At 67.4% G+C, this 114095-nt stretch carries 106 protein-coding genes (2 of these 106 only partly in view); 72 read left to right on the top strand and 34 right to left on the bottom strand.

Annotated features, from left to right (window positions below; genetic code table 11):
- A protein-coding gene (locus CJ014_RS06810) for an AAA family ATPase (protein WP_100079769.1) crosses the window boundary here: on the top strand, nucleotides 1-114 show its 3' portion. Its footprint begins 471 nt before the window's first position; only the last 114 of its 585 coding nucleotides appear in the window; the start codon falls outside the window, past its left edge; the stop codon is at nucleotides 112-114.
- Complete coding sequence (locus CJ014_RS06805; protein ID WP_100079768.1) at nucleotides 111-704, top strand: nucleoside 2-deoxyribosyltransferase; 594 nt, start codon at nucleotides 111-113, stop codon at nucleotides 702-704. The genes CJ014_RS06810 and CJ014_RS06805 overlap by 4 nt, the downstream gene beginning before the upstream one ends.
- 76 nt (nucleotides 705-780) lie before the next feature.
- Here CJ014_RS06805 and CJ014_RS06800 read toward each other — a convergent pair whose 3' ends face one another.
- A complete protein-coding gene (locus CJ014_RS06800; protein ID WP_100079767.1) occupies nucleotides 781-2331 on the bottom strand; it encodes an amidohydrolase family protein in 1551 nt (516 codons plus the stop codon).
- A 112-nt stretch (nucleotides 2332-2443) separates the two neighbouring features.
- Between CJ014_RS06800 and CJ014_RS06795 the strand changes: the two genes are divergently transcribed.
- From CJ014_RS06795 to CJ014_RS06670, 26 genes are all read left to right on the top strand, one after another.
- Nucleotides 2444-3427, top strand: a complete 984-nt coding sequence (locus CJ014_RS06795; RefSeq protein ID WP_245427148.1) for a LysR family transcriptional regulator — start codon at nucleotides 2444-2446, stop codon at nucleotides 3425-3427.
- A gap of 90 nt (nucleotides 3428-3517) precedes the next feature.
- Nucleotides 3518-4561: an extracellular solute-binding protein gene (locus CJ014_RS06790; RefSeq protein ID WP_100079766.1), complete on the top strand. Its 1044-nt coding sequence runs from the start codon at nucleotides 3518-3520 to the stop codon at nucleotides 4559-4561.
- A gap of 175 nt (nucleotides 4562-4736) precedes the next feature.
- Nucleotides 4737-5582: an ABC transporter permease gene (locus CJ014_RS06785; protein ID WP_100079765.1), complete on the top strand. Its 846-nt coding sequence runs from the start codon at nucleotides 4737-4739 to the stop codon at nucleotides 5580-5582.
- Nucleotides 5579-6388 carry an ABC transporter permease gene (locus CJ014_RS06780; protein ID WP_100079764.1) on the top strand — a complete coding sequence of 270 codons (810 nt, stop codon included), beginning with the start codon at nucleotides 5579-5581 and terminating at the stop codon, nucleotides 6386-6388. Before CJ014_RS06785 ends, CJ014_RS06780 begins: the two co-directional genes overlap by 4 nt.
- Before the next feature lie 7 nt (nucleotides 6389-6395).
- On the top strand, nucleotides 6396-7214 hold the full coding sequence (locus CJ014_RS06775) for a nucleoside phosphorylase (protein WP_100079763.1): 819 nt from the start codon (nucleotides 6396-6398) through the stop codon (nucleotides 7212-7214).
- Nucleotides 7211-8296 (top strand): ABC transporter ATP-binding protein, encoded by a 1086-nt coding sequence (locus CJ014_RS06770; RefSeq protein WP_100079762.1) that lies wholly within the window; start codon nucleotides 7211-7213, stop codon nucleotides 8294-8296. Before CJ014_RS06775 ends, CJ014_RS06770 begins: the two co-directional genes overlap by 4 nt.
- On the top strand, nucleotides 8293-9243 hold the full coding sequence (locus CJ014_RS06765) for a carbohydrate kinase family protein (protein ID WP_100079761.1): 951 nt from the start codon (nucleotides 8293-8295) through the stop codon (nucleotides 9241-9243). The genes CJ014_RS06770 and CJ014_RS06765 overlap by 4 nt, the downstream gene beginning before the upstream one ends.
- Complete coding sequence (locus CJ014_RS06760; RefSeq protein WP_100079760.1) at nucleotides 9240-10280, top strand: ADP-ribosylglycohydrolase family protein; 1041 nt, start codon at nucleotides 9240-9242, stop codon at nucleotides 10278-10280. The genes CJ014_RS06765 and CJ014_RS06760 overlap by 4 nt, the downstream gene beginning before the upstream one ends.
- A 2-nt stretch (nucleotides 10281-10282) precedes the next feature.
- Nucleotides 10283-11089: a creatininase family protein gene (locus CJ014_RS06755; RefSeq protein ID WP_100079759.1), complete on the top strand. Its 807-nt coding sequence runs from the start codon at nucleotides 10283-10285 to the stop codon at nucleotides 11087-11089.
- A gap of 383 nt (nucleotides 11090-11472) precedes the next feature.
- Nucleotides 11473-12288 (top strand): DeoR/GlpR family DNA-binding transcription regulator, encoded by an 816-nt coding sequence (locus tag CJ014_RS06750; protein WP_100079858.1) that lies wholly within the window; start codon nucleotides 11473-11475, stop codon nucleotides 12286-12288.
- Entirely contained in the window at nucleotides 12285-13226 is a 942-nt protein-coding gene (locus CJ014_RS06745) for an N-acetylglucosamine kinase (RefSeq protein WP_100079758.1), read from the top strand. The genes CJ014_RS06750 and CJ014_RS06745 overlap by 4 nt, the downstream gene beginning before the upstream one ends.
- Nucleotides 13227-13255: 29 nt before the next feature.
- Entirely contained in the window at nucleotides 13256-14506 is a 1251-nt protein-coding gene (locus CJ014_RS06740) for an extracellular solute-binding protein (protein ID WP_100079757.1), read from the top strand.
- A 179-nt stretch (nucleotides 14507-14685) separates the two neighbouring features.
- Nucleotides 14686-15585: a carbohydrate ABC transporter permease gene (locus CJ014_RS06735; protein WP_100079756.1), complete on the top strand. Its 900-nt coding sequence runs from the start codon at nucleotides 14686-14688 to the stop codon at nucleotides 15583-15585.
- A 1-nt stretch (nucleotide 15586) separates the two neighbouring features.
- Nucleotides 15587-16459, top strand: a complete 873-nt coding sequence (locus CJ014_RS06730; RefSeq protein WP_100079755.1) for a carbohydrate ABC transporter permease — start codon at nucleotides 15587-15589, stop codon at nucleotides 16457-16459.
- Between the two features lie 38 nt (nucleotides 16460-16497).
- Nucleotides 16498-17451 carry an SIS domain-containing protein gene (locus CJ014_RS06725; protein WP_100079754.1) on the top strand — a complete coding sequence of 318 codons (954 nt, stop codon included), beginning with the start codon at nucleotides 16498-16500 and terminating at the stop codon, nucleotides 17449-17451.
- 56 nt (nucleotides 17452-17507) lie between these two features.
- A complete protein-coding gene (locus CJ014_RS06720) occupies nucleotides 17508-18593 on the top strand; it encodes an ABC transporter ATP-binding protein (protein ID WP_100079753.1) in 1086 nt (361 codons plus the stop codon).
- 4 nt (nucleotides 18594-18597) lie between these two features.
- Nucleotides 18598-19875, top strand: a complete 1278-nt coding sequence (locus CJ014_RS06715) for a D-tagatose-bisphosphate aldolase, class II, non-catalytic subunit (RefSeq protein ID WP_100079752.1) — start codon at nucleotides 18598-18600, stop codon at nucleotides 19873-19875.
- A gap of 133 nt (nucleotides 19876-20008) precedes the next feature.
- Complete coding sequence (locus tag CJ014_RS06710) at nucleotides 20009-20836, top strand: TolB family protein (protein WP_100079751.1); 828 nt, start codon at nucleotides 20009-20011, stop codon at nucleotides 20834-20836.
- Nucleotides 20837-21250: 414 nt separating this feature from the next.
- Nucleotides 21251-22168, top strand: coding sequence for a MurR/RpiR family transcriptional regulator (locus tag CJ014_RS06705; protein WP_245427162.1), 918 nt, complete (start codon nucleotides 21251-21253; stop codon nucleotides 22166-22168).
- Complete coding sequence (locus CJ014_RS06700; RefSeq protein ID WP_207765685.1) at nucleotides 22137-22967, top strand: transketolase; 831 nt, start codon at nucleotides 22137-22139, stop codon at nucleotides 22965-22967. The genes CJ014_RS06705 and CJ014_RS06700 overlap by 32 nt, the downstream gene beginning before the upstream one ends.
- Complete coding sequence (locus tag CJ014_RS06695; RefSeq protein ID WP_100079749.1) at nucleotides 22967-23938, top strand: transketolase family protein; 972 nt, start codon at nucleotides 22967-22969, stop codon at nucleotides 23936-23938. Before CJ014_RS06700 ends, CJ014_RS06695 begins: the two co-directional genes overlap by 1 nt.
- 133 nt (nucleotides 23939-24071) lie before the next feature.
- Complete coding sequence (locus tag CJ014_RS06690; RefSeq protein ID WP_100079748.1) at nucleotides 24072-25355, top strand: ABC transporter substrate-binding protein; 1284 nt, start codon at nucleotides 24072-24074, stop codon at nucleotides 25353-25355.
- A 139-nt stretch (nucleotides 25356-25494) separates the two neighbouring features.
- Nucleotides 25495-26436 carry a carbohydrate ABC transporter permease gene (locus CJ014_RS06685; protein ID WP_100079747.1) on the top strand — a complete coding sequence of 314 codons (942 nt, stop codon included), beginning with the start codon at nucleotides 25495-25497 and terminating at the stop codon, nucleotides 26434-26436.
- On the top strand, nucleotides 26436-27266 hold the full coding sequence (locus CJ014_RS06680) for a carbohydrate ABC transporter permease (protein WP_100079746.1): 831 nt from the start codon (nucleotides 26436-26438) through the stop codon (nucleotides 27264-27266). Before CJ014_RS06685 ends, CJ014_RS06680 begins: the two co-directional genes overlap by 1 nt.
- A gap of 8 nt (nucleotides 27267-27274) precedes the next feature.
- The gene (locus CJ014_RS06675; protein WP_165790778.1) at nucleotides 27275-28681 is read left to right on the top strand and encodes an FGGY-family carbohydrate kinase; all 1407 of its coding nucleotides are present in this window, start codon (nucleotides 27275-27277) and stop codon (nucleotides 28679-28681) included.
- Nucleotide 28682: 1 nt separating this feature from the next.
- Nucleotides 28683-29750 carry an ABC transporter ATP-binding protein gene (locus CJ014_RS06670; RefSeq protein WP_100079744.1) on the top strand — a complete coding sequence of 356 codons (1068 nt, stop codon included), beginning with the start codon at nucleotides 28683-28685 and terminating at the stop codon, nucleotides 29748-29750.
- Between the two features lie 134 nt (nucleotides 29751-29884).
- On the opposite strand, the gene CJ014_RS06665 is transcribed toward CJ014_RS06670, so the two are convergent.
- Nucleotides 29885-30964 (bottom strand): Gfo/Idh/MocA family protein, encoded by a 1080-nt coding sequence (locus CJ014_RS06665; RefSeq protein ID WP_245427146.1) that lies wholly within the window; start codon nucleotides 30962-30964, stop codon nucleotides 29885-29887.
- Between the two features lie 265 nt (nucleotides 30965-31229).
- Here CJ014_RS06665 and CJ014_RS06660 point away from each other — a divergent pair, with 265 nt between their 5' ends.
- Together CJ014_RS06660 and CJ014_RS06655 are read left to right on the top strand one after the other, a co-directional pair.
- On the top strand, nucleotides 31230-32096 hold the full coding sequence (locus CJ014_RS06660) for a sugar phosphate isomerase/epimerase family protein (protein WP_245427144.1): 867 nt from the start codon (nucleotides 31230-31232) through the stop codon (nucleotides 32094-32096).
- A gap of 45 nt (nucleotides 32097-32141) precedes the next feature.
- Nucleotides 32142-33425, top strand: coding sequence for an ROK family protein (locus tag CJ014_RS06655; protein ID WP_100079742.1), 1284 nt, complete (start codon nucleotides 32142-32144; stop codon nucleotides 33423-33425).
- 15 nt (nucleotides 33426-33440) lie between these two features.
- Here CJ014_RS06655 and CJ014_RS06650 read toward each other — a convergent pair whose 3' ends face one another.
- The 4 genes from CJ014_RS06650 to CJ014_RS06635 are packed head-to-tail and all read right to left on the bottom strand — an operon-like array spanning nucleotide 33441 to nucleotide 37349.
- Nucleotides 33441-34484 (bottom strand): ABC transporter ATP-binding protein, encoded by a 1044-nt coding sequence (locus CJ014_RS06650; protein ID WP_100079741.1) that lies wholly within the window; start codon nucleotides 34482-34484, stop codon nucleotides 33441-33443.
- 37 nt (nucleotides 34485-34521) lie between these two features.
- Nucleotides 34522-35340, bottom strand: coding sequence for an ABC transporter permease (locus tag CJ014_RS06645; RefSeq protein ID WP_245427142.1), 819 nt, complete (start codon nucleotides 35338-35340; stop codon nucleotides 34522-34524).
- Nucleotides 35337-36203 (bottom strand): ABC transporter permease, encoded by an 867-nt coding sequence (locus CJ014_RS06640; RefSeq protein WP_100079740.1) that lies wholly within the window; start codon nucleotides 36201-36203, stop codon nucleotides 35337-35339. Before CJ014_RS06640 ends, CJ014_RS06645 begins: the two co-directional genes overlap by 4 nt.
- 9 nt (nucleotides 36204-36212) lie before the next feature.
- Nucleotides 36213-37349: an extracellular solute-binding protein gene (locus CJ014_RS06635; protein ID WP_165790777.1), complete on the bottom strand. Its 1137-nt coding sequence runs from the start codon at nucleotides 37347-37349 to the stop codon at nucleotides 36213-36215.
- An 827-nt stretch (nucleotides 37350-38176) separates the two neighbouring features.
- Here CJ014_RS06635 and CJ014_RS06630 point away from each other — a divergent pair.
- From CJ014_RS06630 to mtnK, 9 genes are all read left to right on the top strand, one after another.
- Nucleotides 38177-39244, top strand: a complete 1068-nt coding sequence (locus tag CJ014_RS06630) for an ABC transporter ATP-binding protein (RefSeq protein ID WP_100079738.1) — start codon at nucleotides 38177-38179, stop codon at nucleotides 39242-39244.
- Entirely contained in the window at nucleotides 39241-40341 is a 1101-nt protein-coding gene (locus tag CJ014_RS06625) for an MBL fold metallo-hydrolase (protein ID WP_100079737.1), read from the top strand. Before CJ014_RS06630 ends, CJ014_RS06625 begins: the two co-directional genes overlap by 4 nt.
- Before the next feature lie 88 nt (nucleotides 40342-40429).
- On the top strand, nucleotides 40430-41416 hold the full coding sequence (locus CJ014_RS06620) for an ABC transporter substrate-binding protein (protein WP_245427140.1): 987 nt from the start codon (nucleotides 40430-40432) through the stop codon (nucleotides 41414-41416).
- 61 nt (nucleotides 41417-41477) lie between these two features.
- Nucleotides 41478-43142 carry an ABC transporter permease gene (locus tag CJ014_RS06615; RefSeq protein WP_165790776.1) on the top strand — a complete coding sequence of 555 codons (1665 nt, stop codon included), beginning with the start codon at nucleotides 41478-41480 and terminating at the stop codon, nucleotides 43140-43142.
- 305 nt (nucleotides 43143-43447) lie between these two features.
- Nucleotides 43448-44788 (top strand): ABC transporter substrate-binding protein, encoded by a 1341-nt coding sequence (locus CJ014_RS06610; protein WP_100079735.1) that lies wholly within the window; start codon nucleotides 43448-43450, stop codon nucleotides 44786-44788.
- Between the two features lie 92 nt (nucleotides 44789-44880).
- Nucleotides 44881-45927: an aldo/keto reductase gene (locus CJ014_RS06605; RefSeq protein WP_100079734.1), complete on the top strand. Its 1047-nt coding sequence runs from the start codon at nucleotides 44881-44883 to the stop codon at nucleotides 45925-45927.
- Nucleotides 45924-46868: a carbohydrate ABC transporter permease gene (locus CJ014_RS06600; RefSeq protein ID WP_100079733.1), complete on the top strand. Its 945-nt coding sequence runs from the start codon at nucleotides 45924-45926 to the stop codon at nucleotides 46866-46868. Before CJ014_RS06605 ends, CJ014_RS06600 begins: the two co-directional genes overlap by 4 nt.
- Nucleotides 46865-47686 (top strand): carbohydrate ABC transporter permease, encoded by an 822-nt coding sequence (locus CJ014_RS06595; RefSeq protein ID WP_100079732.1) that lies wholly within the window; start codon nucleotides 46865-46867, stop codon nucleotides 47684-47686. The genes CJ014_RS06600 and CJ014_RS06595 overlap by 4 nt, the downstream gene beginning before the upstream one ends.
- Nucleotides 47687-47870: 184 nt before the next feature.
- Nucleotides 47871-49175, top strand: a complete 1305-nt coding sequence (mtnK, locus tag CJ014_RS06590; RefSeq protein ID WP_165790775.1) for an S-methyl-5-thioribose kinase — start codon at nucleotides 47871-47873, stop codon at nucleotides 49173-49175.
- Between the two features lie 7 nt (nucleotides 49176-49182).
- Here the strand turns inward: mtnK and CJ014_RS06585 are convergent, their stop codons facing one another.
- The 4 genes from CJ014_RS06585 to CJ014_RS06570 form a co-directional block, all read right to left on the bottom strand.
- Nucleotides 49183-50118, bottom strand: coding sequence for an NADP-dependent oxidoreductase (locus CJ014_RS06585; protein ID WP_100079730.1), 936 nt, complete (start codon nucleotides 50116-50118; stop codon nucleotides 49183-49185).
- Entirely contained in the window at nucleotides 50115-51080 is a 966-nt protein-coding gene (locus CJ014_RS06580; protein ID WP_100079729.1) for an NADP-dependent oxidoreductase, read from the bottom strand. Before CJ014_RS06580 ends, CJ014_RS06585 begins: the two co-directional genes overlap by 4 nt.
- Nucleotides 51077-52120, bottom strand: a complete 1044-nt coding sequence (locus tag CJ014_RS06575; protein ID WP_165790774.1) for an alcohol dehydrogenase catalytic domain-containing protein — start codon at nucleotides 52118-52120, stop codon at nucleotides 51077-51079. The genes CJ014_RS06580 and CJ014_RS06575 overlap by 4 nt, the downstream gene beginning before the upstream one ends.
- Before the next feature lie 109 nt (nucleotides 52121-52229).
- A complete protein-coding gene (locus CJ014_RS06570; protein ID WP_100079727.1) occupies nucleotides 52230-53282 on the bottom strand; it encodes a substrate-binding domain-containing protein in 1053 nt (350 codons plus the stop codon).
- A 292-nt stretch (nucleotides 53283-53574) separates the two neighbouring features.
- Here CJ014_RS06570 and mtnA point away from each other — a divergent pair, with 292 nt between their 5' ends.
- The 11 genes from mtnA (at nucleotide 53575) to CJ014_RS06520 (ending at nucleotide 64629) form a co-directional block, all read left to right on the top strand.
- The gene (gene mtnA / locus CJ014_RS06565) at nucleotides 53575-54672 is read left to right on the top strand and encodes an S-methyl-5-thioribose-1-phosphate isomerase (protein ID WP_100079726.1); all 1098 of its coding nucleotides are present in this window, start codon (nucleotides 53575-53577) and stop codon (nucleotides 54670-54672) included.
- Nucleotides 54673-54875: 203 nt separating this feature from the next.
- Nucleotides 54876-55694, top strand: a complete 819-nt coding sequence (locus CJ014_RS06560; RefSeq protein WP_100079725.1) for a transporter substrate-binding domain-containing protein — start codon at nucleotides 54876-54878, stop codon at nucleotides 55692-55694.
- The gene (locus CJ014_RS06555) at nucleotides 55684-56526 is read left to right on the top strand and encodes an amino acid ABC transporter permease (RefSeq protein WP_207765684.1); all 843 of its coding nucleotides are present in this window, start codon (nucleotides 55684-55686) and stop codon (nucleotides 56524-56526) included. Before CJ014_RS06560 ends, CJ014_RS06555 begins: the two co-directional genes overlap by 11 nt.
- Nucleotides 56527-56550: 24 nt before the next feature.
- Nucleotides 56551-57468: a homocysteine S-methyltransferase family protein gene (locus tag CJ014_RS06550; RefSeq protein WP_100079724.1), complete on the top strand. Its 918-nt coding sequence runs from the start codon at nucleotides 56551-56553 to the stop codon at nucleotides 57466-57468.
- Between the two features lie 153 nt (nucleotides 57469-57621).
- A complete protein-coding gene (locus CJ014_RS06545) occupies nucleotides 57622-59007 on the top strand; it encodes an aminotransferase family protein (RefSeq protein WP_100079723.1) in 1386 nt (461 codons plus the stop codon).
- Nucleotides 59008-59026: 19 nt separating this feature from the next.
- Entirely contained in the window at nucleotides 59027-60796 is a 1770-nt protein-coding gene (gene xsc, locus CJ014_RS06540) for a sulfoacetaldehyde acetyltransferase (RefSeq protein WP_100079722.1), read from the top strand.
- 158 nt (nucleotides 60797-60954) lie between these two features.
- Nucleotides 60955-61974 (top strand): taurine ABC transporter substrate-binding protein, encoded by a 1020-nt coding sequence (tauA, locus tag CJ014_RS06535; RefSeq protein WP_100079721.1) that lies wholly within the window; start codon nucleotides 60955-60957, stop codon nucleotides 61972-61974.
- Between the two features lie 79 nt (nucleotides 61975-62053).
- Nucleotides 62054-62833 (top strand): taurine ABC transporter ATP-binding protein, encoded by a 780-nt coding sequence (locus CJ014_RS06530; RefSeq protein ID WP_100079720.1) that lies wholly within the window; start codon nucleotides 62054-62056, stop codon nucleotides 62831-62833.
- Between the two features lie 2 nt (nucleotides 62834-62835).
- Nucleotides 62836-63666, top strand: coding sequence for an ABC transporter permease subunit (locus tag CJ014_RS06525; protein ID WP_100079719.1), 831 nt, complete (start codon nucleotides 62836-62838; stop codon nucleotides 63664-63666).
- 166 nt (nucleotides 63667-63832) lie between these two features.
- A complete protein-coding gene (locus CJ014_RS27785) occupies nucleotides 63833-63997 on the top strand; it encodes a hypothetical protein (RefSeq protein ID WP_165790773.1) in 165 nt (54 codons plus the stop codon).
- A gap of 56 nt (nucleotides 63998-64053) precedes the next feature.
- Entirely contained in the window at nucleotides 64054-64629 is a 576-nt protein-coding gene (locus CJ014_RS06520; RefSeq protein ID WP_100079852.1) for a helix-turn-helix domain-containing protein, read from the top strand.
- Between the two features lie 65 nt (nucleotides 64630-64694).
- Here CJ014_RS06520 and CJ014_RS06515 read toward each other — a convergent pair whose 3' ends face one another.
- Both CJ014_RS06515 and CJ014_RS27500 read right to left on the bottom strand, forming a co-directional pair.
- A complete protein-coding gene (locus CJ014_RS06515; RefSeq protein ID WP_207765683.1) occupies nucleotides 64695-65063 on the bottom strand; it encodes a hypothetical protein in 369 nt (122 codons plus the stop codon).
- Nucleotides 65064-65117: 54 nt separating this feature from the next.
- Complete coding sequence (locus CJ014_RS27500; protein ID WP_133121813.1) at nucleotides 65118-65531, bottom strand: hypothetical protein; 414 nt, start codon at nucleotides 65529-65531, stop codon at nucleotides 65118-65120.
- On the opposite strand from CJ014_RS27500, the gene CJ014_RS06510 reads away from it, so the two are divergent.
- The 6 genes from CJ014_RS06510 to CJ014_RS06485 all read left to right on the top strand — a co-directional run bounded on the left by CJ014_RS06510 (nucleotide 65490) and on the right by CJ014_RS06485 (nucleotide 70349).
- A complete protein-coding gene (locus CJ014_RS06510; RefSeq protein ID WP_100079718.1) occupies nucleotides 65490-66263 on the top strand; it encodes an amino acid ABC transporter substrate-binding protein in 774 nt (257 codons plus the stop codon). The two genes, CJ014_RS27500 and CJ014_RS06510, sit on opposite strands and share 42 nt — an antisense overlap.
- Before the next feature lie 125 nt (nucleotides 66264-66388).
- Nucleotides 66389-67069, top strand: coding sequence for an amino acid ABC transporter permease (locus CJ014_RS06505; RefSeq protein ID WP_100079717.1), 681 nt, complete (start codon nucleotides 66389-66391; stop codon nucleotides 67067-67069).
- Nucleotides 67066-67827: an amino acid ABC transporter ATP-binding protein gene (locus CJ014_RS06500; RefSeq protein WP_100079716.1), complete on the top strand. Its 762-nt coding sequence runs from the start codon at nucleotides 67066-67068 to the stop codon at nucleotides 67825-67827. Before CJ014_RS06505 ends, CJ014_RS06500 begins: the two co-directional genes overlap by 4 nt.
- 188 nt (nucleotides 67828-68015) lie before the next feature.
- On the top strand, nucleotides 68016-68822 hold the full coding sequence (locus tag CJ014_RS06495; RefSeq protein WP_100079715.1) for an ABC transporter substrate-binding protein: 807 nt from the start codon (nucleotides 68016-68018) through the stop codon (nucleotides 68820-68822).
- Between the two features lie 139 nt (nucleotides 68823-68961).
- Nucleotides 68962-69681 carry an amino acid ABC transporter permease gene (locus CJ014_RS06490; RefSeq protein WP_245427139.1) on the top strand — a complete coding sequence of 240 codons (720 nt, stop codon included), beginning with the start codon at nucleotides 68962-68964 and terminating at the stop codon, nucleotides 69679-69681.
- Nucleotides 69678-70349 (top strand): amino acid ABC transporter permease, encoded by a 672-nt coding sequence (locus tag CJ014_RS06485; protein ID WP_100079714.1) that lies wholly within the window; start codon nucleotides 69678-69680, stop codon nucleotides 70347-70349. Before CJ014_RS06490 ends, CJ014_RS06485 begins: the two co-directional genes overlap by 4 nt.
- 25 nt (nucleotides 70350-70374) lie before the next feature.
- Here CJ014_RS06485 and CJ014_RS06480 read toward each other — a convergent pair whose 3' ends face one another.
- The 17 genes from CJ014_RS06480 to CJ014_RS06400 form a co-directional block, all read right to left on the bottom strand.
- Nucleotides 70375-72678, bottom strand: coding sequence for a molybdopterin-dependent oxidoreductase (locus CJ014_RS06480; protein WP_100079713.1), 2304 nt, complete (start codon nucleotides 72676-72678; stop codon nucleotides 70375-70377).
- Nucleotides 72679-72698: 20 nt separating this feature from the next.
- A complete protein-coding gene (locus CJ014_RS06475) occupies nucleotides 72699-73808 on the bottom strand; it encodes a RuBisCO large subunit C-terminal-like domain-containing protein (RefSeq protein ID WP_100079712.1) in 1110 nt (369 codons plus the stop codon).
- Nucleotides 73808-74812, bottom strand: coding sequence for a transketolase family protein (locus tag CJ014_RS06470; RefSeq protein ID WP_100079711.1), 1005 nt, complete (start codon nucleotides 74810-74812; stop codon nucleotides 73808-73810). The genes CJ014_RS06475 and CJ014_RS06470 overlap by 1 nt, the downstream gene beginning before the upstream one ends.
- A gap of 8 nt (nucleotides 74813-74820) precedes the next feature.
- Complete coding sequence (locus tag CJ014_RS06465) at nucleotides 74821-75792, bottom strand: transketolase (RefSeq protein WP_100079710.1); 972 nt, start codon at nucleotides 75790-75792, stop codon at nucleotides 74821-74823.
- On the bottom strand, nucleotides 75792-76772 hold the full coding sequence (locus CJ014_RS06460) for an ABC transporter permease (protein ID WP_100079709.1): 981 nt from the start codon (nucleotides 76770-76772) through the stop codon (nucleotides 75792-75794). The genes CJ014_RS06465 and CJ014_RS06460 overlap by 1 nt, the downstream gene beginning before the upstream one ends.
- Nucleotides 76769-77755, bottom strand: coding sequence for an ABC transporter permease (locus tag CJ014_RS06455; protein WP_100079708.1), 987 nt, complete (start codon nucleotides 77753-77755; stop codon nucleotides 76769-76771). Before CJ014_RS06455 ends, CJ014_RS06460 begins: the two co-directional genes overlap by 4 nt.
- Nucleotides 77752-79302 (bottom strand): sugar ABC transporter ATP-binding protein, encoded by a 1551-nt coding sequence (locus tag CJ014_RS06450; protein ID WP_100079707.1) that lies wholly within the window; start codon nucleotides 79300-79302, stop codon nucleotides 77752-77754. Before CJ014_RS06450 ends, CJ014_RS06455 begins: the two co-directional genes overlap by 4 nt.
- Before the next feature lie 83 nt (nucleotides 79303-79385).
- Nucleotides 79386-80390, bottom strand: coding sequence for a sugar ABC transporter substrate-binding protein (locus CJ014_RS06445; RefSeq protein WP_165790772.1), 1005 nt, complete (start codon nucleotides 80388-80390; stop codon nucleotides 79386-79388).
- Between the two features lie 321 nt (nucleotides 80391-80711).
- The gene (locus tag CJ014_RS06440) at nucleotides 80712-81689 is read right to left on the bottom strand and encodes a sugar-binding transcriptional regulator (RefSeq protein ID WP_165790771.1); all 978 of its coding nucleotides are present in this window, start codon (nucleotides 81687-81689) and stop codon (nucleotides 80712-80714) included.
- Complete coding sequence (locus CJ014_RS06435) at nucleotides 81686-82633, bottom strand: carbohydrate kinase family protein (RefSeq protein ID WP_100079705.1); 948 nt, start codon at nucleotides 82631-82633, stop codon at nucleotides 81686-81688. Before CJ014_RS06435 ends, CJ014_RS06440 begins: the two co-directional genes overlap by 4 nt.
- A gap of 14 nt (nucleotides 82634-82647) precedes the next feature.
- Nucleotides 82648-83313 (bottom strand): class II aldolase/adducin family protein, encoded by a 666-nt coding sequence (locus tag CJ014_RS06430; protein WP_100079704.1) that lies wholly within the window; start codon nucleotides 83311-83313, stop codon nucleotides 82648-82650.
- The gene (locus CJ014_RS06425) at nucleotides 83306-84379 is read right to left on the bottom strand and encodes a zinc-binding dehydrogenase (RefSeq protein ID WP_100079703.1); all 1074 of its coding nucleotides are present in this window, start codon (nucleotides 84377-84379) and stop codon (nucleotides 83306-83308) included. Before CJ014_RS06425 ends, CJ014_RS06430 begins: the two co-directional genes overlap by 8 nt.
- Complete coding sequence (locus CJ014_RS06420; protein ID WP_100079702.1) at nucleotides 84376-85902, bottom strand: FGGY-family carbohydrate kinase; 1527 nt, start codon at nucleotides 85900-85902, stop codon at nucleotides 84376-84378. Before CJ014_RS06420 ends, CJ014_RS06425 begins: the two co-directional genes overlap by 4 nt.
- Before the next feature lie 138 nt (nucleotides 85903-86040).
- Nucleotides 86041-86853: an ABC transporter ATP-binding protein gene (locus CJ014_RS06415; protein WP_100079701.1), complete on the bottom strand. Its 813-nt coding sequence runs from the start codon at nucleotides 86851-86853 to the stop codon at nucleotides 86041-86043.
- Nucleotides 86850-87884 carry a FecCD family ABC transporter permease gene (locus tag CJ014_RS06410; RefSeq protein ID WP_100079700.1) on the bottom strand — a complete coding sequence of 345 codons (1035 nt, stop codon included), beginning with the start codon at nucleotides 87882-87884 and terminating at the stop codon, nucleotides 86850-86852. Before CJ014_RS06410 ends, CJ014_RS06415 begins: the two co-directional genes overlap by 4 nt.
- A 2-nt stretch (nucleotides 87885-87886) precedes the next feature.
- Complete coding sequence (locus tag CJ014_RS06405; RefSeq protein WP_100079699.1) at nucleotides 87887-88930, bottom strand: FecCD family ABC transporter permease; 1044 nt, start codon at nucleotides 88928-88930, stop codon at nucleotides 87887-87889.
- Entirely contained in the window at nucleotides 88927-89916 is a 990-nt protein-coding gene (locus CJ014_RS06400) for an iron-siderophore ABC transporter substrate-binding protein (protein ID WP_100079698.1), read from the bottom strand. Before CJ014_RS06400 ends, CJ014_RS06405 begins: the two co-directional genes overlap by 4 nt.
- A gap of 478 nt (nucleotides 89917-90394) precedes the next feature.
- Here CJ014_RS06400 and CJ014_RS06395 point away from each other — a divergent pair, with 478 nt between their 5' ends.
- Nucleotides 90395-92542: a TonB-dependent siderophore receptor gene (locus CJ014_RS06395; RefSeq protein ID WP_100079697.1), complete on the top strand. Its 2148-nt coding sequence runs from the start codon at nucleotides 90395-90397 to the stop codon at nucleotides 92540-92542.
- Nucleotides 92543-92579: 37 nt separating this feature from the next.
- Here CJ014_RS06395 and CJ014_RS06390 read toward each other — a convergent pair whose 3' ends face one another.
- Nucleotides 92580-93485 (bottom strand): helix-turn-helix domain-containing protein, encoded by a 906-nt coding sequence (locus CJ014_RS06390; protein WP_100079696.1) that lies wholly within the window; start codon nucleotides 93483-93485, stop codon nucleotides 92580-92582.
- Between the two features lie 302 nt (nucleotides 93486-93787).
- Nucleotides 93788-95044: an ROK family transcriptional regulator gene (locus tag CJ014_RS06385; RefSeq protein ID WP_100079695.1), complete on the bottom strand. Its 1257-nt coding sequence runs from the start codon at nucleotides 95042-95044 to the stop codon at nucleotides 93788-93790.
- Between the two features lie 223 nt (nucleotides 95045-95267).
- Here CJ014_RS06385 and CJ014_RS06380 point away from each other — a divergent pair, with 223 nt between their 5' ends.
- The 4 genes from CJ014_RS06380 (at nucleotide 95268) to CJ014_RS06365 (ending at nucleotide 99987) form a co-directional block, all read left to right on the top strand.
- On the top strand, nucleotides 95268-96908 hold the full coding sequence (locus CJ014_RS06380; RefSeq protein ID WP_100079694.1) for an FGGY-family carbohydrate kinase: 1641 nt from the start codon (nucleotides 95268-95270) through the stop codon (nucleotides 96906-96908).
- A 128-nt stretch (nucleotides 96909-97036) separates the two neighbouring features.
- A complete protein-coding gene (locus CJ014_RS06375; protein ID WP_100079693.1) occupies nucleotides 97037-98056 on the top strand; it encodes a substrate-binding domain-containing protein in 1020 nt (339 codons plus the stop codon).
- Nucleotides 98057-98194: 138 nt separating this feature from the next.
- Nucleotides 98195-99181, top strand: coding sequence for an ABC transporter permease (locus tag CJ014_RS06370; RefSeq protein WP_100079692.1), 987 nt, complete (start codon nucleotides 98195-98197; stop codon nucleotides 99179-99181).
- Complete coding sequence (locus tag CJ014_RS06365; protein ID WP_100079691.1) at nucleotides 99181-99987, top strand: ATP-binding cassette domain-containing protein; 807 nt, start codon at nucleotides 99181-99183, stop codon at nucleotides 99985-99987. The genes CJ014_RS06370 and CJ014_RS06365 overlap by 1 nt, the downstream gene beginning before the upstream one ends.
- Before the next feature lie 8 nt (nucleotides 99988-99995).
- Here the strand turns inward: CJ014_RS06365 and CJ014_RS06360 are convergent, their stop codons facing one another.
- The gene (locus CJ014_RS06360; protein WP_165790770.1) at nucleotides 99996-100823 is read right to left on the bottom strand and encodes a DeoR/GlpR family DNA-binding transcription regulator; all 828 of its coding nucleotides are present in this window, start codon (nucleotides 100821-100823) and stop codon (nucleotides 99996-99998) included.
- A gap of 211 nt (nucleotides 100824-101034) precedes the next feature.
- On the opposite strand from CJ014_RS06360, the gene CJ014_RS06355 reads away from it, so the two are divergent.
- From CJ014_RS06355 to CJ014_RS06315, 9 genes are all read left to right on the top strand, one after another.
- A complete protein-coding gene (locus CJ014_RS06355) occupies nucleotides 101035-102351 on the top strand; it encodes an ABC transporter substrate-binding protein (protein WP_100079689.1) in 1317 nt (438 codons plus the stop codon).
- Nucleotides 102348-103295: a carbohydrate ABC transporter permease gene (locus CJ014_RS06350; protein ID WP_100079688.1), complete on the top strand. Its 948-nt coding sequence runs from the start codon at nucleotides 102348-102350 to the stop codon at nucleotides 103293-103295. The genes CJ014_RS06355 and CJ014_RS06350 overlap by 4 nt, the downstream gene beginning before the upstream one ends.
- Nucleotides 103296-103305: 10 nt before the next feature.
- Entirely contained in the window at nucleotides 103306-104151 is an 846-nt protein-coding gene (locus CJ014_RS06345) for a carbohydrate ABC transporter permease (RefSeq protein WP_100079687.1), read from the top strand.
- A gap of 5 nt (nucleotides 104152-104156) precedes the next feature.
- The gene (locus CJ014_RS06340) at nucleotides 104157-105470 is read left to right on the top strand and encodes an ADP-dependent glucokinase/phosphofructokinase (RefSeq protein WP_165790769.1); all 1314 of its coding nucleotides are present in this window, start codon (nucleotides 104157-104159) and stop codon (nucleotides 105468-105470) included.
- The gene (locus tag CJ014_RS06335) at nucleotides 105470-106549 is read left to right on the top strand and encodes an ABC transporter ATP-binding protein (RefSeq protein ID WP_100079685.1); all 1080 of its coding nucleotides are present in this window, start codon (nucleotides 105470-105472) and stop codon (nucleotides 106547-106549) included. The genes CJ014_RS06340 and CJ014_RS06335 overlap by 1 nt, the downstream gene beginning before the upstream one ends.
- Before the next feature lie 67 nt (nucleotides 106550-106616).
- On the top strand, nucleotides 106617-107621 hold the full coding sequence (locus CJ014_RS06330; RefSeq protein WP_100079684.1) for a hypothetical protein: 1005 nt from the start codon (nucleotides 106617-106619) through the stop codon (nucleotides 107619-107621).
- A gap of 135 nt (nucleotides 107622-107756) precedes the next feature.
- Complete coding sequence (locus CJ014_RS06325) at nucleotides 107757-108263, top strand: DUF1543 domain-containing protein (RefSeq protein ID WP_100079848.1); 507 nt, start codon at nucleotides 107757-107759, stop codon at nucleotides 108261-108263.
- 71 nt (nucleotides 108264-108334) lie between these two features.
- Nucleotides 108335-108838, top strand: a complete 504-nt coding sequence (locus tag CJ014_RS06320) for a GAF domain-containing protein (RefSeq protein ID WP_100079683.1) — start codon at nucleotides 108335-108337, stop codon at nucleotides 108836-108838.
- A 312-nt stretch (nucleotides 108839-109150) separates the two neighbouring features.
- A complete protein-coding gene (locus CJ014_RS06315; protein ID WP_100079682.1) occupies nucleotides 109151-110152 on the top strand; it encodes an enoyl-CoA hydratase/isomerase family protein in 1002 nt (333 codons plus the stop codon).
- Nucleotides 110153-110251: 99 nt separating this feature from the next.
- On the opposite strand, the gene CJ014_RS06310 is transcribed toward CJ014_RS06315, so the two are convergent.
- On the bottom strand, nucleotides 110252-111172 hold the full coding sequence (locus tag CJ014_RS06310) for a LysR family transcriptional regulator (RefSeq protein WP_165790768.1): 921 nt from the start codon (nucleotides 111170-111172) through the stop codon (nucleotides 110252-110254).
- Between the two features lie 184 nt (nucleotides 111173-111356).
- Nucleotides 111357-112538, bottom strand: coding sequence for an acetyl-CoA C-acetyltransferase (locus CJ014_RS06305; protein ID WP_100079680.1), 1182 nt, complete (start codon nucleotides 112536-112538; stop codon nucleotides 111357-111359).
- Nucleotides 112539-112813: 275 nt separating this feature from the next.
- Between CJ014_RS06305 and CJ014_RS06300 the strand changes: the two genes are divergently transcribed.
- Nucleotides 112814-113320: a flavin reductase gene (locus CJ014_RS06300; protein WP_100079679.1), complete on the top strand. Its 507-nt coding sequence runs from the start codon at nucleotides 112814-112816 to the stop codon at nucleotides 113318-113320.
- A gap of 79 nt (nucleotides 113321-113399) precedes the next feature.
- Nucleotides 113400-114095: the beginning of an FAD-dependent oxidoreductase gene (locus CJ014_RS06295; RefSeq protein WP_165790767.1), read on the top strand. Its footprint extends 870 nt past the window's final position; only the first 696 of its 1566 coding nucleotides appear in the window; the start codon lies at nucleotides 113400-113402; its stop codon lies beyond the right edge, outside the window.

The following is a 114095-nucleotide window of genomic DNA, read 5'->3' as shown; positions in this document are numbered from 1 at the left end:
GACTACCTGTTCTTCATGTCCGAGGCGTCGAAGGTCGTTCCCGAGATCAAGGACAAGGACCAGAAGTACAAGCAATGGATCCTGAAGGCGCTGGCCGACGGGAGGCTGGCATGAGCCGGCCGCGCGCCTATCTCGCCGGGCCGGAGGTGTTCCTCGCCGACGGCGCGGCGATCATCGCCGCCAAGAACGATCTCGCCCTCGCCTACGGCTTCCTGCCCAACGGCATCGCCGAGGACGAGCTCAATCCGGCCGGGTTGTCGCCCTTCGAATTCGGTCACCGCATCAGCCTCGCCAACGAGAAGGCGATGCGGGCCTCGGATGTGATCGTCGCCAACCTGACGCCGTTCCGCGGCATCTCGGCCGACATCGGCACGGCCTACGAGCTCGGATTCATGTGCGCGCTCGGCCGGGCCGCCTATGGCTACACCAACACGGTGCGCCCCTATTTCGAGCGGCTTCGGGACGACTATTACCATGGCGCCATCGCCAGGGCGGCCGACGGCGCCACCCGCGGTCCGGATGGCATGATGGTCGAGGATCACGGCATGGTCGACAACCTGATGCTCGACGGCGGCATCGAGACGATGGGCGGCATCCTGGTGCGGCGGCAGGTTGAGCCGGCGCGTCTCTGGTCAGACCTCGCCGCCTTCGAGGACTGCCTCCGGGCGGCGGCCGTGCGCTTCGGCCTGGCCGTTCGGGCCTGACGGAAAGGGCGTGGCGAGCTCCATCGCCACGCCCGCCATCCTCGTTCGGCCGAAGCTCGCGTCCCGCCTTGTTCGCTCAATCGACCGGGTAGCCGGCCGCCTTGGCAACGGCAGGCGGGAAGCGGAGCGGCAGGTGGCCCGCCGGCACGCTCATCGCCGTCGCCTTGAAGTGCATCGCTTCGAGCGCCGGCCGGACCGTCGCCGCGCCGGCGCTCATCGCCGGACAATGGTCGCGCCTGAACCGCTCGGCCGTTTCGGAGATCTCCTCGCGCAGCGCGGCCTCGTCGACGCGCGTCAGCTTGCGATCGGCCATCACGACACGACCATCGGCGATCACCGTCTTGACCGCCTCGGAATTCACCGAGAAGGCGATCTGGTTGCGGATGTCGTGCAGCGGCAGGAAGCCCCAATCGTAGCGGTCGAGCAGGATGATGTCGGCCTTCTTGCCGGCTTCGAGCGAGCCGACCTCGTGCTGCATCAGGCTGGACCGGGCGGCGGCGCGGGTGGCCATGTCGTAGACCTCGTGGGCCGAGACCCAGGTGTGGAAATCGTGGCTGCCGATCTTATGCAGCCCGGCCGCCACCTTGATCGCCTGGAAGATGTCGGCGCTGTCGGCCGAGGCGACGCCGTCGCAGCCGAGGGCGACGTTGACGCCGGCCTGCTTGAGCTTGCGGATCGGCGAAACGCCCGAGCCGAGCTTGAGGTTGGCCAGCGGATTGTGGGTGGTCGAGGCTCCGGCGGACCCCATCATCTCCATGTCGGCGTCGGTCAGCCAGATGGCATGGTTCATGGTGAGGCGGTGGGTCATGCAGCCGACCTTGTCGAGGAAGGCCGGCAGCGTCATGCCGTACTTGGTCTCGCCGGTGACCGCCTGCGTCTTGGTTTCCAGGACGTGGCAGTGGATCGGCAGGTCGAGCGTGCGCGACAGTTCGCCGACCTCTTCGAGCAGTTCCGGCGAGCAGCGCTGCGGTCCGCAGGGGCCGAGGATGATGCGCATGCCGTCTTTGTCGTGCCAGCGCCGGCGCAATTCACGGAAAAGCGCGATCTGCTCGGCGCGTCCCGGCGTCGTCAGCCTGCCGAGACGCTCGCGCAGGTCGGCATCTACAAGACCGGCGGTGAACGGCGGCAGGCTGTCGAGAAAGCCCTCGTCCCACATGGAGGCGGTGATCCAGCCCTTGAGGCCGAGATCGCGATAGGCGGTCGCCGTGGCGTCCACCGCGTCGGGCGTGAAGGCCATGTTGATGACGTCGTCCTGCAAAGACGTCACGCCCGACCGGAGGGAGACGATGCCGACCAGCATCGCCCTCAGATAGTGCTCGCGCCAGGAGAGCGTCGGGGCGCCGAACGGCGGGTAGACCTCCGACAGCCAGATCTCCAGCGGCAGGTTGTCGTAGCGCCCCATCTCGAAGCCTTCGTTCGAGTGCATGTGGGCGTCGATGAAGCCGGGCAGGACGAGGGAGCGCCCGGCGTCGATCACCTCGATATCGGCATGGCGCGCCGCCTCGGCCGAAAGATCGGCGCCGATGGCGGCGATGCGGTCGCCGACCACCAAGATGTCGCCGCCATCGAATTCAGTACCGGGCGCATCGTTCGAGAAGATGCGTCCGTTTCGGATCAGAAGGGCCATGTGTGTTTCCTCGTTAAGGCAAGGGTGCGCCGGGCGGCGGCACGGAATCTGCTTTGACGGCATCGCCGAAGTTTTCGGCGGTTACATTGCAAACCTGAGGTGTATGGGGCCGATGCTTCGCCCGATCGAACATGGACTTGACGTGCGCCTGATGCGCATCTTCCTGATTCTGATCGAGGAATGCTCGGTTTCCCGGACCGCCGTCCGCCTCGGTCAGAGCCAGCCGGCGGTCAGCCTGGCCTTGAAGCGGCTCAGGGAAATCCTGGGAGATCCCCTTCTGGTCCGCTCCGGCGCCCATCTGGTGCCGACGGAACGCGGGGCGGAGATCGGCCGGCGGGTGGCGGACATCCTTGCTGAAATTGACGGCATGGTGCTCAACGCAGAGACATTCGAGCCGTCCACCGACGCGCGCAGCCTGCGCATCCAGGCGGCAAACTGTCTCGGCACCTTCTTCCTGCCGCGGATCGCCGCCGCCCTGCGCCGGGAAGCGCCGGCCATGCAGGTGGATTTCAGCGCCATCCCGGACGAGCGCGACATCTTCGGGGAGATGGAGGCCGGAACCGTCGACCTGACCATCGGCAACTGGCCGGCGCCGCGCGAGAATCTCAGGATCGCGCCGCTGCTCGACGCCGACATGGTGCTGGTGATGCGCCGCGACCATCCGCTGGCGGAGCGGAGCGGCCTCAGCCTCGAGGAATATCTGGCGCTCGAGCACCTGTCGCCCACGCCGACCGCGTCGGCGGCGATCAGCCCGGTGGACGGGCGCCTCGCCCAGCTCGACCGCAAGCGCCGCATCTCGATGACGGTTCCGGAATTCACCCTGGTGCCGTGGGTGCTCGCCGCTTCGGCCGGCCTGGTGTTCACCTCCAGCCGGCCCTTCGCCGAGGAAATGGCCGCCAACATGCCGTTTGCGCTGGTGGATGCGCCGCCGGAACTCGGCGTCATGAAATTCTATCTGCTCTGGCATGAGCGCGCCCACCATTCGCCCTTCAACCGCTGGCTCAGATCACTGGTCCGGCGCGTCTCCCAGGAGCTGCCCGAACATCAAGCCATACAGTCGCCGAAAAAACAGGCGGCCTCCATATTGCCCACCTGATAATCATTATTAGCTGCAAAGACCTTTCTCCGAGCGGAAAATCCGCTTCAATCGGTGTCCGTCCAAGCCAAACATCGGGGAACAACCAACATGTCGGACAACAGACTTTCGAGGGCCGCCGCGGCCGGTCTTGCGGCCACCATGCTCGTGACGGCGGGTCTGCCCGCCTTCGCCCAGGACTTCAAGGGCAAGACCCTGGTGGTCGGCACGTGGGGCGGCGACATCGAGCGCCTCTTGCGCCAGAACGCCGCCGAGCCGCTGGAGAAGGAGACCGGAGCCAAGGTCGAGTTCGTGCTGGGCGGCTCCGGCGACCGCATGGCGCGCATCTACGCCGAGAAGGCCAACCCGACGATGGATGTCGCCTTCGTCAACATCTACGAGGCGCCGCAGGCGCTGAAGGACGGCATGGTCGAGGCGCCCGATCCGGAGGCGCCCTATTTCAAGGACGTCTGGGACGGCATGAACAACGGCTGCTACGCCATGTCCCTGGTCGGCCTCGGCATCGCCTACAACAAGAAGCTGGTTTCGACGCCGCCCGAGTGGGCCGACATGTGGAAGCCGGAGTTCAAGGGCAAGATCGCCCTGTCGAGCTATCCCGGCTCGGAAGGCGACGGCGTGCTCGGCGTCGCCGCCCGCCTCGCCGGCAAGGACGAGCACGATCCGGATGCCGCCTTCGGCAAGCTCAAGGAGCTGACGCCGATCGCCATGACCTACACCAACCTCGACGAAATCTTCGCCATGATGGACGCCGGCGAGGTGGCCATGGCGCCGATGATCTCCGGCTACGTGCTCGCCGCGCTGAAGACCCACCCGGATATCGGCTTCTCCTTCCCGAAGGAGCCCGGCCCGGTGCTGGTGCGCGACATGCTGTGCCTGGTCAAGAATTCGCCGGAACCGGAACTCGCCAAGAAGTTCGTGGCGCTGGCTCTCGGCGTCAAGAACCAGACGGACTATGCCGAGCAGCTCTACTTCGGCCCGACCAACAAGAACGTCAAGCTGTCGCCCGAGGTGTCGGCCGACGTCATCGACACGCCCGACGAGGTCAAGGGTCTGCTGCAGCTCGACTGGCCCTACGTGATCTCGCAGCGCTCCGACTGGACCCAGCGCTGGAACAAGGAAATCCTCGGCCAGTGAGCCATGTCGCGGCGTGCCCGGAAGGCACCGCTGCGAACCTGATGGCCACGCCCGCGACTGCGGCGCTCGCTCCCCTGCCCGAACCGCAGTCCGGGCGTCCCCGGCCGGGGCACTTTCCGGCGCGCGATGTCTCCCCCGTGCGCCGGTCTTTTTTCATCCGAGGTTGTCGTAGCCGATGCCGCCATCGATCCTGCTCCTGCTGCCGGCGCTCGCCCTTTCGGCCGTGGTGTTCCTCGCCCCCTTCCTGTGGCTGGCGAGCACGTCCTTCCGCACCCAGGCCGAGGGATCGCTGCTGCTGGCGGACGGACTGTCGCTCGACAATTACATCCGCCTGTTCGCCGATCCGTTCTTTGTCGAAGTGCTGCTGCGGACACTGGCCTACAGCGTCGTCACGACGGCCGTTTCGCTGGTGGTCGCCCTGCCGGTCGCCCGCTTCATCGTCGTCCGCGCCGGCCGCTTCAAGGGCATCCTGCTGGCGCTGATGCTGGTGCCGCTGGTATCCGGCGCCCTGCTGCCCTCGCTCGGCATGCTGCACCTGATGGGGCCGCTCGGCGTGGTCAACGGCGCCTCCCGCCTCATGGGCTTGCCGACGGTGAAGCTGCTCGGCACGCCGGCCGGCATCCTGATCGGCCTCGTCCAGTCCTTCCTGCCGCTGATGGTGCTGCCGCTCGTCAACACGCTCGCCCGCCTGCCGAACGATCTCGAACAGGCGGCCGCCTCGCTCGGCGCCCCGGCGGCGGCCGTCTGGCGCCGCGTGATCCTGCCGCTGGCCATGCCCGGCGTCGTCGCCGGTTCGGTGCTGGTGTTCTGCGCCACCTTCACCTCCTTCGTCACGCCGCAGATCCTCGGACAGGGCCACATCGCCACCTTCGGCACCGTCGCCTACCAGCAGGCCGGCCAGGTGCTCGACTGGCCGTTCGCCTCGGCGCTGGCCATGGTGGCGCTCGCCATGATCGGCCTCCTGCAGGCCGCCATCACCGTCGGCAGCCGCTTCGCCCGCCGTCGGGAGGCGCGCCAATGACCACCCCCCAAACCATGCCCGCCCGTCTTGCGCGCGGTCTCCACGCGCTGTGGACGCTGCTTGCCTATGTCATGCTGCTGGCGCCGATCGCCGTGCTGATCCTCGCCTCGTTCGACGACGGCAGCTTCTTCCGCTTTCCGCCGCAGCGGCTGTCGCTGCGCTGGTTCGAGGCGGCGACCGCCAGCCGCGAATACCGCAGCGCGCTCGGCATCTCCTCGCTGGTGGCGCTGCTCGCGGCGGCCATCGCGGTCGTCGCCGGCTCGCTCGCCGCCTATGTTCTGGTGCGGCACCGGCCGCGCGGCGCCAGGATCATCGAGGCCGTCCTGCTGGCCCCGCTGGTGCTGCCGCTGATCGTCTGGGCGATCGCCCTGATGCAGATCTACTCGGCGCTGAGCCTCACCGGCACGCTGACCGGCCTGGTGCTCGCCCATACGGTGATCACCCTGCCCTACGCCGTGCGCATCATGCACGCCACGTTCGAGCGCATCGACCCGGCGCTCGAAGCCGCGGCGGTCAGCCTGGGCGCCCGGCCGTTCGACGTGGCGCGGCGCGTCGTCATCCCGCTCGCCCTGCCGGGCCTGCTGACCTCGGTGGCCTTCTCGCTCCTCGTCTCGTTCAACGACGTCATCGTGTCGGCGCTGATCGCCGGCGGCCGCTGGATGACCTTTCCGGTCCGCCTCTACTCGCAACTGCGCGGCCAGGGCGTCGACCCCACCACGCTCGCCATCGGCGCGGGCATCATCGCGATCATTCTCGTGGCGGCCGTCATCGGGGAATTAACCATGAAATGGTCGCGGCAAGTGTGAGTGAACCATGACAGACTATCCCTATCTCGACCGCATGCCGAAGTTCGAACGCGACGGCATTCCCTCGCTCACCGGCTTCCGGCGCGAGAGCGTCGCCGCCAAGGTGGTGCTGGCCGTCCGCGATCCGCTGGTGGTCGGCGAGGGGGCCGACGAGGACCAGATCGTCGCCGAACTCGATGGCGCCGAGCAGGTCGCCCGCACCGGCCTGTTCACCACCTACACCGGCCGCTATCGCGGCGTGCCGATTTCGGTGGTGCTCGGCGGATCCGGCTCGCCGGAAGCCGAACTCGCGCTGATGGACCTCTTCAACTACACCGACTGCGACACGGTGATCCGCATCGGTGGCTGCGGCGCCTGGGGCGAAAAGGTGCGCGTCGGCGACATCGTCGTCTCCTCCGGCGCCGTGCGCGACGAGGGAATGACCAAGGCGCACGTCCGCGCCGAATATCCGGCCGTCGCCGATTGGCGCGTCGTGGCCGCCATGGCGGCCGAGGCCGAGGCGATCGGCCATCCCTTCCACGTCGGCATCACCCGCTCCGGCGACAGCGAATATTGCGGCTGGGGCAAGCCCGGCCCCGGCGGCTATCTCCAGGACGAGCACAAGCAGATCATCGATTACTGGCGGCGGGCCGGCATCCTCAACACCGACCGCGAGGCGGCGGCGATCCTGACGCTGTCGAGCCTCTACGGCCGGCGCGGCGGCGCCGTATCGTCGGTCGGCGACAACGTGGTGACCGGCGAGCCGCACCGCTCCGGCTCCGGCCAGCGCAACGCCATCCTCGTCGGGCTCGGCGCGCTGGCGCGTCTTGCCGAGGAGGGGCGATGAAGGACTATCTCCACATCGAGGAGGTCGCCAAGCGCTTCGGGGAAACCGAGGTGCTGAACGGAATATCCCTCACCATCCCCAAGGGCGGCTTCGTGGCGCTGCTCGGTCCGTCCGGCTGCGGCAAGTCGACGCTTCTGAAGATCATTTCCGGCCTGGAGACCGAGACGGCCGGCCGCATCCGCCTTGCCGGCGAGTGGCTGGCCGGCGTGCCGGCTTTCCGGCGCGACATCGGCGTGGTCTTTCAAAGCTATGCGCTGTTCCCCCATCTCAGCGTCGCCGAAAACGTCCGTTTCGGCCTCGACATGCGCCACATGGGACGGGCGGAGGCCGACGACCGCGTGCGCGAGGCGCTCGCCCTCGTCAAGCTCGACGGCCTCGGCGACCGCATGCCGCGCCAATTGTCCGGCGGCCAGCAGCAGCGCGTCGCCATCGCCAGGGCTCTCGCCATTCGCCCTCGCCTGCTGCTGCTCGACGAGCCGCTCAGCAACCTCGACGCCATCCTGCGCAAGAGCGTGCGCGTCGATCTGCGCGAACTGCACGATCGCGTCGGCGCCACCACCGTCATGGTCACGCACGACCAGGAGGAGGCGATGAGCATGGCCGACAAGGTGGCGGTGATGCACGACGGCGCCATCGAGCAGTGGGGCAGCCCGGAAGACATCTACGAACGGCCGGCCACCGCCTTCATCGGCACCTTCGTCGGCAATCCGCCCGCCAGCATGGTGACGGCGCGCCGCCATCTTTCCGGCGGCTGGCGCATCGGCGACATGGCATGGGCTCCCGATCCGGCGCTGGCCGACAGGCTGGACATGGTGCGGAACCTCGACGTCACGCTCGGCCTTCGCGCCGAACGGATCGACCTCGTCGAGCGCGACGCGCCGGGCGCCTTCCCGGCCGAACTCACCTCGTCGGAATATCTCGGCGGCGAGCGACTGCTGCATTTCCTGGCGGACGGTCATCGCGTGGCGGTCGCCCATGCCGGTGCGTCGCCCGAAATCGGCCAGGTGGTCGGCCTCCGGCCGCGAACCGCCGACGTCATGCTGTTCGACATCAATACCGGCCTCAGGATCGACGCCCGATGAGACGCCCCGAGTTCCATTGCATCGGACCGGTGGTCCTCGACCGGATGATCAGGGTCGACCGCATTCCCGGCCCCGACGACAAGGCTTTCGTCAGCGCCAAGTACGATACGGCCGGCGGACCGGCCCGCAACGTCGCCTTCGCGCTGGCCGGCTGGGGCGAGCGCGTGACCGTGGCCTCGGTGGTCGGCGACGACGCCATCGGCCAGCGGCTGCTCGACCGGCTCAGCGAAGCCGGCGTCGGCACCGACGCCATCGAGCGGCTGCCGGACCTCGAAACGGCAAGCTGCACCATCATCGTCGACGAGACCGGTGAGCGGGCGATCCTCATCGATCCGATCGACGACGCCGTGCTCGCCCGCATCGGATCGGGGCTGCGGCCGGCGGCCGGCGACGCCGTGCTGGCCAACCTGTTCCACGACCATGCCGCCATCGATGCCCTGGCCGGCGCCCGCGCCGCCGGCGCCCTCGCCTTCGTCGACCTGGAATGGCCGGAGATCGGGCGATGGGGCTGGGCGGCGGCAAGGCGCGCCGCCGCGGCGGCCGATGTCGCCGTCACCAATCGGCAGGTGCTGAAGGCGTTCGCCGAGGAGCGGGACATCGCGCCCGACGACGAAGCCGCAGCGACACTCGCCCGCCAACTCAGGCCGGCCGGCGGTCGCGTCTGCGTGACGCTCGGCGCCGACGGCGTGCTCGCCCGCGACGGCGACCGCCTCCTCCGCCTGGCGGCGATGCCGGTGACGCCGAAGAACACCACCGGCGCCGGCGATCGCTTCCTGGCCGGGCTCGCCCGGGCGCTGGCCGCCGGTATCTCCTTCGACCGGTCGCTCGCCCATGGCGTCGCGGCGGCCGGCCTCCATCTGGCCGGCTCCGGTGACGGCTGGGCCGAGGTGGAACGCGCCGCCGCGACGGTGGACGTTCGCCCTCTTTCCGCAGGAGTCCTGCCGTGAAAACTTCCCCCGAGGCCATCCGCCGCGTGTTCGCCGCCGCCTGCCTGGGCGATGCCCTGGGCGCCGCCACCGAGGCCATGCACCCGGACGACATCGTCGCCGTGTTCGGCGGCCGGGTCGACCGCCTGTTGCCGCCGCCACCCAAGGCGCCCTTCGCGGCCGGCCTGACGCCCGGCCGGCTGACCGACGACGCGACGCAGATGCTGGCGATGGCGCGGCGCATCATCGCCACCGGTGGCCGGCCGACCGTCGACGACGCCGTCGCCGGCATGCTCGACTGGGCCGAGGATAGCGACGTCTTTGCCCGCTTCGCCGGACCGACCACCCGCATCGCCGTCGAGCAGTTGAAAGCCGGGGCCGATCCGGCCGCCGTCGCCAGCCCGGCCGTCTATTCCTGCATGTTCGGCACGTCGAACGGCGGCGCGATGCGCGCCCCGGCCGCCGGCTGCGCCCGGCCGGGCCAGCCGGAGGAAGCGGCCAAGCTGGCCGCCATCCTGTCGGCGCCGACCCACAACACGCAAGTGGCCTTCGGAGGCGCCGGCGCGGTTGCCGGGGCGATTGCCGCCGGCCTGGGCGGCGCCAAATTCGCCGACATCGAGGAGGCCGCCGTCACTGGCGCGCGTGCGGGCGAGGCCGAGGCCGTCGCCTGGGGCCGCGTCGTCGGCGGCGCCGGCGTGATCCGGCGTATCGGCATGGCGGTCGAGATCGGCCGGCATCATGCCGGCGATGTCCACGCCGCGGCCGCCGAACTGACCGAGGTGATCGGCAACGGCGTCGCCATGGCCGAAGCCGTTCCCCACGCCTTCGGCCTTGTGGCCGCGGCACGCGGCAATGCCTGGCAGGCGATCCTCGGCGCCGTCAACGGCGGCAACGACAGCGACACCATCGCCATGATCGCCGGCGCCGTCGCCGCCGCCTACGAGTCGTCCAAGAGCTGGCCGGCCGACATCCTCGCCGAGATCGAGCGGCAGAACGGCCTCGACCTCGCCGCCTTCGCGGCCGAATTCGCCGCCTCCCTCCCGCCGGAGACCGCCTGACCATGCGCCGCTACTGGACCGACCTCACCACCCGCGACGCGGCGGCGCTGCCGCCCGATACCGTCGCCATCCTGCCGGTCGCCGCCGTCGAGCAGCACGGACCGCACCTGCCCGTCGGCACCGACGCCTTCATCAACCGCGGCATGATCGTCCGCTTTCTAGAACTTCTGCCAGACAATGTGCCGGCCGTCGTGCTGCCCGAGCAGACGGTCGGCGCCTCCGCCGAACATCTCGATTTCGCCGGCAGCCTGGCATTTTCACCGGCCCGCCTGATCGACAACTGGACGGACATCATCGCCTGCGCCGCCCGGGCCGGCGTCAGGCGCTTCCTGATCTTCAACAGCCATGGCGGCCAGAGCGGCTTCCTCGCCCACGCCGCGCTCGACCTGCGCGTCCGCCTCGGCCTGTTCGTCGCCTATGCTGCCTGGTTCGACGCCGGCTATCCCGAGGGCATGTTCACGCCCGAGGAGATCGCCTACGGCATGCACGGCGGCGCCATCGAAACCAGCCTGATGCTGCACCTCCGCCCCGACCTGGTCCGCCAGGACGAGATCGCCGACTTCCAGCCGGTCACCCGGGAGATCGAGGCCACGGCGCGCCAGTTCTCGGCCAACCCCGGCAACGGCCGCCTCGGCGGCTTCGGCTGGAAGGCGCAGGATCTCCAGCGCTCCGGCGTTACCGGCAACGCCGCCGCCGCCACGGCCGAGAACGGCCGCATCCTCCTCGACCACGTGGCGACACGGCTCGTCGAGCTGGTCAGCGACCTCGGCAAGGCCGACGAATTCGTGACGCGCTACACCGCCGGCTAGCCATGCCGTAAGCCGGTTTGACAACCGGCCTTGTTGTCCGGGATAGCGCGAGACTGCGCTGTCCCGGCGGGAAAATTGCGGCTAGAACCCAGCGACCGGGCCGCCGCCTTGCCTCTACGCGATCGCATGCCCCGCCGCGACCAGCCCGTGGGCTGCTCGCTCCGGTCGCCGCCGACAGGAACCGTTCCCTGAATTATTTCATGGCGCTGCCGACCGGGAGGCAACCCTCCCGGGGCGGTTCTCGGCACGTCCGCCAGCGGCCCGGCGACTGGCCAAAGCTGCCGGATGCTCATTTACCGACCAGCCGGGCATCCAAAACGATCACTATATCATCAAATTTCTGATTGACATTGATCGTTCCCTGGATCCTAATCCGACGTACGATCACAAAGGATCAAAACATGAAGGACGACCGCCTGTCGGCCATCCGCCATTACCTGTTCGAAAAAACCTCCGCCTCGATCCACGAGATCGCCGAGGCGGTGGGGGCTTCGCTGCCGACCGTCCGGCGCGACCTGCTCACGCTCGAAACCGAAGGGGCGGTTCATCGCACCCATGGCGGCGCCCGCATCGCCGATTCCGCCGGCATCGAGGCGGCCTTCGAGGTGCGCGAGCAGACCTGCATCGCCGCCAAGCGGGCGATCGGCCTCGCCGCCTATGCCGACCTCAGGCCGGACATGTCGGTGTTTCTCGACGCCGGCACCACCGTGCTGCAGGTCGCCCGCCGCATCCGGATGAATCCGCTGCCGCTTTCGGTGTTCACCAACTGCCTGGCGGTGGCGCAGGTGCTGACCGACATCCGCGACGTCCAGGTGACGCTGCTCGGCGGCCGCCTCCGCTCGCGCAACGCCTCGGTGCTCGGCGCGCTGGCCGAAAGCATGCTGGAACGGCTGTGGTTCGACCAGCTTTTCCTCGGCGCCAGCACGGTCGGCGACGACGGCTGTACCTACACGATGGACGAGGACGAGGCGCGCCTCAACGAGAAGATGATCACCCGGGCGGCGCGCACCACCGTCCTCGCCGACGCCAGCAAGTTCGGCCCGCGCGCCACCTACAAGGTGACGCCGCTCGACGAGCGGCTCGACCTGATCACCGACGACAGCCTCGCCGCCCATTGGCTCGACAAGCTGGCGCAGGCCGGCTGCCGGACGCGAACGGTCGGCCTCGAGGCCGACGAACCGGACGGAGACGCGCCATGAGCGAGGTCGTCCTCGGCGTCGACAGCGGCGGCACCAAGACCGTCGCGGCCCTGGTGACGGCGGATGCCGGCATCGTCTCGCTGCGGCATTTGCCGAGCCTCGATCCCACCGCCGACGGCGACTGGACCGCCGGGATCGCCGCTCTCGCCGCCGGCGTCGATGAAGCCGACCTCCGTGCGTCGGCCTTCGGCCTGCCGTTTCACGGTGAGGTCGACGAATATAGCGAGGCGCAGATCGCCGCCGTGCGCCTCCACTTCCCGCGGCATGCCATCGTCGAGAACGACGTCCGCATCGCCTTCGACGGCGCCTTCGCCTGCGGCGCCGGCGCCCTCATCCTGGCCGGCACCGGTTCCATGGCCTGGGCGAGCCTCGGCGAAACCGACAGTCCGCATGTCCGGGTCGGCGGCTGGGGCGATATCTTCGGCGACGAAGGCAGCGCCTACTGGCTCGGGCGCGAGGTGCTCGCCCTGCTGTCGCGCCATATCGACGGCCGCGAGCCGTCGCCGGCCTTCGCCGGCCGGATGTTCGCCGCCATCGGCATCGCGCCGGACCGGTTGATGGCCTGGTGCTACGGGCTCGAAAGCCGCCGTTCGGGCATCGCCGGCCTCGCCCGCCACGTGACCGCTCTTGCTACGGACGGCGATGAGGTGGCCGGCCGGCTGATCGAGCGGGCCGCCGCCGAACTCTCGGAACAGCTCGCCACCGCCTGGCGCCGCTGTGGCGGCACGGCGCCCATCCGCTGGAGCTACGGCGGCGGCGTGTTCAACGCCGCCGGCGTATTGGACCACATGGCGGCGCGCCTCGGCACGCCGCCATCGGTGCCGCGTCTGCCGCCCGTCGGCGGCGCGGCGCTCAGGGCAGCCCGGCTCGCCGGCTGGGCTGTCGATGACGCCTGGGTCGACCGCTTGGGCGCCGCCCTGCGGCCGGCTCTCGCCTGAAGGCATTCTGACCAAGAAGGGGAACGATAATGAAAAGACGCGATTTTCTTGCCTCAGCACTGACCTTGCCGCTGCTCGCCGCCTTTGCCGGCAGCGCATTCGCCGCCGACACGCTCACCGTGCTGTTGCCGCCCTGGGGCACGCTGCCCAAGGAGATGACCGACCGCTTCGCCAAGGATGCCGGCGTGACGCTCGATGCGCAGACGCTCGGCTGGGACGACATCCGCACCAAGATCATCACCTCGATGGTGGCCGGCACGGCGCCGGCCGACGCCACCGAGGTGGACTGGTCTTGGGTCGGCCAGTTCGGCTCCGCCGGCTGGTACGAGCCGCTCGACGACAAGATCGACAAGACCGTCGTCGGCGACATCCCGACCGCCTCGATCTTCCGCTACGACGGCAAGCTTTTGGCCGTGCCCTACAGCAACGATTTCCGCATCCTGATCTACAACAAGGCCCACCTCGACAAGGCCGGCATCAAGGCGCCGCCGACGACGCCCGACGAACTGCTGGCCGCCGCCAAGGCGGTGAAGAGCGCCGGCATCGCCGAATATCCGATCGGCCTGCCGCTGTCGGCGACCGAGGGTACCTCGACCGCCTGGTATCTGCTGACCAAGGCCTTCGGCGGCGACCTGTTCGACAAGGATTTCAAGCCGCTGTTCACGGCCAAGGACTCCGGCGGCTACAAGGCGCTGGCCTTCGAGATCGGCGCGCTGAAGGACGGGCTGATCGACCCCGCCGCCACCGGTCTCAAGGACGTCGAGGTGCACGAGGTCTTCAAGGCCGGCAAGCTCACCTTCGACGTCGCCGGTTGGGCCGGCAATCTCTCCGTCTACAGCGATCCGGCCAAATCGCAGGTGGCCAACGACGTCGCGGCGGCGCTGATGCCGTCCGTCACCGGCAAGTCGCGCACCTTCGGCCTGCCCGAGGCGGTCGGCATCCCGACCGGCGCCGCCAACGCCAAGGCGGCGGAAACCTTCATCACCTGGCTGAACATGCCCCAGAACCAGATCGCCGCCTACGAGACGCTCGGCAACCTGCCGCCGCGCATGTCGGTGCTCAGGACACTCAACGAGCAGGGCAAGCTGAAGCAGGGCGACGTGCTGCTCGAACAGGCGGCGGTCGTCGAACCGCTGATCGCCCAGGGCACGCCCGGCTGGTATCCGCAGTTCTCGACCGCGGTGGCGAGCGCCATCAACCAGGCGGCCAAGGGGCAGCTCGGCGTCGACGAGGCCATCGCGGCGATCGCCAAGGCGGCGGAGGATGCGCAGAGCAACTGATCGCCGGTCCCGACCGTCGTCCGGGAGCCAGACCGGACGACGGAGCCGGCTCGTCGCTGCCGCATCGTGAAGGCGGCGCCTGCCCGCCGCCTCACCGCTTTCTTTCCTGCCATGGCGCCGCCCGACGCCCAGGACGCGATCCCGTGCCCTGACGGTCGCCTGGAGAACACAGAGTTCCGATGTCCACCTCTTCTCCCAGACGAAGCCGAAAGCCGGGCGAACTCGCCCTTGCCGCCGCGCTCGTCGTTCCCATCGTCGTGGTGATGGGCGGCTTGGTGTTCTGGCCGCTCGCCACGTCGGTGCTCGACAGCTTCTACCGGATCGATCCGATGCGGCCGGGCACGCCCTTCGTGGGTCTTGCCAACTACGGCTCGCTGCTTGCCGACGCCAACACGCGGGCGGCCTGGCTCAACACCTTCGCCTACGTGGCGATGGCGGTGGTGCTGGAGACGATCGGCGGCATGGGCGCGGCGCTGCTGCTCAACCGGGTGAAGCACGGCCGGCAGTGGCTACTGGCCATCACCGTGCTGCCCTGGTGCCTGCCGCCGGTGGTCAACGCCATCGTCTGGATGTGGATCTTCAATCCGAGCTACGGCCTGCTCAACCACGCCCTGCTGTGGCTCGGCGTCATCGACGCCCGCAAGGTGTGGTTCAACGACCAGGCGACGGCGCTGTTCCTGGTGTCGCTGGTGCATGTCTGGCGCATGATGCCGCTGACGGCGGTGATCCTGCTGGCGGCTCTCCAGAGCATTCCGCGCGACCTCTACGAGGCGGCGCGGCTCGACGGCGCCGGGCCGATCAAGAGTTTTCGTCTTGTGACGCTGCCGCTCATCTCGAGCGGTCTCGCCATCGCGCTCAGCCAGTCGACGGTGTTCGCCTTCAACCTGTTCGACGAGGCCTGGATCCTGTCCGGCTCCAGCCTCGACACCCGCTCGGTGATCATCCAGGTCTACCTGACCGCCTTCCAGAACCTGCGCTTTTCGAGCGGCATGGCCCTGTCGATCCTGGCGATGCTCGCCTCGCTCATGGTGTCGCTGATCTACGTGCTCAGGGTCTATCGCGAAACGAGGTACGACTGACATGCGCAGCCTGATATCAACGCTGCCCAGGCGGATCGGCACCGCCGTCGCCGTGGCCCTGCTGGTCGCCTGGTCGCTCGGGCCGATCTACTGGTCGCTGGTCACCTCGCTGACGCCGCCGCTGCACCTTCTGGGGACGCCGTCGCTGTGGCCGCGGGAGATCACCTTCGAGCACTACGCCAAGCTCGTCGGCGCCACCAGCGTCTCGCAGGGCAACGCCGTCCAGTCGGTGTGGCCGCAGTTCTCGGCGGCGCTCGTCAACAGCCTTGTCACGTCGGGACTGGCCACCGTGGTGACGGTGGTGATCGCCGCCTTCGGCGCCTATGCCTTCGTGCGCCTCGAATTTCCCGGCCGCGACCTGTTGTTCGTCGCCGTGGTGGCGACGCTGGCCATCCCCGCCTACACGGTGATGATCCCGCTCTATCGGCTGATGATCTCGCTGAAGCTGATCGACACCTACACCGGCATCACGCTGATCTACGTCTCGGCCTTCCTGCCGCTGGCGCTGTGGCTGATGCGGTCGGTCTACCAGGCGATGCCGATTTCGCTCGAGGAGGCGGCCTGGCTCGACGGCGCGGGGCGCATCTACACGCTGGTGCATATCGTGCTGCCGCTGTCGGCGCCGGGGCTGATCGCCAGCGCCATCCTCACCTTCCTCAACGCCTGGGGCCAGTTCATGGTGCCCCTGGTGTTCTCGCCGACGCTCGCCACCAAGCCGCTGACCGTGCTGATCCCCGAATTCGTGACCCGCAACTACATCGACTTCGGCCTGATGAACGCCGCTGGCATCCTCGCCATCATCCCGCCCGTTCTGCTCGTGCTGTTCCTCAACCGCTATCTCGTCAGCGGGCTGATGGCCGGCGCGACCAAGTGACCCCCAGAGAATAGACAGTCAAACAAGGACGACTTTCCATGAACACCACCGAACGAGTCATCGTCGAGCAGTTCCCCTTCTGGGAAAAGGCGATCGACATCGCGCTGCCGACCATCGAGGCCGACACCTTCGTCTTCGTCGGCTGCGGCACCTCCTATTATGTCGCCATGAGCCTCGCGGTCGCCTTCAACGAGAACGGCAAGCGCGCCATCGCCGTCGCCGGCTCGGAGTGGGCGCTGCGGCACCGCTCCTACCTGCCCGACCTGACCGGCGCCGTGGTGGTCGGCATCTCGCGCAGCGGTGAATCGACCGAAGTGGTGCAGGCGGTGCGGGAAAGCCACAAGCTCGGCATCCGCACGCTGGCCATCACCTGCGAGAAGGACAGCTCGATGGCCAGGGCGGCCGACATCGTCGCTTTCGCGCCGACCCACCCCGACGAGGGCATCGTCATGTCGTCGTCGGCCAGCCTGATGCTGCTGATGGGCCTGCGCATGGCCGGCGTGACGGTGGAGCCGGCGGTGGTGGCCGGCGCCCGCGCCACGGTGGCGGCGATGGGCGAGAAGGCGCCGGCGGTGGCGGCCGGCCGGCACAAGTTCGTGGTGCTCGGCGGCGGCGTCTATTTCGGCATCGCCTCCGAAGGCGCCCTCAAGCTGCAGGAAATGAGCATCTCGGTGTCGCAGCCGTTCCACACCATGGAATACCGGCACGGCCCGATGAGCCTGGCCGACGAGGACATGCTGGCGGTGATGCTCTACAGCGAGGACCAGCCGGCCGAAGAGGCGAAGCTGGTCGCCGAGCTCAGGGCCAAGGGCGTCAAGGTGATCGGCCTCGGCGGGCCGGGCGACCTCAGCCTGCCGATCGCCACCAGGGGCTTGCAGCGTTCGCTGGAGATGCTGGCGGCGATGCAGATCCTCGGCGAGCGGATCGCCAACGCCAAGAACATCGACAGCACCCAGCCGCGCCACCTCTCCAAGGTGGTGGTGCTCGGCTGAATGCGCTTGGGCCGCCGGAAACCGGCGGCCCGCACGATCCACTGCAGGAGTTTTCCATGGCCACCGTCGACATTCATCGCCTCGTCAAGCGCTACGGCACCGAGGAGGTGATCCACGGCATAGACCTCGCGATCCGCGACGGAGAATTCATCTCGCTGATCGGCGCGTCCGGCTGCGGCAAGTCGACCCTGCTCAGGATGATCGCCGGGCTGGAGGACATCTCCGGCGGCACCATCTCGATCGACGGCCGCGAGGTCAACGACGTGGCGCCGAAGAACCGCGACATCGCCATGGTGTTCCAGAACTACGCGCTCTATCCGCATCTGTCGGTCGCCGACAACATGGGCTTCAGCCTGAAGCTGCGCGACGTGCCGAAGCCGGAGATCAAACGGGCGGTCGCGGAAGCGGCCGAGCTTCTCGGCCTGACGCCCTATCTCGAGCGCATGCCGAAGGCGCTGTCGGGCGGCCAGCGCCAGCGCGTCGCCATGGGGCGGGCAATCGTCCGCAAGCCGCGCGTCTTCCTGTTCGACGAGCCGCTCAGCAACCTCGACGCCAAGCTGCGCGTGCAGATGCGCACGGAGATCAAGGCGTTGCAGCGGCGGCTCGGCACCACGTCGATCTACGTCACGCACGACCAGATCGAGGCGATGACCATGTCCGACCGCATCGTCATCCTGAATGGCGGCCGCGTCGAGCAGGTCGGCGCGCCGCTCGACGTCTACGACCGGCCGGCCAACCTGTTCGTCGCCACCTTCATCGGCTCGCCGGCCATGAACCTCATCGAGGCGACCGTTCGAAGGGATGGCGACCGGTTGGCCGCCGACACCGACGACGGCCTGCGCCTGCCGCTCGACGGCTACGAAGTGGCGGAAGGAACGGCAGTGACGGTCGGCGTCCGGCCGGAGCATCTGACGCTTGCCGAGGCCGGCACGCCGGGGGCGCTCGCCATCGCCGTCGACCTGATCGAGCCGACCGGCCACGAGACGCACGTATTCGGCCGGCTCGGCCGGCACCAGGTGGTGGTTGCTCATTCGGGACGGGTGACGGAAGCGGGCAGCGTCTTCGTCACCATCGCGCCGGGCGGCCTGCATCTCTTCGACCGGACGAGCGGCCAGCGTATTGACACGGCAGAGAGGAGCTGAAGACATGTCCCCCAATCCGCTCAGCGACATTTCCACCTGGCGCTTCCGCGCCTCCGGCTTGCGCGGCATTCCGTCGATCTGCTCGGCCCACCCGGTGGTGATCGAGGCGGCGATGCGGCACGCCGCCAAGCTCGACCTGCCGGTGCTGATCGAAGCCACCTGCAACCAGGTCAACCAGGACGGCGGCTACACCGGCATGACGCCGGGCGATTTCCGCGACTTCGTCGAGACCATCGCCAGGAAAGTCGGCTTCCCGTTCGATCGCGTCGTCCTCGGCGGCGACCACCTCGGCCCCAACCCGTGGAAGAAGCTCTCCGCCTCCGAGGCCATGGACAAGGCCAGGGTGATGATCGGCGCCTTCGCCAAGGCCGGCTTCACCAAGCTGCACCTCGATACCTCGATGGGCTGCGCCGGCGAGCCGGTGGCGCTGGCCGATGCGCTGACCGCCGAGCGGGCGGCGTCGCTGGCCGCCGTCGCCGAGGCGGCGACCAGGGACGCCGCCGTCAAGCCGATCTACATCGTCGGCACCGAGGTGCCGATCCCCGGCGGCGCCATGGAGGAGATCGAAGAACTGGAGGTCACCAGGCCCGAGGCGGCGCGCGAGACCATCGCCGTCCACCGCGAGGCGTTCGCCAAGGCCGGCATCACCGACGCCTTCGAGCGGGCGGTCGGCGCCGTGGTGCAGCCGGGCGTCGAGTTCGGCAACCACAACGTCGTCGCCTTCGATGCGGAGAAGGCGGCATCGCTGTCGGCCGTGCTCGCCGACCTCAAGGGCTTCGTGTTCGAGGCGCATTCCACCGACTACCAGACGCCGGAGGCGCTGAAGGCGCTGGTCGACAACGGCTTCTCCATCCTGAAGGTCGGCCCTGCCCTGACCTTCGCCTTGCGCGAGGCGCTCTACGGCCTCGACCACATCGCCGAGGTGCTCTACGCCGGCCGCCGCAAGGAGACGCTGAGGGCCACCTTCGAGCGGGTGATGCTCGCCCATCCCGACAACTGGGCCAAGTATTACTTCGGCACGCCGGACGAGCAGCGGCTGCAGCGCCACTTCAGCTATTCGGACCGCATCCGCTACTACTGGCCGGAGCCGGAGATCGCCAGGGCGGCCGAGGAGCTGCTCGCCCTGTTCGGTACCGCCACAATATCCGAGACGCTGATCAGCCAGTATGTTCGCGGCGTCTACGAGGGCGTCCGGCGCGGCCGGGTCGAGCCCACAGCCCACGGGCTGTCGCTCGCCATGGTCGACCTCGTCCTCGAAGACTATTTCAAAGCCTGCCTCTGAGGTGGGCAAACGGGACCGGGAAGAGGAAGCTCCCGCACACCACCGGATCCGGCGCCACCTGCGTGTTGCGCAATGGCAGTTCGTCGCGATGACGGATATTGTCGCCGGGGCGGCGTGATTTCGGGGGACGTCTATGGGCAGCGAAGTTGCAATCTTCCGCCTCGAAAGCCGGACGGTGGAGACCGTTCTCAAGACCGACCGGCTGGTCGAGGCGCCCAACTGGACCAAGGACGGCAAGGCGCTGGTGATCAACGGCGACGGCCGGCTCCATCGGGTCGAGCTTGCCCGGCCGGCCATGGTCGAGATCGACACCGGCTTTGCCGGCAACTGCAACAACGACCACGGCATATCGCCCGACGGCACGCTGCTGGCGATTTCCGATTCCACCGAGCGGGGATCGAGCGGCATCTACACGCTGCCGATCGGCGGCGGGCCGCCGACCGCCGTTACCGACGAGGTGCCGTCCTATTGGCACGGCTGGTCGCCGGACGGCGGGACGCTCGCCTATGTCGCCAACCGGACCGGCACCTTCCAGGTCTTCACGATCCCGGTCGGCGGCGGCGCCGAGAGGGAGATAACCTCGGATTTCGACCACTGCGACGGCCCGGACTATTCGCCGGACGGCGCCTGGATCTGGTTCAATGGCGAGAGGAACGGCGCCGTCGATTTGTGGCGCATCCGTCCCGACGGCAGCGATCTCCAGAAGATGACCGGCGACGAACGGGTCAACTGGTTTCCGCACCCCTCGCCCGACGGGCGTCACATCGCCTATCTCGCCTATCTGCCCGGCGTGAAGGGCCACCCGCGCGACGAGCACGTCGAGCTTCGGCTGATGCCGGCGGAGGGCGGCAAGCCGGAAGTGCTGCTGCCGCTCTACGGCGGCCAGGGCACCATCAACGTGCCGTCCTGGGCGCCGGATTCCGCCGCTTTCGCCTTCGTGCGCTACGATCGGGATAAATAGGCAGGCCGGAACGGCAGGCGCCGTTCGCCTCGCGGCCAGACCGTTTTCCTCGAATGACGATCCGAGGCACGGGCGAACGCACGGACCTCGGCCCGCGCCGATGTGCCCGATTGCCGACGTTTCGCTGGCGGTCCCCATGCCGGGCCGTTGAATTGCGCCTTCATCGCGCACCCATTCCCCATCCTTTCGCAAGCCCCTGCATTCAGGTCTTCGCCGACGCGATACTATCCGTCGGCACGCGCCCTGCGTGCGCGACAAAATGTCTCAAAAACTATTGCTAATCGAAAAATGTGAGGTAATATGAAGCATAGAAAAACAACGAAGGTCGCCACGACGAAAACGTCGGGGACCGCCCAAGGGGAGGACGGCGTCATGACCGACGCCACGTCGGGAGCGGAGGAATCCGTGTCCCTGATGACTCGGCTGTCGCAGGCGGACCTGAGCTCCGCCGAAAAGCGGCTGATCGAGACGCTGTTCTCCCTGGCCGACTACGAGCTCGCCACGTTGACCTCCGCGGCGTTGGCGGAACGGGCCGGCGCCTCGCGGGCGACCGTGGATCGTCTGGCCCGCCGGTTCGGCTATGCGGGACAAAAGGAGATGAGGCACGCTCTCCTCCGGGAGAGCCGGGCGATGCGGGCCGGGGTCGACGAGATCGTCACGCCGTCGCCGCAGATCGCGCTCGACGACGGGCCGGTGGAGATCGCCTACAAGGTGTTCAACAACGCCTCGGTCAGGGCGCTGAAGTTCGCCGAATTGCTGGCCCAGATCGACGTGCTGCCGCGCCTCGTCACGGCGATGCATGACGCGCGCTCGATCCAGTTGTTCGGCGCCGGCGCTTCGGCGGTGGTGGCGCTCGACATGCACCAGCGCCTGGTCCGTCTGGGGCTCAGGATCAGCATGGCGCAGGATGCCCACACCCAGATCGCCCAGGCGGCGCTGATGGGCGAAGGCGACCTCGCCGTTGCCATCTCCTTCTCCGGCATGACCCGCACCACGGTGGAAGCCGCGGCAACCGCCCGTTCGCGCGGCGCCAGCGTGGCGGCGATCCTGGCCAGGGCGCAGTCGCCGCTCGGCGACATCGCCGACCTCAAGGTTCTGACGCCGCCCGGCGTCGGGCTGTTCGGCACGGATGCGTCGATGACGCGCATCCTGCAGATGATGCTGAACGAAGTGCTCTTTCACTGCCTGGCGGTGAAGGACGTGGGCCTGCTCGAAAACGTCAGACGCATCGACGCGGTGCTCAACAGCGAAAAAATCGGAGCCGGAGATTTCCGTCGCCGGCCAGCAGGGAGCGATGATCGTGACCGACCAGAAGGACATCGAGAAACTTGAAGCGTCCGCGCGACGAATAAGGGCGCATATCCTGACGCAAATCAACGCGGCCGGTTCCGGCCACCCCGGCGGCAGCATGTCGTGCGTGGAAATCCTGGCGGCGCTGTTTTCCCACCGGGCCGCCGCCGGCGCCGGCTGGTTCGGCCGCAACGCGCGCGATCATGTCATCCTGTCCAAGGGGCATGCCGCCCCTGCCCTTTACGCCACCTTCGCCGAAGTCGGCATGATCCCCGAAGCCGAGCTCCGGACGCTGCGCCAGCTCGGCAGCCGCCTGCAGGGCCATCCCGATCGGACCCGCCTGCCGGAAGTGGAGATGTCGACCGGCTCGCTCGGTCAGGGCCTGTCGGTCAGCCTCGGCATCGCGCTTGCCCTCAAGCTCCGCAAGGAACCGTTCTATTCCTACGCCATCCTCGGCGACGGCGAGATCAACTCCGGCCAGATCTGGGAGGCCATCGCCTACGCCGGCGCCAACAGGATCGACCGGCTGGTGGCCATCCTCGACGCCAACGGCATCCAGAACGACGGCCGCATCGAGGAGGTGCTGGAGCTTCGCCCCTACGCTCCCAAGCTCGAGGCCTTCGGCTGGGCCGTCCGCGAATTCGACGGCCAGAACATGGCCGAGGTGGTCGACGCCGTCGACTGGGCCTCGTCGGACGCGCCGGGCGACAAGCCGCGCTTCCTGATCGCCCACACCACCAAGGGCGCGGGCGTCTCCTTCATGGCCGATCGGGCGGACTGGCACAGCCACACGGTCAGCGACGAACAACTGAAGGCCGGTCTCGAGGAGGTGATGGGCTGATGGCTGCTACCCCTACCAACGTTCCCGAAGGCTATGTGTCGCTGCGCGACGTCTTCGGCGACGCCATCATGGCGCTCGGCGCCCGCGATCCCCGCATCGTCATGCTGGATGCCGATCTGGCCAGCTCCACCCGGACGATGAAGTTCAAGAAGACCTATCCGGATCGCCACTACAACTTCGGCATCGCCGAGCAGAACATGGTCGGCGCCGCCGCCGGGTTCGCGATCTCCGGCTACATCCCGTTCGTCAATACCTTCGCGTCCTTCCTGACGCGGCGGGCCTGCGACCAGATCGCCATCTCGGTCGCCTATCCGAAGCTGAACGTCAAATTCTTCGGCTTCCACGGCGGCATCAACCTCGGCGAGGACGGCGCGACGCAGCAGGCGGTCGAGGATCTCGCCATCATGCAGGGCATCCCAGGCATCCGCTGCTACGCGCCGATCGACGGCAACGACCTCGCGCGCGTCATGAACGAGGTGGCCGACGTCGAGGGACCGACCTACGTCCGCCTGTCGCGCTTCCCCTCGCCGCTGCTGACGCCGAAGGTGGCATCGGCCGACGAACGCGCCGCCGCCTGCCGCCTGCTCACCGAGGGAGGCGACCTCCTGGTCTTCACCACCTCGACGCTGGCCGCCAAGGTGATCGAGGCCGCCGCCGCCCTCAAGGCGGAGGGCATCGGCATCCGCGTCCTCGGCATCACGCGGCTGAAACCGCTCGGCGAGGAGATCGCCGCCGAGGCGGAGGAGTTCGCCGGCAAGTCGATCGCCGTCGTCGAGGAGCATTCCATTCATGGAGGTCTCGCCGACGGACTGTCGGCCTTGCTCGACGGCGCCGGCATCTCCCATCGCATCGAGCGCATCGGCGTGCCCGACCGCTTCGGCGAGTCCGGCCATCCCGACGCCCTGCTCGAAGCCTTCGGCTTGGCCGGGGCGCCGCTCAGGGAGAGGCTCAAGGCCGCCGCCAGGGGGTGAAACCCCGCATGTTCACGCAAAGACGGCGGCCGGATGCCCGAATGCCGGCCGCCGAAGGAGAGAGTTCACATCGCCTAACGAAGAGATCGGCGCGCGGCCGGAAATTCCGCGCATCCTTGGGAGGAACGAGACCATGAAAAAAGTGCTGGTATTGGGTGCGACGCTGCTGAGCGCCAGCATCCTGTCGACCGCCGCGCTCGCGGCCGACAAGGAGGTGACGGTCTGGTCCTGGTTCATCCAGAGCACGATGCAGAAGTCGATCGACGCCTTCCAGAAGGCGCATCCCGGCATCAAGGTGACCTACACCTACTACAACTACTCGCCGGAATATATCACCGCCCTCAAGGCCGCCGCCGCGTCGGACAGCCTGCCGGACGTGATCGGCCTGCAGCCCGGCTCGCTGACCCAGCAGTACCGCGACCATCTCTCGCCGGTCAACGAACTGGCGGCCAAGGAATGGGGCGCCGACTGGGCCGAAAAGGTGTTCCCCGTCAACCGCAAGCAGATGCTGATGGGAAACCCGGCGGGCGATACCAACTACTACATCATTCCGCAGGAATCGCAGGTCCTGTGCGTCTGGTACAACCGCAAGATCTTCGAGACGCTCGGCATCGCCGTGCCCAAGACCTATGACGAACTGAAGGCCGCCGCCAAGAAGCTCAGCGACGAAGGCTACCTGCCGCTGTTCCAGGGCGCCGCCGACGGCTGGCAGAACGAGAATATCTTCCTGATGCTGGCGGGCCAGTTCGCGCCCGGCCTCACCGACAAGGCCCAGGCCGGCGAGGCGCCGTGGACGTCGCCGGAGCTCGTCTCGGCGATGAAGGCCTGGAAGGCGCTGTTCGACGACGGCATCTTCCAGAAGGGTGCGCTCGGCGCCCACGCCTATCCGACCGGCGCCCAGCTGTTCGCCCAGGGCAAGGTCGGCATGATGGCGCTCGGCTCCTGGTGGATGCAGGAAAGCAAGTTCCCGCCGCCGCTGTCGCAATATGTCCAGAACATGGACGGCTTCGACTTCTTCTACCTGCCGGCGGTGCCGGGCGCCAAGACGGCCAGTCCGCCGGTCGGCGGCGTCGACATCGGCTACGGCCTGACCAAGAACGGCGCCAAGAACCCCGAAGCCTGGACCTTCCTCGCCTCGCTCACCAACGGCGAGGCGCTGCAAGAGGCGCTGAACGATCTCAACGACCTGCCGGCCTTCGCCGGGCATGAGCCCAAGGGCGACGTGTCGGATCACGTCAAGGATCTCTACAAGCGCTTCATGGACGACCTGCCGAAGGCCGAGAACCAGCGCTTCGCCATTCCGGCGATCAGCGAAGCCCTCGACAACGCCCTGGCGGCGGTTGCCGCCGGCAGCGTCGATCCGGAAGCGGCGCTGAACAACGTCCAGGCGGCGACCGACAAGGCGCTCGGCAAGTAACCGCTCCTCCCGTTCCGGGGCGCCCTTTGAAGCCGGACTTCGCATGTCCGGCCGAAGCGGGCGCCCCGGAAACGGGGAACCGCGCCCGAATGGCCGGAAGGCCTGTTCGCTTGGCATATCAGGCCCTGTTGGAGAAGCCATGTCAGCCATATCAGGGAGAGCGCCGGAGCTGGTATCGAAGCGCCACCGTCGCTTCGCGGGGCCGTGGACCTATCTGTTCCTGCTGCCGGCCGTGGCGCTGTTCGTCGTCTTCATCGCCTATCCCATCGTCTGGGTGCTCGGCGAGAGCTTCTTCAGCCTGGATCGCGGCGGCGCCAACAACTTCGTCGGATTGGATACCTATCTGTCCGTGCTGGCCGATCCGGTGTTCTGGGTCGTCGTCCGCAACATGTTCGTCTGGGGCCTCATCACCATCCCCGTGCAGATGATCATCGGCGGCACGATCGCCTATTTCATCGAGCGGCACACCGACGCCTGGCGCGGCTTCTTCCGCACCATGTTCTTCCTGCCGGTGGTGACCTCGGTGTCGGTCATCAGCCTGGTGTGGGTGCAGATTTACGCGCCCTACTATGGCATCGCCCAAGAATACCTTAAGCTTTTCGGCATCGAGATGGCGTCGTCGCCGATCGGCGATCCCTCCACCGCCATCTACGCGCTGATCGTCGTCAACATCTGGCAGTGGACCGGCTTCTCCATGCTGATGTACGTCGCCGGCATCGCCAACCTGCCGACCGAAGTGCTCGACGCGGCGCGCGTCGACGGCGCGCGCGGCCTCAGGCTGGCCTGGAGCGTCATCATCCCCATGCTGTCGCCGGTGACCAAGTCCCTGCTGCTGCTCGGCATCATCGGCACCCTGCAGACCTTCCCGGTCGTCCAGCTGATGACCGGCGGCGGCCCGAACCACGCCTCGGAGGTGTTCGGCACCTATGTGTTCCGCACGTCCTTCGTGCTCGGCGACACCGGCCGCGGCGCCACCATCTCGGTGATCGTGCTGCTCTTGGCGCTGATCCTGTCGATCATCCAGATCGTCTATCTCGGCGCCAACCTCTCCCCGTCGGGGCGCCGGGAGGAGAGAGCCTGATGCGCCGCCACCACCCCGCCGTCAACCGCGTGGTCATCCACGTCGTCCTGCTCCTGGTGCTCGTCCTCTGGATGATCCCGGAAGTCTACACGCTGTCGATCGGCCTCCGGACGCCCAGTCAGGCCTTCGACGCGACGCTGTTCGCCTGGCCGCTGACCTTCGACAACTTCATCACCGTCATCCGCGACAATCCGCTGATCACCTTCTTCCTGAACAGCCTGATCATCACGCTGTCGACGGTGGCGCTGGTCGTCGCCTTCTCCTCGCTGTTCGCCTTCGCCTGCGCCGTGCTGAACCTCAGCGGCTCGCTGACGCTCTATGCCACGCTTCTCACCACGCTGATGGTGCCGATGGCGTCGCTGGTGCTGCCGCTCGCCATCCTGCTCAAGACCTTCGGCTGGGTGAACACCTATGCCGGCCTGATCTTCCCCTACGCCGCGCTCGGCGTGCCGTTCGCGGTGGTGGTGCTCAAGGCCTTCATGGAGGATTCGCCCAAGGAACTGTTCGAAGCGGCGCGGGTCGACGGCTGCAACGCCTGGCAGACCTACTGGCACGTCGCCCTGCCGCTGGTCCGGCCGGCGCTGGTGTTCGTCGGCATCTGGCAGTTCATCACCACCTGGAACGAGTTCTTCCTGGCGCTGATCATCCTGACCCGCGACGAGGTCAAGACGCTGACCATCGTGCCCATGCAGTATTCGGGCCTCTACATGGCCAACCCCGGCGCCCTGTTCGCCATCCTGACCCTGATCGCCCTGCCGCTGATCCTGCTCTACGTGGTGGTGCAGCGCGCCTTCGTCCGCGGCCTGTTGGCCGGCGCCGTCAAAGGATGACCCAAGCGATGAAACTGATCGGCATCGATATCGGAACATCGTCGGTCAAGGCCGTGCGCATCCGGGCAGACGGCGGCGTCGTGGTCGAGGCGGCGGTCTCCAAGCCCTATGCCGAGGGTGGCGCGCCGACGCGCGACCCCGGACTGTGGGCGCGGCTCGCCGAGGCGGCGCTGTCCGTGCTTGCCGACGGCGAGATCATCGCCGCCATCGGCTTCACTGGGCAGATGCATGCGCTGGTCGCCGTCGCCGCCGACGGCGCGCTGGCCGCTCCGGTCCGGCTCTGGCTCGACATGGACGGCGCGCCCGACCTCGAGGCCTTCGTCGCCGCCTATCCCGGCAGCTTTGCCTCGGACACCGGCAACATCCCGCTGCCCGACTTCACGCTGGCCAAGTGGCTGTGGGCGCGGCGGCTCGACCCTAGCCTCGCGCTCAAGACGGCCCGGCTTTACTGCGCCAAGGACTACGTCCGCGCCGCGCTCGATCCGTCGGCGCCGTTCGTCGTCGACCGCAACGAGGCGACCGGCATGCAGGTGTTCGATCCCTTCGCCGACCGCTGGCATCGGGACATCCTCGACAAAGCCGGCTTGCCGCGAGCGGCCCTGCCGGAACCCGTGCCGGCCGCCTCGGCGGCCGGTGCCTGGCGCGGCATTCCCCTGGTGGTCGGCGTCGGCGATCAGGCGGCCGCGGCGCGGGCGATCGGCGCGCTCATCCCCGGCGTCGCCTCGCTGTCGCTCGGCACGTCCGGCGTGCTGTCGATTCCGCTGATGAAATCCGCCCTGCCGGCCAGTTGGGACGGCGCCTTCCACCTGTTCCCGACCGGCTTCGACGACAATTATCAGGTGATCGGCACGGTGCCGGCCTTCGGCGCCACGCTGCGCTGGCTGCAGACCCTGTTCGACCGTTCGATGGCCGAACTCGACGCCGCCGCGGCCGGCCTGCCGATCGGCGACGGCAGGGCGCTGTTCGTGCCCTATCTGGCGGGCGCCGGCGCGCCGCATCCCGACCACGGCCTCGCCGGCAGTCTCTCGGGCCTCACCGTCGGCACCGACCTCGCCGGCATCGTCCGGGCGGTCTATGACGGCCTGGCCCAGGAACTGGCGGCGATCGCCCAGGAGGCGGCGGCGATCGGGGCCCCGACCGACGCCGTCGTGCTGTCCGGCGGCGCGACCCATTTGCCCGGCCTCGTCGCCACGCTCGCCGCCTTCCTGCCGTCGGAGTGCCGGCTGGTCGATGCCGCCGAAGCCAGCGCGGTCGGCGCGGCACTGGCCGCCCTCGATCATCTGGAACCGGCCAACCGCCTCTGTCTCAGCACCGCCGCCGCGCCTCGCGCCCGACCCCTCGCCCTCCGCGACGACTGGCGCCGCGCCCGCGAAAGCGCGCTCGCCGGCAGCGATTTCCACCAGAAGGGCCGATAGAATGTCCAAGCTTGCGCTTCAGGCCGTCTCCAAGTCGTTCGGCTCGCTCGAAATCATCCCGCCGCTCGACCTCACCGTCGAGCACGGCGAGTTCTGCGCCCTGGTCGGCCCCTCGGGATGCGGCAAGTCGACGCTGCTCAGGATCATCGCCGGCCTCGAGCCGGCGACCTCCGGCCGGGTGCTGGTCGACGGCGAGGACGTCACCGGTGCCGAGCCGCCGGAGCGGGGCGTCGCCATGGTGTTCCAGTCCTACGCCCTCTATCCGCACATGAACGTCTCGGCCAACATCGGTTTCGGGCTGAAGATCGCCCGCCGCGCCGCTGATGAAATCAGGCAGAAGGTGGATGCCGCCGCCGAGAAGCTGCGGCTCGACGCGCTGCTCGCCCGTATGCCGCGCGAGCTCTCCGGCGGCCAGCGCCAGCGCGTCGCCATCGGCCGGGCCATCACCCGCGACCCGAAGATCTTCCTGCTGGACGAGCCGCTCAGCAATCTCGACGCGGCGCTCCGCGGCGGCATGCGCGTCGAGATCGCCCGCCTGCGCCAGAGCCTCGACGCCACCATGATCTACGTGACGCACGATCAGGTGGAGGCGATGACGCTCGCCGACCGCATCGTGGTGATGAACAAGGGCCGCATCGAGCAGATCGGCGCGCCGATGGACCTCTACCACAAGCCCGCCAACCGCTTCGTCGCCGGCTTCATCGGCTCGCCGTCGATGAACTTCTTCGACGCCGACCTGCGCGGCAACGCGGGAGGCGAATTGCTGCTGCGTCTCGCCGACGGCACCGAGATCGTCGCCAACCGGAGCGCCGCTCCGATCGCCGCCGACCGCGTGACGCTCGGCATCCGCCCGGAGCACATCGAATTCGGCGACGGCATGGCGGCCGACAACCGCGTCAGCGGCACGGTTCAGGTCGTCGAGCGCCTCGGCTGCGACACGCTTCTCCACATCGACCTGTCCGGCAGCCCGCTGGTGATGCGCCAGCCGCGCGATCTCGCGGATATCCACGCCGGCGAACGGGTGACCTGCCGCTTTCCCACCGAGGCTTGCCACGTCTTTGCCGACTGAGGCATCCGGAACGGAGAAGGATCTTACGCCTCATCTGGTGGACGGCGGCCCTGGCATGACGCCGTTCCGCCCCCTCGACGTACAGACCAGAGGCGAGCCTTGTCTCGAGGCTCTGCCCGACAGTATGGTCTCCTTCACCGGCACGCCGCCTTGATAATGTCGGTGAAGAGCGCGAGGTCCGCCATCGACTCCATCGGCGGAGTGCGGTTTTCGCCGCCCTCGGTGATGGCCGCGTGGAAAGCGCGCAGTTCGGCCTCGAAGGGGTCGCGATGGAAGGGACCGAGGCGGGTGATCGTGTTGTCGTCCTCGCTCGAGTTCTGCAATTCCAACATCATCGGCATGTTGCGGATGTAAGGGGTCGGATACTCGAAGGCGATCCGGTTCCAGCGGGTATTGATCTCGAAGCCGGCCTCGAAGCGAACGACGTCGCCGATCATGCACTCGTAGATGGCGGTGAAGTTGCCGTAGTCGAACAGCGCGGTAATCTGGGTGCCGCCCTGCTTGATTTCCGCGGCAATCACCCGATGGGGACTGCCGAGAAGATCGCGCATCGCCGAAAGCGAGTGCGACGACAAGCCGGTCATCACCGTATAGGCGGTCTTGATGTCGGCGGGAGCCTCGCGGCCAAGCACGGCGTCGAGCATGGACGTGCGCAGCTCGCGCCCTTCGGCCAGCAGCGGCTCGGGGATATCGCCCTGCGGCACGACGACGCCGTCGGTCTGGCGGAAATACCAGGGACCTTCGCAGATCACGTCGCGGACGCGGACGTAGGTGATGTCACCCTTGGACGGCAGCCGCTTCTTCGCCTCGACAAAAGCCGGAGCGAAGCGCCGCATGTAGCCGACCATGGCAACGCGGTCGGCATGGGCAGCGGCAACCTTGGTCAGCTCCGCAAGGTCGTCCGGCGCGAGACAGCAAGGCTTCTCGATCAGGACATGCTTGCCGGCGGCGAGCCCGGCCCGTGCGTGACGACCATGATAGGCATCGGGACTCAGGACCAGAACGGCATCGATGTCCGGAGACGCGATCAGCGCTTCGGCACTGTCGAAGGTCTTCGCGATGTTCCAGCGCTTGGAGATCGCCGCGGCGACAGACGGCGACGGGTCGAAGGCGCCGGCAAGCTGATACAATTCGCCAAGTCTTTGCAGAATGGGCAGGTGGATAAGCTGGGCGACTTCGCCAAGTCCGATGAGGCCAAGCTTGAGCATTTTCATTCCATTCCCCGCCCGCGCAGTCCTGGTGGTCCGACATGGTCGCGAGAATAAATACACTAAATAGATTTATCAAGAGGCCTCGTCTGGCATTCCGCGACACAATCACCAAGACGGCCTCGAATCTCCGATAGCCGAGCAAACCGGAGCGGAAGGCGTAACCGCAAAAATGTAGAAAATTCCCTTCTGAATCGCCTTTCCTGCTTTCACGAAGTGCAAAGCTGGAATAAGGTGTCTTTAAGGATTTAATTTCGCAATGGAGTGCATCATGAAACTGGCCACGGCTCCGGACGCCTGGGGTGTCTGGTATGCGGACGATCCTCGCCAGACCGCTTGGACCCGCTATCTCGACGAAGTGCGCGACGCCGGTTTCACCTCCACCGAGACCGGTCCATGGGGCTATCTGCCGACCGACCCTGCCCACCTGAGGGACGAACTCGGCCAACGCGGGCTCGACGTCTGCGGCTCCGCGCTCGTCCACCTCCTGGCTCCGCCTGATGCCATGGATACGCTACGACCGCGCCTCCACGACACCTGCAAACTTCTGAAGGCAGTTGGCGCCGAATGGGTGGTGGTCATGGACGATTCCGGCATTCCGCCGCCGGGTCGGAGCCGGGAGCTCTCCCCGACCGACTGGAAATCACTGATCGCCAACGTCAAGGAAGCTGCCGCTTATGTCGGTGGCGAGCATGGTCTGTCCTTCGTCTTTCATCCGCATGTCGGATCAGGCGTTGAGACCGAAGGGGAAATCGTCCGCCTGCTCGAGGAAACACCGCCCGAGACCGTCGGCCTCTGCTTCGATTTCGGTCACCATGCCTATACCGGGGCCGATGCCGTCGCCTTCATGAAGCGCTACGCCGACCGCATTCCCTACTATCATTTCAAGAATGTCGATCCGGTCATCCTCGACCGCATCCGTCGCGACGACATCGACTTCATTACCGGCTTCCAGTCCGGGGTGATGTGCGAGCTCGACAAGGGGCTTATCGACTTCGCCGAAGTCCGGGATTTCCTTGCGTCGCGCCACTTTGATGGATATGCGGTCTATGAACAGGACATGTATCCGTGTCCGCCCGACAAGCCGTTTCCGATCGCCAAACGCAATCGCGAAGCTCTTCGTCGCCTCGGGTTGTGAGGGCGACGGCGTCGGGACCGAATACCGCATGACGAAGGATGGGCCGTGACCATTCTGGATCGCCTGGACGGCGGCGCGAGCCGAGATGGAGACGACCTGATCGCGGGCAGCCGCATCGAGGATGCCCGCATCCACAACCGTCGTCTGGTGTTCGAGACAATCTTCCAGCGCGGCCCGATCAGCCGTGTCGAGATTTCCGGCATCGTCGGTCTGAAGCCACAGACGATCTCCTCGATTACCCGCGAGCTTCTGGAGCAGGAACTGATCGTGGAGGCCGGCCGCTCGTCCGGCCTGCGCGGTCAGCCGCAAATCTATCTGGAAGCCAATGCCGAAGCCGGCTGGTCGATCGGCGTCCATCTCGACCAGAACCATTGTTCGATTCTCGCCTTCGACCTCAGACGCCGGGAACGCGGCCGCCTGTCGCTCCGGCTCGACACAAAGAGCCCGGCCGCGGCGGTGCGGGCGCTATCGACCGCCATTCTCGGCCTTCTCGAAGAGAACGGGCAGCCGGTCGATAAAGTCTGGGGGATCGGCCTCGTCTTGCCGACGTTCGGCTCCGACGTTTACGACTTCGACTTTTCCATTCAGCACTGGGACGCTTGGCGCGACGCGTCGTTCGCCGAAGAGCTACAGCAGCTTACCGGCATGCCGGTCCTCGTCGAGAACGACGCCACCGCCGCCGCCATCGGCGAGCGCATCCACCGGCCGGATGCCGGCGAGGCCACCTTTGTCTATTACTATGTCGGTCATGGTTCGGGAGCCGGCGTCATCATCGACGGCTATCCCTTCAAGGGCGTCGGCGGCAACGCCGGCGAAATCGGCCTGTTGCCGGTGCCCGGGATTCCCGCCAACCCGGTGTGGTCGAACGGCACGGCCGATAGCCGCGAACAAGCCCCAAGCCCGCTGTCGCTCGAAGGGTTGGCGGCAGCCTGCGGCGTCGAGGAGGCAAGCCTCAGCGATCAGCTCGTGGATCACATGCTGACCATACGCGACCACCGCCTGATGAACTGGCTCGCCCATGCGGCCAACGTTCTGCGCGACGTCACCGCCATCATCGAGGTCATGTACGATCCGGGGTTCATCGCCGTCGGCGGCCCGTTGCCGCGCGCCATCGTCGAGCGCCTCGTCGATCGGGCCTACCCGCTACGGCCGACGCCAGCGGCGCGCCACGACAGGTCGCTGCCACGCCTGTTGCCGGCCAAGCTGATAGAGGACGCTGCGGTCACCGGAGCGGCCATGCTGCCGATCTTCGTCAACATCAGCCACAATTTCCGCCACCTCTATTTCCGGCAGTTGCTGTCCGACGAAGGCTCCGACGACGCCCAATAGGCCAGCAGTCGTCCTTCAGGTTGGATCAACCCGGTGCACGACGCGATCGTCGCGGAAGACGATGTGGCGCGACACGGTCGGGCGATAGAAGCCGCCCTCGGTCACCGGAACGTCCTTCAGCGTCTGCACCTTCCACACGGCTCCGTCGGCAGCTTCCGCTTCGATCTTCAGCACCGCGCCGTAATTGACGATGCGACGCACGCGTGCGCCCTCTCCGTCCCGAGACGGCATCAGCGTAACGTCCTCGGGCCGAACGGCGATGAGGGCTTCCCCATCCGCCATCGGGGCGTCAAACCGGACGCCGCCGATCAGCGCCGCACCACCCTGCACGGTGGTTTTCATCATGTTCATATCGCCGATGAACCCGGCGACGAAAGGCGTCTGCGGATGGGTGTAGATTTCGGCCGGCGTTCCCACCTGCTCGATCCGCCCCATGCTCATTACCGCGATGCGATCGGCGATCGACAGCGCTTCATCCTGGCCATGGGTCACGAATACCGTAGTGATCCCGAGCTTCCTCTGAATCTGGCGGACTTCCTCGCGCAGGCGATCGCGCAGATGCTGATCGAGACTGGCAAAAGGCTCGTCCATCAACAGGATCTTCGGCTCGAGCACCAGGCAGCGGGCGATAGCCACTCGCTGTCGTTGGCCACCGGACAACTGCGCCGGATGGCGCTTACCATACTCGGCGAGGCCGACCAGCCTCAGCGCCGCGTCGACCTTGGCGGCGATCTCGGGCTTCTTCAGGCCGCGCAACTTGAGACCGAAACCAATGTTGCCCTCGACGGTCATGTGGCCCCATAGCGCATGGCTCTGAAACACCATGGCAGTTGGCCTCTTCTCGGGCGGCGTGCGGGCGACATCGGCGCCATCGATCAGTACCTTGCCGCCGGTCGGCATTTCGAACCCGCCGATGATCCGCAGCAGCGTGGACTTGCCGGAGCCGGACGGGCCGAGCAGGCAGACCAGTTCGCCATCGGCTATGCGCAACGCGAGCGGTTCCAACGCAGCCATGGTGCCGAATTGCTTGCTGACGTTTTCAAGCTCTAGCGTCGACATCGGTATCCTATCGTTCGAGCCGGGCGCGGCCGGACAATCAGCCGCCGAGCCCCTTGGCAAAAGTATCCCCGCCGATGATGCGCCGCGCCATCAGGATGGCGGCCAGCGATGGCACCCAAAGCATGACCGACAGCACCGCGCCATATTGGACAACCAGCTGATTGTTGATCATCTGCATCATCAAGAGCGGCATGGTGCGGATGCGCGGCGCTCCCACCAGCCAGGCCCCTTCCGTCTCGTAGAAGGTCCATACGAAGGTCATCAATAGAGCCGCGGCAATGGTCGGAAAGGCCTGCGGCAGCGTCACGTAGCGGAACACTTGCCAGGCGGACGCGCCAACGTCGCGGGCAGCTTCCTCCATCTCCCGGCTCACTGCCCGGAAGGCGGCGGTCGGCAGCCAGATCATCAACAGCAGGGTATTGAGCAACTGGATGATCACGACGCCGGTAAAGGTGCCAACGAGATCGAGCGACAGGAACAATACGGCGATCGAAATGATGAGGGCAAAGCGCGGAAAGGCATTGGCCATCAGGAAGGACATCATGAAGACGGACTTGCCGGGGAAGTCCATGCGGGCGAAGGCATAGGCGGCCGGCAGGCATATCACCGCCGACAGCGCCGTCACCGTCAGCGACAGCTCGATCGAAGTGACAAAGGCGGACCAGACGTCCGGCCGCGCGAGAACCAGCGACCAGAAGCGGAAGCCCCATTTGGTCGGCAGTACCGCCGGGTAGAACCACTGCTCGGCGAAGGCCCACAGAAAGACCGTGAGGACCGGCAGCACGATGAAGAAAATCAGAAACAGCAGGATGCCGTAGCCAAAGAAATCGAAGCGCCGGGTGGACAGGAAGATCATTTCCTATCCTCCTGCGGGCGACGGGCGATCGACCGGACATAGGCGACGCCGGCTAGCGAACAGATCAGGAAAGTGATGGTCGCCTGGGTCGACGCCTGCAGCGGATCGCGGACGCTCGAGAAGGTGCGTAGCATGAACGGCCCCATCATCTCGGGATTGGTCGGACCAAGCATGAAGGGCATCAAGGCCTGGCCGAAGATGCCGAGGAAATTCAGCGCCGAGACGATCAAAAGGGAATGGGTGATCTCCGGCGTGATGATGCTGACGAGGATGCGCAGCCGGCCGGCGCCGACATCGCGGGCCGCCTCGATCGACGCATTGGAAATGTTGGAGAGGCCCGAGATCAGGATCAGCAGCGTCAGAGGCATGCCGTCCCACATGAGACCGATCACCGGCCCCCAGGGCGTCAGGTGCGGCGAGGCATAATGGTGGAAGCCGACGAGGGACAGGAGGCTCTGAAGCCAGCCATTCGGCCCCATGTAGCGGATGAGCGCGTAGCAGATGATGATGCCCGGCACGAACATCGGAAACAGCGCCAAGGCCTGGATCACGGTTGCCAGTGGTCCTTTGGTGAAGCGCATATAGAGGGCGATGGGCAGGGTCACGGCGATCAGCAGAATCAGCGTCACCACCGTGGTCCACAGCGTACGCGCAAGATTGGCGAGGCTGTAACCGTCGGTGAAGAAGAAGACGTAGCTCTGGAGGCTGAACGTATAGCCGCCGCCATCCTTGGGATGCACGAGCGTTCCGATGATCGAGAGCGCGGCCGGGTAAAACAGGAAGATTGTAATGGCCATCACGGGGATGGCGATGAACGCCAACCCCCTCCAGCCGTTGCGCAACGACATCGCGGTCGCGCTCATCAATCGGCCTCAGCGTTTGAGGTCGGAAGCGACGTTGCGGTACCAAGCCTCGAACAGGCTCGGCTCCCAGGTGCTCGGGAAGATCGGGATCGACTTTGGCGCCACTTTAGCGAATTTTTCTTGCAGTTCCTTGGAAAGGAACTCCCACTTGATGCCGGGGAAGCCGCCGAGATCGGTGACGACGTGGTTCTGAACCTCCGGCGAGATCAGGTAGTCGGAGAGTTTCAGCGCGATGTCCCTGTTGCCGGCAACGGACGGTACGATGACGCCGGAGAAGCCGCCGGTGAAGGCGAGATCCTGCAACTGGGCGACGGCCGTCGTATCGGGAACCACGCCCTGGCTCATCGCCTGCAGCGCCATGTCCGACCAGGCGACCGTCATGGCCACTGCACCGCTGGCCAAAAGCTGGATCGACGCGGTGTTGCCGGACGTATATTCGCCGCCGTTGAACAACGCCGGCTGAATGTCCTTCAGCAGTGGCCAGAGCTTCTCGAACATCGGCTTGGCATAATCGTCCGTATAGTTGTCCGGCAGGAACAGTTCCGGTTTCTGGCCGGTCACTTCCTGCAGCGCGCGTTCGATGAAGCAGGCGCCGCTGTCGCCGAGATCCGGCCGTGAATAGGCGAACTGGCCCGGATTGGCCTTGATCCACTCGACAAGGCCGGCAAAGGTGGTCGGGACCTCCTTGACCACCGCAGAATTGTACATCAGCACGACCTGCGAGCCGCGATAGGGCAGCAGCGCCGGCGACTGGACGACGACCGGATTGACCTTTTCATAATTGCCAAGCCCTGCCTTGGCGAAGTCGACCCACAGCCCGGCCTCAAGCGAGCCGGCCGGGTAAAAGGGCGTCGCCGCCTCGAGCATGTCGACCTGCGGATCCTTCTTCGCCTGGAAAGCGGCATAGGCGCGATCGGCCAATGTGTTGATGCCGGAACCGCCGCCGCCGGGAACAAGGTTCAGCGACACGCCGGAATTGGCGGCCTCGAAGCCGGGCTTCACCACCTGTGTCCAGAAGTCGATGACGTTGGTGTCGCTGTTGAAAAAGATATCCAGAACGCCCGGCGCCGCGAAGGCCACCCGCGGGCCGGCCAGCAGTAGCCCGGCACCCGCGGCGGAATACTTGAGAAAGTCGCGTCTCAGCATATGAACCTCCCCTTCAGACGGCGTCATGGACACTCCGTCTTTTGATGACTGGCCCGTGAAAAGGCCCGTTCCCGCTCCTCACGCCCGGCTTTTTTAAGCTTATGATTGCCATGCCCGACGATTTTTAAAATCTTAGCATGGACTATATCGAAGTTGTCAAGCGACTTTTCTGAAGGCTTGTGACTTTTGGGTTCCGCCTTTCGTAGGCATTTCACCGGAAGTCGGCCGCCGCTTCTCGGTCGCCTCGCGTGCGCTCCAGCAGTATTTTCCGCCGATCCAGATCGCTGTCGCCATGCCCCGCAATCGCGGTTTTTCGCGGCTTTGCGCTTTATCGCCTGCAAGAAGCAAGCTATCATGCAGACAAGGCGAAGCGTAAAATCACCCGGCCATTCGTTGTTGATGAATTTGATCCCCGTTATGGATTAATTTCTGACCATCCTATCGCCTTCCGTGACCGTCGACGCAGCCTGAAATAGCTCCCACACCCTATCGGGGCGCGTCCGATAAATTGGAGGCCTTCGGCATAACACCGACCTTTTCACGAGCGAGACGCCAGAAAAGAAAGTGAAATCAGGTGGTCGGCGACTGCCCTTGGATTCCTTTGATTGAGTAGCCGCTTTTCGATCGGGTTGGTTCAATTTGATCGGCGGATGCTCCTGACGCGGAAGTGGTTGAAGCCGTTCGGCAGAGGCCACGTCAGCCAGCGACGCTCGGAAGCGGCCCCGTCGTCCGGAAAATCGCTTGGCATCTCATGTCCGCCCATCGGCCTGCCGTCATCAAACCTTCACCGACGGCGCATTACGCGCAAAGATCGGCAAGGTGGAATTATGGCGAACATCCGGTTCGACGACGTCAGCAAGCGCTATCCCGGCAAGATCGCGGTCGATCGCGTCTCCTTCGAGGTGCCGAACGGCACCTTCTTCGCGCTGCTCGGCCCGTCCGGCTGCGGCAAGACGACCATTCTGCGGCTGATCGCCGGACTGGAGAGGCCGGACGCCGGCGAAATCGCCATCGGCAAGAAGCCGGTGGCCGGCCATGGCCGCTTCGTCGGGCCCGAGCATCGCGGCCTCGGCATGGTTTTCCAGTCCTACGCCCTCTGGCCGCACATGACGGTGGCGGCAAACGTCGATTTCGGTCTGGCCGGCCGCGGCCTCAGCCGGGCCGAGCGGCGGAACAGGGTGCGTGAGGCGCTCGATCTGGTTGGGCTGAGCGCCGAAGGCGCGCGGCGCCCGCACCAGTTGTCGGGCGGCCAGCGGCAGCGCGTCGCCCTGGCGCGCAGCCTGGCCGTCCGCCCGGGCATCATCCTGCTCGACGAACCGCTCGCCAACCTCGACGCGCACCTCAGGCAGACGATGCTCGCCGAGTTCGGGCGCATCCACGCTCAGGCGCGGACCACCTTCGTGTTCGTCACCCACGACCAGAACGAGGCGATGGCACTGGCCGACCAGGTCGCCGTCATGGATCACGGCCGGCTCCAGCAACTGGCGCCGCCGGAAGAGCTTTTCTCGCGGCCGGCGTCGCCGATGGTCGCCCGCTTCGTCGGACAGGGACGGCTGTTGGCCGCCGACGTCGTCGCGTCGGCCGGCAGAACGACGCGCATCCGGCTCGACGATACGGAGTTCCAGGTGGAAGGCGCGGCGCCGATCGGCCCGGGTTGGTTGTGCCTGCGGGCTCGCGACGTGGAACTGGCCGGAGACGGCGCTGCCGGAGAACGGCTCAACGGCCGTGTCGTCGCCAGCCGCTTCGAAGGTGGAGACCACAGGCTGACCGTGGAAGTGGGCGCGGCCGGAGCCACCGGCCTCGTCGACGTCCTCAGTCCCCAGCGCGGACGCATCGGCGAGGCGGTCCGGCTTGCGCTGCGTGGCGGCTGGGTTCTGGCGCGCGAAGCGACATGAACCGCCTCCTCGCCGTCTCGGGCTTCGGCGCCAAAGGCCCGGCCTGCTTCCTGCTGGAGATTGCCGGACGGCGCCTGCTGCTCGACCTCGGCGAAGGCCCCGATTTCGCTATCCGCCCCGATCTTTCCGCCATCGGACCGGTCGACGCGGTGCTGATCAGCCACCTCCATCACGATCACACGGGCGCGCTGGACCTTGTTGCGGCGGTGGGCTCGCCGCCGGTCTTTGCGACGGACCTCACGCGGCGCCTGATGCGTGCCTCGCGACTGCCCGCCTCCATATCGTCCCTGCCGATGAACGGCAGGACAGAGGTCGCCGGCCTTGCCGTCGAAACGGGACCGGCCGGTCACGCGCCGGGCGCCGTCTGGATGCGGATCGGCGGTGCCGACGGGCTCCTCTACACCGGCGACTACAGCGGCGAGGGCAGGCTTTTTCCCGTAACCCTGCCTCTTCCGGCCAAGGCAATGGTATTCGACGCCTCCTACGGCATCGCCGACGAGCCGCTCGCCGACCAGATCATTGAACTCGAAACGGCGATCGGCGACGGTCCCTGCCTTCTGCCGGCGCCGCCGGCCGGTCGTGGGCTGGAAATGGCGCTGCATCTCACGGCGGCGGGGTGCCGCGTCGCCCTTTGCCCCGCCCATCGCCGCGTCGCCGAAACGCTGATCGATCAGGACGCCGGTCCGGCCGAAGCGGCGGCGGCGCTCGCCCGTCTCCTCCGAGACAGCCTGCCGCTCGCCGACGACGCGGCCGACCGGCAGCGCCTGCCGGATGCGGTGATGATCGCCGGCACGGCGGACGCCGCGCGCGGCGTCGCCGCTCGCCTTGCGGCCCGCATTGTCGCGGATGGCGGCGGGCGGATCGTCTTCACCGGTCATCTGGCGGCCGGCACGCCGGCCAAAACCCTCGTCGAAGAGGGAAAGGCCGCGTTCTGCCGCTGGAACGTCCATCCTCGTCTTGCCGGCAGCCGTGCCCTTCTGGCCGCCGTGCGTCCGGAGATCGTCATGGCCGCCTTTCTGGAAGTCGACGGCGTCCGCCGGCTGGCCCGGGCGCTTCCGGCGGAAAACTTTGCGTCGACATCCGAATTGACCTGGTAGCGACCGCCCGATCCGGGCCCAAGCGTCATGGAGACGTCAAGTCCGATCACTAGGTTTGCCGCTATCATCAAAAGGAAGGACCGCCCCCATGTCGATGAAACTTGCGTCTTTCGCCGCCGCCGTGACCGCGCTGACGCTCTCCCAGGCGGCTCTCGCCGCTTCCGGCACCATCACCGTCTACACGTCCCAGCCGAACGACCAGATGGCGGCCGTCGTCGCCGCGTTCAACAAGGATCATCCCGAGATCACCGTCGACGTCTTCCGCACCGGCACGACCGAGCTGATGACCAAGCTCGAGGCGGAATTCACCGCCGGCTCGACGCCCGCCGACGTGATGCTGATCGCCGACGCCGTCGCCATGACCAAACTCAAGAACGAGGGCCGCCTCCTCGCCTATGCCGACGCCCCGATCGGCGGCCTTCCCGAGGCGGTGGTCGATCCGGACCGAACCTTCTTCGGCACCAAGCTGATCACCACCGGCATCATCTACAATACCAACCTCGTCAAGACGGCTCCCACCTCCTGGAACGACCTGACGGCTCCGGACGTCGCCAAGTCGCTGATCATGCCGAGCCCGCTCTATTCCGGAGCGGCGGTGATCCACGTCGACACCATGGTGCAGCAGCCCGAGTTCGGTTGGAAATACTACGAAACCCTCGCCGACGCCGGCGCGGTGGCCGGCCAGGGCAACGGCACGGTGGTCGAGGCGGTGTCGCGCGGCGAGAAGGCCTACGGCATCATCATCGAATACATGGCCCTCAACGCCAAGGCCAAGGGCTCGCCGGTGGACTTCGTGTTCCCCAAGGAAGGCGTGTCGTCGATCACCCAGCCGGTGGCCATTCTGAAGGACAGCGACAACATCGACGCCGCCAAGGTGTTCGTCGACTGGCAGATCGGCAAGGCGGCGCAGGAGCAGTCGGTCGAGCAGGGCTATTTCCCGATTCTGGCTGGCGTCAACCCGCCGGCCGGCTATCCGGCGCTCGACAGCCTGAAGATCATGCCGGCCGATCCGGCCAGGATGCTGGCCGACGATGCCGCCAACAAGCAGAAGTTCGCGGACCTGTTCGGTGGCTGATGTCTCGATGCCGCGGGTCTTTCCGACCGGCCGGCAACTCGTGTCGGGAGGCGGCGAGCCCATGCTCGTCGCCTTTCTCGCCGTATTCGTCTTCGTTCTCGCCGTCTGGCCGCTCGGCCGGCTGTTCGCCGAAGCCCTGGGAACCGGCGAGAGCGGGCGGAGCTTCGGCCTGATTTCCGAGGCGATGGCCAGCCGGGCATTCGGGCGTGCCTTCTGGAACACGCTGGAGACCTCCGCGGCCTCGGTGGCGGTGTCGGTGCTGCTCGGCCTGCCGCTGGCGCTGGCGATCAGCCTGATCAGGATCGGCAACCGCGTGGCGCTCACCTTCCTCGTGCTGTCGCCGCTGCTCATTCCATCGCAGATCATGGCGCTCGCCTGGATCGAGCTGATGGGGTCGTCGTCGCCGATCCTAGGCCTTCTCGGCCTCGCGCCGGCGCCGGGGGCGATGAACCCGCTCTATTCGCGCGGCGGCATCGTCTGGCTGATGGGCATCGAGCATATGCCGCTGGTCTTCCTGGCGGTGCGCGCCAGCCTGACCAGCCTGCCGGAAGACCTCGTCGAAGCGGCCCGGATCGGCGGCGCCGGTACATTCCGGATCGTCGCCGGCGTCCTGTTGCCCCTGACGGCACCCGCGATGGTCGCCGGCGCCAGCCTCGCCTTCGCCGCCTCGGTCGGCAATTTCGGCGTGCCGGCGCTGCTCGGCATTCCCGGGCGCTATCCGATGCTGACGACGCTGATCTATCAGCGGCTCAACGGCTTCGGGCCGGCGGTGATCGGCCAGGTCGCCGTCCTGGCCCTGGTGCTGGTCGCCATGGCCGGCGTGGCGCTCGGTCTGCGCGGCATCGTGCTAAGCCGGTCCGTGCCCATCGACCGGAGCGGCCGTCCGCTCGTGCCGTTCGACGCCGGCAGGTTCCGCCGGCCGATCGTCGTCGTGCTCTGGAATGTCGTCACGCTGCTGGCGGTGGTGCCGCTCCTGGCGCTTGTCGGCGCCGCCCTCAGCCCGGCCGTCGGCGTCCGCCTCGCGCCGGACACGCTGACACTCGACGGCTTCCGCTCGACGCTGATCGGCAGCGCCACCGTGCGGCGCGCCTTCGCCAACTCCATCCTGCTGTCGGCCGGCGCGGCCGTCGCCGCGGCGGGCATCGCCGTCGGCCTTGCCTATCTCGGGACCGTGCGCAGGCTGAAGCTGGCGCGCTGGACCGCCTGGTTCGCCGAGCTTCCCTTCATCGTGCCGGGAACGGTGCTGGCGCTCGCCTACATCCTCGTCTTCCTGCCGCCGCTGCCGGTGATCGGCGTGTCGATCTACGGCAGCGCGACCATCCTCCTGCTCGCCTACATCTCGCGCTTTCTGGCGCTGGCCATCGGCCCGGTGCAGACCGCGCTGGCAAGCCTCGATCCCAACCTAGACGAGATGGGCCGCATCCTCGGCGCCGGGACGTTCCGGCGCATCGTCAAGCTGATCGTGCCGCTTGCCGCACCGGCGGCGGCGGCCGGCGCCATCCTGGTATTCATGACCGCCTTCAACGAGCTGACGGTCTCGGCGCTACTGTGGTCGAGCGGCGTGGAGACGATCGGCGTGATGGTGTTCTCGCTGCAATACGAAGGCAATTCGACCTCGGCGGCCGCCCTTTCGGTGGCCTCGATCGGCTTCGTCCTGGTCCTGGCGCTGCTGGTCGACCGCCTCGGCTCCCGCCTGCCGGCCGGAACGCTGCCATGGCGCAGTTGAGCGAAAGGAGCTCGCCATCGCTACGGGCTAGCCGCAAGCGGGACACCTCGGATGGTCACCGCCCCGGTGCTTCAAAGACAGGCATGCGCTTCAGCACAGACATACCGATTTCCGCCAGATGCTGATCGGAGGGAGAACCGTTCTCCCTGGGCGTCAGGAATAGTCTATAATTTCTATGTATAAATTCCCGTCCTGCCTATCCTGATGACAATCGAGGAGCGCTCCCTTCGGTCCCGGCGGCGTCGCACCGGGCGCGGGCCGCCGTGACGGAGCCTCCCGAGCGCCATTTTCGCAACGGGGTAGCCATGACCAGTCTATTCGATCCGAGGGGGCGTTTCTCCCTCAGCCGCCGCAGCCTCCTGAGGGGAGCGGCGGCCGGCGCGGCCCTGCCGCTCGCCTCCCGTCTGCTGCCGACGCCGGCCTTCGCGGCGCAGAAATACGCCGGCGAGAGCATCAACCTCCTGATCATCCAGCCCCATGCCTTGACCGGCAAGAAGATCGCCGAGGATTTCGAGGCGGCGACCGGCGCCAAGGTCAACGTCACCGCCGCGCCCTACGACCAGGTGGGCGTCAAGGCGACGCTCGACCACCAGTCGGGCGCCAACGAGTTCGACGTCGTCGACTATTACTACGCCTACAAGGGCCAACTCGCCGAGGACGGCGTCATTCGCGACGTCACCGACTGGATCGAGCGCGACAAGGCCGAGATCGAGCCCGACGACCTGATCCCGACCATCTACGACACCTACACGCTGCACAAGGGACGGCGCTACGGCCTGCCCTACGACGGCGACAGCCACCTCCTGTTCTACAACAGGGAGCTGTTCGACAGATACGGCCTGAAGCCGCCGGCCACATGGGACGAGTATACAGACAACGCCAAGGCGATCACCGAGGCGGAATCGAAGAACGGTGTCTACGGCGCCGCCATCCTGGGCGCCAAGATCCCGATCATCCTGATCTCGACCTTCGCCAACCGCCTGACCGGCTTCGGCGGCCAGTTCGTCAACGCCGACGGCAGTTCGGCGCTCGACAGCGACGCGGCGGTCGGGGCGCTGGAAAGCCTCGTCAAGTCGGCGCCCTACGCGCTGCCGACGCCGCTCGAAACCGCCTTCGACCAGGGCCTGCCGGCCTTCCTCGGCGGCAAGGCGGCGCAGATCGAGTTCTGGACCGACCTCGGCGGCTACGCGCAGGATCCCAAGGGCTCGCAGATCGTCGACAAGTGGGGCGTGGCCCGCATTCCGCTCGGCGGCGCCAACAAGACGCCGCGCCTCGCCTTCAACGCCGGCTTTGCCTTCGGCGTCACCGGCGGCTCCAAGAAGCCGGAGATCGCCTGGGAGCTGATCAAGTTCGCCACCGGCCGCAAGTACCACGGCGAGCTCGCCAGCCTGACCGGTTCGGGCATCGATCCCTTCCGGCAGTCGAGCCTCAACTCGCCGGAGTTCAAGGCCTTCCAACCGCAGGTGCAGCCGCTGCTGGCCGACGGCGCGCTGGAGCACAGCCTGGCCCTGCCGACCACCGCCAACGCGCCCAAGCTGGAAAGCGCGCTGATCGACGAACTGGCGCTGGCGCTCGCCGGCTCCAAGTCGCCGGAAGCGGCGATCAAGGATGCCCATGCGGCCTGGACGCAGATCATCGAGGGCTGATCGTCCCTCGTGAACAGACATTGCCCGGATCGGGCGCCTTGGCGCCCGGCCCGGGAGTTTTGCTTTCCAACCCATCCCGCGAGGTCGACGAAATGTCCCAGACAGAGCTTCCGAAGCGGCCGCTCGGCCGGTCAGGCTTTTCCATCACGCCCGTCGGCCTCGGTGCCTGGGCGATCGGCGGCGCCGGCTGGACCTTCGGCTGGGGCGAACAGGACGACCGGGCGTCGATCGCCACCATCCGCCATGCCGTCGAACGCGGCATCAACTGGATCGACACGGCGCCGATCTACGGCCTCGGCCATTCGGAGGAGATCGTCCGCCGGGCGCTGACCGAGATTCCGGCCGGCGAGCGGCCGCTGGTGTTCACCAAGGCCGGCCTCGAATGGGACGACGCCAATCCAACCGCGTATCCCCAGTTCATCGCCTCGCCGGAACGGCTCGAAGCGCAGGTCGAGGCGTCGCTCCGCCGCCTCGGAGTCGACACCATCGACCTGCTGCAAATCCACTGGCCGCCGCGCGACGGTACCGAGATCGAGAGCTACTGGGGCAAGCTCGTCGAGCTGAAACAGACAGGCAAGGTCCGGGCGATCGGCCTTTCCAATCACGACGTCGCCGCTTTGGAACGGGCCGAGCGGATCGGCCATGTCGACACGCTGCAGCCGCCCTTTTCGGCGCTGGCGCGCGATGTCGCCCGCGCCGAGCTGCCCTGGAGCGCCGCCCACCAGACCGGCGTCATCGTCTACAGCCCGCTGCAAAGCGGCCTGCTGACCGGCGCCTTATCGACGGCGCGCATCGCGGCCCTGCCGGCCGACGACTGGCGGCGCGAGTCCGCCGACTTCCAGCAACCGGCCGTCGAGCGCAGCCTTGCCTTCGTCGAGGCCATCCGGCCGGTGGCCGAGCGGCACGGCACGTCGGTGGCGGCGGTGGCCATCGCCTGGACGCTGGCCTGGCCGGGCGTCAGCGGCGCCATCGTCGGCGCCCGGGCGCCGGCGCAGGTGGACGGCTGGATCGACGCCGCCACGCTTGAGCTGACGCCGGCCGACCTCGACGAGATCGCCGATGCGCTGCGGCGGACCAGCGCCGGCAGCGGCCCGCTGCAGCCATCGGAGGCCGAGGTCACGGCCGAGGTCACGGAATGACGCTGGCGCTCGAACGCTTCGACGTCGATGGCCTGGGCGAACGGCGCCTGTCGGCCGTCCGCCGGCTGGTCGCCGCCGGCGGACGCGGGTTGTGGCTGGCGCCCATCGTCGCCGCCCTCGCCGTCACGACGCTCTATCCCACCGTCTTCCTGATCGCGCTGTCGCTCAGCAAGAGCTCGCTCGGCTCGCCGTTCCGCGCCTTCGTCGGCCTCGACCAGTTCGGACGCGTACTGACCGATCCGGTGTTCCTGGCGGCCATCGGCCGCTCCATCGTCTACGGCTTCGTCGGCAGCGCCCTGCAACTGGTTGCCGGCTTTGCCATCGCGCTGCTGTTCTCGTCGCTGATCACGGGCGGGCGCCTCCTGGTCAGCCTGGTGCTGCTGCCGCTGATGACGCCGCCGGTGATGGTCGGCGTCGCCTGGAAGCTGATCCTGGCGCCGGCCGGCGGCCTTCTCAACGGCTGGCTGCTGGCGGCCGGCATCATCGAGGCGCCGATCTCCTTTCTCGGCACCGGAGGGTGGGCCTGGCTGTCGATCGGCCTCGCCGATTTCTGGCAGTGGACGCCGTTCATCGTCATCCTCTGCTTCGCGGCGCTGACGACCCTGCCGGACGGCGTCATCGAGGCGTCGGTGATCGACGGCGCCAACGCGCGGCAGCGGCTCATCCACATCATCCTTCCGGCACTGGCCGCGCCGCTGGCCTCGATCTTCGTCCTGAAATTGATCATCGCCTTCAAGCTGTTCGATCTCGTCTACGTGCTGACCTTCGGCGGCCCCGGCTTCGACACCACCAACGCCGGCTTCGCCATCTGGAAGCACGGCCTGCAGGAGTTCGACGTGGCGCAGGCGGCGGCCGAAACGCTGATCTACGCGGTGGTCATCGGGCTGGTGACGCTGCCGGTGGTGAAACTGCACGCGGCGCTGGAGCGCTGGGATACATGAGCCGCAAGTTTTCCACCGTCGCGGCAGGACGCTGGCTCATCACGGCGCTGGTGGCCGGCTTCTTCGCCCTGCCGATCGCCTATCTCGTTTCAGTGTCGTTCAAGACCAAGGACGACACCCTGTCCGGCGGCTTCCTGCCGTCCACGATCACGTTCGACAACTGGCCGCACGCCTTCAATTCGGTGCCGCTGGTCACGTTCATCGCCAACTCGGTGGCGTCGTCGGTGCTGGCCGGCATCCTCACGCTGGCGATCACCCTGCCCGCCGTCTACGCCACCCTTCGGCTCGGCGTCGGCGGCAAATGGCTGCCCCAGGTGGCGCTGTCGAGCTACATGGCGCCGCCGGTCGTGGCGCTCATTCCCCTGTTCTATCTCCTGAAGCAGATCGGGCTGATCAACTCGGTGGCCGGCCTGGTGCTGGTCTACGGCTGCATCAACGTGCCGGTGGCCTTCTGGCTGTTGACGCCCTTCCTGCGGCGGGTGCCGATCGACATCGAGCATGCCGCGGCCCTCGACGGCGCCGGGCCGCTCCGCATCCTCTGGTCGATCGTGCTGCCGCTGGTGCTGCCCGGCATCGTGGCGACGCTGATCATCGTCGTCATCCTCGCCTACAACGAATTCCTGCTCGCCTCGACCTTCGCCTTCGGCGACGCCACCCGCACGCTGACCGTCGGCATCTCGCTGTTCCAGGGCGACCGGCTGGTCAACTTCGGCCAGATGGCCGCCGCCTCGCTGACCGGCATCGCGCCGGTCTACCTGATCGCGCTGTTCATGCAGCGCCACCTGGTGAGCGGACTGGCCCATGGCGGCGTCAAATGACTTTCGCCGATGAAATGAGGCGTAGCAACCAATTCTCCAGCCGATAGAATTTCGGGCCGGACATTCCAGGATCGGCGCCAAACAAAGACCCCTATTACTCTGCCGATGGCGACCATTTGCTATCCTGCCGCAACAACCAACTTTCTTCGCAACGGCGCCGTCCGGCGGCGCAGGCAGGTCAAACGTGCTCGACACTCCCAACAGCCACTATCGCATTCTGGACGCCGCCACGCTCGCCGGCTATCTCGCCACGCTGCCGGCGGTGCGCGACCGCCTCGGCGGCGGTCCGGACGACTGGCGGATCCGGGATGTCGCCGACGGCAACCTCAATTCGGTTTTCCTCGTCGACGGGCCGCATGGCGGCCTCTGCGTCAAGCAGGCGCTGCCCTACGCCCGCATCCACGGCGAAGGCTGGCCGCTCGACATCAACCGGGCGATCTACGAGAACGCCTATTCGGAGCGCCTCGCGCCGCATGTCGGCGCGCTCGCCCCGGAGATCTTGCATTTCGACGCCGAGCAATTCGTCATCGTCATGGAAAAGCTCGAGCCGCACATCATCCTGCGCAGAGCGCTGATCGACGGCGTTCGCTATCCCAAGGTGCCGGCGGCGGTGGCCGACTACATCGCCAGGGCGAGCTTCTTCACCTCCGACCTCGCCGCGTCCTTCGAGGCGAAGGCCGCCGACGTGGCGCTGTTTTCCCGCAACCTCTCCCTCCAGCGCATTTCCGCCGACCTGATCTTCACCGATCCCTACCAGACCGTCTGGCGCAACAAGGTGATCGAGCCCCACCTTGCGGCCTGGGGCGACGCCTTCCGGTCGGATCTCGACATCAAGACGGCGGTGGCGCGGCTCAGGGCAATCTATTTCACCAAGACCCAGTCGCTGATCCACGGCGATCTGCATTCCGGATCGGTGATGGTCACGGCCGACGACACGCGCGTCATCGACGGCGAGTTCGCCTGGGTCGGGCCGAGCGGCTTCGACGTCGGCAATTTCATCGCCCACTACGCGATGGCCTGGTTCGCCAAGGCGCGTCAGCCCGGCGACCCGGCCGAGCGGGCCGGCTTCCGCGATATCATCGCCGAGGACATCGTCACCTTCCACGAGACGTTCCGCCGGCGCTTCCTGGACATCTGGCGGACGGAAGACAACGGCGGCGACGCCTATCCGGCGGCGCATTTCGCCGGCCCGGCCGGAGCGGCGCGCCTCGAAAGCCTGCGGCAGGCCTATCTGGACGACATCTTCCGGGATGCGATCGGCTTCCTGGCCCTCAAGATCATCCGGCGGGTGCTCGGCTACGCCCAGATCGCCGACTTCCTGGTGATCGCCGAGCCCGAGGCGCAGGCGCGCGCCAAGGCCGGCGCGCTGGCTCTCGCCCGGTCGCTGCTGCTCCATCCCGACCGCTATCCGGACATCGCGGCCATCGTCGGCGCGCTGCCGCGCTTCGACGACATCGGGCTCGATCCGCGCCCCAGCCGCTCCTGGTAGGCAAGCGCTACCCGCCGATCGCGTCGAGGACGATCTTGCCCCGAACGTGCCCCTGCTCGCTGAGGCGGTGCGCCGCCGCCGCTTCGGTGAGCGGAAACACCTGTTCGACGACCGGCCTGACGTGCCCCTGATCGATCAGCGACGCCAGGGTCGTAAGTTGCGGCCCGTTCGGCTGGACGAGGCGACGCACGCCGCGGCGGCCGGCCGGAACGGCGTCGGCGGCGAGCGCGCCGTTGAGGGCGACGAGGAGGCCGCCGGGCCTCAGCGTCGACCAGGAGCGATTCCGGACCTCGCCGCCGATGGCGTCGATCACCACATCGACGTCACGCGCGACCGTCTCGAATGGCGTTGCCCCGTAGTCGATCACCTCGTCCGCCCCGAGCGCTTCGACGAAGGCGCGGTTGCCGGCCGACGCCGTGGCGACGACGCGCGCACCCTTCCACGCCGCGAGCTGGACGGCGAAATGGCCGACACCGCCCGCCGCCGCGTGGACCAGCACGGTCCGGCCGGATTCGAGCCCGGCGACTTCGAACAATGCTTGCCATGCCGTCAGGGCGGCGAGCGGCACGGCGCCGGCCCGCACCAGATCGATGGCAGCGGGCGCGCGGGCGAGCTCGGCGGCCGGGACCACGGCGAACTCGGCGTAGGCGGCGGCCGGCGCCGGAAAGCGGGACAGGGCATAGACCCGATCGCCGGCGACGAAGGCGGTCTCGCCGGGGCCGATCGCCACGACCTCGCCGGCCAGTTCCCAGCCGAGAATGGCCGGCAGCGCGCCGAGCTGACCGGCGACGCCGGCGCCCTTGCGGGTCTTCCAGTCGACGGGGTTGACGCCGGCGCCGTGCACCCGCAACAGCACTTCTCCCGGCCCCGGCTTGGGTGTCGGCGCCTCTTCATAGGTCAAGACTTCCGGTTCGCCGAAGGCATGGATTCGAACGGCTTTCATTCCTCGTCTCCTCTGTCACGCACCCCGAGCACGATCTTGCCGCGATTATGGCCGCTTGCGCCGCGTTCGTGGGCGCGCCGGGCATTCTTCAGCGCGTAGACCTTGTCGATCTCGACGCGGACATGCCCCTCTTCGACGAGGGTCTGGATGGTCGACAGCTGGCGCGCATTGGGCTGCGCCCAGATGAAGCGGCCACGAACGCCGTAGCGGAACGGCGCCTCGGAAAAGGCCTCGCTGCGCGTCGAGACCAGAACGCCGCCCGGCTTCAGCGTCTGCCAGGACCGCTCGCGGACCTCGCCGCCGATCAGGTCGAAGACGACATCGACGTCGCGGACCACCGCCTCGAACGGCTCTTTCCGATAGTCGATCACCTCGTCGGCGCCCAGCCGCTTGAGGAAGGCGCGGTTACCGGCCGAGGCCGTCGCGATGACGCGGGCGCCCTTCCATTTCGCCAGCTGGACCGCGAAATGACCGACGCCGCCGGCGCCGGCGTGAATCAGGATGGTCTGGCCGGCTTCGAGCGCCCCGCTGTCGAAGATGTTCTGCCAAGCGGTAAGCGCCGCCGCCGACAAGGCCGCCGCTTCGACGTGGCCGAGCCCGGAGCCTTTCCGGACCAGTTGCGCCGCCGGCGCCGCGACATATTCGGCATGCGTGCCGCCGGGCTGCGGGAAGCGGACGTAGCCGAACACCTGGTTGCCCGGCTCGAAGTCCGTCACGCCCTTGCCGAGCGCCTCGACGACGCCCGAAACATCCCAGCCGAGCGTCAGCGGGAAGGGATTCTGGAAGAAGCGCGCCGCCCCCTGACCGGCCCGCGTCTTCCAGTCGACCGGGTTGAGCCCGGCGGCGTGAACGCGGATCAGCACCTCGCCTTCGCGCGGCGACGGCTTGGGCACGTCGACATATCGCAGCTCCCCGGGGCCGCCGTAGCTGCCGATCTGCACGGCCTTGATGGTTTCGGTCATGGCAATTCCACATGCTCCGGAGGCGGCTCGCCGCCGATTTCGATGACACATTTGAGGGCGTTGCCGGGCTTGGCCGCCACCGCCACGGCGGAGGCGATCTCCTCCAGCGGGAAGCGGTGCGTCACCAGCAGGCTCGCGTCGATGGCGCCGCTCGCCAGGAGATCGAGCGCGGCGCGCGTGTCGGCCGGGCCGCTGCCGTGCGAGGCGGTCACCGTCCATTCGGCAAAGAACAGGCGACCGAAATCGAAGGGTCGCGCCGCCTCGGGCGGCAACGGCGTGAACAGGAGAACCTCCGCCGCCTGGTCGGCGAGGTCGAAGGCCTGTTCACAGGCCGCCGCGCTCGATGGCGTCACGATCACCTGGGTCGCCAGGCTGCCAAGCTTGGAGCGAATATCCGGCTCGTCCGGATCGAGGGCGAGGTCGGCGCCGAATTGCAGCGCCCGCTGCCGCCGCCAGGGCAGCGGCTCGACGACGGCGACCGACGCGGCGCCGGCCAGCCGGGCAAGCTTCACGAAGACGAGGCCGCTGAAGCCGGCTCCGATCACCAGCACCCGCGAGCCGGCGTCGATGGAGAGGCGGGACAAGGCCCGGACGCAGCAGGATACCGGCTCGACCAGCGCAGCCTGTTCGAAGCCGAAACCGTCCGGCAGCGGCAGCACATCCTTTTCGACCACGGCCGCCGTGACGCGCACATATTCGGCCATGCCGCCCGGCTCGATGCCATGGCGGCGGTGCTCGCGGCAGAGCGTTTCGTGGCCGCGCCGGCAGAGGTCGCAATGGCCGCATGGGGCGCGGTGATGGACGAACACCCGGTCGCCGACACTGAAGGCGGTTACCCCCGCTCCGACCCTGGCCACCACCCCGGCGATCTCATGCCCGAGGTAGACCGGCGCCTTCGGCCGCATGTACCACTCCAGCACGTCGGCGGCGCAGAGGCCGCAGGCGACGACCCGGACCAGGATCTCTCCGGCCGAAATGTCGGGAACGGGCAGGTCGACGAGCCTGACGTCGTCGTTCGACCAATATTGCACGGCCTTCATATGCCCTTCCCTGTGCTCCGATCCTTGCCTGTCGAACGGCGTCCCGCGCGGCCGGCCCCGGCGGGCTGCCGGAACCGGTTCGCGCGGGAGAGACGCGAAAAGCGCCCGCTTACTTGCTGGCCACCGGAATCCACGGGGCAAGGGCGACATCGCTCTCGTTGAACGACGGCAGCTTGGCCGCCAGTTCCTCGATGGTGGTGACGCCGGCCTCGCGCAGTCCGGCCTGGGTGAGCAGGGTCGGCTTGATGACGAGGTTATGGTCGACGGCCTCGCCGGCGACCAATTTGGCGGCGGCACGGATGGCGGCGGCGCCGACCAGGGCCGGATTGGTGGCGACGGTCGCCACCCACGGGCTGCCGTCGGCGACGATCTCCTGGATGTCGGCGGTCGAAACGTCGGCCGAGTAGATCTTGAGCTTGTCGGCGACACCGAGCTCGGTGGCGGCCAGCTTCACGCCGCGGGCAAATTCGTCATAAGGCGCGAAGACCACCGAGATATCCGGGTTGGCGCGCAGCACGGCCTTGGCCTGGTCGGACGTCGAGAGCGCGGTGGTGGCGTTGACGACGCCGAACTGCGCCTTCTCGACCACGCCGGGATTGGCCTTCTTGAACGCCTGCCACACCTCGTTGCGGCGATCGAGCGGCGCAAAGCCGGCGACGTAGGCATAGCCGGCGGTGAAGCTGGTGCCGTTGTCCTTTGCCGCCTGCTCCAGGGCGAGGCGGGCCAGCTCATGATCGCTCTGCTCGACCTGCGGCACGGCGGGATTGTCGATATTGACGTCGAAGGCGACCACCTTGACGCCGGCGTCGAGCGCCTTCTGCACGACGTCGCGCAAGGCTTCCGGCTCGCCGTGGTCGATGACGATCGCCTTGACGCCCAGGTTGATCGCCTGCTCGATCTGCAAACGCTGCTCGGCGCTGTCCTGCCGGCCGGGAAAGACCTGCAGGTCGACGCCGAGCGCCGCCGACTGGGCCTTGGCGCCGGCCTGGACGGCCGAGAAGAAATCGCCGGCGGAAATGTAGCCGACCAGCGCGAACTTGACGCCACCCTGATCGAAGGGCGCGGGCGCGCCGGCCAGCCCGGCGGCCAGGGACGCGCCGGCGAACAGCAGGGGCGCCAGAAGCGCGGCGGTCGAAGCGGCTGTCCTTGCGATGAAGCTCATGGAACGTTCCCCCAGTGCGGCCATGCGGCCGGAATGTGTCGACGGCGCTGCCATTCCCGCCACCCGGCGTGCGGCCAACCGTGACGAAAGGATATTTATCTATCGACAAACTAGTCAAAGAACGTCCGAGACCGTATTCACCCGAAGCGGTGATGTTTGGTTCGTCAGCCGGCACTGAAGAAGAAAACTGTTCCTCCCCATCGCCGCCCCGTCACGCTATGGCTGGACGAACGGGCGACGGAGCCGCCGCCGGTTTCGATGCGGTTGGCCACTGGTGAGAAGGAAGCGCCTCGTGAGGATCCACGGCAAATCCATGCGGACGATCTGGGTTGCGGCGGATAGCTGGGGGGTCGAGATCATCGACCAGACCAGGTTGCCGTTCGCGGTCGAGACGCGCACGCTGCGCTCCTGGCAGGAGGCGGCAAGCGCCATCCGCGACATGGTAGTGCGCGGCGCGCCGCTGATCGGCGCCACCGGCGCCTATGGCCTGGCGCTGGCCATGCGCGAGGACTCCTCTGACCAGAACCTCGAGCGGGCCTATGCGGCGCTGCTCGCCACCCGGCCGACCGCCGTCAACCTGCGCTGGGCGCTCGACGACCTCAGGGGCCGCCTCACCCAGGTCGCGCCGTCCGCGCGCATGGGCCTTGCCTACCGCCGCGCCGCCGAGATCTGCGACGAGGACGTCGAGACCTGCAAGGCGATCGGCAAGCATGGCCTGTCCATCATCCGCGACCTCTGGGAGCAGAAGGGCAAGCCGTCGCGCCTCAACGTCCTCACCCATTGCAACGCCGGCTGGCTCGCCTGCATCGACTGGGGCACTGCCCTCGCCCCGATCTACATGGCCTTCGAAGCGGGCATTCCCATCCATGTCTGGGTCGACGAGACGCGGCCGCGCAACCAGGGCGCCAGCCTCACCGCCTTCGAGCTCGGCCAGCACGGCGTCGATCATACGGTGATCGCCGACAACCTGGGGGGCCACCTGATGCAGCACGGCCTCGTCGACCTGGCGATCGTCGGCACCGACCGCACCACGGCGACCGGCGACGTCTGCAACAAGATCGGCACCTACCTCAAGGCGCTGGCCGCCCACGACAACGGCGTGCCGTTCTACGTGGCGCTGCCGTTCACCACCATCGACTGGACGCTGGAGGATGGCGTCAAGGAAATCCCGATCGAGGAGCGCGACGCCCGCGAGCTCAGCCACATCACCGGCCGCACCGCCGACGGCCGGCTCGAGACGGTGGACATTCTTCCCAAGGGCAGCCCGGCGCTCAACTACGGCTTCGACGTGACGCCGGCCCGCCTGGTCACCGGCCTGATCACCGAGCGCGGCGTCGCAAACGCCAGCCGCAACGGCCTCCTCAAGCTCTACCCGGAGCAGGCACGCTGAGCTCGGCGAACGTGGCGGATTTCACCGATATATGCGGGGCCGAACCGGATTGATCGCTGCAAAGCCCGGAAACTGCTGCCGTTTTACCATCGGCAAAGGGCAAGATATTTCCTCTTGCGGCCGGGATTTGAACGGACCGACTTCGGCGACGGCGGGAGAAGCCTGCATCATGGCTCCATACCAACGACAACGGACCGACCGCCATGATGACGCCCCGCATTCTTGCCCTGATCGTCGCCTTCTCCTTTCCAGCCGTCGCCGTCGCGGGCGGAACCCTCGACCGCGTCCGCGCGAAGGGTGAGGTCGTCGACGTCCTCGTCAACGATTATCCGCCCTTCGGCTTCATCAACGACAACAACGAGCTCGACGGTTTCGACGTCGATGTCGCCAAGGCCTTCGCCGAAAAGCTCGGCGTCAAGCTGAAGCTGGAGACGCCCGGCTGGGAAGCCATCATCGGCGGCAAGTGGGCCGGCCGCTGGGATGTCGCCATCTCCTCGGCGACGCCGACCGAGGAGCGCGCCAAGGTGGTCAATTTCCCGGCGATCTACTACAGCCTGCCGGCCGTGCTGGTGGTCAACAAGGACGAGACGGCCATCCAGTCGGTCAAGGACATTTCCGGCAAGAAGGTCGGCGTCGGCACCGGCTCGTCCTACGAGGCCTACGTCAACCGCAACTTCGTCATTCCCGGCCAGCCGGCCATCGAATTTCCCTTCGACACCGTCGAGGCGGTGCCGGGCGACGAGACGGTCAACTTTCAGAATCTGGCACTCGGACCCGGCGTCCGGCTCGACGCCATCGTCGCCTCGGCCGGCACGGCGCAGGGCCAGATCGAGGCGACCGGCAAGCTGAAGGTGGTCGGCAAGCCGCTGTTCGCCGAGCCGAACGCCGTGGTCACCGACAAGGGCGACCCCGAGTGGGACGCCGAGGTCGCCCGTGTCGTCAAGGAGCTCAGGGACGACGGCACGATCGCCAAAATTTCCGAGAAATGGTTCCACACGGACATCACCAAAGATGTCGAGTGACTTCACGGAGACCATGGCGCCCATCGTCGCGCGGCCGGTGACACCTCACCGGCTGCGTTTCGATTTCAGGCGGCGCGTCTGGACGACCTGGGCGCTGCTCCTGGCGATCCTGCTCGGCGGGCTCTACCAGCTCGGCCTCGACTTCGCGCTGATCCGCGCCAAGCTGCCGTTCATGCTCGGCCTCCATCTGTCGCCCAACGGCTTCGTGCAGGGCGTGGCGCTGACGCTGCTGGTGACGGCGATATCGATGGTGTTCGCCGTCGGCCTCGCCGTGCTGACGGCGCTCGGACGGCTGTCCCGCAACCCGGTCGCCTTCGCGCTCGCCACCTTCTACGCCTCGTTCTTTCGCGGCACGCCGCTTCTCGTGCAGGTGCTGCTGATCTACCTCGCCCTGCCGCAGTTCGGCATCATCCTGTCGGCACTGACCTCCGGCGTGATGGCGCTGTCGCTCAATTATGCCGCCTACCTGGCCGAGACCATCCGCGCCGGCATCCTGTCGGTGCCGCGCGGCCAGCGCGAGGCGGCGATGACGCTCGGCCTGCCGCCGCTGCTGATCGCCTTCAAGATCATCGCCCCGCAGGCGGCGCGCGTCATCATCCCGCCGGCCGGCGCCCAGTTCGTCTCCATGCTGAAGGATTCGTCGCTGGTGTCGCTGATGGGCCTCTGGGAACTCAACTTCCTCGCCCAGTCCTACGGCCGCTCCACCTACCACTACATGGAAATGCTGCTGACGGCCGCCTTCATCTACTGGCTGCTGTCCATCCTGTTCGAGCTCGTGCAGCATCGGCTGGAGGTGCGGTTCGGCCGCGCCTACGGCGCTCCCCGCCGCTGACGACATGCAAAAGAGACACGACACATGAGTGCTCAGACCCGTTTCACCATCCTCGACGGCGGCATGGGCCGCCTGCTCGAACGGCTGGGCGCGCCGTTCCGCCTGCCGGAATGGTCGGCGCTGTCGCTGATCGAGGCACCGGACTACGTGCGTCGCGCCCACCAGGCCTATGTCGACGCCGGCGCCGAGATCATCACCACCAACTCCTACGGCCTGGTGCCGCACATGATCGGCGACCACCGCTTCCGGACGGAGGGGCGCGCCCTCGCCGCCCGCGCCGGCTCGATCGCCCGCGCCGTGGCCGACGCGGCGCCGCGCAAGGTGACGGTAGCCGGCTCGCTGCCGCCGATCTTCGAAAGCTACCGGCCTGACAAGTTCATCGCGGAAGAGGCGCCGCCGATCCTCGCCGAACTGGTGGCCGGCCTCGCGCCGCATGTCGACGTCTGGCTGATCGAAACGCAGAGCTCGACGGCGGAGGCGCTGACGGCGCTGGCCGTCGCCGCGCCGACCGGCAAACCGGTCTATGTGTCCTACACGCTGCGCGACGAGCGCGGGCGCACCGGTCCAGCCGAGCTGAGGTCCTGGGAGCCGGTCGGCGACGCCGTGTCGCGGACGCTGGCCGCCGGCGCCGCCGCCATCCTGTTCAACTGCAGCCAGCCGGAGGTGATGAGCGCCGCGCTGAAGGCTGCCCGGCTCGCCATCGACGCCTTCGGCGATCCGGACATCGGCCTCGGCGTCTACGCCAACGCCTTCGTGCCGGAACCGCCGTCGGACGAGCCCTATGCCGGCATCTCCGAACTGCGGCCCGACCTCGATCCGCCCCACTATCTCAAGTGGGTCGACCGCTGGACCGGCGACGGCGCCACCATCGTCGGCGGCTGCTGCGGCATCGGACCGGAGCATATCGAGGCGATCGCCAGAAGCCGGGCAACGCAGGCCTGACCCCGCCGCGTAGAAAATCCGCGTCGCCGAAGCCGCCTATTTTGGAATGCCCGACCTGTCCTATCGGCGGCCGAACCGACATGATTTGCGCCGCCGCATCCGCCTGCCGTCGGCACGCCTTCGGAAGCCGGCCGCCAGGATAATGGAAGACAGATGACCCTCAGCGCCGCGGCGGAACTCAACGATCCGCAATCCATCATCGATGCCGATCGCGCCCATGTCTGGCATCACCTCATCCAGCACAAGGCCTTCGAGACGGCGGCGCCGCGCATCATCGTCGAGGGCAAGGGCCTGAGGGTGTGGGACATCGCCGGCAAGGAATATCTCGACGCCGTGTCGGGCGGCGTCTGGACGGTCAACGTCGGCTACGGCCGCGCCTCGATCGCCGACGCGGTGCGCGACCAGCTCGTCCGCCTCAACTATTTCGCCAACACCGCCGGCTCGATCCCCGGCGCGCTGTTCGCCGAGCGGCTGACGGCGAAGATGCCGGGCCTGACGCGCGTCTACTTCTCCAATTCCGGCTCGGAGGCCAACGAGAAGGTGTTCAAGATGGTGCGGCAGATCGCCCACCGTCACCATGGCGGCCGCAAGTCGAAGATCCTCTATCGCGAGCGCGACTATCACGGCACCACCTTCGGCGCCCTCTCCGCCAGCGGCCAGAACGAGCGTACCGCCCAATACGGCCCGCTGCTGCCCGGCTTCGTCGCCGTGCCGCACGCCCTCGAATACCGGCGCCAGCAGCGGGGCGCCAACTACGGCGAAGCGGCCGCCGACGCCATCGAGGAGGTGATCCTGCGCGAGGGGCCGGATACGATCGGCGCCATCTGCCTGGAGCCGATCACCGCCGGCGGCGGCGTCATCACCCCGCCCGACGGCTACTGGCAGCGCGTCGAGGAGATCTGCCGCCGCCACGGCATTCTCATTCACATCGACGAGGTGGTGTGCGGCCTCGGCCGTACCGGCGCCTGGTTCGGCTACCAGCATTACGGCGTCCGGCCGGATTTCGTCACCATGGCCAAGGGCGTCGCCTCGGGCTACGCCGCCATCTCCTGCACGGTGACCAGCGAGGCGATCTTCGAGCTGTTCAAGGACGCGCCCGACGATCCGCTCAGCCATTTCCGCGACATCTCCACCTTCGGCGGCTGCGCCTCCGGTCCGGCGGCGGCGCTGGAAAACCTCAGGATCATCGAGGACGAACGGCTGGTGGAAAATTCCGCCCGGCAGGGCGAGCGGCTGATCGCCAACCTCAGGGCCCTTCAGGACAAGCATCCGGCCATCGGCGACGTGCGCGGCAAGGGCCTGTTCGCCGGCGTCGAGCTCGTCGCCGACCGGCAAAGCCGCGAACCGGCCGACGAAAAGCTGGTGCAGGCCGTGGTCGCCGAGTGCGGCGCGCAAGGGGTGATCATCGGCTCCACCAACCGCTCGATCACCGGCTTCAACAACACGCTCTGCCTGGCGCCGGCGCTGATCGCCACGCCGGACGACATCGACGCCATCACGGAAACGATCGGCCGCGCCATCGGGCGCGTGTTCGGCTGATCGCGGGGGACAGTTCAAAATGCGGATGACCACCGAGGAAGCCTTCGTCAAAGTCCTGCAGCGGCACGGCATCCGCCATGCCTTCGGCATCATCGGCTCGGCCTTCATGCCGATCTCCGACCTGTTCCCCAAGGCCGGCATCACCTTCTGGGACGTGGCGCACGAGGGCTCGGGCGGCATGATGGCCGACGGCTACAGCCGCGCCACCGGCAAGGTGTCGCTGGTGATCGCCCAGAACGGCCCCGGCGTCACCAACCTCGTCACCGCCGTGAAGACCGCCTACTGGAACCATACGCCGCTTCTGGTCGTCACGCCGCAGTCGGCCAACCGGACGCTCGGCCAGGGCGGCTTCCAGGAAGTGCCGCAGATGGCCCTGTTCCAGGACATCGTCGCCTATCAGGAGGAGGTGCGCGACCCCTCGCGCGTCGCCGAGGTGCTCAACCGGGTGATCCAGCAGGCAAGGCGCGCCTCGGCGCCGGCCCAGATCAACATTCCGCGCGACATCTTCACCCAGGTGATCGATATCGAACTGCCGCCGATCATCGAGATCGAGCGGCCGGCCGGCGGCGACCAGGCCATCGCCAGGGCGGCCGAGCTCTTGTCGAACGCCCGCTTCCCGGTGATCCTCAACGGCGCCGGCGTGGTGCTGGCCGGGGCGATCGCCGACAGCGTCGCGCTGGCCGAGACGCTCGATGCGCCGGTGGCCTGCGGCTACCAGCACAACGACGCCTTTCCCGGCAGCCATCCCCTCGCCCTCGGCCCGCTCGGCTACAACGGCTCCAAGGCGGCGATGCAGATCATCGCCAAGGCGGACGTCATCCTGGCGCTCGGCACCCGCCTCAATCCCTTCTCGACGCTGCCCGGCTACGGCATCGACTACTGGCCGAAGGATGCCGCCGTCATCCAGGTGGACATCAATCCCAACCGCATCGGCCTGACCAAGCCGATCGCCGTCGGCATCGTCGGCGACGCCGGCAAGGTGGCGCGGGCGCTCGCCGGCAAGGTGACCCCGCGCTTGACCCCGGCCGAACGGCAGGAGCGGCGCGGCCTCGTCGCCGCCACCCGCTCGGCCTGGGCGCAGGAACTAACCTCGCTCGACCACGAGGACGACGATCCCGGCACCAGTTGGAACGCCCGGGCGCGCGCCGCCAAGCCCGACTGGCTCAGCCCCCGCAAGGCGTGGCGGGCCATTCAGGCCGCCCTGCCGCGCGAGGCGATCATCTCCTCGGACATCGGCAACAACTGCGCCATCGGCAACGCCTATCCCTCCTTCGAGGACGGCCGGAAATATCTGTCGCCGGGCCTGTTCGGCCCCTGCGGCTACGGCCTGCCGGCGATCGTCGGCGCCAAGATCGGCCGGCCCGACCTGCCGGTGGTCGGCTTTTCGGGCGACGGCGCCTTCGGCATCGCCGTCAACGAACTGACGGCCATCGGCCGCTCCGAATGGCCGGCCATCACCCAGATCGTCTTCCGCAACTACCAATGGGGCGCCGAGAAGCGCAACTCGACGCTTTGGTACGACGACAACTTCGTCGGCACCGAACTCGATCCCGAGGTGTCCTACGCCGGCATCGCCCGCGCCTGCGGCCTCAACGGCGTCGTCGCCCGCACCGCCGAGGAGCTGACCGAGCTGTTGCGGCAGGCGATCGTCGACCAGTTGCAGCACAACAAGACGACGCTGATCGAGGCGCTGATCAACCAGGAACTGGGCGAGCCCTTCCGGCGTGACGCGATGAAGAAACCGGCGGTGATCGCCGGCATCGACCCCGCCGATACCGTCGATGCCTGAGACGGCAGGATTTCGGCTGCCCGGCGGCGGACGGAATTCTATTTTACCGGCCGGCTGATCTTGGCATGACGTTTCTTCCGGGGCCCGATAACCGCCTGTAGCTTAGCAATATTTTCGAGAGGCCCCGATCCGGCGCCTTCTACCTCAGGGAGATATCGATGACGCCTGTTGCCCATTTCACGACCCGGATCGGCAAGGCGGCCGTTTTCGCCGCCTTCGTGGCGACGGGGCTTTCCGCCGTCGCCTCGGCCAGGGCCGAGACCACGCTCAACATCGGCTGGCAGCAGATCGTCGAGCCGTCGCGCGTGCCGCAGGCCGACGGCGCCTATGAGAAGGCGACCGGCGCCACCATCAACTGGCAGAAGTTCGACGGCGGCGCCGACGTCATCGCCGCCATCGCCGCCGGCTCGCTCGACATCGGCTACGTCGGCTCGTCGCCGCTGACCGCCGCCGCCAGCCGCGAGGTGCCGATCGAGACCATCTTCGTCGTCGGCCTGATCGGCCCGTCGGAGGCGCTGGCCGCCAAGGGCGTCGACAAGCCGGAGGATCTCGTCGGCAAGAAGATCGCCACGCCCTTCGTCTCCACCGCCCACTACAGCCTGCTGACAGCGCTGAAGCACTGGAACATCGATCCCAAGTCGCTGGAGATCCTCAACCTCAGGCCGCCGGAAATCGCCGCCGCCTGGGAGCGCGGCGACATCGACGGCGCCTATGTCTGGGACCCGGTGCTGGCCGAGATCAAGAAGACCGGCAAGGTGGTCGCCACCTCCAGCGACGTCGCCGAGTGGGGCGGCCCGACCTTCGACGCCTGGATCGTCCGCAAGGAATATGCCGAGCAGCATCCGGACGTGGTCAAGGCCTTCGTCAAGGTGACCGGCGACGCCTACGCTTCCTATCGTGCCGATCCCGCGAAGTGGGACGCCAAGTCGCCGGAGGCGGAGAAGATCGCCCGCCTTACCGGCGCCAAGCAGGAGGAGGTTCCCGAACTCTTGACCGGCTACTATTTCCCGACGCTCGAGGAGCAGCCCGGCGAAGCGCTGCTCGGCGGCGGCACCGCCAAGGCCGTGGCCGCCACCGCCGCCTTCCTCAAGGAGCAGGGCAAGATCCCCGAGGTGCTCGCCGATTATTCGCCCTACGTCTCCGACCGCTGGGTGAAGGACGTCGTCGCGTCGAAGTGATCCGGCCGCCGGCCCGTATGAAGGACTGCCCGTCCGCCCCTCCCCGGCGGACGGGTTTCGTTGCGAGAAGAGACGTCCGGTGTACAAGCTCCATATCGACAAGGTTACCTTCGCCTATGGATCGCCGCCTTCGGCGCCGGTGCTCGCCGACATCGATCTGTCGATCGGCAGCGACGAATTCGTCGCCGTGGTCGGCCGGTCGGGCTCGGGCAAAACCAGCCTGCTCAGCCTCGCCGCCGGCTTTCTGAAGCCGACGGCCGGCCGCGTTCACATCGACGGCCGCACCGTCGAGGGGCCGAGCGCCGAGCGGGCCGTGGTGTTCCAGGACGACGCGCTGTTCCCCTGGCTGACGGCGCGGCAGAACGTCGGCTTCGCATTGAAGCTGCGCGGCGTGCCGAAGCCCGAGCGCGACCGCCGGGTCAACGAGCTGCTTGCCCACGTCGACCTCGCCGCCTCCGGCGACAAGGCGATCTGGGAGCTGTCCGGCGGCATGCGCCAGCGGGTCGGCATCGCCCGGGCGCTGGCCGCCGATCCGGAATTCCTGCTGATGGACGAGCCGCTCGGCGCGCTCGACGCGCTGACGCGCGAGCGGATGCAGGAGTTCCTGCTGCATCTCTGGCAGGATAGCGGCGCCGGCGTCCTGCTGATCACCCACGGCATCGAGGAAGCCCTGTTCCTGGCGACGCGCGTCGTCGTTCTGGCGCCCGATCCCGGCCGGGTGGTGGCCGACATCGCCGTCGACTTCGGCCGCCGCTTTCTCAGGGGCGACACATCGCGCGCCATCAAGTCCGACCCCGCCTTCGTCGCCACCCGCGAGCGGCTGCGCGACCTGATCGAGTTGCAGGATTTCGAGGTCTAGGCATGAGCACGACCAACGACATCGTCCTTGACCGCAAGCCGGAGGCACCGGCCGCCGCCGCGCCGGGGTTCGACTGGGTCCGCCTCGTTCCACTGGCGACGGTGATCGCCATCCTCACGCTCTGGTGGTTCGCCTCGACGCGGGGCTGGGTGTCGCGGGTGTTCCTGCCCTCCCCGCTCGCCGTCCTCAACAGCGCCTATCAGGTGACCGTCTCCGGCTTTGCCGATTCGACGCTGTTGCAGCATCTTCTGGCCAGCCTCGGCCGGGTGTTCGGGGCGCTTGCCGCTTCGATCGTCGTCGCGGTGCCGATCGGCGCCATCATCGCGTCGTCGCGCATCGGTCGCGGCATCTTCGATCCCGTGGTCGAGTTCCTGCGTCCCCTGCCGCCGCTCGCCTACCTGCCGCTGATCATCATCTGGTTCGGCATCGGCGAGGCGTCGAAGGTGCTGGTGATCGCGCTGGCCATGGCGCCGCCGATCATCATCGCCACGGCGGCCGGCGTCCGGTCGGTATCGCGCGACCGGCTCAACGCCGCCCGCTCGCTGGGCGCGACGCGGCTGCAGCTCCTCCGCTTCGTGGTGCTGCCGAGCGCGCTGCCCTCGATCGTCACCGGCATCCGCATCGCGCTCGGCGCCGGCTGGTCGACGCTGGTCGCCGCCGAGCTGGTGGCGGCGAGCCGCGGCCTCGGCTTCATGATCCAGTCGGCCGCCACCTTCCTGGGCACCGACGTGGTCATTCTCGGCATCGCGGTGATCGGCATCGTGGCCATCCTGTTCGAGCTCCTGATGCGGGCGCTGGAGAAGCGCTTCGTGCCGTGGTCGACGCATCTCTGAGCCGGGGCATGGCCCGGCGGAATGCCTTTCCGGCTCCGGCCCGGCCGGCGCGGGCTTTTTCCCCCGAAGCCGGCAAAAGGGAGAATGGGCGCGCTTGAGGAAGCGGGCGGACGGGCCTAGCCTTCCGGGTGTCCGAAAGGCCCATCTCGCCAAGCAGGGAACCATCATGTCGGCACAAACTGCGAAAGTCGTCGATCTCGCGGAATTCCGTCTCGCTCGCGCCGCTGCCGGCCGTGACGAGATGTGCCGCACGACGGCGTCCTCGCCGCTGCCGCCGATGGTCTGGGTTCCGGTGTGGACCTATGTCCCGGTTCTCGGTTTCGGCCGCTGACCATGAGCCTGCGCGTCGTGTCCGACGCCCCCGCCGACGAACCGACCAAAACGGACATGGCGGAAGATATTCCGGCCATCGTCGGCAGCAATCTCCGCAAGCTCCGCACGCGACGCGGCCATTCGCTGGAACGCCTCGCCAAGCTTTCCGGCGTCAGCCGGGCCATGCTCGGCCAGATCGAGACGGGCAAGAGCGCCCCGACCATTTCCGTGTTGTGGAAGATCGCCACGGCGCTCGACGTGTCCTTCGCGACGCTGCTCGCCAACGAGACCGAGCGCGGCGTCACCGTGCTGTCGCGGGCCAAGGCGAAGGTGCTGACTTCGTCGGAAGGGCGGTTCCAGTCGCGAGCCCTGTTCCCCTTCGACGGCGAGCGCAAGGTCGAATTCTACGAACTCAGGATCGCCGGCCTGCACCGCGAGGTCGCCGCCGCGCACCAGCAGGGCACGGTGGAAAACCTCGTCGTGTCGAGCGGCACCGTCGAGATCATCGCCGGCGACGAGCCGGCGCGCGTGCTGTCGGAGGGCGACGCCATCGTGTTCGACGCCGACGTGCCGCATTCCTACCGCAACCTCGGTACCGCCGAGGCGGTCCTCTATCTCGTCATGACCTATGTCGAGGAAGTGCGCGTCTGACCGCATAACGAAAAGGGCCGCGGACTTTCGTCCGCAGCCCCTGAAAATTTCGTGGCGACGCGCGCTCAGGCCATCATCGTGCCGCACATCATCGGCATGCCGCCGCACATCATCATCATGGGCATGCCGCCCTGCATCATGGCCATCATGCGCTTGCAGCAGTCCATGAACATGTCCATGCTGGCGTCGTCCATCGGCATCATCTCGCACGTCATGCCGTTCTTGGTCATCTTGCAGGTCATCTTGGCCATCATGACCGGCATCATCTGCGGCATCATGCCACCCATCATCGGGTTCATCATGCCGCCCATCATCGGCATGCCCATCATCGGCATCATGCCGTTCATCATTGGCATCATCTGGGGCATCATGCCGCCCATCATCGGCATCTGCATCATGGGCATCATCGGCTGCATGTTCATGGCGGTGTTCATCTCACTGTCTCCCGTCGGACGCGGGTAACGTCCGTCAATCTCGATGACGTTGGGCTAACGCCGGCAGACATCCGCCTCAACAGGAAAGCCGCGACGGCGAGACGATTGCTCCGCAACATTGGATGGATCGCCGCCGAACCGCTCGCCGGCATCCGCAATGGCGGAGATGCCTCCGCCATTGCGGAAATAGCCCGTCGCCCCATCGCGGGTGGATGGTGCCCGCGATCCATCCGGCGCCGGATTCGCCCGCCTATCGCCGGCCGGCGCGACCCGGAGGGCGACGATCGTTGTCTCCCGTCGGTCGCCTTTGGAAAAAAATTCCACATCGCCGCGAAATTTCGCCCATTTCCTGCCCATACCGCCAGCAGGATTGATGCGAGGATAGGCAATCGGAATGATTTTCCTCACATCCGGGGCTTTAAGACGATGAAATCTGTTCGACTCTGGGCGGCTGTCGCCGCTGTTCATCTGGCGTTTGCCGGTGCCGCCGTGGCCGCCGACGACCTCGCCGCCGTCAAGGCGGCCGGCGTGCTGCGCATCGGCACCGAAGGCACCTACGCGCCCTTCACCTACCACGACGAGAGCGGCAAGCTGGTCGGCTTCGACGTCGAGATCGGCGAGGCGGTGGCCGAGAAGCTGGGCGTCAAGCCGGAGTTCATCGAGGGCAAGTGGGACGGCCTGATCGCCGGTCTCGACGCCAACCGCTACGACACCGTCATCAACCAGGTCGGCATCACCGACAAGCGCAAGGAGAAATACGACTTCTCCAAGCCCTATATCGTCTCCAAGGCGGTGCTGATCGTCCGTGCCGACGACGAGGACATCAAGGGCTTCGCCGATCTCAAGGGCAAGAAGTCGGCGCAGACGCTGACCAGCAACTTCGGCGCGCTGGCCACCGAGTCGGGGGCCGAACTGGTCGGCACCAACGGCTTCGACGAATCGATCCAGCTCGTGCTGACCCGGCGCGCCGACGCCACCATCAACGACAGCCTGTCCTTCCTGGACTTCAAGAAGCACAAGCCCGACGCGCCGTTGAAGATCGCCGCCCAGAAGGAGGACGCCGACGCCTCCGGCATCATCGTCCGCAAGGGCCAGGCGGAGCTGGTCGCCGCCATCGACAAGGCGCTCGACGACATCAAGGCCGACGGCACCTACCAGAAGATCGCCGACAAGTATTTCGGTCAGGACGTGTCGAAATAATCCGTCCCGCCGATCAAGGTCACATGACGGCGTTGCGTTTTCCGTCGCGATCGTCCTGAATCCGCCGGGGTGGCAGGCGCCTGCCGCCCCGGCGTTGCCGTGCCCACATCCCGAGGAGTTCCGAGGTGCCGTCCTGGCTTCATCTCATGGCGGAGTCGCTGCCCTCCCTGCTCTGGGCCGGGCTCGTCTTCACCATCCCGCTCACCCTTCTGTCGTTCGCCTTCGGCTTGGTGCTCGGCCTCATAACGGCGCTGGTGCGCCTTTTCGGGCCGCTGCCGTTCGCCCTGATCGCCCGCTTCTTCGTCTGGGTGTTCCGCGGCACGCCGCTGCTGGTGCAACTGTTCGTGATCTTCTACGGCCTGCCGAGCCTCGGCATCTATCTCGACGCCTTTCCGGCGGCGCTGATAGGATTCACGCTCAACGTCGGCGCCTACGGCTCGGAAACCATCCGCGCGGTGATCTCCGCCGTGCCCAAGGGACAATGGGAGGCGGCCTATTCGATCGGCATGAGCTGGCGGCAGTGCCTCACCCGCACCATCCTGCCGCAGGCCACCAAGATCGCCGTGCCGCCGCTGTCCAACAGCTTCATCTCGCTGGTCAAGGACACCTCGCTCGCCGCCGCCATCACCGTGCCCGAGCTGTTCCAGGCCGCCCAGCGCATCGTCGCCACCACCTACGAGCCGCTGATCCTCTATATCGAGGCGGCGCTCATCTACCTGGCGCTGAGCTCGGTGCTGTCGCATCTGCAACAGCGGCTCGAGCACCGCTTCGGCCGCTACGGCGGCAGCCTGGAGGCGAACCCGTGATCGAGCTCAGGAACATCGTCAAGCGCTTCGGCGACACCACCGTGCTCGCCGACATCAACGTCGCCATCGCCGAAGGCACGGTGACGGCGCTGGTCGGCCCGTCGGGCGGCGGCAAGAGCACGCTGCTGCGCTGCATCAACCTCCTGGAGATCCCCACCTCCGGCACGCTGGTTCTCGGCGGCGAGAGCCTGACCTTCCGGCCGGGCCACCGGCCGGGCTGGCCGGCCATCCAGGCCATCCGCCGCCAGACCGGCATGGTGTTCCAGAACTTCCAGCTGTTTCCCCACCGAACGGCCATCGAGAACGTCATGGAGGGGCCGCTGACGGTGCTGAAATGGCCGAGGGACAAGGCGCGGCAGCGGGCCGCCGAGTTGCTCGACAAGGTCGGCCTGTCGCACAAGGCCGATGCCTGGCCGGCGACGCTGTCGGGCGGCCAGCAACAGCGCGTCGCCATCGCCCGGGCGCTCGCCATGTCGCCGCGCGTGCTGCTCTGCGACGAGCCGACCTCCGCCCTCGATCCGGAACTGGCGCTCGAGGTGGTCGACGTGCTGAGCCGGCTGGCCGCCGAGGGCACCACCATGGTGATCGCCACCCACGACCTCCGCCTCGCGTCCCGCATCGCCAGGAACGTGGTGTTCCTGGAGGCGAGCGTCGTCGTTGAGACCGGGCCGGCGCGGCAGATCTTCACCGAGCCGGCGCAGGAGCGCACGAGGCGCTTCGTGTCGTCGATCACCGCTCCCCACGTCTACGATATCTAGGAATATCGATCGAAAGGCGGCCGCCCGCCGCCGGGCCCAATGCGGCAAACGAGTTTAAATTTCCCCGTTAGATTAGCATGTTATGTCTCCATTTTAGGCGACATGCGTTTAATTTATGCCGTAATCGCTTTGGCAGTGATCACATCCTGAGCGTGTTGGTTATATTTTCATCGACCGGAGTCGCTTCGATGCGCAGATTTGTAATTTTGGCCCTCGCGTCCTTCCTGGCAGCCGGCGCTGCTCACGCCGACCGCCTGGACGACATCAAGCAGGCGGGCGTCCTGCGCGTCGCCGCTTTCGACAGCAATCCGCCGTTCGGATACGTCGATCCCGACAGCAAGCAGATCGTCGGCCTCGACGTCGACTACGCCAAGGAAATCGCCGACAAGATCGGCGTCAAGCTCGAGCTGCGGCCGACCAATCCGGCCAACCGCATCCCGCTGCTGGTGTCCGGCAAGGTCGACCTGGTGCTGGCCAACTTCACCATCACCGAGGAGCGGGCCAAGCAGCTCGATTTCTCCATTCCCTATTTCTCCTCCGGCCAGCAGTTCATCGCCAAGAAGGGCACGCTGTCCTCGCCCGACCAGCTCAACGGGCTGCGCATCGGCGCCGACAAGGGCACGACCAACGAGATCGTGCTGCGCCGCGACTTCCCGGGCGCGACGGTGGTGTCGTTCGACGACACGCCGTTCGCCTTCGCCGCGCTGCGCAACGGCAACGTCCAGGCGATCACCCAGGACGGTCCCAAGCTGGTCGGCCTCTTGGCCAACGTTCCGGACAAGGAGAACTACGAGATCCCGCCGTTCACCATCTCCAACGACTACATCGGCGTCGGCATTCCCAAGGGCGAGAAGCGCCTCGTCGACCTGGTGAACGAGACGCTGCTGCAGCTCGAGGCGAACGGCAAGGCCGCCGCTATCTACGACGCCTGGTTCGGCCCCGACACCACCCAGCCGCTGCCGCGCCTGTTCAAGATCGGCGACAAGCAGCAGTAAATGGCTACAGACCGGCGGAAACGGGCCATCGGCGCTCCGCCGGCATCAAAGCTGGACAAAACGCCACGCGGGACTTTTTTCCGCGTGGCGTTTGCGCGATCGGGTGAGTAGGACAAAAATGAGCATATTCGGAGAGCCGATGGCGCCGCGTTATCTGCTCTGGCTGATCCAGGGCTTCGGCGTGACCGTCGGCCTGTCGATTGCCGTCTGCGTTGCCGCCACCGGCTTCGGCGTCTCGGTGTGCGGCATGCGGATGAGCCGGTACGCGCCGCTCAGGGCGGCCGCCGCGGCCTATATCAGCGCCATCCGCAACACGCCGCTCTTGGTTCAACTGTTCTTCTGGTATTTCGGCGCGGCGGCGCTCTTGCCGCAGGGGCTGGTCGGCTGGCTGAACACGCCGCATACGCTCGACCTCGGCCCGGGGCGCCTGAGCTGGCCGGCCTTCGAGACCCTGGCCGGCTTCTTCGGCCTGACGCTCTATGCCGGCGCCTACATCGCCGAGGAATTCCGCGCCGGCATCAACGGCGTCGACAACGGACAGTACGAGACGGCGCGGTCGCTCGGCATGCGGCCGCGCCTCATCTACTGGCTGGTGGTGCTGCCGCAGGCGCTGCGCATCGCCTGGCTGCCGGTGGTCGGCCAATATCTCAACACGATCAAGAACACCTCGCTGACCATGGCGATCGGCCTCGCCGAGCTGTCCTACGCCTCGCGGCAGGTGGAGACCGAAACCTTCCTGACCTTCCAGGCTTTCGGCATAGCGACGGTGCTCTATCTCGTGGCGGTGATCGTCACCGAGGCCGCCGGCCTGGCGGTGGCACGCAGCGGCCGCTTCGCCTGGGCGAACAAGCGCTCATGAACATTTCCGTCATTTTCGACAATCTCGACTACCTGCTGCTCGGCGCCTGGCCGAACGGCCCGATCGGCGGCCTGGCGCTGACCGTCATCATCTCGGCGCTGTCGGCCGTGGCCTCCGCCCTGCTCGGGCTCGTCTTCGGCATCGCGCTGGCGCTGAGCCGCGGCGGCGCGCGCAGCCTGCTCGTCGTCGTGCTCGGCTTCTTCCGCGCCATCCCCGTGATCATGCTGATCTTCTGGAGCTATTTCCTGCTGCCGATGCTGTTCGGCATCTCGGTGCCGGAAATCGGCACGGTGGTGGTCGCCCTGTCGCTGATCAGCGGCGCCTATCTGTCCTATTCGGTGGCGGCCGGCATAAACGGCATCGACATGGGCCAGTGGGAGGCCGGCTACGCCCTCGGCCTCCGGCGGTACCAGTTGCTGCGGCTCGTCGTCCTGCCGCAGGCCTTGCGCGTCATGGCGCCGTCCTTCGTCAATCAGTGGACCACGCTGATCAAGGACACCTCGCTCGCCTATGTGATCGGCGTGCCGGAACTGTCGTTCGTCGCCACCCAGGTCAACAACCGGGTGATGGTCTATCCGATGGAGATCTTCCTGTTCATCGGCGCCCTGTACTGGGTGCTGTGCGCCAGCTTCGACAAGCTGGCCGGGCGGCTGGCGCGCAAGCGATAAGTCCGCGTCCCTCCCGAGAGGCGCCTTATGGCGTTCCGTCGTGCCTGGGTACGATCGGCGGCGGACCATCGATCGCGAGGCCGGGAAGGGACTTTTCCCACTTGCCGACCGTCACCAGCGCCGTGTGCGCGATATTGCCCTGCGCGAGGCCCGAGGTGCCCTTGTCGATGGTCAGCGTATTGGCATTGCCGTGCACGTCGATCAGCGCGCCGTCGATCTCCTGCGGGTCGTACCAGGCGCCAGTCCCCATCCAGGCGACGTCCTCGCGAATGCCCTCGTCGACGACCACGCCGGCCAGCGCCCTGCCGCGGTCGTTCGACAGCAGCACGATATCCCCGGCCGTGACGCCGAGCCGCCGGGCGGTCGCCGGATGCAGATAGACCGGCTCGCGGCCGTCGATCTTGGTCGCCCGGGCGACCGGGCCGTTGTCCATCTGGCCATGCAGGCGGGTGATCGACTGGCCCGAGACGAGGTGCAGGCGGTTGCCGGCGTCCTTGGCTCCAAGCCATTCGGCCGGTTCGATCCACACCGGATGGCCGGGACAGTCGGCGAGGCCGAAGCCGGCGATCACCTCGCTATGGAGCTCGATGCGGCCGCTCGGCGTCGCCAGCGGATTACCCTCGGGGTCGGCGACGAAGGCGCCGAACTGGATCGCCTCTGCCGAGGGATCGGGCCGGTCGAAACGCCCGGCGGCGCGGAAGGCATCGAATTGCGGCAGCTCGACGCCGTGCTGGCCGGCGACGGTGCTCGCCTCGTCCCAGAGCCGGCGCAGCCAGCCGGCCTCGTCGAGACCTTCGGTGAAGGCTTCGGCAACGCCGAAGCGCTCGGCCAGTCCCCGGAAGATGGCGTGATCGTCGCGCGCCTCGCCGATCGGCGCCAGCACCCTGTCCATGAACACCAGCGAACCGTCGCGGCGGTTGAGCATGATGTCCCGACGCTCGAGCGGCGAGGTGGCGGGAAAGACGATGTCGGCGCGGCGGGCGGTCGGCGTCCACCAGATGTCGTTGACGATCACCGTCTCCGGCCGCTTCCAGGCTTCGGCGAGGCGGTTGAGATCCTGATGGGCGTGGAAGGGATTGCCGCCCGTCCAGTAGACGAGGCGGATGTCGGGGTAGACGAGCGTCTCGCCGTTGTAGGCGCAACCGCCGGCCGGCTCGAGCAGCAGGTCGGCGATGCGGGCCACCGGGATGCGGTCGGCCACCGGATTGCGGCCCTGCGGCAGCGACGGCCAGGGCAACGGCCGGATGGGGCGGCCGACGGGCGTCGTCGAGCCGTAGCCGAAGCCGAAACCGCCGCCCTTGCTGCCGATCCGTCCCAGCATGGCGGCAAGGGCGAGGCCCATCCAGAGCGGCTGCTCGCCGTGGTCGGCGCGCTGGATGCCCCAGGCGAGCGAGATCATGGTGGTGCGGCCGGCCATCTCCCGCGCCAGAGCCCGGATGCGGCCGGCGTCGACGCCGGTGATCGCTGCCGCCCAGTCGGCGGACTTCGGCACTCCGTCGGCCGCCCCGGTCAGATAGGCTTCGAGGCGCGGCCAGCCATGGGTGTAGCGGTCGAGGAAGGCGCGGTTCACCAGGCCCTCCTCGATCAGCACGTGGGCGAGGCCCATCATCAGCGCCGTGTCGGTGTTGGGGCGCGGCGCGATCCACTCGGCTTCGAGTTCTTTGGGAACATCGGCCCGGCGCGGCGAAATGTTGACGATGCGGGCGCCCGCCCGGTGGATGCGGGCGAGCCAGCCCTCCACCTCGTGGCCGGTGGTGCCGCTCGACATCACCTGCGCCGTGCGGCCGGAGATACCGCCGAAGCAGAGCAGCAGTTCGGTATTGCCCTCGAGCAGCGACCAGGAGGTCATGCGGTCCTGGAACAGGGCGTTGCTCATGCCGGTGACGTGGGGCAGCAGCACCTCGCCGGCCGCATGCGAATAGGTATCGACCGAGCGCGTGTAGCCGCCGATCAGATTCAGGAAGCGCCGGAGCTGCGACTGGGCATGGTGAAAGCGGCCGGCGCTGGCCCAGCCGTAGGAGCCGCCGAAGATCGCCCTGTTGCCATGGGCGTCGATGACGCGGCGAAGTTCGCCGGCGGCAAGGTCGAGCGCCTCGTCCCACGGCAGCTCGACGAAGCCGTCGCGGCCGGTACGATTGCGGTCGCGCCTTTCCAGCCAGGCGCGGCGCACCGACGGACGGCGGATGCGCGTTGCCTCGTCGCGCACCGCGCCGAGCCAGCCGCGGCCGATCACCGAGGGCTGCGGATCGTCGGCGAGCGGCGCCAGCCCGACGTCATCCGCCTCGCCGGTAATGGTATAGGTTCCCCAGTGAGCGGCGGTGTAACGCATGTCGTTCGGCCCTTGGTCGGTCAGGCGAGGCGGGCGCGCATGTCCCTAATGGTCTCGCCGATGCGGTCAGCATGCCTCAGAAGGCTGCCGCCGAGAAGATAGACCACGTCGTCGCCGTACATGGCGCGCATGTCCTGGGCGCGATCGACGCTCATGCCGCCGCCCGGGCTCGGGAAGATCGGCCGGCCGATACCGTCCGGCGACCGGCAGGCGTCGGCGATCGACAGGCATTCCCCGGCCGAAAAGCCGAAGCGGCCGCCGACGTTCGGGAAGATCGAGATGTCGGCACCGGCAAGGCGCTGCAAGACGCCGAACATCACCGCATGGGTGAAGCCGAGCGTATCGGACAGCACGTAGGTGCCGAGGAAGGTCGGGTGCGCCATCAGCGGCAGGTCGAACCAGTCGGCGGTGGCGAGGCGGCGGGTGAGATCGAAGCCGAACAGCCCGGGCATGACCAGCGCGCCCCCTGCCCCCGCCTCCTTGGCGAAGCGGGCGAAGTCCATCAGGTCCTCGCCGCGGCCGGCGATGTTGGGAAAGTAGAGGCTATGGCCGCCGGTCTCGCGATTGGCGCGGGCGACGGCCGCGGCAACCTTCTCGACGCGCGTCTTGAAGGGCGCCGACGCCTGGTCGGTCAGGCCGTGGTCGTCCTTGATGATGTCGGCGCCGCCGAGGGCGGCGGCATAGGCGATGGCGGCCAGCGTGTCGGCGTCGCTGCCCTGCGGCTTGATCACCGGGGCGATCAGGCCGCCGGTCGGGCGCTTGACCCGCTCGCGAACGCCGGCGATGCCGAAGCGGGCGCCGGTGAAGTCGGCGGACAGGCGTTCCCCCGGCTCGAAGCCGACGACCCGGATGCCCTTCTGGATCGACGAATTGCCGAAGATGACGTTGAGGAGCTGCGGCAGCTCGGCGCCGGTGCTGTCGGGACTGTAGGTGAGATGGGCGAGATAGGCGCCGTCCTCCTCGGCGGCGACGCTCTCGACCTTGCCGAGGATGACATCCTCGATATAGCCCTTGGGCACCACGTCGCGCGGGATCTCGACGGTCTGCTCCAGGGCGATGCCCTCGGCCCGCTCGGTCGCCTCGTCGAGGTTTGAAGCGAAGATGCGGTAGAAGACGGAAAATCGCGACATCAGAGCGCCTCCGCCTTGGCAGACGAATGGACGGCGTCGATGCGGACGGCATCGAGGTCGGCGTCGGTGATGCCGAAGCTCTCGCCGGTCAGCCGTTCGATGGCGGCGACCAGCGCCGGCGCGTCGAGGCCGTAGGTCCGCATCAGGTAGGGACGCGAGCCGCCATGGGCGTAGGTGTCCTTGAGACCGAGCCTTACCAGCCGCTTGGCAATGCCGGCGTCGGCGATGGTCTCGGCCACCAGCGAACCGATGCCGCCTTCGGTGACGTGGTTCTCGAGCGTGACGACGCCATGGCGCACCGAGTGGAGATGATCGAGCAGATACTGAGCGTCGAACGGCTTGATGGTGTTGAGGTGGATGTGGCGGATCGACACGCCGGCCTTCTCCAGCGCGCCGCGCGCCCGCAGGGCCTCCTCGGTGGTGATGCCGGCGGTGATCACCAGCACGTCGCTGCCGAGCGACAGCTCGCGCGCCTTGCCGACGACGATCGGCGTGTCGAACAGCCGCGGCACCTGTCCGCGCAGCACGCGGGCGTAGACCGGACCGTCGACGCTGTCGGCCGCCTCGACGATCGATTCCACCTCGGTGGCGTCGCCGGTCTCCAGGATGGTCATGTTGGGGATCGAGCGCATCACCGAGATGTCCTCGATCGCCTGGTGGGTCATGCCGCCCGGCGTGGTGACGCCCGGCAGGAAGCCCATCAGGCGCACCTTGCGGCGCGGATAGGCCACCGAGGCGATCAACTGGTCATAGGGACGGCGGTAGAGGAAGACGCCGAAGGTGTGCAGGAAGGGGCGGAAACCGGCGAGACCGAGGCCGCCGGCGAAGCTCATCATGTTCTGCTCGGCCATGCCGAGCGACAGGAACTGCTCGGGATGGCGATCGCGGAAGCCGTCGATCTCGCAGGACGAGGTGAGGTCGGCGGAGAGACAGAGCACTTCCGGGTGGGCGACGGCATAGGCCTCGAAGGCGCCGGCATAGGGACGGTTGACGAGTTCGACCATGACGGACCTCAGCGGCTGTAATCGACGGGAGAGACGCCGAGCTCGGCGGCGATGGCGTCATTGGTGGCGGCGCGGTCGGCCTCGTCCTTGAAGCGGACGTAATGCAGGCGCGGGAAACGCCGTTCGAGATGGTTCATGCCCTTGAAGGGATTGGTCTTCGCCAGGATGATCAGCGGCTGGCCGGGGTGCGGCGTCTTCGCCGCCCGGCGCAGGGCCGCGACATCGTGGCCGTCCACTTCCGCCACCACGGCGCCGAACGCCTCGAACTTCTGCCTGATGTCGCGCACGTCCATCACGGAGGACATGGCGCCGTCGCACTGCTGGGCATTGACGTCGACGATGGCGTTGAGCGTGTCGATGCCGTGATAGGCCGCCGCCTGCACGGCTTCCCAGGTCTGGCCTTCCTCGACCTCACCGTCGGACATGAACACCCAGACGCGGCCGGTCTCGCCCTTGCGGCGGCGCCCCCAGGCGAGGCCGGCCGCCGTCGACAGGCCGACGCCGAGGGTGCCGTTGTGCACTTCCATGCCCGGCGAATGCTCGGCGCCGATCATCTCCACCGACGAGCCGTCGCGGTTGAACTGCCCAAGAGCTTCCGGCGCCAGGCGGCCGACCTCGATCAGCGTCGCGTAGGCGACGAGGGCGTAATGGGCCGGCGCGAAGATCAGCCGATCGAACTGAGGCAGCGCCGGGCCGTTGTAGCCGGCGCCGGTGTGGTAGCCGCTGTTGGTGGCCGACGGCACGCCGCCGAACGGTTCCGGCAGCGGCGGCAGCGTCGGTTCGCCGATATGGAGCTCCTCGTTGTAGAGCCAGGCCAGTTGCTCGGCGGCCGAACAGGCCTGGCTGAGGTAGCCGCCGTTGTTGCGGATGGTGTGCTCGAACACCCGGCGCCGGATGCCGAGGGCGATCTCCTCGGTGGTTCTCGTGTTGGGCCGGCGCGGCGTCTTGCGAGGCTTGGTACTGGTCGGGCGGGTGGCCATCAGGTTCTCCGGCGATGTTGGATGACGGAAAATGCGAGCGCCGCGACGAGGATCACCCCCGACAGCGCATCCTTGAGATTGAAATCGAGGCCCATCAGATTGAGCCCGTTGGCGACCATCGCCAGGAACAGCACCCCGGTGAGCGTTCCCGGCACGTTGGGCCGGCCGTCGCGATGCATGGAGGCGCCGATGAACACGGCGGCGATGGCGTCCATCAGGTAGGCGTTGCCGGCGAGCGGCGTGAACATCCTGAGATTGGCCGAGGCGATCAGCCCGCCCACCGCGGCGGTGGCGCCGGCACAGACGAAGCCGAAGGCGACGATGGCGCCGACCGGCAGCCCCGCCACGCGGGCCGCCCGGCTCTGCTGGCCGACGGCATGGATCTTCCGGCCGAGCGCCGAGCGTTCCAGCAACAGGAAATAGCCGACGACGAGGGCGGCGGCGATCAGGATGCGGATCGGAATGCCGTAGAGATCGCCGACGGCGAGGTCGTAATATTCGGTCGGCAGGCGGCGGAAGGAGATCGGCCCGCCGCCGTTGGTGAAGATGCGCTGCAGGCTGCCGCCGATGAAGAAGACGCCGAGGGTGCCGAGAAAGGCACTGACCCTGAAGCGTACCACGACCAGCGCGTTGACGACGCCGACCAGCGTGCCGCCGGCGATGCCGATCGCCACGGCAAGATACCAGGGCACGCCATAGTCCTTCAGCGCCACGATGGCGAAGGCGGAGCCGAAGTCGAGCGCCACGCCGACCGAGAGATCGATGGCGCCGAGCGCCACCACCAGCGTCATGGCGAGCCCGACGATCAGCGGGATGACGGCGCCGGAGACGATGTTGACGAGGTTGGCAAGGCTCAGGAAGCTCGGATTGGCAACGGCAAAGCCGACGATGGCCAAGCCGACCACGGCGAGAAAGCCGTGCCGGGCAAACGCGGCGCGTCCGCTGCCGACCAGCGACGGCAGGCTGGCGAGACGGCTCATGTCCGGCTCCTCCGGGCAACGGCCGCCGCGGCGACCACCACCAGGATCAGGCCGCCCTTGACGCAGCCCGTCCAGAACACGTCGACGCCGACCGAGCCGAAGCCGATGGAAAGCGCCGAGACCAGGATCGCCCCGAGCGCCGCGCCCCACACCGTCACCACTCGCCGTGGCGAGAAGGCGGCGCCGAGGAAGGTGGCCAGCACGGTTTCCATCAACAGGGTCTCGGCGACGCCGGGCGTGCTGCCGGAGCCGCGCGCCAGCACGAACAGCGACGCGAGGCCGCCGAAGACGCCGGCGATCAGGAAGGACTGCGCCACGAAGCGGCGGGCGTCGAGGCCGGCGATCACCGCCGCGTCGCGGTTGCCGCCGACGGCCTGCAGGCGCAGCCCCCACCGGCTGCGGTGAACGGCGGCGATGGCGATCACGATCAGCGCCGTGGCCGCCAGCAGGCCGAGCGGCAGGCCGGCGACGGTGCCGTCGCGCAGCGTGACGATCAGCGGGTCGCTGAGATCGATGCGGCGGTTGGCGGTGACCAGCTTGGAAAAACCGATGAAGGCGGTGGAACTCGCCAGCGTGGCGAGCAGCGGCGTCATGCCGATGCGCGTCACCAGAACGGCGTTGCACAGGCCGGCCGCCACGGCGGCCATAAAGCCGAGAAGCACGGCCGCCAGGGTGCCCGTGCCGTGGAAGGCCAACTGGTCGGCGATGATCGCCGCCGACAGCACGGCGATCGACGGCACCGACAGGTCGATGCCGCCGGCCACCACGTCGTCGCCGCCGCCGATCACCACGAAGGACAGACCGACGCCGAGAACGGCGGTGGGAATGGCCTGCTTCAGGATGAGGATCAGCGTCGCGGGATCGAGAAAACCGGGCGCCCGCGCGCCGAAATAGGCGAGGAGCGCCAGGAAGACGAGGAGCGGCACGGCCGAGACGACGGCGGCCGACAGTGCTCGCCCGCCGGGGGTTGCGAGCGCGCTCATGCCGCCTGCCCTTCCGTCGCGTCGCCGCCGGTGGTCAGGGCGACGAGGCGGTCGAGATCGGCAGCGTCCCTGGTCAGCTCGACGACGATCCGACCCCGCAACAGCACCAGGATGCGGTCGGCCAGGCCGATCAGCTCCGTGGGATCGGACGAGGAGATGAGCACCGCCGCTCCGTCGCGGGCGAGGCGCTCGATCAGCGCGTAGATCTCCGCCTTGGCGCCGATGTCGACGCCGATGGTCGGCTCGTCGAGCACGAACAGGTCGGCGCCGGTGGCCAGCCCCCGGGCGAGCACGACCTTCTGCTGGTTGCCGCCGGACAGGAGCCGCGCCGCCGTCGCTGCCGCCCGCGGCCGGATGTCGAGCGCTTCGATGCTCTCTCCGGCGCGCCTCGCGGCGGCGTCGCGGCGCACGAAGCCGGCGGTGGACACGGCGTCGAGGGAGGCGAGGTTGATGTTGTCGGCGACGCTCTGCGCCAGCACCAGGCCGTCGTTGCGGCGATCGCGGGGAACGAGCGCCAAGCCCCGCCGCGCCGCGGCCGCCGTCGATCCCGGGCGAAGCTGTTTGCCGCCGATGCCGATCCGGCCGCGGGCGGGCGCGAGAAGGCCGGCGATGCTGTCGACCAGCTCCTCGCGGCCCGAACCGACGAGGCCGGCGAGGCCGACGATCTCGCCGCGCCTCACCTCGAAATCGACGTCGAGATAATGGGGCGCCAGCGACAGCTTCTCCACCCTCAGCCAGGGCGCGCCGGCCGTGTGGTCATGCCGGGGATAGAGGTGGCCGATGTCGCGGCCGACCATCAGCGAAATGAGGCGGCCGGTATCCTCCGGCCCGACCCTTTCGAGCAGGCCGGCGTTGCGGCCGTTGCGCAACACCGTCACGCGGTGGCAGATACGGGTGATCTCGGCGAGATAATGCGACACGTAGATCATGGCGATGCCGCGCCGGCCCAGGGCCTCGATCGCCTTGAACAGATGATCGATTTCGGCGTGGGTCAGGGGGGCGGTCGGCTCGTCGAAGACGACGACGCGGGCCTTGCCGTCGATCAGCGCCCGGGCGATCTGCACCAGCTTGCGCTCGGCGATGCCGAGGTCCGAGACCAGCCGGTGGCCGGCGATGTCGGCGTCGAGGGTGTCCTTCAGGAAGCGCTCGGCGGCGCGGCGCATGGCGCCGGTGCGCAAGCCGAGCGGCCCGGCCAGCTCCTGTCCGAGGAAGATGGTCTCGGCCACCGTGAAATGCGGCACGAGATTGAGTTCCTGATGGATGAAGCGGACGCCTGCCGCATGCACGGCGTCCGGCGAGCCGGCGGCCACCCTGCCGCCGCCGATGGTCAGGCTGCCGGCGTCCGGCGTGTAGAGCCCGGCCAGTATCTTGATCAGCGTCGATTTCCCGGCGCCGTTCTCGCCGATCAAGCCGTGAATCTCTCCGGCCTTGACGCGCAGCGTGGCGCCGTCGAGCGCCTGAACGCCGGGAAACGCCTTGGCGATCCCGTCGAGCGACAGAATGTCCGGCGCATCGCCCGGCGGCTCAATTGCTTTGGCTTCGGTCATGGCACGGTCCCGGCCCGGTTTCCCAACGACGCCGACCGGCCGCCCCGAGGCGACCGGCCTTGTCTTCAATCGCTGCTCGGCGGTCAGTCGAGCTTGCCGTAGCCGAGCTCGGCGTAGACCTTCTTCGCCTCTTCCGGGCCGTTGACCGGAACGACGTCGACGAAGGTCTGCGGCAGCAGCTTCTCGCCGGCGAAATACCTAGCGACGTTCTCCGCCGACGTGGCGCCGATCTTGTGCGGCTGCTGGGCGACGTTGGCCACGAACGGGCTGTCCTTCTCGGCGATGATCTCGAGCGTGTCGGGGCCGGCGTCGACGGCGGTCACCTTGATCTCGGTGCGGCCGGCTTCCTCGAGCGCCTGCACCACGCCGATGGCCGGCTGGTCCCAGCAGGCGACGTGAATGGCGTCGAGCGTGCCCTTGGGATACTGGGTCAGGAGATCGAGCGTCTTCTTGCGGGCATCTTCCGGCGCATTGGCGAAGGCTTCCGCCAGTTCCGGCTGGACGATCTCGATGCCCGGATAATCCTTGAGAACGTATTTGGCGAGCTGGGCGCGGATGCCGCAGATGCGCAGGGAATTCTCGAAGGCGTTGAAGAAGGCGACCTTGCCCTTGCCGCCGAGCGAGTCGGCGAGATAGCGGCCGATGGTGGTGCCGATATAATAGTTGTCGGACGTCGTGTTGTTGATGGCATAGGGCGACAGGTGGTCGACGGTGAACACCGGCACGCCCTTTTCCTGCAGCGCCTTGAACTTCGGCTCGACGGCGGCGTCGCCGAGAATGGAGATGACGGCATCCACCTTGTTGGTCAGGAAGACGTCGTGATTGTCGGCGTGCACCTGGTTGTCGCGGCCGCCGTCGACCGGCAGCACTTCGCCGCCCAGTTCCTTGACCTTCTCGACGGCGCCGTTGAAGGCTTCGCGATCCCAGAAATGCTGGGTGCCGACCACGGCGACGCCGATCTTCTTGCCCTTGAGCGACAGGGCTTCGTCGGCGCTGGCGGCGCCGGCGGCAGCCATGACGGTAACGGCGACGGCCGTCGCCAGTGCCCGGCGCCATGCGCCCTTCCTATCGTGCCCCCCGATCGACATGGGTGGAATCTCCTTCTGCGTGTTGCTGTTATCGTCTTTCGCTCGTCGCGATATAGCGCCCGATATGAATAATATACTTTCCATATAGATATTGAGTCAGCGGCAGAGCTTTTGTTTTACGTTTCGATCGCGAAAAAAGCGTCTGGCAATCGGCCGGACCGGGGAACATCCTTCCGCGGCCATCTCTTGAGAAAGATTCGAAAAATCCAATTCATGACAGTATGTTATGCCGAACTCCAGAAACACCTGCCGTTTGTTTCGGGCAAGCGGCATTGGTCCACGGCGTGACGCGGCAAAAGTTGTTTTCAAGTATAAATGAGATCAAGCCTGTTTCGCGTCGAGCAGATCCTCCCCCGTGGCTTTGTCGGTGACCAGATAGCGGGCGTAGCCGCCGACGAGCGCCGCGCGCATCGCGGCGACCTTGTCGTGGCCGGACGACACCAGGATGCCGTTGCCGACCGCCCGGATATCGGCGAGCTCCATGCCGATGATCCGCCCGTCGAGGTCGCCCGCGACCGGGTTGCCGTCCGCATCGATGAAGCGGGCCGAAAGGACGCCGACGGCGCCGCGGCGCACATAGCCGCGAACGTCGTCGACGGTGGCGATGCCGGACTGGACCAGTTGGGTGTCGTCGGCGACGTTGCCGACCGAAAACAGCGTCTTGCTGAGGGCGCGCAGGGCGCGAAGCTGTTCGGCGATCACCGGTTCGCGCCTCAGGGCGTCGGCAATGTCGCGGTTGGACAGAACCGCCGGCGCATGCAGCGTGAAGCATTCGGCGTTGAGGCTGCTGGCGACGCGGATCGCCAGCGTTTCGGCCGCCGGCAGGTGCCGCGACTTCATCGAGCCGATCATCTGGTAGACGCTGAGGCCGGCGATCGTGCCGCGCGGCATCTCCTCGGCCAGCCAGTGAATGGTCTGCCCCCAGGCGACGCCGAGGGAATCGCCCGGCTCGAGCAGGTCGAATACGGCCATGGCGCCGACTTGCGCCAGTTGGCGGCGGGCCTGCCGCGACGCCTCCTCCGGAGTTCCGGCGGGGCCTGGAGGCTCGTCGATCAGGAAGACGTCGGACAGGCCATAGGCCGCCCGCAGCTCCCGCGACAGGCTGGACGTGGCAAAGGACAGGCCGTCGATGCGGATGTCGACGATTCCGAATTCGCGCGCCTGCCGGAGATATGCGACCACGGTCGGCCGCGACACGCCGAGACGGCGGGCGATGTCCCCCTGCGTCAGCCCCTCCTTGTAGTAGAGGAGCGCGACGTTGGCGAGCAGCGCGTCATGGCTTTTGGGGGCAAGCGTCACGGGCGCGTTTCCGTGCCGGCCATGAAGCGGCGGACCTGATCGTAGTCGACGACGCCGGCGTCCGACCCGAGGCCGGTGGCGACCAGCGCGGCGGTGGCCGATCCGAGCCGGCAGGCTTCCCGGAGATCCAGCCCCTTGGCGAGACCGGCGATGAAGCCGCCGCAGTAGCTGTCGCCGCAGCCCGTCGTATCGGACACCTCGACCTTGTAGGCCGGCGTACGGAAGGCCTCGCCGGCGGCGGTGCGCGTGTAGGAGCCTTCCGCCCCCAACTTGAAGACGACGGCGCCGGCGCCGCGGTCGATGAAGAAGCGGGCGGCGGCCTCGACGTCGGCAAGGCCGGACAGGTAGGACGCCTCCTCGAAGGACGGCATGAAATAGTCGATGTTCGGCAGGAGGTCGTCGAGCAGCGCCAGCGTGCCGGGATTGGGGGCGATCAGGTCGAAGGTGGTGACGATGCCGCGCCCCCTGGCATGGGCCAGGAGCTTGCCGCTCTGCCCGCCGTCCATGGCGGCGAGCAGGCCGGTGCCGCCGAGATGCAAAAAGCGGGCGTCGGTGACCGCGTCGAAGTCCTTTTCCTCGACGAACAGATGATCGGAGGCGCCGCGGCAGTGCAGCGCCGGCCGCTCGCCGTTCGGCCGGATGGTCAGGATGGTGGCCGAGGTCGCCGCCTTGTCGGTGCGCTGGATCAGGCCGAGGTCGATGCCGAGCCGCCGATAGGCGGAGAGGATGAAGTCGGCCTTCTCGTCGTAGCCGAGGCAGGCGGCCGTCGCCGTCCTGAGGCCGAGCTTGGCGGCGTTGACGACGGCGCCAGCGGCGGTGCCGGCCGGGTTGAGGCGGATCTCGTCGATGAAGGCGACGCCGCCGCCCGAGGGTATGGCCTCGACCGGCCTTCCTGCCACGTCGAGTATGGTCAGCCCGACGAAGATCGCATCGTATCTAGCCATCGCCGCCTCCCGTTTCAGGAATTGACCGCCTTGGTGCCGCTCTGCCCGTAGTGGCGGCGGAACCAGGCGTAGCAGCGATCGATCTCTTCCTGCGGCATCTCCTCGACGGGACCGCGCAGCATGGCGAGATGGGTGGTTTTCGCCGCCTCCTCGAGATAGAGGGCGATGGAGGTCGCCTCGCTGGCCGATTTGCCGAGCGTGAAGACGCCGTGCGCCTGCACCAGCGCCGCGAGGCCGCCGGCCGCCGCCGTCACCACCGCCTCGCCGGTCTCGACCTCGCCGGGCGTCGCATAGGGGGCGCAGGGCACGTCGCGCCCGAGAATATGGGTGATCGGCGTCAGCACCGCCGGGATGCGTTCGCCGCGCGCCGCGAAGCTGGTGGCGTAGGGCGAATGGGTATGGGTGATGCCGAACACGTCCGGTCGGCGCTTGTAGATGTAGAGGTGGATGCCGGTGTCGACCGACGGCTTGAGGTCGCCTTCGACGATCGCCCCGTCGAGGTCGACCACCACCAGCTTGTCGGGCGTCAGCTTGGCGAACTTGACGCCGCTCGGCTTGATGACGACGAGGCCGGTTTCCGGATCGCGGCCGGAGACGTTGCCGCCCGAGCCGACGACCAGACCGGCCAGCGGCAGCTCCAGGTTCTGTTCGCAGACCTCTTCGCGCAGGGCTTCAAGCATGGGGCACCTCCTCGGCACGGCGGACCGGCCGGCCATTGGGATAGACGATGATCTTGAGGGATTCGCCGGCGCTCACCAGCGTCCGGAAGGCCTCGGGCGATTGCTCGATGTCGAAATGGTGGGTGATCGCCGCTTCGGGGCGGACCCGGCCGGCGGCGAGCAGGCGCAGGTAGGCATAGGTATCGGTGTGGTCGCCGGAGTATTTCGACGTGACGGTGATCTCGTCGAAATAGGCGCGGTTGCCGTCGCGCACCCAGGGGGTATCGGGCGGCAGCGGCGCGCCGAGATGCAGCGTGCCGCCGACCTCGACCAGCCGCCCGGCAAGGTCCCAGGCCGGCGCCACCGGCGCGATGGCCACCACCACGTCGGCGAGCAGCCCGCCGTTGACGGCGCGCAGCGCCTCCACCGGATCGTCGCGGCCGGGATTGATGGCGTGGTTGGCCCCGAGTTCCTGCGCCCTGGCGAGGCGCCAGTCGGAATAGTCGAGGGCGATCACCCGCCCGGCACCGAACAGCGGCGCCATGTGCACGAAGCCCTGCCCCATGAAGCCGGCGCCGACGACGGCGACCGTGTCGCCGGGCTGGATGCCGCAGACCTTGAGACCACCGACGACGCAGGACCACGGCTCGATGGTTACCGCCGCTTCGTCGCTGATCGTATCGGGCAGGCGGTGGACATCGACGGCGAGATGGGCGGCGCTGACCCGGTAATACTGGCAGAGGGCGCCGGGATCGAGCCGGGTGGCGGAATAATAGGGATCGCGGGTGAAATGGCCGCGCAGCGACCAGTGCGAGCGGATGCGGCCGACGTGATGGTTGACGAACAGCCGGTCGCCGACCTTGAACTCGCGCACGTCGGCGCCGACCGCCACCACCTCGCCGACCGGCTCGTGGCCGAGCACCTTCGGCTGGCTCTTCTTGTACCAGGGCATGGCCTCGCCGCCGCAGAGGCCCGACGCCAGGGTGCGCAGGAGAAGGTCGCCGGCACCGATCTCGGGGACCGGCCGATCCTCGACGCGGATGTCGTCATGGGAATAGTAGACGGCGGCGCGCATGGTCTGCGTCATGGGCGATCTCCGATGTGGCGAAGCGCCGTCCGGCGGGCGTCCCAGAGCGGCGCCGACAGGCCGCTTATCGCCGCGTAGAGCTCGAACGGACGCTCGTAGGCCTCGATTGTCGACGGATCCGGCGCGTGCCGGCGCAACTGCTGCGGCCGATGCGGCGGCGCCTCGACGTCGAGATGCCCGACGGCGGCGGCGGCGATCAGCGCCGAGCCCCAAAGGCCGTGATCGCTTTCGTCCGACGCGACGATGGTCGTGCCGAGGACATTGGCGAGAATGTCGCACCAGAAGGCGTTGCGGCCGCCACCGCCGGTCAGAAACACCTGGGCCGGATGGGCAAGGCCGGTCGAGCGGACGCAGTGCTTCAGCGAAAAGGCCACGCCTTCCAGCACGGCGCGGGCGAGGTCGGCGCGCGAGGTCGCCGTCGTCAGGCCGTGGAAGGCGCCGGTCGCCTGCGGCGCCACGAAGGGCGCCCGCTCGCCGGCGAGATAGGGCAAAAAGAGAGCGCCGTTGCTACCGGCCGGCGCCGCGGCGGCGAGACGGCCAAAACCCGAGGCTACCGCCCCGGCGTCGCCCAGGGCCGCCAGATCCGGATTGACGGACAGGAACCAGTCGTAGGCCTGCGTGCCGGTGAGCGGCGCGATGACGCGGATGAAGCGATCGGCATAGGAATGGGCCAGCGTGGCGCCGACCGGTTCGCCGGCGAACGGCTCCGGCGCCGTCACGATATTGAGCATCGCCGTCGTGCCGAGCACCAAGTAGACGTCGCCGGGGCGGCCGAGGTTCATGCCGGCCATCTGGGCGCCGAGGTCGATGGTGCCGGTGGCGACCGGTATCCCCTTGGCCAGGCCGAGCGCGGCGGCGGCTTCCGCCGTCAGCCCGCCCTTGACGTCGGTCGACCGCGCCGGAGCCGGCAACGCGCCGCCATGGCGGCCGATGCCGAGCAGGTCGAGGGCCTCCGGCGCGTAGGCGCGCGTCCCGATGTCGAGAAAGGGGATCGAGGCGTCCGAATAGTCGGTCGAGAGCACGCCGGTGAGCCGGAAATTGATCCAGTCCTTGCAGAACAGGACGTGACGGACGCGGGCGGCGCTTTCGGGCTCGTTGTCCTCGAGCCAGCGCAGGAGCGTGCCGGCCGTGCCGGCCCAGTTGGATGTACGGCTGTAGCGGGAGAGTTCGGCGGAGGTGCCGTCGGCGATCCAGCCGAGCACCAGGTCGTCGGCACGCGCGTCATTCCAAAGAATGGCGTTGCGGACCGGGCGCCGCCCGTCGTCGAGCGCCCACAGGCCATCGCCCTGCCCCGACACGCCGATGGCGTCGATCCGTACCCCCGCCGCCTCGATCACGGCGCGCATGACATCGAGGGTCAGCGACCAGACCTCGTCCATATCCTGCTCGGACCAGCCGATATGCGGCCGGATCGAACGGCTCGGCTTGGCGGCGATGCCGAGACAGCGGCCGGCGGACGTGTAGACGGCCGCCTTCACCGACGTCGAACCGACATCGACTCCGAGATAGGCCGCCCCCGACATTTCCACCCCATCACCGTTTTACATATGACGCCGAAATTTACATATGTCCTATCGGAGACATAGGTAATTTCTGCCAAAGCTCGGCCGCAACGAGGAAAAACCTCGCGCAGGTGCAGAGGCGTGACGATGGGGTGGCGGTCAGGCGTCGCGGCCGGGCGCCGTGTGATGCCGGCCGATCGGCAGCATGATCGGCTTGCCGGAGATGGGATCTGCAATGACCCGGCTTTCGAGCCCGAACACCTGCCGGACGTTCTGCTCGGTCAGTACGTCGGAAGGGTCGCCGGCGGCGTGCAGCCGGCCCTTGTCCATCGCGACGAGATAATCGGCATAGCGGGCCGCCAGGTTGAGATCGTGCAGGACCATGACGATGGTGGTTCCGCGCGCCCGGTTGAGATCGGTCAGCAGATCGAGCACCTCGACCTGGTGGCTGATGTCGAGGAAGGTCGTCGGCTCGTCGAGCAGGAGGATGTCGGTCTGCTGCGCCAGCGCCATGGCGATCCAGACGCGCTGGCGCTGTCCGCCCGACAATTCGTCCACCGGCCGTTCCGCCAGATCGGCGGTGCGGGTTGCCTCAAGGGCGGCGGCGACGGCCTCGTCGTCCTGGCGCGTCCAGCGGCCGAACAGGCCCTGGTGGGGGTGGCGGCCGCGGCTGACGAGATCGGCCACGGCGATCCCTTCCGGGGCGATCGGCGACTGCGGCAGGAGCCCGAGGGTCCGGGCGAGCGCGCGCGTCGGAAGCTGGTGGATCGACTTGCCATCGAGCAGGACATGCCCCTTTCGCGGTGCGATCAGCCGGGACATGGTGCGCAGGAGCGTCGATTTGCCGCAGGCATTGGCGCCGACGATGGCGGTTATCCGGCCTGGCGGCACCGCGAGGTCGAGGCCTTGGAGAACGAGGGTTTCGCCGTAACCGGCCGAAAGCGCCTCTGCCGTCAGGGAATGGGTGATCATGCCGAGCCTCCGGTCCTGTTGGCCCGAATGACGAGATAGAGAAGATAGGGCGCGCCGAGCGCGCCGGTCACCACGCCCACCGGATAGCGGCTCGGCAGCAGGAACTGCCCGCAGTAATCGCCGGCGAGGACGAGCACCGCGCCGACCAGCGCCGAGGCGATGAGCGGCGAGCCGTTGTTGCCGGCAAGCCGGCTGGCGATCGGCCCGGACAGAAAGGCGACGAAGGCGATCGGCCCGGCGACCGCCGTGGCGAGGGCGATCAGGCCGACGGCGGCGACGACGACCAGGATGCGGGTTCCGGCGACGTCGGCGCCGAGCGCCGCCGCCGTGTCGTCGCCGAGCCGCAGCGCCTGGAGATCGCGGGCGCGGCTCAGGAGCAGTCCCCCGAAAAGAACGAGACCGAGAAGGAGCGGCAGCGCCTGCCCGAGCTGCGCTCCGTTGACGCTGCCCACCAGCCAGCGCATGGCCTCCTGCAGGTTCCAGGCCGGCGCGCGCGCCAGGACATAGGCGATCATGCTCTCCAGCATGGCCGACACGCCGATGCCGACCAGGATGAGCCGGGTTCCCGCCACGCCGTTTCGGAAGGAAAGCCCGTAGACCAGCAAGGCGACGCCGAGGCCGGCCGCGACGGCGAGGATCGAGACGACCGGACCGTCGAGCGACAGCACGACGATGGCGAACACGGCGGCCGCGCTGGCGCCCGAGCTGATGCCGATGATGTCGGGGCTGGCCAGCGGATTGCGCAGCATGGTCTGGAAGGAGACGCCGCCGAGCCCGAAGGCGAGACCGGCCAGGATCGACAGCACGGCGCGCGGCAGGCGCAGCTCGCCGACGGCAAAGGAGGCGCCCGGCACGTGCTCGCCGAGCAGCACGCGCAGCACGTCGCGAGGCGGGACGAAGGACTGGCCGAGCAGAAGGGTCAGGCAGAAAAGCGCCGCCAGCAGCCCCAGGAGGACGAAGACGACGGCCTGCCGCCGGCGCGCCCGGCGTCGGCGGCCGTCGATGACGGAGCGGAGGGCGGAGCCGGACAAGGTCACAATTCACGCACCCGCTGACGCCGGACGATCCAGATGAAGAAGGGCGCGCCGACGAAGGCGGTGACGATGCCGACCTCCAGCTCCGACGGCCGCGCCGCGAGGCGGCCGACGATGTCGCCGGCGAGCAGCAGGATCGCTCCGGCGAGCGCGGAGAACGGCAGCAGCCAGCGGTGGTCGACGCCGACCAGCAGCCGGCAGACATGCGGCACCACGAGGCCGACAAAGCCGATCGGGCCGCAGACCGCCGTGGTGGCGCCACAGAGCAGGATGGCGGCGAGCGAGGCGATACCGCGCGCCAAGGCCACGCGCTCGCCGAGCCCGGCGGCGAGGTCGTCGCCCAGCGCCAGCGAATTGAGCTTGCGCGCCGACCCCAGGCCAAGGACCAGGCCGGCGAGCAGAAAGGGCAGCACCTCGGCGATGCGCTCGAAGGTGGCGCCGCCGACGCCGCCGATCTGCCACGACCGGATGCCGCCGGCGATATCGTTGCGCGGCAGCACCACGGCGATCACCAGCGAGGCGAAGGCGACCGAGGTCGCCGCGCCGGCCAGCGTCAGCTTGAGCGGCGTGACGCCGCTGCGCCCCAGCGAGCCGATGGTATAGACGAAGGCGGCCGTGCAGCCGGCGCCGAGGATCGCCGTCCAGATATAGGCGTGGGCGGAGGTCATGCCGAACCAGGCGACGCCGATGACCACGGCCAGCGCCGCCCCGGTATTGACGCCGAGAATGCCGGGATCGGCGAGCGGATTGCGCGTCACGCCCTGCATGACGGCGCCGGACAGCCCGAGCGCCGCGCCGGCGAACAGGGCAAGCAGGGTGCGCGGCATGCGCATGGCGACCGCCGCCTCGCCGATGCTGTCGACGTGGCCGCGCAGGGCGGCGAGCACCTCGCTCCAGGTGACGTCGCGCGTGCCGATCGCCAGCGACAAGGCGCAAAGCGCGACGACCGCGGCGACGATCGCCGCCAGCCAGAGAGTCCGGCCGCGGTTCGATCGTCCATAACCCGGAGACGCGGCGGAAGGTGAGACGTTGCCGGCGATCATCTCGACTTCCTGGCCGCCTCCGCCAGCAGCGCCACATAATCCTTCAGCACCCAGGAGATCGACAGCGGCGTCGGATTGGCCGCCGTTCCGAGCGGATCGCGGCCAAGCGTGACGATGGCGTCGTGGGCCACCGCCGGCATGCGGGCCAAGAGCGGATTGGCCTTCATCGCCTCGACGAGCCGGCGGTCGCCGTAGGTCACGACGATATCGACGTCGTCGAAGGCATCGATGCGCTCGGTGCTGATCGACCCGGCGAAACCGCCGCCTTTCGAAGCCTCGGCGACGCTTGCCGGCATGGCCAGTCCCAGGTCCCTGAAGAACCGTACCCGGGTGTCCTGCATCGTGTAGAAGCTGACGAGGCTGAGATCGCTGGCGTCGAGATGGGTGACGAACATCGCCGATCTGCCGTCGATCTCGGGATACCGCTTCACCTCCGCGGCGATTTCCGCCTCGATGCCGGCGATCAGCCGGTCGCCCTCCTCGGCCATGCCGAGCCCGGCGCTGTTCAGGCGGATCATGTCGCGCCAGTCGGTCGACCAGGGCGCCTCGGGATAGGCGACCACCGGGGCGATGCGGCTCAGCGTGTCGTAGTCCGAGCGGCTGAGGCCGGAATAGGCGGCGAGGATCACGTCGGGCTCGGTGGCGGCGACCGCCTCGAAGTCGATGCCGTCGCCCTCGTCGAACAGAACCGGCTTGTCGGCGTGCAGCGCCGCCAGTTTCTCGGCCACCCAGGGCAGCAGGCCATCGCCGTCGTCGTCGCCGAAGTTGGCGGCGGCGAAGCCGACGGGCACGATGCCGAGGGCTAGCGGCACCTCGTGGTTGGCCCAGGCGACCGTCGCCACCCGTTGAGGCTTGGCGGGAATCACCGTCGTGCCGAGCGCATGCCTGATGGTGATGGGATAGGCGGCGCCCTCCCCGGCATGGGCGGCGCCGAAAGCCAGCATCGGCAGCAAGATGGCGACGAACGGCAGGAGGAAGCGCGGCATCCGTCCACTCCGTGGCGGTTTGGGTCGGTTTAAGAGCCTGACTCGAAATTCGCTGGGTTGCGGCAGATGGCGATGGTTTCGAGAACCGGAGCGGAGCGAACTTGAGGTTCGTGAGCACCGGAAGCGCAGAAAGCGAAGCCAGATGTCCAACCCAGTAGAGTTTCGGGGCAGGCTCTAAGTTGACATCAGTTTTCAGCTTCATATGCCGAGGTCAAGCGCGTTTCGCCGCTCAGAGACGGTGCGGACGGAAGTTTCCGGGGAATCCTACAAAAACGGAAAAAGCTACAATACCAGAGAAAAACCATCAAGTTAGATGAGGCTGACGGGGGTGTTGGGCGACCCCGGCCGTCGATGGCGCGGCAAGGGCGGCGCACGATCGAATGGCCGGCGGGATGCTGTCATCAGTAGCCTTTTTCGGTCGGGTCGACGCCCCTCAGCCGGCTTCCGGCAAGAGAAACTCAACCTCGGGGACCCCAACATGGACACTGCGACAACAGCCGGAAATACCAGACAGAAGAGCCCGTTGCGCTGTCGGACGGCGGTCCTGCTGGGGTGCTCGGCGCTCATGGCCGTGACGCCCGTTTCCCTGAGGGCGCAGGAGAACGATACGGCGAAGACCGCCGACGACGCCACGGTCCTGGAGACCATCACCGTCGAGGGAGCCGGCAGCGGCGACGACTCCAAGACGATCGTCGCCACCAAGACCACCAGCGGCGGCAAGATGCCGACGGATATCCTGGAAACGCCCGCCGCGGTCTCCGTCATCACCGCCAAGGAGATCCAGGAGCGTGGCGCCGACAGTGTCGAACAGGTCCTGCAATATACCGCCGGCGTGAGCACTGACTATTACGGTTCCGACGACCGGTTCGACTATTTCCAGATCCGCGGCTTCGATACCTATACCTATCGCGACGGTCTGGTCATCGGCTCCCCCTTCGGCGGGCTTCGGGAGGAGCCATATGCCTTCGAGCGCGTCGAGGTTCTGAAGGGCGCCAGTTCCACCGGCTTTGGGGTTTCCGATCCTGGTGGGTCGGTCAACTATGTTACCAAGAGGCCGAAGAGCGAGCGTTTCGGCGAGGTTTATGGCACCGGAGGATCGTTCTCGCACAAGGAGGCGGGTTTCGATTTTGGCGACAACATCACCGAAGACGACACGCTCTCATATCGCCTGACCGGCAAGCTCCAGCGGTCGAATGCCGAATATGATTATTCCCAGGATGATGAAAACTTCATCATGGGTGGCCTAACTTGGCGCCCCACCGACGCGACCAGCGTGTCGGTCGTCTTCGATCATCTGGACAAGGACGGAACGCCTGGCAGCGGCGGCCACCCGGAGGGCTCTGATTTCTCCAGAGACCGCTTCTTCGGTGAACCCGACTATAACTATCGCGACATCGACCGGGACTCGGTGAGCATTATGCTCGATCATGCTTTCGGCAATGGCCTGACCTTCAATACGAATGCCCGCTACAGCAAAACGCATACCAATTTCGGCTATGCCTATATTTATGAGCCGAATGCGCTCGCAAACGGTGATACCATAGCGGACCGCTATTATTACGGCAATGATGGCTCCAGCGAGCAGTTCATCGTCGATTCGCATCTGCTCTACGAGACGCGTTTCAACAATATGAATAGCCGCACGCTCGTCGGTCTCGAATACAACAAGTTCAAATCTGATAGCACAACCGATTACGGTGTCGCGCCCGGCATCGACTGGGAGAACCCAGTCTATTCCGGCGCGCCCGATTCAGTTCCGTTCTACTCAAGCACGAAGAACGACCAGAAGACCAAGGCAATCTACCTCCAGCAGGATCTGACCGTCTTCGACAAGTTGACTGCGACCGTCGGCCTGCGCAATGACTGGCTTGATATCGAGACGGAAGGCCTCAATGCCTATACCGGAGCGTCCAGCGGTGAAGATTCGCTCAGCGAATTTACCAAACGCTTCGGCCTGACCTACAAAATCACCGGGGAACTTGCGGCCTATGCAAGCTATGCCGAATCCGTCGCTCCGCCGTCGGTAGGTACTGAACCCGAGACCGGCAAACAGTATGAAGTTGGGATCAAATACCGGCCGGATGCTTTCCCGGCTCTGTTCAGCGCAGCCATCTACGATCTGACGAAGGAAAACATCACGGTCACCGATCCCGTCACTTACACACAATCGACAGTCGGCAAGATTCGGCACCGAGGTATCGATCTTGAGGCCAAGGCCGAAGTGACGGACAATATCAACCTGATCGCGGCCTATAGCTATATCGACTCCGAGATTGTAGAAAATGCCGGCACGAACGAGGGCAACCGTCTCGGCCTAGTGCCGGAACACCTCGCTTCGCTCTGGGGCACCTATACGCTGGAAGGCGATGGTTCGCGCGGAGACATGACCTTCGGACTCGGCGCACGCTATATGGGCTCGTATTACTTCACCGACGCGAATGCCAAGAAATCGGATAGCGCCGTCGTCTTCGATGCTTCTTTTACCTACAAGATCCAGGAAAACACGACGTTCCAGCTCAACGTCAGCAATCTGTTCGACGAAAAGCACGTCGCCTACGGCGGCTATGGAGCGGACTGGTACAATCCCGGCCGGTCGATCATGGCGACCCTGCGGCAGACCTGGTGAGACAGCAAAGCCCGCCCGGAGCCGATCCGGGCGGGAATCAGGTCGCGATGAGGGCGTTGAGGCGCGAACGCCGCCAGGCGGCGGGCGTTTCGCCGACGATCTGGCGAAACACCTTGGTCAGGTGGGCCTGATCGGAAAAGCCGAGCTGCGCCGCGATATCCACCAGGCTGAGGCTGCTTTCGGCCAGAAGCGCCTGCGCCTGCTCGATCCGCCGCCCGAGCTGCCACTGAAGCGGCGTCTGGCCGGTCGTCTGCTTGAACACGGTGGCGAACCAGCTCTCCGACAGGCCGACCGCGGCCGCCATCTCGCCGACCGTCATGCGGCGGTCGCCGTTTGCCCTGATCGTCGCGGCCAGCCTGTTCATCTGCGCCTGGGTCAGCCGCGCGTTGGGTTGCTCGGGCGGTCGCTCGGGAATGTCGAGCAGAGCCGTCACGATGCTGGCGACCAGACTCTCGGCGTAAATCGCGTGTTTCGAGGGGTTGGAAACCTCCTCGACGAGCAGGCCGGCCAGCGTTTCGATCGGTCCGACGTCCTGAATTTCCACCGGACAGCGCAGGATCGACCGGGCGGCCGAGCCGCCGACCGAAGGCGACAACAGGCGCAACAGCCGGTCCTGGTGCAGATGCAGGTCGAGATGCGAAAAGCGGTGCCAGGCGTTGAATCTCGTCCACAGGGGAACGCCGGCCGGCACATACAGCGCCCTGGTCATCGGGCGATCGTATCGTCCGAAGTCGTCGCCCCGGTTCGACATGCTGATCTGGCGTGACACGTCATTGAAGAAGATCACCATGCGCGGATCCGGAGACAGGTAATAAGCCCCCGCTCCCGCTTGCCCTTCGGCGTCCCAGAACACGCTCATGAGGCCGTCGAGACCGCGCCACTTGACCGGCGCGATCGGCTGGATGCCTTCGGTGTGGCAAATCATCGAATGCTGGTAGGTCACTTTCGAGCCGTTTCCAGTCAGCGAAGGATGTCCCTTCGCACGAGAAGGCGACACGAGACGTCAGATGGCCAGCCGTCCGGGTCTGCCCGCCGGGTAGGCACAACCAAATCCGTCGTCGAACGCCTTGAAATCCACGTCTATAAACATGAGTTTCATTATCATGATTATGGCAGGGCGACAAGGCGGCCCCGCTACGTGTAACATTTATCGGGCCCATGACCATCTGTAGGGCTCCTGATGCGAATGCATGGCAATCGCATTTTCTGCGCCCTAGCTGCCCAACGCACGGCGTTCTGGAAGCCTCAGCCCGCCCGCCCCATCCGACGTCTGGCCCGCTCCGGGCGATCCGGCCGAACCGCGGTCGAGACCATGCGATTGAGCAGATTGGCGGCTCCGGCCGGCGAAAAGACGTTGTCGACCACCAGTTGGCCGGCGCCGAACAAGGCGATGTCGGCCTGCGGCGGAGCGAGAACGATATTGAGTTCCCGCGTCGCCAGCGGCAGGCAGCGCTGATAGACCAGCTCGCGGATGCCGGACAGCAGGAAGTCGCCGCCGCGCGCCAGCGTTCCGCCGACGACGATCAGGCCGGGATTGAGGATGCTGACGACATCGGCCATCACCTCGCCGATGACGCGGCCGGCCTTGCGCAGCATCATGATCGCCTCGGGAACCTGCTCCTCGACGAGGGCTATCACGTCGCGGGCGTTGTCCGCCTTGAAGCCGTGGGCGCGCAGGTCGCGGGCGATGGCCCAGCCGGCGGCGCGCGCTTCGACGCAGCCGAGCTTGCCGCAGCGGCACAGCGGCGGATCGTCGGAGTCGAACTGGATGTGGCCGATATCGCCAGAGGCGCCGTGGGCGCCGCGGAAGATCTTGCCGTCGGCGATGAAGCCGGCGCCGATGCCGGTGCCCACCTTGATGAACAGCATGTCGTCGGCGAGGTGGAAATGCCGGCGATACTCATAGAGGGTCATCAGGTTGACGTCGTTGTCGACGTAGACCGGCACGCCGAAATGCCCGACCATCGGGCCGATGATGTCGACGTCGTCCCAGCCGCGCATGATCGACGGCCCGACGACGCGGCCGCGCTTGTAGTCGACCGGCGCCGGCAGGCTCAGCCCGATGCCGAGCAGCATGCCGTCGCCGCCGTCCGTGTCGGACAGCAGGCGGCGGAATCCGTCGGCGATCCTGTCGAGCGTCGCCGCCGGCCCTTCCGCCACCTCGTAGCGCAGCGTGCTCTGGGCGATCACCGCCGGTTCCGGCGACATCAGCGCCAGGTGGAGATGGGCTTCGCCGATATTGGCCACCAGCACATGGCCCACCCGCCGGTTGACGGCCAGCACACGGGTGGGACGGCCGCCGCTCGGCAGCGTCTTCGCCGCTTCCTCGACCAGATCGGCGGCGATCAGCGCGTTCAGCCGCTGGGTCACCGTTACCCGCGACAGCCCCGACCTCTCGAGCAGCGCCGAACGCGAGACGGCCGCGCCGGTGGCGATCAGGGAAAAGATGTCGCTGGCATTGGTCAGCGCCGCGTTGTCGCCGGCACTGTCTCTGGTAGGCATCGGACGCTCTCCTGCTACGCCAGATGTAGCCAATAAACGCGTTCGGATAAAGCGCCAAGGGTTATTCGCGCCATCAATTATGTATAAAAATATACAAAATTGCATTGACTTTTGATTACATCAAGCCTCTGTAGAAGCGAAGGGGCTGCGGCGGGTGCCCATGCCGCCACGGCCTTTTGCAGCGACGGGCCGAGCGCCGGCGTCGATCGGGGGGAGCGGCGGCATGAGCGGGCGTTATCTCATCGGCCTCGATTTCGGCACGCTGTCGGTGCGCGGCGTGCTGATCGACGCCGGATCGGGCGTGGCGGTCGATCACCATGCGTCGCCCTACCGCCACGGCGTGATGAGCGGATCGCTGGCCGATGGCACGCCCTTGCCGTCCGGCTTCGCCCTGCAGGACGCCCGGGACTATCTCGCCGCCGCCGAGGAAGTGCTGATCCATCTCGGGCGGGATCGCCATATTCTGGCGATCGGCCTCGACTTCACCGCCTCGTCGCCGCTGCCGGCGACGGCGGACGGCACGCCGCTGTCGGCGCCGATGCCCGGCGAGCCGCACGCCTATGTCAAGCTCTGGAAGCACAGCGCCCAACGCTATGCCGACGCGATCAACGCAGCGGGCGGCGCCTTTCTCGACGATTTCGGCGGGCGGCTTTCCGGCGAATGGCTGCTCGCCAAGGCGGCGCAGGTGGCGGCCGAGGCGCCGGCGGTCTGGGCGGCGGCCGACCGCTTCATCGAAGCCGGCGACTGGATGGTCATGCAGCTCACCGGCCACGAGGTGCGCAATCTCGGCTTCGCCGCCTACAAGGCGCAATATTCCACGATCGAAGGCTATCCCGCGGGCGTAGTGCCCGGCATCGAAAGCCGCCTTGCCCTGCCGCTGCCGGCCGGCAGCCCGGCCGGCGAACTCACCGAAGACTGGCGGCGGCGCACCGGCATCAAGGGGCCGGCCACCGTGGCGGTGGCGATCATCGACTCGCACGCGGTGCTGCCGGCCGTCGGCGCCGTCGAGGACGGCACCATGGTCGGGGCGCTCGGTACCTCGGCCGCCTATATGTTTCTCGCCGAACGCCGCCGGCCTCTACCCGAGGGTCTCGAGGGCGTGGCGCATGGCGGCTCCCTGCCGGACCTGTGGCTCTTCGAGGCGGGGCAAGCGGCCTTCGGCGACGTGCTTGCCTGGTTCGCCCGCACCTTTCCGCGCGGTCCGGATCTGGCGGCGAGCTTTGCCGCCTACAACGCCGAGGCGGCAAAGCTCGCCCCCGGCGACAATCACCTCGTCGGGCTCGACTGGTGGAACGGCAACCGCGTTCCCCACGCGGATTCGCGCCTGTCGGGGCTGCTGATGGGTTTCGGCCTCGACACCACCGCCGCCGGCATCTACCGGGCGCTGATGGAGGCCCTCTGCTACGGAACGCGCCGGATTCTCGAATTGGCCACCGCCGGCGGCCTCGACACGCGGCGGGTGGTGATGACCTCCGGCCTCGCCGAAGCCAATCCCCTGCTGGTGGCGATCATGGCCGACATCCTCGGCCGGGAGATCGAGCTGCCGGAGATCGCCCACGCCACGGCGACGGGCGCCGCCATCCACGGCGCCGTCGCGGCGGGCGTCGTTGCCGACTTCAAGGCGGGCGCCGAGCGCTTCGGCGCTCGGTCGCGGCGGCAATTCCGCCCCGATGCGGCGCGGTCGGCGCGCTATCAATCGCTGTTCTCCGCCTATTGCGACCTCTCCAGCCTCGCGCCGGTTCGCGCGGCGATGCGCTGCATCGGTTCCTTGACGGGCGAGATTGCCGGCCCCGGCGAAGAGGTGCCGCAGGCCGGGGAAACGGCGACGAACAATACCACTCAGTCGAAAGCTACTTTTGGATAAAAATATACAAATATATATTGTTTATGTTTGACTTCATACATAATTGCTGTCAAATCGAGATGGCCTCGGAGGAAAGGGCCACGGAGCCGGAAGAGGAAACGGCTCCAGACAACAACCGGGAGGAAAGTATGCAGACTTCTCATCGCGACAGGTCTCGTCACGCGTCCTCGCAGCTAGCGATAAGCTGCGCGGTCTTCGCCCTCGCCTTCGGCCTCGTCGGGGCGACCGGTGTTTCCTATGCTCAGGAAGGCGCCATTGTCGGCCTGGTGACCAAGACCGAGGTCAATCCCTTCTTCGTCAAGATGCGCCAGGCGGCCGAGGCGGAGGCCAAAGCCAAGGGACTGACGCTGATCGCCCGCGCCGGCAAGTTCGACGGCGACAATGAAGGCCAGGTGGCGGCCATCGAGGACCTGATCTCGGCCGGCGCCAAGGGCATCCTGGTGACGCCCAACAACTCCTCGGGCATGCTCAACGTCATCAAGAAGGCGCGCGACGCCGGCGTGCTGGTGATCGCGCTCGACACGGCCACCGATCCGGCCGATGCCGTCGACGCCACCTTCGCGACGGACAATTTCCAGGCTGGCGTCCAGCAGGGCGCCTATGCCAAGGCGGCGCTCGGCGACAAGAAGCCGGTGATCGCCATGCTCGACGGCACGCCCGGCGGCACGGTCGACACCTTCCGCCACGACGGCTTCCTGAAGGGCTTCGGCATCGCCGAGGGCGATCCGGCCATTGCCGGCGCCGCCATCACCAACGGCGCCCAGGACAAGGGCCAGATCGGCATGGAGAACCTTCTCTCCAAGAACGGCGACATCAACGTCGTCTATACGATCAACGAGCCGGCGGCGGCCGGCGGCTACGCGGCGCTGAAGTCGTTCGGCAAGGAAAACGACGTCATCCTGACCTCGATCGACGGCGGCTGCGCCGGCGTGCGCAACGTCAAGGCCGGGATCATCGCCGCGACGGTGATGCAGTTCCCCTACAAGATGGCGTCGATGGGCGTCGACGCGGTGGCCGAGTATGCGGCGAGCGGCAAGAAGCCGTCCGGCTTCGTCGATACCGGCTCCTACCTCATCACCGACAAGCCGATGCCGGGCCTCGACTCCAAGGACAGCGAGTGGGGCCTCCAGAACTGCTGGGGCGACTGACCGCCGCTGGCTGAGGCCGGCGGACGCATGGCATCATCCCGGTCGCCCGCTGGGCCGACCGGCTGACGCCCGAACGGGCCGGCGGAACGTCATACCTCCGCCGGCCCGTCCTCACCCCACGTCAGTTGCGAGGTCCCGATGAGCAGCGCAACCCCGTCCGCCCCGGATCCCGATGCCGGGCTGCTTTCGCGAACCAAGGCCATCCCGGCGATCGGGCCGGTCCTGGTTCTCCTGGCGTTCTGCCTGGTGTTCGCGATCACCAATCCGCGCTTTCTCGCCCCGCACAACCTTTCAATCATATTGCAGCAGACCATCGTGGTGGGCACGCTGGCCATCGGCCAGACGCTGGTGATCCTGACCGCCGGCATCGACCTCGCCGTCGGCGCCGTCTGCGTGCTCGGCACCATCGTCGCCGGAAAGCTGGTCAACCTCGGCTACGACCCGATGCTGTCGATGCTATTCGCGGTGATCCTGTGCACGCTGTCCGGCCTCGTCGCCGGCGCGCTGGTGAGCCGGCTCGACCTGCCGCCCTTCATCGTCACCCTCGGCACGCTCGGCATCCTGACGGCGGCGTTGCGCCTCATCTCCAAGGGCGGCGCCTTCCCGGTGCAGGACGATTTTCTCGGCCTGACCGGCAACACCTTCCGCGTCGGCAGCTTCGTCCTCACCTATGGCGTCCTCGCCATGCTGCTGCTCTACGCCGTCGTCTGGTACCTGCTCAACGAGACGCGCTGGGGACGCCACGTCTACGCCATCGGCAACAATCCCGAGGCGGCGCGCCTCGTCGGCATTCCGGTCCGGCTGCACCTCCTACAGGTCTATGCGCTGGCCGGCCTCATCTACGGCATCACCGCCTGGCTCGCCCTCGGCCGCATTCCGAACGCCGATCCCAATGCGCTCCAGACGGCCAACCTCGATTCGATCACCGCCGTGGTGATCGGCGGCACCAGCCTGTTCGGCGGACGTGGCGGCCTGGTCGGCACGCTGATCGGCGCGCTGATCGTCGGCGTTCTGCGCAACGGCCTGACGCTGGCCGGCATCGATCCGCTCTGGCAGGACCTCGTCACCGGCATCCTGGTGATCGTCGCCGTCGCCTTCGACCAGCTTTCCCGCAGGAGGCGCTGATGTCGACGCTCACCGCCACGCCGGAGACCCGCGGCGCCGATCCCGGCCGCAACGTGCTGGAGGCCCGCAACCTCGTCAAAAGCTACGGCCACGTCGTTGCCCTCGATGGCGTCGATTTCGAGCTGCGCGCCGGCGAGATCCTGGCCGTGGTCGGCGACAACGGCGCCGGCAAGTCGACGCTGATCAAGACGCTGACCGGCGCGGTGGTGCCGGACAGCGGCGAGATCCTGCTCGACGGCCAGCCGGTGCATTTCAAGGGACCGCTCGACGCCCGCCATCGCGGCATCGAGGCGGTCTACCAGGATCTCGCCGTGGCGCCGGCCCTCGACATCCCCAGCAACCTGTTCCTGGGGCGCGAGCTGCTGTCGCTCGGCCTTCTCGGCAGCGTCTTCCGCCGCCTCGACAAGCGGCGCATGCGCGAGGAGGCCGAAAGGGCGATGGCCGAGCTGAAGTTCCGCCTGCCGTCGATCGCCAGCCGCGTCGAAAACCTGTCCGGCGGCCAGCGTCAGGGCGTCGCCGTGGCGCGGGCGGCGGTGTTCGCCCGCAAGCTCGTCATCATGGACGAGCCGACCGCCGCGCTGGGGGTACGGGAAACCGGCCAGGTGCTGGAGCTCATCCGCAACATCCGCGACCGCGGCCTGCCGGTGGTGCTGATCAGCCACAACATGCCGAACGTGTTCGAGCTCGCCGACCGCATCTTCATCATGCGTCTCGGCCGGCGGGCGGCGGTCGTCTCGCCGAAGACCCACACCATGGCCGACGTGGTGGCCATCATGACCGGCGCCGTCAAGGTCGAGGCAGGGTGACCGCCCGATCAGCCGGCGCCCGCCTCGCCGTCGTCCGGCACGACGATCAGCAGCGTGCCGGCCGCCTCGAGCGCCGCCTGGATGTCGGGCGGCGGCGGCGCGTCGGTGACCAGCGCGAAGACGCGCTCGAGCGAGGCGACCTTGGCGAAGGCGTGGCGCCCGAACTTGCGGCTGTCGGCCAGAATGATTGTCCGCCGCGCCGCCTCGATCATCGCCGCCATCATGGTGGCTTCGGAGAGATGGCTGGTCCAGAAGCCGGCAGCGTCGACGCCGCCGACGCCGATGACCGCGGTGTCGGCGGTGATGGCGCCGGTGCCGACGAAGCCGATCGGGCCGAGCGTCACCTGGGCGCCGCTGCGGATTTCGCCGCCCAGCAGGTAGAGGTTGAGGATGGCGGCCGGCGGCACGACCGGCGGCAGCCCGAGATTGTTGGTGACGATGGTCAGGCGGCGCCGCGTGTCGAGCGCAGCGGCGAAGGCGATGGTGGTGGTGCCGCCGTTGACCAGCAGCGTCTCGCCGTCGGCGATCAACGCCGCCGCGGCCTGACCGATGCGTGTTTTTGCCGCATGATGCGACTTCATGCGGAGATCGAAGGGCGTATCGGCCGTCGCCATGCTGGAGGCGGGAAGCGCGCCGCCATGGATGCGGCTGACCAGACCCTGTTCGGCCAGGATGTCGAGATCCCGCCGGATGGTGTCGAGCGAAACGTCGAAGCGCGCGCTCATGTCCGTCACGGTAATCTGCCCCAACTGCTGGGCGAGACGCAGGATATCGGCCCGCCGTCGCGCCGGCAGCGTCGCGTCCGAACCGGTTTTCTCCAGGTCCTCTGTGGTCATCGTCGCTTGGCCTGTCCCTACAAACATCCGGATTTGCCGGCAACCTAGCATACCGGGTTTTGCGTCACAAAGCGGCACAAAGTCGCATCATGTCGTATTTTATTATGCTGTTTTTTGCTTGACAGTTCGACTTTATGCAGCTTTTATCGGCCCGCTCATGAGAGAAGTTTCGCCGATCGGACGAAACCCGCGAGCGTACGGGAGAGAACGCATGACTGACAATGACGATCATGTCGGCAAGCCTGCGGCTGTCGGGCGCCGTCAGTTCCTGAAAGTGGCGGGCATCACCACGGGCGGCGTGCTGGCCGCGCCGGCGATCCTGAAGCTCGCTTCGGTCGCCTCCGCCGCGGACCGCACCAACATCACCTTCGCCAGCGCCAAGTTCTTCGGCAAGCGCACCGTCGCCGAGATGGTGGATGTCTTCAACCAGTCGCAGAGCCGCATCCTCGTTCGTTACGACGAGTTGCCGCCGCCGAGCGCCTCCACCGAGGTCCACCAGGGGCTGGTGCAGCGCCTGGCCAAGAAGGACGGCTCGCCCGACGTCTTCACCCAGGACGTCGTGTGGATCGCCGAGTTCGCCGGCGCCGGCTGGGCCCTGCCGCTCGACGAGTATGTCACCGCCGACGAAGCCGGCGCCTACTTCCCCGGCGTGCTGGCCGCCTGCAAGTGGCAGGGCAAGCTGACGGCCCTGCCCTGGTACGTCGACAGCGGCATGCTCTACTACCGCAAGGATCTCGTCTCCTCCCCGCCGGAGACCTGGGAGCAGTTGGTCGCCGCGGCGACCGACCTCGTCAAGGCCGGCAAGGTGAAGATCGGCTTCTCCTGGCAGGCCAAGCAGGCCGAGGTGCTGATCTGCGACCTCGTGGAGTTCGTGACCTCCAACGGCGGCAGCATCCTCGGCGACGACGGCAAGACGGTGCACATCGCCGACGACGCGGCGGTCGAGGCCGTGCAGTTCATGTACGACACCATCGAGAAATACAAAATCAGCCCGCCGGACGTCCGCAGTTGGGACGAGGAGCCGTCGCGCACGCCGTTCACCGGCGGCGACGTCGCCTTCCTGCGCAACTGGTCCTACGTCTATTCCATCTGCCAGGACAAGGCGGCGTCCTCGGTGGTCGACAAGGTCGGCGTGGCGCCGCTGCCGCACTTCGAGGGCGGCAAGAGCGCCGCCTGCCTCGGCGGCTACCAGTATGGCGTCAACGCCTCGACCAAGAACCGCGACGCCTCCGTCGAGTTCCTGAAGTGGCTGTCGAGCCCGGAGACGCAACTGCTGTTCGCCACCGAGCTCGGCCTCGCCCCGAGCCGGCCGGCCGTGTTCGACAGCGCCGAGCTCGGCAAGGCCCAGCCGTTCATGCAGACGCTGAAGCCGGTGTTCGTCGGCGCCACGGCGCGTCCGGTGACGCCGAAATATTCGCAAGTCTCGCTGGCGCTGCAATCGGCCGTCTCCAAGGCGGTCACCAACGGCAACGTCGCCGACGCCCTCAAGGAAGCCAAGACCCGGCTCGAGGGCATCGTCGGCACATGACAGCGCTTCCGTCCGCCGGCCTTGCGGCCGGCAGCCGGCGGAGCAAGCGGCTGGGGCGGAGGAGCCGCGCCGAAAGGTGGGCGCCTCTGCTCTTCCTCCTGCCCGCGGTCGTCACCCTCGCCACCGTCTCCGTCTATCCCGTCCTCGACGGCATGCGCCTTTCCCTGCGCAATACCATGCTGTCGACCCAGGAAGACGAATTCGTCGGTCTTGCCAATTACCTCCGCCTGACGGGCGACCCGCAGTTCTGGTCGGCCTGGCAGCACACCATGCTGTTCACCGCCGCCTCGACGCTTCTCGAGACGCTGCTCGGCATGGCCATGGCGGTGGTTCTCTACGAGACCTTCAGGGGACGGGGCTGGGTGCGGGCGGCGATGCTGGTGCCCTGGGCCATCCCCACCGTGGTGACCTCGAAGATGTTCGGCTGGCTGTTCGACGGCCAGCATGGCGTGGTCAACTGGCTGCTGATGCAGGCCGGCCTGATCGACGGCTACGTCAACTGGTATGGCGACAGCCGGACGGCGCTCCTCACCATCATCATCGCCGACGTCTGGAAGACGACACCCTTCATGGCGCTGCTGCTGCTCGCCGGCCTGCAGACGGTGCCGCATTCGCTGGTCGAGGCCGCCCGCATCGACGGCGCCGGGCCCTGGCAGTCGTTCTGGTCGATCCGCCTGCCGCTGCTGTTCACGACGCTGCTGATCGCCGGCATGTTCCGCGCCCTCGACGCCTTCCGCATCTTCGACCTCGTCTACGTGCTGACGGGCGGCGGCCCGGCCGATTCCACCGAGGTGCTGTCGACGCTCTCCTACAAGGTGCTCTTCTCGGGGCTCGATTTCGGCTACGGCAGCGCGCTGTCGGCGGCCATGTTCATCACCGAGGCGGTCATCGCCCTCGGCTTCGGTCTTTTCATCGTTCGCCGCATGCGGCGCGACAACGGCTGAGGAGGAAAGGATGCCGTCCTCTTGGCGCGCCCAACTGCTGATCACCCGGATCGCGCTCTACCTGGCCTCGGCCCTGATCGTCGTCTGGTCGGTGGCGCCCTTCCTCTGGCAGCTCTCCACCTCCTTCCAGGAAGACCGGCTGCTGTCGTCGCCGACGCCGAGCTTCCTGCCGTGGCCCGGCACCCTCGAGCATTTCCGCAACATCTTCGTCGAGAAGGAATTCCACCTCTACATCGTCAACTCGGCCATCGTGGCGGGGCTCACCACGCTGTTCTGCCTGGCGATCGGCGCCGCCGCCGCCTTCGCGCTGGCCCGGCTGCGCGTCTACTACCACTTCGGCATCCTGGCGCTGATCCTGTCGGTGTCGATGTTCCCGCAGATCGCCATCGTCGCGCCGCTCTACCTCGCCGCGTCGGCGCTCGGGCTGATGAACACCTACACCATTCTCGTCCTCATCTACCTGTCGCTCGGCCTGCCGCTGGTGATCTGGGTGCTGTTCGGCTACTTCCAGACCATCCCCCGCGAGATCGACGAGGCCGCCATCATCGACGGCGCCGGGCCGCTGCGCCTGATGGTCTCGATCATCCTGCCGATGTCGCTGCCCGGTTTCGTCACCACCGGCCTGCTCGCCTTCATCATGGCCTGGAACGAATTCATGTTCGCGCTCGCCTTCACCTCGGGCGTCGAGCGCCAGACCATTCCCGTCGGCATCGCCAACTTCACCAACCTCTACTACGTCCCCTGGGGCGATCTCGCCGCCGCCTCGGTGGTGGTGACGCTGCCGCTGGTCCTGCTGGTGCTCGCCTTCCAGCGTTGGATCATCCAGGGGCTGACGCAGGGCGCGGTCAAGGAATGACGACGATGAACAGCGCCCCGACCATTGCCGTCACGCCGATCGACTGGGCCGGCGCCTACGACCGGCTCGCCGCCGAACTGCCGGCCCTCGTCACCGCCGCGACGACGCTCGTCACCGGCTTCGCCGCCTGCCTCGACCGGCGCATCGATCTGCACACCGTGGCACCGGCGCTGGCCGAGCGTCCGGAGGCCGGCGCCCGCCGCCTGTTCGCCGAGCTGATGGCGCGCGCCAGGGCCGGACGCGGCGGCGAACTGCTGGTGGACGACTGGCCGGACGGCGCCGCCTTCCTCGATCCGCATACGCTGCCGGACGGCATGGCGATCGGCGGCACCTCGGCGCAGGCCGCCTGGACGCTGGCCGCCATCGGCGCGCCGTCCCTTCTTGCCCTTGGAGAAGCCGGTCCCGAGGAGCTCGCCGCGCTGCACGCCGGCATCGGGCTGGCCGAAAGCGGGGCGACGCTCGGCTCGCCACGCCATCGCCGGCCGGCGCGCCGCTCCGGGCCGGCGCACTACATCGTCGAGTATACCGCCGGCCGGCCGCTGCCCGGCTTGGTGCCGGAGCGCTCGACCCGCGTCATCGTCCGCTTCGCCGACGAGGCCTTGCAGGAGGACGCGATGTTCGACCGCTGGGTCGCGGCGCATGGGCCGCAGCTCCGCGTCGGCCTGCTGTCGTCGCCGAATGCCGTTCCGCTCGCCGACCTGCCGCCGGCGCTCGCCCGTCTGGCGGCGGCGGCGCGGGCCTGGCGCCGCGCCGGCCTGTCGATCGTCCACCTCGAGCTCGGCGACTATCCCTGGCCGGGAACGCTCGGCGCCACGCTGGCCGGCCTGGCACCCGAAGTGACGTCGATCGGCCTCAACCAGAACGAGCTGCGCGGCCTGGTGCCGGGCGACGATCCGCTGGCGCAGGCGGACGAGCTGTCGCGCCGGCTCGGCGTCGACCGCCTCGTCGTGCATGCCGACGGCTGGGCGCTTGCCGTCACCCGCGGCGACGCCGGGGTGGAGCTGGACGCCCTCGCCATGGGCTGTCTGCTCGCCGCCGCCCGCGCCGAGGCCGGCCGGCCGTCGTCGCATCCCCGCGTGCCGCGCCGGGCGAGCTTCGGCCCGCTGCCGGTGCCGCCGCTGTCGTCGTTGCCGGACGGCCGCCGGGTTGCCTGCGTCGCCGCGCCCTATCTCGAACGGCCCGCCTCCACCGTCGGCCTCGGGGACAGCTTCACCGCCGGCTGCCTGCTCGTCCACTCCAACACCCGTCACAGGCCGATTGTCGGCCCGGTCGGGCTGCCGGCCGGCGCGATCGCCGATACAGACCCGCGGAGACCGTGATGGCACCCGTTTTTCTCAAGTCGATCACCAAGGCCTACGGCGCGTTCGAGGCGATCCACGACATCGACCTCGAGATCGAGGACGGCGCCTTCGTCGTCCTGGTCGGGCCGTCGGGCTGCGGCAAGTCCACCCTGCTGCGGATGATCGCCGGCCTGGAGACCATCAGCCGCGGCGAGGTGCTGATCGACGGCGAGGTGATGAACGACGTGCCGCCCAAGCACCGCGACATCGCCATGGTGTTCCAGAACTATGCGCTCTATCCGCACATGACCGTGGCGGAGAACATGGGTTTCGCGCTGCGCCTCGCCAAGGTGCCGGCGGCGGAAGCGGCCGAGAAGATCAGGACCAGCGCCGCCGTTCTCGGCCTCACCGACCTGCTCGACCGCTATCCCCGCCAGCTCTCCGGCGGCCAGCGCCAGCGCGTCGCCATGGGCCGGGCGATCGTCCGCAACCCCAAGGTGTTCCTGTTCGACGAGCCGCTCAGCAACCTCGACGCCGCCCTGCGCATGCAGATGCGCGTCGAGATCGCCGAGCTGCACCAGAAGCTCGGCACCACCATGATCTACGTGACGCACGATCAGGTGGAGGCGATGACGCTGGCCACCAAGATCGCCGTCGTCAACAAGGGCAGGCTCGAACAGGTGGCGTCGCCCGTCCGCCTCTACGAGCGGCCGCAGAACCTGTTCGTCGCCCGGTTCATCGGCTCGCCGCAGATGAACATCCTGCCGGCCCGCGCGGCGGACGGCGGCGGCGCGGCGCGCCTTCTCGACGGCAGCAGGATCGCCCTGCCGTGGCCGTTGCCGCTCGGCGAGGACGGCGAGCTGAGCGTCGGCATCCGTCCGGAGGCCCTGCTGATTGCCGACGACGGCGCTCTCGGCGGCCGCGTGACGCTCGCCGAGCATCTCGGCGGCCTGACGCTCGTCCACATCGCGCTTACCGACGGCGCGCCGGTGGTTCTGCAGGCGGTCGGCGCCCCCACCGTCGCCGTCGGCGATCTCGTCCGCCTGCGCGTCGATCCGGCGGGGCTGCACCTGTTCGACCCCGACGGCCGCCGCATCGCCAAGCCCGGCGAAAGCTGAACCTTTCCCTCGATGCCGTTCCGGATAACCGGCGGCAGCCCAAGCCCAAGCAGCCAAGGAGAATTCGATGTTCCGCATGAACGCCAAGCTCGCCAAGATCCGGGCCGGCAACTACGCCAAGGGCGACTTCATCATCGCCGACGCCAAGGACGGCGACATGTCCAACCCGATCCCGGGCACCGGGCCGGTGCGCGACGAGGACGGCAAGTTCGTCCGCTTCCGGACGCGCGCCGAGTTCCTGGAGATGATCACCCAACTGATCCGCCAGGATCTCCTCGACATCATGCTGGTGTCCTGCTCCAACCTCGAGCTGCTGCAGGAGGCCGGCGCCTTCCGGGACAGCCCGGTGCGGCCGGCCTTCCGCGCCAACGACACCACCGACATCTGGGGCGCCCGCCCCGACGGCTACGGCAAGCTCGGCCCGTCGCGCCCGTTCCGCACGCCGTCGCTGAAGCGGATCGCCGAGGCCAAGATCGGCAACCTCGGCCTCTACTCCATCACCTTCGTCAACGACATCGAGGCCGACCTCAAGTCGCTCGAAGCCTTCCGCGACTTCCGCGAGGACGCGGCGGCGAACGGCATCGAGTATTTCCTCGAAGTGTTCAACCCCAACGTCGAGTGCGGCATCGCGCCGTCCGACATCGGCTCGTTCGTCAACGACAATCTCGCCCGCTGCCTGTCGGGCGTGCTCAAGGTCGACCGGCCGCAGTTCCTGAAGTATCCCTACAACGGCGCCAAGGCGCTGGAGGAGCTCGCTTCCTACGATCCGCAACTGGTGGTGGGCGTGCTGGGCGGCGGCGCCGGCACGACGCGCGACACCTTCGAGCTGCTCTACCAGGCCGAGAAATACGGCGCCCGCGTCGCGCTGTTCGGCCGCAAGATCAACCTCGCCGAGAGCCAGCTCGACATGGTCCGTCACATGCGCGCCGTGGCCGACGGCGACATGCAGCCGCTCGAGGCGGTCAGGTCCTACCACGCCGTGCTCAGGGACAAGGGCATCGCCGCGGTCCGCAGCCTCGAAGACGACAGCGCCGTCACCGAGACGGTCCTGATGGCGGCGGCCTCCGCCTGACGCCGCCTGCCCGAGCACCCTTTCCGCCCGGAGCGCACGGCCGCTCCGGGCGTTTTTGTCGGGAGCCTCGCGTCGGTTCGGGCTTGACATGGCCGCGTGAACCAATAGGCCATGACCAAGACGCAGGAGGTGGCCGTGAAACTCTTCATGTTCCAGGTGGGCGGCAATTTCAGGAATTCCAACGTCGAATTGCACGACATTCGTTTTTCGATCGGCGAAACGGCGGAAGACTGCTACGCGGACCTCAGATCGCAATGGTGGGGCGATCCGCAAAGCCTGCATCTCGACTGCTGGGGCGAGGTGGAACAGGCCGAGGGCTACGACGTCTCGCTCGTGGCGGACGGCGGCGAGCCGGCGGCCGATCGGCTGTTCTTCGTCAACCTCGGCGGCTACAGCCCGACCGAATTCACCGAGCTGCACCGCAACGTGTTGATCGTTTCCCCGGACGCCGCTACGGCCAAGGCAAAGGCCCTGACGCTGGTGCGGGACTGGAGCCTGCCGCACAAGGACCGCCTGTTCGAGGTGGACAAGGCGGTCGACCTCTCGGCGACGTTGCAACAGCGTGGCTATTCGATCCGTCTCGCCAAAGCCTCGGCGCCGAAACCATTCGTCTTCACCTGCAACTACGTTCCGATCGCCTGATGCCGGCCGCCCCGGCCGGGGAATTCATCGGCCTTGGCTGCCAATCCCTTGAAAAGAGGATGGAATAAGCGATGTTCGTTGCCGGAAGGATCGACGCCGCCGACAAGATCGCCTTTTATCGCGAGCTGGCGGCCCAGTATGGGGCCCTGATCGACGGCGAGAGGGATGCCATCGCCAACGCGGCGAACCTGTCGGCGCTGATTTACGACGCGGTGCCGGATCTCAACTGGGCCGGCTTTTATTTCCGGCGGGCGCAGGGCGAATTGGTGCTCGGCCCGTTTCAGGGCAAGGTCGCCTGCGTTCGCATCGCGGTCGGCAAGGGCGTATGCGGCAGCGCCGTCGCCGAAGGGCGCTCCATGCTGGTCCCGGATGTCCACGCCTTCCCGGGGCATATCGCGTGCGACTCGGCGTCACGGTCGGAGCTGGTTCTGCCGCTCTGGCGGGATGGCGAAATCGTCGGCGTGCTCGACCTCGACAGCCCTCTTCCCGGCCGGTTCGACGCCGACGACCAGGCGGGGCTGGAAGCGCTCGCCGCCATCTACGTCCGCGGCAGCGACGGCTCGTTCGGACTTTGACTGCAGGGCGCGGTTCGAGATCATGGCGGATGACGAGGCTGCCCCCGTCTGCGAACGGGCGGCATTCGAGGGCGTGTTGCGGCTTCCGCAGGACTTCGGCGCGAGAAGCCGGTTATAGAAAACAGGCATAACCAAAAGAACCAAAAAGAATTTCTACCACTTGATTGCTGCTGCTAGCTTCGCCACACGATAAGAAGTGATGCTCAACTAACAGTACTTCTATCGAAACAAGGCAATTCCACGCCTTCACCTTTGTTGTCTCGCAGCGAACGCGGGACGACAGGCTATATTTTTGTCTGGAAGGAACCGATCATGGTGATCCGCGCGAACTATCCCTCCGATCATGAGCGGAGCAAGACCACTACCCAAGCCGAGAAGGACTACGGCTGCATTCCGCACATGACGTTCGCGGAGTATTCCGACAAGCTCAAGCACTGCTTCACCATGAAGCGGAAGAACGGCATCCTCGAAGCGCGCCTGCACACCGACGGCGACAGCCTGCAGTGGGGCGCGCCGGCCCACCAGGGCCTGCACTATTTCTTCAACTGGGCCGGCCGCGACCCGGAGAACGAGGTGATCATCCTCGGCGGCTCCGGCAAGGACTTCATGCGCGGCATCGGCCGCCTCGACAAGAACGGCGTGTGGCAGCCGGCCACCGAGTTCACCTCGGCGCCGGCCGAGGCCTGGAAGATGTACGACTTCCAGTATTATGACGGCACCAACGACATCGAGGGCCAGGTGTTCGACATCGAGGTGCCGACCATCGGCGTCTGGAACGGCGCCGCCTTCCACACCGACCTCGTGCTGTTCAACGACATCACGCTGGCCACCGAGGACGCTTGGACGACGGAGATGCACTACCGCGTCAACATGGTGCCCGGCGACGGCATCCAGATCGCCTGGCGCGAGCTGATGGGCCGCAAGCGCTACGCCTATGCCGAGCTGACCGGCGAGATCATCACCGCCCGCAAGGCGCTGGCCCTCGGCATGATCAACGAGATCTGCCCGGACCTCGAGGCTACCTACGACCGCGCCTGGGAGATCGCCGAGCTGATCATGCGCACCGGCACCCGCACGACGCGCCGCATCACCACGCAGATCCTGCGCCAGGCCTGGAAGGAGGACATCGCCAAGGAACTGCGCGGCTCGTTCGCCACCGAGATGTACGTGACCGCCACCGAGCACTCGCCGCACGAGGTCAACTACTGGCAGTGGGCCAAGGAAGAGGCCGAGCTGGTCAAGGCGGCCGAAAAGAAGGGCAAGATCATCCGTCCGCGCATCGATGGCGGCCGCGAGGAAGACGAGATCAAGTGAAGTAACGCCGACCCCGGCCCTTCCTTCGCGCTGGAGGGGCCGGCGGCGGGCGGGCGGCATTCCGTCTCCGAGGTGCCGCCCGCCTCGCGATAGCGCGGGCTACAGCAGCATGCCTTCGCCCCAGCCGCGCGTGTCGGCATAGGCCCTGAGATCGTCGACGAAGGTGGAGATGCTGGGATTGCGGTTCTGCGGGTCCCACACCAGTTCGACGATATATTGACAGTCCTTTTCCTCGATATCGAGCATCACCGAATTGGGCCCCAGGAGGTCACGGCGATGCTTCGGCAGCATGACGACCATGTTGTCGTGCAGCTCGAGATTGAAGCAGCACGTCTGGAGGTTCGCGCATTCGATCACCGGCTTGAACTCGACGCCGTAGCGCTCCACGAAATGCGAATTGCAGGTGCCGGCCAGCGGGAAGTCGCGGCGATTGACGCCGATCAGCGGCCAGTTGCCGATCTCGCGGATCGAGATGGAATCGCGCTCGGCCAGCGGATGGTTGCGATTCACCGCGGCGCAGAGCGGGTCGTTGAACAGGGCGATGCGCTGCAAGCCGTCGTCGACCTGCCGGTTGGGACGGATGCTGAAAGCCAGGTCGGTGGCGCGCTTGGCGAGCGCGGCCGGAATGGTGTCGATCTCGGTGTCGCTGCACTCGACGACGATGGCGGCGTGGCCGCGGCGGAACTCGGTCAGGAAGCTCAGCAGGAATCCCCGCGTCGCCTCGCCGAGAAAGGCGATGGCGAGCTTCTGCTTGCCCTTGCCGAGCGCCGACTGGACGACGGAGAACGACGCCTCGTATTGCGAGATGATCTTGGCCGCTTCCTCGGCCAACAGCCGGCCGGCCATGGTCAGCTCCACCTTGTGGGTGTTGCGGTCGAGGAGCTGGGCGCCGAACTGTTCCTCCAGGTATTTGATGTGACGCGTCAGTACCGGCTGCGTCATGCCGAGTTGCTCGGCGGCGCGGCTGAAGTTCAAGAGCTTGGTCAGCACTAAAAATTCATGGAACAAACGTGTTTCCATGAAGCCTCCTCTTCCCGTCTCTTCCCCCGCCCCGCTTTTCCTCCGCCTCTCCGGCAGGGCGCAGTTAATATCCGAGCTAGCCATTTTTGCGAGATATTCGCAAGTCAGGGCTAATCGGCATCCGGGCCGCCCTCCGGCGGCGGCCCGGTTCTGCGGCGTCGGCGGCCGGATCGCAGCGTCGCCGTCAGGCGAGCGCCTCGACCGCCAGGGCGACGCCCATGCCGCCGCCGATGCACAGCGTGGCGAGGCCGCGCCGGGCGGTCCGCTTCTCCATCTCGTGCAGGAGCGTCACCAGGATGCGGGCGCCGGACGCGCCGATCGGATGGCCGAGGGCGATGGCGCCGCCGTTGACGTTGACCCTTGCCGGATCGAACTCCAGGTCGCGGCAGACGGCCAGCGCCTGGGCGGCGAAGGCCTCGTTGGCCTCGACGAGGTCGAGGTCGCCGACGCTCCAGCCGGCACGGCCGAGCGCCTTCAGCGTCGCCGGAATGGGGCCGAGGCCCATATAGGCCGGATCGACGCCGGCGACGCCCCAGCCGGCGATGCGGGCGAGCGGCTTCAGGCCCTGCCGCTCCGCCCGGGCGGCGGAGGTCAGCACCAGCGCGGCGGCGCCGTCGTTGAGGCCGGAGGCGTTGCCGGCGGTCACCGTGCCGTCCTTGCGGAAGGCCGGCTTCAGCCGGGCGAGGCCCTCGGCCGTCGATTCGGGACGCGGGAACTCGTCGGTGTCGACGGTGATGGCGCCCTTGCGCGTCTCGATCCTGACCGGCACGATCTCGCCCACGAAGCGGCCGGATTTCAGCGCGGCGCCGGCCTTCATCTGCGAGGACAGCGCGAAATCGTCCTGCTCGGCGCGCGAGATGCCGTATTTCTCGGCGATGTTCTCGGCGGTGATGCCCATGTGAATGTCGCCAAAGGCATCCCAGAGGCCGTCGGCGACGGCGGTATCGACCATGCCGGCGGCGCCCATCTTGACGCCGGTCCGCAGGTGCAGGGCGTGCGGAGCCAGGCTCATGCTCTCCTGGCCGCCGGCCACCACGACCTCCGCCTCGCCCACCATGATCGCCTGCGCCGCCAGCGTCACCGCCCTGAGGCCGGAGCCGCAGACCTGGTTGACGCCGTAGGCCGTCGATTCGTGGCGGAGGCCGGCGGCGATCGCCGCCTGGCGGGCGGGGTTCTGGCCCTGGGCGGCCGTCAGCACCTGGCCGAGGATCGCTTCGTCCACCTCCTCGGGGCGGAGGCCAGCCCGGTCGAGCGCGGCGCGAATGGCAATTTCGCCAAGCTTGTGGGCCGGCATTTGCGCCAATGCGCCATTGAAAGATCCGATCGGCGTTCTGGCGGCGCCGACAATGACAACTTCGTCGTTCATTTCAATTCACACAAGTTGTTGGAGACAAGAAAGCCGGGCATAAATGGGCCGATGCTTTCGATGCCGTCCGAACAAACGCCAGTTACATGCAGACAATCAAGAGTAATATCTCTAATATGTTGTTATATTTTCATGATATAACTGTTATTCTAAAAAAGAATTATGTAATACTCGGAATGATGGATATTGATTAGCGTGGCAAATGTGAATGCATCTGAAATCCGTATCGTGACCGCCCGGCGCGTTGGTTTCCGGTGCCAGCAGGGAGATCGACGATGGCCGACCTATCGAACAAGGATTTTCGCGAGGCGATGGCGCGCGTCTGCGCGGCGGTGAACATCATCACCACCGACGGACCGGCCGGCCGGGGCGGCCTCACGGCGACGGCCATGTGCTCGGTATCCGACGAGCCGCCGACGCTCCTGGTCTGCATGCGCCAGAGCTCGGCGCAGAGCCATCTGTTCGCCGAGAACCGCCGCTTCTGCGTCAACGTGCTGGCCGGCGACCAGCGCGAGCTGGCCGGCCATTTCGCCGGCGGCCTTCAGGACATGAACGCCCGTTACGCGGCCGCCGACTGGACGACGCTCGCCACCGGCGCGCCGGTGCTGAGCGGCGCGGTGGCCAGCTTCGACTGCGAGCTGGCCGAGGTCCATGTCGCCGCCACCCACAATATTCTGATAGGCCGTGTGATGGCGCTCGCCTGCTGCCTTAGCGCCGATGCGCTCGCCTATTGCGACCGTGCCTACGTCGATATCGCGGCCGGCGTCAGGGCCGCCGCCTGAGGCGGCCGGCTTATCAACACAGGCGGCGGACCGCCGCGACAGAACAAGATCCCCGAAGGGATCGGCTTGGAGGAAGGACATGGTTGATCCGCATATCGTCGGCCGCGGCCGAACGCAGAAGGGCGCGCCGATCTGGGACACGCCGCCGGCGCCGTTCGCCATCTCGGCGATCGCCGAGACACGCACTTTCGACGTGGTGATCGTCGGAGCCGGCTGCGCCGGCATTTTCGCGGCGCATTCGGCGGCCGAACAGGGGCTGAAGGTGGCGCTCATCGAGAAGCTGCCGAGCCTGTCGGCGCGCGGCATGGACAACGGCGCCGTCAACACCAAGCTGCACAAGGAAGCGGGCATCACAATCGACGAGGATATGCTGCTGACCGACCTCGTGCGCTTCTCGACCAACCGCGTGCATCCCGAGCTGGTCGGCATCTGGGTCCACGAAAGCGGCCGGGTGTTCGACCACTACATCGACCTCTGCCGGGCCAACGACATGCAGGTGGCGCTGGTCGACTGCTTCTCGGTGGCCAAGACCTATCCGGACATGTTCCGCCAGTATCCGACGGCGCACATCTTCGCCGGCAAGGGCCAGAAGATCAGCACCGGCAACGAATACATCCCGACCCAGGAAGGGTTCCTGACCTTCGTCGAGGGCGAGGCGAAGAAGCTCGGCGCCGAGTTTCACTACAATACCGCCTGCGAGCGCATTCTGCGCGAGGACGGCGGCCGCGTCACCGGCATCGTCGCCAAGGACAAGGACGGCCGCTACGTCAAATTC

This window comes from Pleomorphomonas carboxyditropha, from assembly GCF_002770725.1.
GTDB classification, from domain to species: domain Bacteria; phylum Pseudomonadota; class Alphaproteobacteria; order Rhizobiales; family Pleomorphomonadaceae; genus Pleomorphomonas; species Pleomorphomonas carboxyditropha.
The sequence above is the reverse complement of the archived record's forward strand: the minus strand, read 5'-3'. Positions and strand labels throughout refer to the sequence as shown.

Excerpts from the sequence above, each read along its gene's own strand:
- CJ014_RS06600 (WP_100079733.1), top strand. The coding sequence starts at position 45,924 with ATGACGCTGGCGCTCGAACGCTTCGACGTCGATGGCCTGGGCGAACGG.
- CJ014_RS06790 (WP_100079766.1), top strand. The coding sequence starts at position 3,518 with ATGTCGGACAACAGACTTTCGAGGGCCGCCGCGGCCGGTCTTGCGGCC.
- CJ014_RS06795 (WP_245427148.1), top strand. The coding sequence starts at position 2,444 with ATGCTTCGCCCGATCGAACATGGACTTGACGTGCGCCTGATGCGCATC.
- CJ014_RS06460 (WP_100079709.1), bottom strand. The coding sequence starts at position 76,772 with ATGAGCCGTCTCGCCAGCCTGCCGTCGCTGGTCGGCAGCGGACGCGCC.
- CJ014_RS06785 (WP_100079765.1), top strand. The coding sequence starts at position 4,737 with ATGCCGCCATCGATCCTGCTCCTGCTGCCGGCGCTCGCCCTTTCGGCC.
- CJ014_RS06365 (WP_100079691.1), top strand. The coding sequence starts at position 99,181 with ATGTCGACGCTCACCGCCACGCCGGAGACCCGCGGCGCCGATCCCGGC.
- CJ014_RS06470 (WP_100079711.1), bottom strand. The coding sequence starts at position 74,812 with ATGGTCGAACTCGTCAACCGTCCCTATGCCGGCGCCTTCGAGGCCTAT.
- CJ014_RS06555 (WP_207765684.1), top strand. The coding sequence starts at position 55,684 with ATGTCGAGTGACTTCACGGAGACCATGGCGCCCATCGTCGCGCGGCCG.
- CJ014_RS06320 (WP_100079683.1), top strand. The coding sequence starts at position 108,335 with ATGTTCGTTGCCGGAAGGATCGACGCCGCCGACAAGATCGCCTTTTAT.
- CJ014_RS06570 (WP_100079727.1), bottom strand. The coding sequence starts at position 53,282 with ATGAGCTTCATCGCAAGGACAGCCGCTTCGACCGCCGCGCTTCTGGCG.
- CJ014_RS27500 (WP_133121813.1), bottom strand. The coding sequence starts at position 65,531 with ATGAACAGCGGCGACAGCCGCCCAGAGTCGAACAGATTTCATCGTCTT.
- CJ014_RS06380 (WP_100079694.1), top strand. The coding sequence starts at position 95,268 with ATGAGCGGGCGTTATCTCATCGGCCTCGATTTCGGCACGCTGTCGGTG.
- CJ014_RS06415 (WP_100079701.1), bottom strand. The coding sequence starts at position 86,853 with ATGATCACCCATTCCCTGACGGCAGAGGCGCTTTCGGCCGGTTACGGC.
- tauA (WP_100079721.1), top strand. The coding sequence starts at position 60,955 with ATGACGCCTGTTGCCCATTTCACGACCCGGATCGGCAAGGCGGCCGTT.
- CJ014_RS06615 (WP_165790776.1), top strand. The coding sequence starts at position 41,478 with ATGCTCGTCGCCTTTCTCGCCGTATTCGTCTTCGTTCTCGCCGTCTGG.
- xsc (WP_100079722.1), top strand. The coding sequence starts at position 59,027 with ATGCGGATGACCACCGAGGAAGCCTTCGTCAAAGTCCTGCAGCGGCAC.
- CJ014_RS06595 (WP_100079732.1), top strand. The coding sequence starts at position 46,865 with ATGAGCCGCAAGTTTTCCACCGTCGCGGCAGGACGCTGGCTCATCACG.
- CJ014_RS06465 (WP_100079710.1), bottom strand. The coding sequence starts at position 75,792 with ATGGCCACCCGCCCGACCAGTACCAAGCCTCGCAAGACGCCGCGCCGG.
- CJ014_RS27785 (WP_165790773.1), top strand. The coding sequence starts at position 63,833 with ATGTCGGCACAAACTGCGAAAGTCGTCGATCTCGCGGAATTCCGTCTC.
- CJ014_RS06480 (WP_100079713.1), bottom strand. The coding sequence starts at position 72,678 with ATGCGTTACACCGCCGCTCACTGGGGAACCTATACCATTACCGGCGAG.
- CJ014_RS06485 (WP_100079714.1), top strand. The coding sequence starts at position 69,678 with ATGAACATTTCCGTCATTTTCGACAATCTCGACTACCTGCTGCTCGGC.
- CJ014_RS06405 (WP_100079699.1), bottom strand. The coding sequence starts at position 88,930 with ATGATCGCCGGCAACGTCTCACCTTCCGCCGCGTCTCCGGGTTATGGA.
- CJ014_RS06340 (WP_165790769.1), top strand. The coding sequence starts at position 104,157 with ATGAACAGCGCCCCGACCATTGCCGTCACGCCGATCGACTGGGCCGGC.
- CJ014_RS06660 (WP_245427144.1), top strand. The coding sequence starts at position 31,230 with ATGAAACTGGCCACGGCTCCGGACGCCTGGGGTGTCTGGTATGCGGAC.
- CJ014_RS06635 (WP_165790777.1), bottom strand. The coding sequence starts at position 37,349 with ATGCTGAGACGCGACTTTCTCAAGTATTCCGCCGCGGGTGCCGGGCTA.
- CJ014_RS06385 (WP_100079695.1), bottom strand. The coding sequence starts at position 95,044 with ATGCCTACCAGAGACAGTGCCGGCGACAACGCGGCGCTGACCAATGCC.
- CJ014_RS06355 (WP_100079689.1), top strand. The coding sequence starts at position 101,035 with ATGACTGACAATGACGATCATGTCGGCAAGCCTGCGGCTGTCGGGCGC.
- CJ014_RS06430 (WP_100079704.1), bottom strand. The coding sequence starts at position 83,313 with ATGCTTGAAGCCCTGCGCGAAGAGGTCTGCGAACAGAACCTGGAGCTG.
- CJ014_RS06650 (WP_100079741.1), bottom strand. The coding sequence starts at position 34,484 with ATGTCGACGCTAGAGCTTGAAAACGTCAGCAAGCAATTCGGCACCATG.
- CJ014_RS06680 (WP_100079746.1), top strand. The coding sequence starts at position 26,436 with ATGCGCCGCCACCACCCCGCCGTCAACCGCGTGGTCATCCACGTCGTC.
- CJ014_RS06805 (WP_100079768.1), top strand. The coding sequence starts at position 111 with ATGAGCCGGCCGCGCGCCTATCTCGCCGGGCCGGAGGTGTTCCTCGCC.
- CJ014_RS06770 (WP_100079762.1), top strand. The coding sequence starts at position 7,211 with ATGAAGGACTATCTCCACATCGAGGAGGTCGCCAAGCGCTTCGGGGAA.
- CJ014_RS06735 (WP_100079756.1), top strand. The coding sequence starts at position 14,686 with ATGTCCACCTCTTCTCCCAGACGAAGCCGAAAGCCGGGCGAACTCGCC.
- CJ014_RS06675 (WP_165790778.1), top strand. The coding sequence starts at position 27,275 with ATGAAACTGATCGGCATCGATATCGGAACATCGTCGGTCAAGGCCGTG.
- CJ014_RS06610 (WP_100079735.1), top strand. The coding sequence starts at position 43,448 with ATGACCAGTCTATTCGATCCGAGGGGGCGTTTCTCCCTCAGCCGCCGC.
- CJ014_RS06400 (WP_100079698.1), bottom strand. The coding sequence starts at position 89,916 with ATGCCGCGCTTCCTCCTGCCGTTCGTCGCCATCTTGCTGCCGATGCTG.
- CJ014_RS06745 (WP_100079758.1), top strand. The coding sequence starts at position 12,285 with ATGAGCGAGGTCGTCCTCGGCGTCGACAGCGGCGGCACCAAGACCGTC.
- CJ014_RS06800 (WP_100079767.1), bottom strand. The coding sequence starts at position 2,331 with ATGGCCCTTCTGATCCGAAACGGACGCATCTTCTCGAACGATGCGCCC.
- CJ014_RS06670 (WP_100079744.1), top strand. The coding sequence starts at position 28,683 with ATGTCCAAGCTTGCGCTTCAGGCCGTCTCCAAGTCGTTCGGCTCGCTC.
- CJ014_RS06765 (WP_100079761.1), top strand. The coding sequence starts at position 8,293 with ATGAGACGCCCCGAGTTCCATTGCATCGGACCGGTGGTCCTCGACCGG.
- CJ014_RS06445 (WP_165790772.1), bottom strand. The coding sequence starts at position 80,390 with ATGTCGATCGGGGGGCACGATAGGAAGGGCGCATGGCGCCGGGCACTG.
- CJ014_RS06300 (WP_100079679.1), top strand. The coding sequence starts at position 112,814 with ATGGCCGACCTATCGAACAAGGATTTTCGCGAGGCGATGGCGCGCGTC.
- CJ014_RS06730 (WP_100079755.1), top strand. The coding sequence starts at position 15,587 with ATGCGCAGCCTGATATCAACGCTGCCCAGGCGGATCGGCACCGCCGTC.
- CJ014_RS06645 (WP_245427142.1), bottom strand. The coding sequence starts at position 35,340 with ATGATCTTCCTGTCCACCCGGCGCTTCGATTTCTTTGGCTACGGCATC.
- CJ014_RS06690 (WP_100079748.1), top strand. The coding sequence starts at position 24,072 with ATGAAAAAAGTGCTGGTATTGGGTGCGACGCTGCTGAGCGCCAGCATC.
- CJ014_RS06420 (WP_100079702.1), bottom strand. The coding sequence starts at position 85,902 with ATGTCGGGGGCGGCCTATCTCGGAGTCGATGTCGGTTCGACGTCGGTG.
- CJ014_RS06525 (WP_100079719.1), top strand. The coding sequence starts at position 62,836 with ATGAGCACGACCAACGACATCGTCCTTGACCGCAAGCCGGAGGCACCG.
- CJ014_RS06620 (WP_245427140.1), top strand. The coding sequence starts at position 40,430 with ATGTCGATGAAACTTGCGTCTTTCGCCGCCGCCGTGACCGCGCTGACG.
- CJ014_RS06580 (WP_100079729.1), bottom strand. The coding sequence starts at position 51,080 with ATGACCGAAACCATCAAGGCCGTGCAGATCGGCAGCTACGGCGGCCCC.
- CJ014_RS06780 (WP_100079764.1), top strand. The coding sequence starts at position 5,579 with ATGACCACCCCCCAAACCATGCCCGCCCGTCTTGCGCGCGGTCTCCAC.
- CJ014_RS06755 (WP_100079759.1), top strand. The coding sequence starts at position 10,283 with ATGCGCCGCTACTGGACCGACCTCACCACCCGCGACGCGGCGGCGCTG.
- CJ014_RS06425 (WP_100079703.1), bottom strand. The coding sequence starts at position 84,379 with ATGACGCAGACCATGCGCGCCGCCGTCTACTATTCCCATGACGACATC.
- CJ014_RS06450 (WP_100079707.1), bottom strand. The coding sequence starts at position 79,302 with ATGACCGAAGCCAAAGCAATTGAGCCGCCGGGCGATGCGCCGGACATT.
- CJ014_RS06630 (WP_100079738.1), top strand. The coding sequence starts at position 38,177 with ATGGCGAACATCCGGTTCGACGACGTCAGCAAGCGCTATCCCGGCAAG.
- CJ014_RS06725 (WP_100079754.1), top strand. The coding sequence starts at position 16,498 with ATGAACACCACCGAACGAGTCATCGTCGAGCAGTTCCCCTTCTGGGAA.
- CJ014_RS06335 (WP_100079685.1), top strand. The coding sequence starts at position 105,470 with ATGGCACCCGTTTTTCTCAAGTCGATCACCAAGGCCTACGGCGCGTTC.
- CJ014_RS06740 (WP_100079757.1), top strand. The coding sequence starts at position 13,256 with ATGAAAAGACGCGATTTTCTTGCCTCAGCACTGACCTTGCCGCTGCTC.
- CJ014_RS06475 (WP_100079712.1), bottom strand. The coding sequence starts at position 73,808 with ATGTCGCGATTTTCCGTCTTCTACCGCATCTTCGCTTCAAACCTCGAC.
- CJ014_RS06705 (WP_245427162.1), top strand. The coding sequence starts at position 21,251 with ATGACTCGGCTGTCGCAGGCGGACCTGAGCTCCGCCGAAAAGCGGCTG.
- CJ014_RS06640 (WP_100079740.1), bottom strand. The coding sequence starts at position 36,203 with ATGAGCGCGACCGCGATGTCGTTGCGCAACGGCTGGAGGGGGTTGGCG.
- CJ014_RS06715 (WP_100079752.1), top strand. The coding sequence starts at position 18,598 with ATGTCCCCCAATCCGCTCAGCGACATTTCCACCTGGCGCTTCCGCGCC.
- CJ014_RS06315 (WP_100079682.1), top strand. The coding sequence starts at position 109,151 with ATGGTGATCCGCGCGAACTATCCCTCCGATCATGAGCGGAGCAAGACC.
- CJ014_RS06550 (WP_100079724.1), top strand. The coding sequence starts at position 56,551 with ATGAGTGCTCAGACCCGTTTCACCATCCTCGACGGCGGCATGGGCCGC.
- CJ014_RS06510 (WP_100079718.1), top strand. The coding sequence starts at position 65,490 with ATGAAATCTGTTCGACTCTGGGCGGCTGTCGCCGCTGTTCATCTGGCG.
- CJ014_RS06605 (WP_100079734.1), top strand. The coding sequence starts at position 44,881 with ATGTCCCAGACAGAGCTTCCGAAGCGGCCGCTCGGCCGGTCAGGCTTT.
- CJ014_RS06685 (WP_100079747.1), top strand. The coding sequence starts at position 25,495 with ATGTCAGCCATATCAGGGAGAGCGCCGGAGCTGGTATCGAAGCGCCAC.
- CJ014_RS06545 (WP_100079723.1), top strand. The coding sequence starts at position 57,622 with ATGACCCTCAGCGCCGCGGCGGAACTCAACGATCCGCAATCCATCATC.
- CJ014_RS06575 (WP_165790774.1), bottom strand. The coding sequence starts at position 52,120 with ATGAAGGCCGTGCAATATTGGTCGAACGACGACGTCAGGCTCGTCGAC.
- CJ014_RS06370 (WP_100079692.1), top strand. The coding sequence starts at position 98,195 with ATGAGCAGCGCAACCCCGTCCGCCCCGGATCCCGATGCCGGGCTGCTT.
- CJ014_RS06560 (WP_100079725.1), top strand. The coding sequence starts at position 54,876 with ATGATGACGCCCCGCATTCTTGCCCTGATCGTCGCCTTCTCCTTTCCA.
- CJ014_RS06695 (WP_100079749.1), top strand. The coding sequence starts at position 22,967 with ATGGCTGCTACCCCTACCAACGTTCCCGAAGGCTATGTGTCGCTGCGC.
- CJ014_RS06720 (WP_100079753.1), top strand. The coding sequence starts at position 17,508 with ATGGCCACCGTCGACATTCATCGCCTCGTCAAGCGCTACGGCACCGAG.
- CJ014_RS06435 (WP_100079705.1), bottom strand. The coding sequence starts at position 82,633 with ATGGCTAGATACGATGCGATCTTCGTCGGGCTGACCATACTCGACGTG.
- CJ014_RS06520 (WP_100079852.1), top strand. The coding sequence starts at position 64,054 with ATGGCGGAAGATATTCCGGCCATCGTCGGCAGCAATCTCCGCAAGCTC.
- CJ014_RS06665 (WP_245427146.1), bottom strand. The coding sequence starts at position 30,964 with ATGAAAATGCTCAAGCTTGGCCTCATCGGACTTGGCGAAGTCGCCCAG.
- CJ014_RS06350 (WP_100079688.1), top strand. The coding sequence starts at position 102,348 with ATGACAGCGCTTCCGTCCGCCGGCCTTGCGGCCGGCAGCCGGCGGAGC.
- CJ014_RS06625 (WP_100079737.1), top strand. The coding sequence starts at position 39,241 with ATGAACCGCCTCCTCGCCGTCTCGGGCTTCGGCGCCAAAGGCCCGGCC.
- CJ014_RS06330 (WP_100079684.1), top strand. The coding sequence starts at position 106,617 with ATGTTCCGCATGAACGCCAAGCTCGCCAAGATCCGGGCCGGCAACTAC.
- CJ014_RS06305 (WP_100079680.1), bottom strand. The coding sequence starts at position 112,538 with ATGAACGACGAAGTTGTCATTGTCGGCGCCGCCAGAACGCCGATCGGA.
- CJ014_RS06455 (WP_100079708.1), bottom strand. The coding sequence starts at position 77,755 with ATGAGCGCGCTCGCAACCCCCGGCGGGCGAGCACTGTCGGCCGCCGTC.
- CJ014_RS06375 (WP_100079693.1), top strand. The coding sequence starts at position 97,037 with ATGCAGACTTCTCATCGCGACAGGTCTCGTCACGCGTCCTCGCAGCTA.
- CJ014_RS06360 (WP_165790770.1), bottom strand. The coding sequence starts at position 100,823 with ATGACCACAGAGGACCTGGAGAAAACCGGTTCGGACGCGACGCTGCCG.
- CJ014_RS06490 (WP_245427139.1), top strand. The coding sequence starts at position 68,962 with ATGGCGCCGCGTTATCTGCTCTGGCTGATCCAGGGCTTCGGCGTGACC.
- CJ014_RS06710 (WP_100079751.1), top strand. The coding sequence starts at position 20,009 with ATGGGCAGCGAAGTTGCAATCTTCCGCCTCGAAAGCCGGACGGTGGAG.
- CJ014_RS06310 (WP_165790768.1), bottom strand. The coding sequence starts at position 111,172 with ATGGAAACACGTTTGTTCCATGAATTTTTAGTGCTGACCAAGCTCTTG.
- CJ014_RS06775 (WP_100079763.1), top strand. The coding sequence starts at position 6,396 with ATGACAGACTATCCCTATCTCGACCGCATGCCGAAGTTCGAACGCGAC.
- CJ014_RS06395 (WP_100079697.1), top strand. The coding sequence starts at position 90,395 with ATGGACACTGCGACAACAGCCGGAAATACCAGACAGAAGAGCCCGTTG.
- CJ014_RS06585 (WP_100079730.1), bottom strand. The coding sequence starts at position 50,118 with ATGAAAGCCGTTCGAATCCATGCCTTCGGCGAACCGGAAGTCTTGACC.
- CJ014_RS06495 (WP_100079715.1), top strand. The coding sequence starts at position 68,016 with ATGCGCAGATTTGTAATTTTGGCCCTCGCGTCCTTCCTGGCAGCCGGC.
- CJ014_RS06345 (WP_100079687.1), top strand. The coding sequence starts at position 103,306 with ATGCCGTCCTCTTGGCGCGCCCAACTGCTGATCACCCGGATCGCGCTC.
- CJ014_RS06515 (WP_207765683.1), bottom strand. The coding sequence starts at position 65,063 with ATGAACACCGCCATGAACATGCAGCCGATGATGCCCATGATGCAGATG.